Origin of the sequence: Streptomyces ardesiacus (assembly GCF_003112575.1) — a bacterium.
In the GTDB taxonomy this organism is placed as follows: Bacteria; Actinomycetota; Actinomycetes; order Streptomycetales; family Streptomycetaceae; genus Streptomyces; species Streptomyces ardesiacus.
The window spans coordinates 454211-568410 of sequence record NZ_BEWC01000007.1; the positions used below are offsets into that span (position 1 = coordinate 454211).

A 114200-nucleotide genomic window follows, 5' to 3' on the forward strand; every position below is an offset into this window, starting at 1 on the left:
TGACCGCGCTGGCCGCCGCGCCGGCGCCGTCGGCCGAGACGCGGCTGCGGGAGATCCGGGCCCGGCTGGAGAGCGGTGACGCGTCCGGCGCGCTGGAGGTCCTGGGCGCCCTGGAGGGCGAGCGCCCCGACGACTGGCGGGTGGTCTGGTACCGCGGTCTGGCCTCGCTGGTGACGGGTGCCCACGAGGACGCCGCGCTGGCCTTCGACGCGGTCTACGACGCCTTCCCGGGCGAGATCGCGCCCAAGCTGGCGCTGGGCCTGTGCGCGGAGGTGCTGGGGCAGCTCGACAACGCCGCCGAGTACTACCGGCTGGTGTGGTCCTCCGACCCCAGCCATGTCAGCGCGGCCTTCGGTCTGGCCCGGGTCCAGTTGGCCGGGGGCGACCGGACGGGTGCCGTACGGACGTTGGAGTCGGTGCCGGAGTCGTCCATCCACTACACCGGGGCGCGCGTGGCGGCCGTGCGGGCGCGGCTGCGGCAGCGCACCGCCGCCGCGGGCGACCTGGGGTTCCTGGACGATCTGGTCGCCGCCGCGCGGCAGGTGGAGGCGCTGGACGTGTACGGTCTGGACCCGGCGCGGCGCGAGCAGCTGTCGGCCGAGGTCCTCGGTTGCGCGCTGGACTGGGTACTCTCCGGAGGTCGGGGTTCCGTCCCTCCCCCGCTCTCGGCTCCGCCCGAGCGGGGAGACCCCCGTGCCGCCGGGGGACGGACGCTGCTCGGCAGTGCCCTCGACGAACGCGGCCTGCGCTTCGGCCTGGAGCGTTCGTACCGCACGCTGGCCCGGCTGGCGCGAGGCGGCGAGGAGAGGATCGACCTGGTGGAACGTGCCAATCGTTACCGCCCCCGGACGTGGGTGTAGTTGATGTCGCAGATGCCCCAGCAGGCCGCCGTGCCGAAGTGCCCGAGCTGCGAGGAGCCCCTCGAGTCGGGTGACCGTTTCTGTGGTGCGTGCGGATACGACCTGTCCGTCGTGCCCGCACGGCCCGAGGACAGCCCGACGCTCGCCGTCAACGGCGCGGTGCCCGCGCCGGACGGCGTGGACTGGCCGGTGGCCCGGGACTCGGACGGCCACGGCCACCCCGCCCCGGCGCACGCGGCGGCCGAAGTCCCCGGCACCGACTCGGGCGGCTCCCCGCTGCCGCCGCCCCCGCCCGCCCCGCCGGCGGCTCCGGCGGCCGGCACGGAGTCCCCCGCGCCCGGCGTGCGCCTCGACCGGCCGGACGAGCCCGACGAGTACCCCTTGCAGGCGCCCGACCCGCGGCTGACGGCGGAAGGGGCCCCGGCACCCGTTCCCGCGCAGCCCCGGCCCGCCGGGCCCGCCCCTGCCGAGAAGGTGTGCGTGGCCTGCCGCGCGGGCCGGGTCGACGACGACGGCTACTGCGAGAACTGCGGGCACGCCCAGCCCCGCGAACGCGACCACATGGAGCAGGAGTCGGGGCCCGTCGCCGCCGTCAGCGACCGCGGCCTGCGCCACCACCGCAACGAGGACGCCTTCTCGGTGGGCTGCACCGTGCTGCCCGACGGCGCCCCGGCCTCCGTGGCGATCGTCTGCGACGGCGTCTCCTCGGCGACCCGCCCCGACGACGCCTCCCTCGCCGCGTCCCGGGCGGCCGGCGAGTCGCTGCTCGGCGCCCTGCCGCGCGGCACGCACCCGCAGCAGGCCATGCACGACGCCATCCTCGCCGCCGCGCAGGCCGTCAACGCGCTGGCCGACGAGCCCGCCACCGCCCGCGAGCAGGCCCCGCACCAGAACGCGCCCGCCTGCACCCTGGTCGGCGCCGTGGTCACCGCCGGCCTCCTCGTCGTCGGCTGGGTCGGCGACAGCCGCGTCTACTGGGTGCCCGCCGACCGCTCCGCCCCGCCCGCCCGGCTCACCGAGGACGACTCGTGGGCCGCGCAGATGGTCGCGGCCGGCCTGATGAACGAGGCCGAGGCGTACGCCGACGAGCGCGCCCACGCGATCACCGGATGGCTGGGCGCCGACGCCTACGAACTGGAGCCGCACACCGCGTCGTTCAAGCCGGACCGCGCCGGTGTGGTCGTGGTCTGCACGGACGGCCTGTGGAACTACGCGGAGTCGGCGCAGGAGATGGCCGACGCCGTGCCCCTGGACGCCGCCGCACGCCCGCTGCACAGCGCCCGCGTTCTGGTCGGTCACGCCCTGGACGGCGGGGGCCACGACAACGTAACAGTGGCCCTCCTGCCGTTCCCGGCCCCGCCGCAGGGGGCAGGATCGGCCTGAGGCCCCGCACGGGCACGGGTCGGGGGGCCTCGCGGACCGCAGGGGGCGGTCCGCGCCGACGACAGCCAGGGCCCCCGTCGCCGGGGGACGTGGAGGGGGATGCGATCCGGCATGGCCAATTTCTCGAAGTCGAACGTGCCGCAGTTCGCGGTGGACGTCTACCAGAACGAGTACCTGCCCGAGGGCGGCCGCGAGGTCAACGCCATCGTCACGGTCACCGCCACCGGCGGCGGCACGATCGGGAGCGCGGTCGCCGCGCCGCACCTGTACTCGCCCGGCCAGGGCCCGTCCGCGGCCGTGGCGCTGATGGTCGACTGCTCGGGCTCGATGGACTACCCGCCGACCAAGATGCGCAACGCCCGCGACGCCACGTCCGCGGCGGTCGACACCCTGCGCGACGGTGTCCACTTCACGGTCGTGGCCGGCACCCACGTGGCCAAGGAGGTCTACCCCGGCGGCGGCCGGCTCGCGGTCGCCGACGCCACCACCCGGGCGCAGGCCAAGCGGGCGCTGCGCGGCCTCGGTGCGGGCGGCGGCACCGCCATCGGCACCTGGCTGCGGCTGGCCGACCGGCTGCTGTCCACCGCGGACGTCGCCATCCGGCACGGCATCCTGCTCACCGACGGCCGCAACGAGCACGAGTCGCCCGAGGACCTCAGGGCGGCCCTTGACGCCTGCGCCGGGCGTTTCACCTGCGACGCCCGTGGCGTGGGCACCGACTGGGAAGTGAAAGAAGTCACAGGGATCGCCTCCGCCCTGCTCGGTACCGCCGACATCGTGGCCGATCCGGCGGGCCTGGCCGCCGACTTCACGCGGATGATGGAGACGGCCATGGGCAAGGAGGTCGCGGACGTCGCGCTGCGCCTGTGGACCCCGGTCGGCACCACCGTGAGGTTCGTCAAGCAGGTCGCGCCGACGGTCGAGGAGCTGACCGGCCGCCGTACCGAGGCGGGCCCGCGGGCCGGTGACTACCCCACCGGCTCCTGGGGCGACGAGTCCCGCGACTACCACGTCTGCGTGGAGGTACCGCCCGCCGGCCTCGGCCAGGAGATGCTCGCCGCCCGCGTCTCCCTGGTCGTCCCCGAGCCCGGGGGCGCCTCCGGCCCGAGCGGAGCGGAGAGCGGGGGAGGCGGCGTGCGGAACCTGGGCGCGCAGGGACTCGTACGCGCCGTGTGGACGGACGACATGGCCGCCTCCACGTCCATCAACCCCCAAGTCGCCCACTACACCGGGCAGGCCGAACTGGCACAAGTCATCCAGCAGGGGCTGGATCTGCGCAAAGCGGGAGACATCGACGGCGCAACGGCCAAACTGGGCCGTGCGGTTCAGCTCGCGGGAGCCTCCGGAAACGCCGATACGGCGAAACTGCTTTCGAAGGTGGTGGACGTAGTGGACGCGGCGGCAGGTACTGTGCGACTGAAAGCGAAGGTCGAGGAGGCCGACGAGATGACTCTCGAGACCCGGTCGACAAAGACTGTTCGTGTAAAGAAGTGACGCACAACAACCGCGCGACACGCCCGCAAGAGAGGGAAGCTCCGACATGCCGACCTGCCCGAACGGACACCAGTCGGGTTCCGACGACTGGTGCGAGGTCTGCGGTCACCGCATGGCCGGTGCCGTGCCGCCCCCTCCGCCTCCCCCGCCGCCCGGCGGCGGCTACGGCTTCCCGCCGCCCGCCGGTCCGGGTGGGCCCGGGGGCCCCGGCGGCGGTCCGGGCGGCGGTCCCGGCGGTCCTGGCGGCGAGCCGCAGTTGTGTCCGCAGTGCCGCACGCCGCGTGAGGGCGGTGCGCCGTTCTGCGAGGAGTGCCGGTGGAACTTCCTGACCAACACCGCCACGTCGTACACCCCGGCGGCTCCGCGCCCGCCGGCGTCCGGCGGCCCGGCGCCGCGCTTCGGGCAGCCTCCGGCGGGCCCCTCCGGCGGCCCGTCCTTCGGCGGCGGTGACGGGTACGACTACCAGGGCTCCCGCCCGTCCCAGGTGAACCGCCCCGCCGAGCCGATCCCCCCGGGCCCGCCGCCCTTCGGCGGCGACCCGTCGGGCCGCGGTGGTCCCGGTGGCCCGAGCGGCCCGGGGAACGGGCCCGGCGGCCCCTTCGGGTCCGGTGGCCCCGGGGGTCCCGAGAGGCCCGGTGGCCCCGGTGGTCCGGGTGGTCCCGGAGCCTTCGGCGGCCCCGGTGGCCCTGACGGACCCGGCGGCCCCAACGGCCCCGGCGGTCCCGGCGGCTTCGGCAACTCCGACGGTCCCCACCGGCCCGGCGGCTTCGACGGCCCCGGCGCCCCGGGTGGACCCGGCGGCTCCGACCGGCCCGGTGGCCCCGGTGGTTTCGGCAACTCCGACGGTCCCGACCGGCCCGGCGGCTTCGGCGGTCCCGGCGCCCCGGGTGGACCCGGCGGCCCCAACGGTCCTGGCGGACCGGGTGGTTTCGGCAACTCCGGCGGCTCCGACCGGCCCGGCGGCTTCGGCAGGCCCGGGGGTCCCGGCGGCCCCAACGGTCCTGGCGGACCGGGTGGTTTCGACGGTCCGGGTGGTCCGGGTGGTCCGGGTGGCCCCAACGGACCCGGCGGCCCCAACGGACCCGGCGGTCCCGGTGGGCCCGGCGGTCCGAACGGCCCCTCCGGGCCCCCGTCCCCGCCCGGTTTCGGTGCCGACCCCTCGCGGCCGGTTCCGCCGCCGCCCGGCCCCGTGCCGCCCGCGCCGGGTGGTCCGGGTGGCGCGCCTCAGGGGTTCCAGGCCGGTCCCCCGGCCCCGCCCGCCTTCCCGCAGGAGACCAACCGCCCGCAGCAGGGCGGCCCGTCCTTCGGCGGCGGAGACGACGACTGGGTGCTCTCCCCGCCGACCTCCGGCGGCCCGGGTCCGGCCCAGGGCGGCGGCTACGGCTACCCGCAGCCCGGCGCCACCCAGGCGCCGCCCGGCCAGGGCTTCCCGCAGCGGCCCCAGCAGCCGACGACCTGGTCGGCGACGATCGGCCCGGACCGCGAGTACTTCATGGCGATGATGCAGCGCTCCGGCCCCGAGGCCGCGGGCCTGAACCTGCCCGCGTACTCGCCCGAGCAGCAGCGCACGCTCACCGGCAACCAGATCACCATCGGCCGCCGTCGGCACTCCACCGGCGACACCCCGGACATCGACCTGGCCGTGCCGCCGGAGGACCCGGGTGTCTCGCACCAGCACGCGGTGCTGGTGCAGCAGCCGGACGGCGGTTGGGCGGTCGTCGACCAGAACTCGACGAACGGCACGACGGTCAACGGCGGCGAGGAGCCGATCCAGCCCTTCGTGCCGGTGCCGCTCCAGGACGGCGACCGGGTGCACGTGGGCGCCTGGACGACGATCACCATCCGCCGGGGATAGAGGGGGACGGGCCCGGGGCCCTCCGTCAGGCGAACGGCCAGGCGTACGGCCCCTCGGGGTCGTCCAGCCACGCCCAGGCCCGTTCGCCGCTGACGGTGATGCCGTAGCGCTCGCGGCGCGGGGCGTCCTCGCGGTCCCACAGGGCGTACGCCTCCTGCGGGTCGAGGCTGCCCCGGCTCAGCGCCAGCAGGAAGCGGAACAGGTCGTTCTCCCGGGCCCGGCGCGGTACGCCGCCCAGGCCCGGCGTCTCCGGCTCGGTCCGGTCCCCGCCGCGCAGCGGCACGAAGTACGCGGGCGTGGGCAGGAAGCGCCCCTCGGCGTGCCGGGCGTCGCGGACGGTGAGGACGACCAGCCCGGTGGCGAGCGGGGTCAGGATCCGGCCGCCGGGGCGGCACTGGGCCGGCCAGGCGTGCGGCACCGAGGACAGCGCGCAGGTGGCGAGGATCCGGTCGTAGGGGGCGCGCTCGGGCACCCCGCGGGCTCCGTCGCCCGTGACCACGGCGGGGTGGTACCCGGCGGCGTCCAGGTGCCGGCGGGCCGACTCGGTGATCTCGGGGTCCAGGTCGACGGTGGTGACCAGGGCGTCGTCGCGGAGCCGGTGGGCGAGGAGGGCCGCGTTGTAACCGGTGCCGGCGCCGATCTCCAGGACCCGGTCGCCGTCCCTCACGTCCAGTTCGGCCAGCATCATGGCCATCAGCGAGGGCTGGCTGCTGGAGGAGAGCAGCTCGCCGTCGCGCAGCCGGGTCGCCAGCGGGGCGTCGGCGTAGGCGCCGCGCACCCAGCGTTCGCGGGCACCGGGGTCGGGGTCCTCTCCCCACCGGCGTTCGTAGCCGCCCCGGGCGCCGACGTAGTAGTACGGCACGAAGAGGTGACGCGGAACCGCCCAGAACGCCTCCCGCCACACCGGGTCGGCCGCCCAGGCGCCGCTCAGGTCGATCTCCCGCACCAGCTCCGCCCGCGCGGAGGCGGCGAGGCTGTCCAGGTCCTCGTAACCGCCCATGCCTCCACAGTACGGGCCGGACGGACGGGGTGGGCGGGTTCCGGGAGCGGGCCTAGGTCTTGAGTCCTATGCCCCCGTGTCTGAGACCATGGACGGCGTGAATGAGATTCGGCGCGGCACGCTTCAGGAGCAGACCTTCTACGAGCAGGTCGGCGGGGAGGAGACCTTCCGCCGGCTCGTCCACCGCTTCTACGAGGGGGTCGCCGAGGACCCGATCCTGCGGCCGATGTACCCCGAGGAGGACCTGGGTCCGGCCGAGGACCGTTTCGCGCTGTTCCTGATGCAGTACTGGGGCGGCCCGACGACGTACAGCGACAACCGGGGCCACCCGCGGCTGCGGATGCGGCACGCCCCCTTCGCCGTCGACCGGGCCGCGCACGACGCCTGGCTGAAGCACATGCGGGTCGCGCTCGACGAGCTGGGGCTGTCCGAGGAGCACGAGCAGACGCTGTGGAAGTACCTCACGTACGCGGCGGCCTCGATGATCAACACTCCGGACTGATCCCCCTTCCTGCGTGATCCGGCGCACTGACGGGCGCATTCCGGTCAGCCGACGCCGGATTCCGGTCACGATCCGGTCAAGCCCGGGGCCCGAGCGCTTACTTCCGACCCCCCTCCTCTGACAACATCCGGAACAGGTCTGGACAACAGCGGCAGGGGGCCGAGTGTCGGGGTTCGGGGGGCTCACGCAGTTCGTGCTGCTGCGGGCGCGGGCGCACCGCCTGCTGCTGGCCGCGGCCCTGCTCACCGTGCTGCTCACCACGACGGTGCTGGCCACCCTCACCGCCTACTCCGGCGCCGTCGGCGACGCGGCCCTGCGGCACAGCCTGGCCGACGCGCGCACGGGGGCCGACGCCGCGCTGGTCGTGAAGGCGGACGTACCGGCCGCACAGCGGAAGGCCGCCGACGCCACCGTGCGCGAGGGCGCGGCGAAGACCTTCGACGGGCTGCCGCTCACCGTACGGACCCTGGTGCGCTCGGGCCCGTACGCCCTGCCCGCCTCCCTGCGGCCGCCGACCGAGCGTTCCGCCGACCCCGATCTGACGTTCTTCGCGGCACTCGACCCGACGCAGGTCCGCGTCGAGGAGGGTCGCATGCCCGGGGCCGGCACGGGGGCCGGGACCGGGGGCGCGGACGCCGACGGCACGGTCGAGGTGGCGGTGCCCGTGGCCGCCGCCGAGCGCGTGGGCGTCGGTCCCGGCGACCGGCTCACCCTCACCGACCGGCTCGACGGCCCGGCCGTGCGCGTCGTGGTCACCGGCCTGTACCGGCCGGTCGACGCCGGATCGCCCTACTGGCGCCTGGACGACCTGGAGGGGCGCGGGGTGAAGCAGGGCGGCTTCACGACGTACGGGCCGCTGCTCGCCCCGCCGGGCGCGCTGAACGGCGGCCGGGTCAGCGTGGGGACGTCCGGGTGGCTGGTGACGGCGGACTACTCGACGCTCACGGCCGGGCGGACCGAGGCCCTCGGGGAGGCGGCCCGCGGCGGTATGGCCTGGCTGCGCGAGCAGAAGGTGCTCAGCGGGGCCACGGCGGCGACGACGGACCTGCCCACGACTCTGGAGCGCCTCGACCGTTCGCTGGAGGTCTCCCGCTCCACCCTTCTCGTCATCGCGCTGCAACTCGTCCTGCTGGCGGGCGGCGCGCTGCTGCTGGTGGCCCGGCTGCTGAGCGTGGAGCGGGCCGGTGAGCTGCGGCTGCTGCGGGCCCGCGGCGCCTCCCGGGCCCGGCTGGCGGCCGGTTCGGCGCTGGAGGCACTGCTGCTGGCCGTGCCCGCGCTGGTCTGCGCGCCGCTGCTGGCGGGGCCGCTGGTCCGGCTGCTGGCCGGGCAGGGCGCACTGGCCCGGATCGGGCTCGGCTGGGAGCCGTCGGCCGGCGGCGGCGGCACGGTGTGGCTGGTGGCGGCGGTGGCGGCCCTCGGGTGCACCCTGGCCGTGACGCTGCCGGCGCTGACCCTCGCGCCGGAGGCCGGTAGCGGCCGGTCCCGGGCGCTGCCGGGCTGGTTGCGGGCCGGCGCGGACGTGGGCCTGCTGGTGCTCGCGGGCATCGCCTACTGGCAGCTCGACCAGCAGACCTCCGCCGGCGGCCCGGGCGACGGCGACGACGTGGGCACCCTCGGGGTCGATCCGCTGTTCGTGGCGACGCCGGCCCTGGCGCTGCTGGCCGGGACGGTGCTCGCGCTGCGGCTGCTGCCGCTGGTGGCGCGGCTCGCGGAGCGCCGGGCGGCGAGCGGGCGCGGGCTGGCGGCGGCGCTGGCGGGCTGGCAGCTCAGCCGCCGTCCGATGCGCGGGGCGGGTCCCGTGCTGCTGCTGGTGCTCGCGGTGGCGCTGGGCACGATGGCGATCGGGCAGGGCGCCTCCTGGTCCCGTTCGCAGGACGACCAGGCCGACTTCCGCACGGGGGCACCGATCCGGGTGCAGGCCGCGGGCACGCCGGGCCTGGGCCGCACCGACCGGATCGCGGGCGTGCCGGGGGTGGCGGAGGTCGCTCCCGCGGCCCGTTCCGAGATCTCCCTGTCCGGCGACCGGACGGCGACGGTGCTCGCGCTGGACACCGCGCACGCGGCGGACACGGTGCTGCTGCGGCCGGACCTCGCCGACGAGTCGCCTCGCGGGCTGCTGTCCGGGATGGCCCCGCAGGCTCGGCCGAAGGGCGCGGGGATACCGGCGGACACGGCCCGGCTCGCGCTGACGGCGGCCCTGAGCGTCCCGGACGCCGCCGCCCCCGGCTCGGGCTCCGGCCCCGCCGCCGGCTCCGACGCCCGCTCGGCGGACGTGACGGTCACCGTCGAGGACCGCTGGGGCACCCCGTACGGGCTCCAGGCCGGCTCCCTGCCCGCCGACGGCCGGGAGCACACCCTCGGCGTGGACGTCGACGCCGGGCCGCTCACCCTCACCGGCGTCGAGTTCACGGTGGTCCAGCCGAACGGCAGGAGCGAGGAACACCGCCTGACCGTCCGGCGGGTGACGGCCACGGCCGCCGACGGGACCGTACGGCCGGTGCCGCTGCAGCAGACCTGGACGGCCGCCTCCGCCCTGTCGCCCCCGGCGGCCACGCCGGGCGGGGAGGAGGGCGCCCCTTCCACCCCGCGTCTGCTGGAGTCCGAACCGCTCGCCGTCGCGTACTCCACGGGCTACTCGGACGCCCTGAGCTGGAAGACGACCGCGCTGACCGTACGGCTGCGGGTCGCCCAGCCGAAGCCGGCCGAGGTGACCGCCGTGGCCACCGACCGTTTCCTGGAATCCTCCGGCGCCCGTACCGGGCAGCGCGTCACGGTGCTGCTCGCCGGTGGCGACGTCCCGGTGCGGATCGTGCGCTCCGTGCGCGCGCTGCCGGGCACCGGGACGGAGACGCCCTCGGTGCGCTTCGGCGGCACGCTGCTGGTCGACCTGCCGGCGGTGAACCGGTACCTGCAGGCGCGGTACGGCGCCACCGTCGAGCCCACCGAGTGGTGGCTGCGGCCCGGGCCGGGGAAGACCGGCGAGGCGGCGGCCGGCCTGCGGGCGTTCCCGGACACGGCGCCGGCCGAGGTCCTGGTGCGCGACGAGGCCGCCGAGCAACTGCGGGACGACCCGTTCGGCGCCGGGCCGGGTGCGGCGTTCGCCGCGGCGACCCTGGTGGCGGCCGCACTGGCCGCGGTCGGTTTCGCGGTGAGCGCCGCGGGGTCGCTGCGCGAGCGGGGCAGGGAGTTCGCCGTCCTGCGCGCCCTGGGCGCCTCGCGCCGCGGGCTGGCCCGGACGGTCGCCGTCGAGCACGGCGTGCTGACCGGCCTGGCCCTGCTGACCGGCGCCGCCCTGGGCGCGGTCCTGACCCGGGCGGTGATCCCGCTGACCGTACTGACCCCCCAGGCCGCCCGCCCCGTGCCGGACGTGGACGTGATCCTTCCGGCCGGCCGGATCGCCCTCCTGCTGGCCGGCATGGCCGTCGTCCCGCTTCTGGTCACGGCCGCCCTGTCCCTGCGCCGCACGGACACGACGGTGACCCTGAAGGACGACGGAGGTACCGGCCGGTGAACCCCGTGACCGCCCCGCCACCGGCCGAGACGGCCACCCTCACACCGCCCCACACCGCCGTACGGACACCGCGCCGCACCCCCTCGGCGGCCGGCCCCGAACTCCAGGGAGGCCCCGCGCCGGCGGGCCCCGGGCCGGTGACTCCCGGGCCGGTCTCCGCCGTGACCGCCCCTCGGGCCCGCACCCGACCGCGGACGGCCGCCTTCCCGTCCGCCGCCCCGCTCCACGGCGACCCAGCCGCCCACGCCGACACCACGGCCCCCCTCGCAGAACCCGGAGGTACCGGCCGGTGACCCCCGTGACCGCTCCTTGGACGCGCACCCGGCTGCGGGCCGCCCCCGGTGCCGCCGTCGCGCTGGCGGTGCTGGTGGCGCTGACCGCGTGCCTGGCCGCCGCGTTCCCCCGGGCGCTGGACCGCTACACGGACGCCGGGCTGCGCCGGGCCGTCGACCGGGCCCCGGCCGATGTGACCGGCGTCCTGATCTCCGCCGCGCCCGACCCCGGGGTGGGCGAGGCAACCGTGGAGGACAGCCTCCGGCCCCGGCGCCTCGCCGACGCCTACCGCTCCGTCCTCGGCCTCGTCGAGCACCCGCTCGCCGTCGACGAGGAGCAGTCGTCCTACGGGGTCCGCACCACCGAGAGCCTGCCCTCGCCGGACACGTGGCTGCCCCGGCCCGACGGCCTGCCCGCGGAGATGGTCCTCGTCGCCCCGCAGGACCTCGACGGCCGCGCCCGGCTGCGCTCCGGCCGGCTGCCGAAGGTACCCGGCGGGCAGGCGGACGCCTCGACCACCGAGGTGGAGGCCGCGGTGACCGAGGAGACCGCCCGCACCCTGCACATGAAGGTGGGCTCGGTCGTCCACATTCCGGGGCATCGCGAACTCACCGTCCGCGTCACCGGCATCGTCACGCCCGAGCGCCCCGACGGCGCCTACTGGTCCGTCGACCCCGTGCTGCGCACCCCCTCCCTGCGGCGCGTGCCGGCACCGCCCGGCGCCCCCAGCCCCACCTACTGGGTCGGCGGTCTGCTGCTGGCCCCCGAGGCGGGCCCCGCGCTCCTGGGTTCGGCCCCCGTGGTCCGCTACTGGAACCTCGCGCCCGACCCGGACGCCCTGCACGCCCGCGACCTCGACGGGCTCGCCTCCGCCGTGGCGTCCCTGGAGTCCGGGCCCGCCCTCCAGCAGCTCCACTCGGCGGTCAGCCCCCTGACGGACGCCACGACCGGCCTCGACGACATCTTCACCACGTACGGGCAGCTCCGCGACGACATCGGCCCGCTCATCGCCGTCGCCGCGTCGGGCGCGGGCACGGTCGCCGCCGTCGTCCTGCTGATGACGGGCGGCCTGGCCGCCGGCCGGCGCCGTGCCGAACTGGCCCTGCTGCGGGCCCGCGGCGCCTCCGTACGGGGCCTGGCGGGACGGCTGCTCGCCGAGACGGCGGTCGTGGCGGTGCCCGCGGGCGCGCTCGGACTCGGCGCGGCCCTGCTGGCGCTGCCCGGCGCCCGGCTGCTCCCCGCGGTGGCGGCCGCCGTCGCGGTCACCGCCGTGGCCTGCCTGGCGCTGCCGCTGCGGGCCGTCGCCGCGCACCACGCCGTTCGGATCCACGAGGGCCGCCGGGACGCGACCACGCCTCGGGCGTCTCGGCGCCGTGTCGTGGCCGAGCTGACCGTCGTGGTCCTCGCCCTCGGCGCGGTCGAGATCCTGCGCCGACGCGGCGCGACGGACGGCGCCGGGGACCTGGTGGCGATGGCACCGGTGCTGGTCGGGGTGATCGCCGCGCTGGTCCTGGTACGCCTGTATCCGCTGCCGCTGCGCGGGCTGGCCCGCCCGGCCCGGCGGCTGCGGGGCGCGGTGGGGCCGCTCGCGCTGGCCCGGGCCGGCCGTACCTCCGCCTCCGCGGTGCTGCCCCTGCTCGCCCTGCTGACGGCGTTCACCGTGGCGGCGTTCGGCGGCTCGGTGCTCAGTGGTGTCGCCGACGCCCGCGACCGGGCCGCGGTGCTCGCCGTCGGCGCCGACGCCCGCGTGGAGGCGACGACCGAGACGCTGCCGTCCGGACTGTCCGACCGTGTCGGGCGGGTGCCCGGGGTCCGGGAGGTCACCGAGGCCGCCGTCGACTGGCTGGCCAGGACCCCGGACGGCCGCCAGTCGGTGCCGCTCGCGGCGGTGGACCCGTCCGACTACGCGGCACTGGCCGCCCGCACGGACCTCGGCGCCTTCCCCGGGGTCCGGCTCGCCCGGCCGGACGGCGCCGAGGGCGGATCCGAGGACGCCGTCCTGCCGGCGCTGGCCTCCCCCGCGGTCGCCGAACGGCTGGGCGACGGCGCCTTCCCCCTGCGCCTGGCCGACGGCACCTTCGCCACGCTGAAGATCGTGCTGGTGCGCGAGCGCACCCCGGCCGTGTACGGCGACGAGTTCCTCGTCGTGGACCGCGCCGGACTGCCCGCCCGGTCCGTGCGGCCGAGCGTGCTGCTGCTGACCGGCGACCACCTGGACGCGGGCGCGCTGCGCCGGGCGGCGGACGGAGCCGGCAGCGTCCGCCTGCGGTCCGAGGCGCGCGACAAGTACGTGGACTCGCCGTTGCAGTCGGGCGCGGAGCGCATCTACACGGCCGCGGTGGCCGCCGGCGCCGGCTACGCCGTCCTGGCCCTGCTGCTGTCCCTGGCGAGCGCCGCGCCCGAGCGCGCCGCGCTTCTCGCCCGGCTGCGCACCATGGGCCTCACCCGTGCCCAGGGGCGCCGCCTGCTCGTCCTGGAGTCCCTCCCCCAGGCCCTGCTCGCCGCGCTGGGAGGCATCCTGACCGGCTGGGCGGCGGTACGGCTCCTCTCCCCCGGCATCGACCTGACGACCGTCGCGATGGCGGCGACGACGTCTCCGGTGGGCCGCGCGGAACTGCGCGCCGACCCGTGGTCCCTGGCCGTCCCGGCGGCTGCGGTACTGGTGCTGGCGGTGGGCGTGGCGGCGCTCCAGGCGTGGTGGTCGGGCCGGCGCGGAGCGGTGGCGGAACTACGGGCGGGCGACGCGCGGTGACGGCGCGACCGAGGACCGCGACCGAAGACCGCGGCCGGACACCGCGACCGGAGACACGGAGGACCGCGGCCGCAGACACGGAGGAACCCCGATGACGACCGACCCCACCCTCGCCGAGCTGGCCGACCGCGCCGCCGCCTCCCGCGACCGGCCCGCCTACGGGCACGACGCGCTGATCACCTGCGACCGCCTGGTGCGGATCTTCAGCGCGGACGGGGTGGAGGTGCAGGCCCTGCAGGGCCTCGACCTCCTGGTCCGCGAGGGCGAGCTGATGGCGCTGGTCGGCGCCTCGGGCAGCGGCAAGTCCACACTGATGAACATCCTGGCCGGCCTGGACACGCCGACCGCCGGGGCGGCCCGGGTCGCGGGGCGGGATCTGCTGACGATGACGGCGAAGGACCGCCTGGCCTACCGCCGCTCGGTGGTCGGCTTCGTGTGGCAGCAGACGTCGCGGAACCTCATGCCGTACCTGACGGCCGCGCAGAACGTCGCCCTGCCCATGCAGTTGGCGGGCACCGGCGGGCGTCGGGCGGCGCGTGCCGAGCGGGCGCTGGAGCTGCTGGACCTGATGGGCGTCGCCGACTGCCGCGACCGCCGGCCGCAGCAGATGTCCGGCGGCCAGCAGCAGCGGGTCGCCATCGCGGTGGCCCTCGCGGGCGACCCGTCGGTGCTGCTCGCCGACGAGCCCACCGGCGAACTGGACTCCCACACCGCGGAACACATCTTCGCCGCCTTCCGCACGGCGAACGAGCACCTGGGCACCACGGTCGTCATCGTCACCCACGACCAGGCGGTGGCCGGCGAGGTCCGCCGCACGGTCGCCATCCGGGACGGCCGCACCTCCACGGAGGTGCTGCGCCGCAGCGAGGTGGACGCCGAGACCGGCCACGAGACGGTGGTGGCCCGCGAGTACGCCATGCTCGACCGCGCCGGCCGGCTCCAGCTCCCCGCCGACTACACCGCGGCCCTCGGCATGCGCGACCGCGTCGCCCTGGAACTGGAGAGCGACCACATCGCCGTACGCCCGGACGACAGCGAGACCCACGGCTGAACCCGGCGGGCCCCGGGCGGGCTCAGCGGACGCTGATGCCCAGGGCCCCGGTCCCCGCCCTGCGCAGGGCGACGGACCCGAAGGGCGTGCGCAGCCGCAGCCACGCGCCGGACGAGAACAGCCGGGGCGCGTCCTCGCCGGAGCCGGGGGCCGCGGGCCGCCGCAGGAACCCGAGCGACTGGGCCGCGTGCACGGCCCGCACCGGCAGCCCGGTGTCGCCGACGGTCCGGGACCAGATGTCCCGCCCGATGCGGTCGAGTTCGGTCCTCGTACGGTCCTGTGCCGCGAGTTCCTCGGTGCGCGCCCGGAACTCCCCCACCGCGGCGGCGACCAGTGCGCGCAGGGCGTCCGGGGCGGGCAGGCCCGGCTCGGCCCGCCAGCCCCCGCGCGGGGGCAGCACCCCGGCCCACGGCGGCCCGGTCACCGCACCGGGGACGCGGGCGGTGACCGCCCGCTCGTCGACACTCTCCAGCAGCTCGCCGGCGGATACGGTCACGTCCAGCGTGACGTCGAGCCCGTTCTCGTACGGCTTGGCGAGGCGTACCGCGCGCACGGCCAGCACCTCGAAGGAGGGCGGCCGGCCGAAGACGGCGAGGGCCGTGCCGGCCCCCTGGAGGCGCACCGCGGCCGAACGGTCGTAGTGGATCAGCCGGGAGAGGAAGGCCGCGAGATCCGCGGCCTCCCCCTCGTCGGCCAGGTGGAGCACCGTCATGCGGCGACGGCCTCCTCCTTGTCGTCCGTGTACTCCTGGAGGAACTCCCGCTCCTCCGCGGTGATCCGCCGGGGCCGCTGCGCCGCGAAGTCGAACGGCACGATCACCGTGGAGGCGCGGACGTAGACGACGTCCTCGTCCTTGACCTCGTAGGTGAGGGTGAAGGAGGCGGCCCGAATCTGCGTGACCCACAGCTCGATGTCGACCGGGCGGTGCCGGTGGACGAGCTGCCGCTTGTAGTCGATCTCATGGCGTGCCACCACCGACCCCTGCTGGAAGTCCTTGTCCGGGCGGAACAGGAAGTCGATACGGGCCTCCTCCAGGTAGCGGAGGAAGACCACGTTGTTGACGTGGCCGTACGCGTCCATGTCCGCCCAGCGCAGTGGGCAGCGGTAGATGTGCCGCAAGATCAGCCCCGGGTCAGCTTCTTGTAGGTGGCACGGTGCGGACGGGCGGCGTCCGCGCCCAGCCGCTCGACCTTGTTCTTCTCGTACGACTCGAAGTTGCCCTCGAACCAGAACCACTTGGACTCGCCCTCGTAGGCGAGGATGTGCGTGGCGACGCGGTCCAGGAACCACCGGTCGTGGGAGACGACCACGGCGCACCCGGGGAACTCGAGCAGCGCGTTCTCCAGGCTGGAGAGGGTCTCGACGTCGAGGTCGTTGGTCGGCTCGTCGAGGAGGAGCAGGTTGCCGCCCTGCTTGAGGGTGAGCGCGAGGTTCAGCCGGTTGCGCTCGCCTCCGGAGAGGACGCCGGCGGCCTTCTGCTGGTCCGGGCCCTTGAACCCGAAGGCGGAGACGTAGGCGCGGGAGGGCATCTCGACCTGCCCCACGTTGATGTAGTCGAGCTCGTCGCTCACCACGGCCCACAGCGACTTCTTCGGGTCGATGTTCTCGCGGCTCTGGTCGACGTAGGAGATCTTGACGGTGTCGCCGACCTTGATGGAGCCGGAGTCCGGCTCCTCGAGTCCCTGGATCATCTTGAACAGCGTGGTCTTGCCCGCGCCGTTGGGCCCGATGACGCCGACGATGCCGTTGCGCGGCAGCGTGAAGGAGAGGTCGTCGATGAGGACCTTGTCCCCGAACGCCTTGCTGAGGTTGTTGATCTCGACGACGACGTTGCCGAGCCGCGGGCCCGGCGGGATCTGGATCTCCTCGAAGTCCAGCTTCCGCATCTTGTCGGCCTCGGCGGCCATCTCCTCGTACCGCGCGAGGCGGGCCTTGGACTTGGCCTGGCGCCCCTTGGCGTTGGAGCGCACCCACTCCAGCTCGTCCTTGAGCCGCTTCTGCCGCTTGGCGTCCTTCTGGCCCTCGACCTTGAGGCGGGTGGCCTTGGTCTCCAGGTACTTGGAGTAGTTGCCCTCGTAGCCGTGCAGGCGGCCGCGGTCGACCTCGCAGATCCAGCCGGCGACGTTGTCCAGGAAGTACCGGTCGTGGGTGACGGCCACGACGGTGCCCTCGTACTTGGCGAGGTGCTGCTCCAGCCAGTTCACCGACTCGGCGTCGAGGTGGTTGGTGGGCTCGTCGAGGAGCAGCAGGTCGGGAGCCTCCAGCAGCAGCTTGCACAGCGCGACGCGGCGCTTCTCACCACCGGACAGGTTGACCACGGGCCAGTCGCCGGGCGGGCACCCCAGCGCGTCCATGGCCTGCTCGAGCTGTGCGTCGAGGTCCCAGGCGTTGGCGTGGTCCAGCTCCTCCTGGAGCTTGCCCATCTCCTCCAGCAGCGCGTCGGAGTAGTCGGTCGCCATCTGCTCGGCGATCTCGTTGAACCGGTCGAGCTTGCCCTTGACCTCGGCGACACCCTCCTGGACGTTCTCCAGGACGGTCTTCTCCTCGTTCAGCGGGGGCTCCTGCAGCAGGATGCCGACGGTGTAGCCGGGGGAGAGGAAGGCGTCGCCGTTCGACGGCTGCTCCAGTCCCGCCATGATCTTCAGAACGGTCGACTTACCGGCACCGTTCGGACCGACCACACCGATCTTCGCGCCCGGCAGGAAGCTCAGGGTGACGTCATCAAGGATCACCTTGTCGCCGTGCGCCTTGCGCGCCTTGCGCATGGTGTAAATGTACTCAGCCAAGAGAAACCGTCCGGCAGCTTGATCAGTCAGTGGGCAGATACACCCCATCTTGCCGCACCGCCACCCCTGGGCGGAAACCCATTGGGGGCGGCCCCTGTGACCTGCGGCTTCGCGGGATGCGCTAGCGGGTCCGCCGCTTGGGGCCGTGCGGTCCCGCAGGCCCCGGGCGGAGACGCGTCACTGCTCGTTCCTCCGGCGGACCAGCAGCAGGACCGCGCCGCCGATCACGACCAGGCCGATGGCCGCGCCGCCGATCAGGGGGGTGGCGTCGGAGCTGCCCGTTTCGGCGAGGTTGGGGTTCGGGGACGGGGTGACGACCGGGGCGGGGGCCGGTTCGCTGAGGGGGCGGGTGGTGTCGGCGAGGGCCGCGCTCCGGGTGCGGCAGTCGAGGACGCCGGTGAAGCGCTGCTCGAAGCCTGCGGGGCCCCGCACGGTGAAGTCGTAGGGGCGGTCCTCCGGCAACGGGACCGGCACCGTCCGGGTCTCGCCCGGCGCGATGGTGTACTCGGTGTCCAGGAGCTGGAAGGTGAACGGCTCGTCGCCCTTGTTGAGCGCGGTGACGTCCAGGGTGCCCTCGGCGCAGTTCTTCTCCGCGGACAGGGCGGGTATCGCGCCCGTGGCGGCCCAGGTGGCGGTGGTGGTCGCCGCGACCGTCGACTCGCTGGAGCCGGCCAGGATCTGGGTCTGGCTGCGGCTGTCGGAGGCGAAGGCCCGGCCGACCGGCACGGTCGTCGAGGCCTGGACGGTCAGCTCGGCGGTGCCGTCCTCCGCGTCCTCGGGCACGTCGAAGAAGAGCTGGGTGCCGTCGGTGACCTTGGTGACGGGTTCGCCCTTCTTGTCGACGATCCGGACCGCGTCCTTGGTCGCGGCACCCACCGGGGGCGTCACCATCGCGCCGCCGGCGTTGGTGTGGACCGTCACCGGGCCGAGCCGCTCACCGGGCCGGCCCGAGACGGCCGGCGGGTCGAGGGCGATGGACGCCGCGGGCTCGGCCAGGCCCCGGGCGTTCTTCTCCAGGTAGTCGGCGAGCCGCTCGGCCCGGGGGGCGACGGCCTCGACGTCCGTGTCGTCCGAGTAGCGCCAGATGGCGACCTGTGTTCCGGCCGCCGCCTCCTCCTCGGTGAGCCCGCGGACGCCCGCCTTCTTCGCGAGCGCGGCGAGGTCGTTGACCTGGGGGTAGCTGTTCTGCAGGATCCAACGGACGCGCCCGGCGTCCTTGTTGGTGCCCAGGGACGTGGCGCTCCAGGGCGTTTCCTGGTACCTGGCGTCCTTCTGCGTCGGGTTCTGGATGTCGACGCAGTAGGTCTGCAGTGTGCCGCCGCCCTCGACGGACATCTCGAACAGGCCGGCCGGCACCTGCTGGTCGCCGTCCTCCCCGTGGACGACCGCGGTGCCGTGTGTCTTCAGGCCGCCTATCGTGGCGGTCGCCCCGCCCTGGCCCCGCGCTCCCTGGTCCTGGGCGGCGGCAGCCGGAGCCGCCCCGGTCACCACACCGGCGACGGCGAGCGCCGACGCCAGCGCACCGGCGGCGAGACGTACCGCCCCTCGACCGGACAGAGACGGCGCAGCGAGCGAAGAAAACACACATTCCCCTTCCAGCGGGACCCGTTGACGTGGGGGGAACGGTCCCACCAGCAGAATCAGCAGCCGCACAAGGCTCGTTCGGCATCCTAAGGACGTGACGGACCGGGGCCGCCGGTGATCGTCGTCCTCCCGGTGATCCGAATCGGAATCGTTATCGCCGAGAGCCCCTGTGAGCAGGGCTTATCGACAAATCCACCCGTGTTCGTCCCGGGCGCATGGGTCGATAAGCCGTGCTTCGGACGGTTCCGGCAGGGCCTCGGTCTCAGGCCACCGCGACGGGCTCCTGCCGCTGTCCGGGGGTCGTGGCGGCCGGGTCCCCGGCGGGTTCGCCGGGCGGCTGCGCCGCCGGGGTCTCCCAGTGGGGTTCCGGTTGGGGTGGCGAGGCCGGTGCCTCGCTCTTCCCGGTGCGCAGGAACGCCGCGGTGCCGCGGGCGAGGTCGTGGCCGATCGCCACCGCGTCGATGTCGGCCGAGGTCCGGCTCTGCCCCTCGCGCACATCGGTGCGCACCTTCAGCCTGCCCTGCACGACGACGGGGTCGCCCACCGCCAGCGACGCCGAGGCGTTGGCGGCGAGCTGGCGGTTGGCCCACACCGTGAAGAAGTTGGTGTGACCGTCCGTCCAGGCGCTCTTCTCCCGGTCCCAGTACCGCGCGGTGACCGCGAGCCGGAAGCGCGCCGACGGTCCGTTCGCCAGGTGGCGGAAGACCGGCTGGGTGGCCACATTGCCCACGGCGCAGATCATCGTCTCGTTCATCGCGAGTCCTCCCTCCCGTACGGGCACCTCCCGTACGGCGGCCGGGGCGACCGCGTCCCTCGCGATCGCCGTACCGGCCACACTGCCCGGGTCCGCGCCGGCCCGCCGCGGGGTGTGGAGGAGCCCGGGACCTGTGGAGAACCCCGCCACCCGCAGGGGTGACGACCGCGGTCGGCCGCCGCTACCCCGCCACCCCCACCCCCGTGACCCGGGCGTACTGCTCCCGCACCTCGCGGTAGCGCAGCAGCTCCGCCGCCAGCGGATCCAGCACCCTGGCCCGGCCGCACCCCGCGGCCGCCTCGCGCAACAGGCGTTCCGCCTCGTGGCCGTAGCGTCTGGCGGGTCCGCGGGCCGCCAGGCGGCAGCTCCACTCGATGAGGGGGCCGCCGACGATGCCGGACAGCATGAGCAGCACCGGCACGCCCAGGTTCGGCGGCAGGACGCCGACGATCTGGCCGAGCAGCCACAGGCCGCCCACCACCTGGAGCAGGGTCATGGTCGCCTGCGCGAGGACGGCCACCGGCCACCAGCCGGGGCGCGGCGGACGCCCCGGCGGCAGCCCCGTGCGCACCGCCAGCTCGTCGAGGGCCTCGGGCAGCCCGTGGGCGCCGCGGAGGGCCGCCTCCCGCATCGCCTGCGCCCACGGCGCGGGGAGCCCGGCCGACGCCCGCTCCGAGACCGTGCGCACCGCGTGCTCGACGCGTTGACGGGCCGTGGCCTCCTCGTCCGCCTGTGTTCGCGACGGCAGCCGTCCCGTGACGGGATCGCGCCGGTTTTGGTACCAGCGCCACAGCCGCAGCCAGGGCGTTCCGCACGCGCGGTTGGCGTTGCGCAGCCAGGCGCGTTCGGCCGCCTCGCCGGCCGCGGTGGCGCCGACCGCGTCGGCCAGGCGGTCCGCGAACTCCTCCCGCGCCTCCTCGCTGAGCCCGGTGCGCTGCCCGGTGACGTACACGGGGCGCAGGTGCTGTGCGGCGGCGTCCACGTCGGCCGCGATCCGGCGGGCCGGGGCCTGCCGTTCGGCGACGAACTGGCCGAGGCTCTCGCGCAGTTCACCGACGCCCTCGCCGGTGAGCGCGGACAGGGCGAGCACGGTCGCGCCGGGTTCGCCGTGCTCGCCCAGCGCGATGCCGTCCTCGTCGAGCAGGCGCCGCAGGTCGTCGAGGACCTGCTCGGCGGCCTCGCCGGGCAGCCGGTCGACCTGGTTGAGGACGACGAAGGTGACCTCGGCGTGGCCCGCCATCGGCCGCAGGTAGCGCTCGTGGATGAGGGCGTCGGCGTACTTCTCCGGGTCGACGACCCAGATGACGGCGTCGACCAGGGCCAGGATGCGGTCCACCTGCTCGCGGTGCTGGACGGCCGCCGAGTCGTGGTCGGGCAGGTCGATCAGGACCAGACCGCGCAGCGGCGACTCGGAGTCCGGGTGCTGGAGCGGCCGGCGGCGCAGCCGGCCGGGGATGCCGAGCCGGTCGAGGAGGCTGGCCGCGCCGTCGCTCCAACTGCACGCGATGGGTGCGGCGGTGGTCGGCCGGCGGACGCCGGTCTCGGAGATGGTCACCCCGGCGAGGGTGTTGAACAGCTGCGACTTGCCGCTGCCGGTGGCGCCCGCGACGGCGACCACGGTGTGCTGCCCGGAGAGCCTGCGCCGCGCGGCGGCCTCGTCCAGGACCCGGCCGGCCTCGGCCAGGGTGCCGCTGTCGAGCCGGGCCCGGGAGAGTCCGACCAGTTCACGCAGGGCGTCGAGGCGGGACCTGAGGTTCCCGTCGTAGGCGAGCGGCATCAGGGCGGCCGAGGAGGCGGCGGGCCTGCTCGGCAGTACGGCGAACTGCTCGGCCCCGCCGGTCTCGTCCACCCGCCGCGCGATCAGCCCGTCGCCCCAGGCGCCGCCCTCCCCGTCCCCACCCGCACCGGCCGCACCGTCGGTCTCGGCCCCGGCAGGGTCCGCGCGGCGGTGCGTCCCGGCGCCGTCGTCCTGCACGCGCGCGTGAGGGTCGCCGGAGCGGTCGCTCCCCCGGTCGCCTCCCCGGTCGCGCGCCCGCGTCCCGCGCGCGTCACCACCGCCCTCCCGGACGTCCCCGGCGACGTCCTCACGGTCACCGCGCTCACGCCCGGCACGCTCGCGGCGGGCCGCCCTGCCGACGGGGGCCTGCCGCCCCCGGGCGTCCTCCTGGCGTTCCCGGGCACCCTGGCGGTCCCGGCGGTCGTGCCGGTCCTGGCCGTCCCAGCCGTCCTGACCGTCCCGGTTGTCCCGGCCGTCCCGGTTGTCCCCGTGGTCCCCCTCGTCCCGCTCGGCAGGAGTGTCCCGCGGGCCCCGTGCTTCCTCCGCGCCCCGCGCACCCCGTGGGCCTCGTGCTTCCCGGCGGCCCCGGCGATCCCTGCGATCCCGCTCATCCCGATCGCCACGACGCCCCCCACCGTCCCGGTCACCGCGGTCACCGCGGTCACCGCGGTCGCCCCGGTCACCGCGGTCGCCCCGGTCACCGCGGTCGCCCCGTTCACCCCCGTCGTCCCGGGAGTCCGATCCGCCGGTACGGTCCGTCCGTGCCGCCTCCTTCGTCGTGTGCTCGGTGGGGTCCTGGTCAGTGACGGCGGTCACCGGTCACCTCTCCTTCTGCAGTACGGACAGCGCGGCGATGAGCTCTGCCTGCGGCTCGGGGTGCACCTCCAGGCCGTCGAGCGGAGCCAGCCGGCGCTCGCGTTCGGCGTGGATGACGCGGTCGACGTGTTCGTCGAGCAGCCGCCCGCCCCGGTCGCGCAGCCGCAGCGCGCCGTGCGCGCCGAGCCGCTCGGCGAGCCGCTCCCCGGCGACACGCGCGCGGCGGCCGCCCAGCAGCACGGTGGCGACCAGGCCGGCCACCACTCCGGGGTCGGGGGCGAGGTTCCGGTCCAGCTCGCGGACCTCTTCCTCGGCGTACTCCTCCAACTCGCGCCGCCACCGCCGTACGGCCAACCCGATGCGGTGCTCGGCGCTCTCCGGGGCCGGGGCACCGTCCGCGAGTTCGGGGGCGGCCGCCGCCGGCTCGCCGCGCCAGGCCGCGTCGACGCGTTCGTCGGCGGCCGTGACGGCGCACAGCAGCAGGGCGCTCAGGCTCTCCACCAGCGAGTCGAGAAGCTCTTCCGGGGAGCAGTCGAGGGGGAAGGCCCGCCAGCGCTTCAGCGCGTCCCCGGCGAGGACGGCGCCCGCCTTCAAGCGGCCCCGCACGCGCGCGTGCTCGTCGTCGTAGGCGCTGTCGACGGCGGCGGTGAGCCGCAGCGCGGCGGCGTACTGGGCGGCGGCGGCCCCGGCCAGCTCGGGCATCCGGGACTTGAGCGAGTCCAGGATGCCGTGTGCCGTACGGGCCATGGCGTGGTGCCGGGCGTCGAGTTCCTGGGCCCGGTGGACGAGCCAGGAGCGCAGCGGCGCCACGGCACTGGCCGGCAGCAGCCCGCCGCCCCAGGCCGACTCGGGCAGTTCGGGAACGGTGAAGCGGGGGACGTCGCCGAGCCCGGCCTTGGTGAGCAGCGCCCCGTACTGCCGCGACACCTCGGCCACCACCTGGTGGGGCACCCGGTCGAGCACGGTGACCAGGGTGGCGTCGTACTCCTTGGCGGTGCGCAGCAGGTGCCAGGGCACCGCGTCGGCGTACCGGGCGGCCGTGGTGACCATCACCCAGATGTCGGCGGCGCAGATCAGTTCGGCCGCCAGGACGCGGTTGTCGGCGAGGAGGGAGTCGACGTCGGGCGCGTCGAGGAGGGCGATGCCGGGCGGCAGGCTGTCGGCGGTCTCGACCCGCAGGACGCGCGCGGGGTTCTCGCCGGGCAGCAGCAGGTCGTCGTCCGGGTCCCGGTGGGGCACCCACACGCGCGTGAGGTCGGGCAGCACCCGCATGCCGCTGAACCAGTGGTGGTCCTCCGGGTGGCACACCAGGACCGGTGTGCGGGTCGTGGGCCGCAGTACGCCCGCCTCGCTGACCCGGCGCCCCACGAGGGAGTTCACCAGGGTGGACTTGCCGGCGCCGGTGGACCCGCCCACCACGGCCAGCAGCGGCGCTTCGGGTTCCTTCAGCCGCGGCATGAGGTAGTCGTCGAGCTGGGCGAGCAGTTCGTCGCGGTTGGCACGCGCGCGTGGCGCTCCGGCCAGCGGCAGCGGGAAGCGTGCGGCCGCGACACGGTCGCGCAGGGCGGAAAGTGCGTCGAGAAGCTGAGGCCGTACGTCCAAGGTCACCACATGCGAAGAATGCCCAATTTTGAGGGAATTCTGAAGCATATGAGCATGATGAGCATGTCTGCGCGCCGACCGGACACTCCGGACCGAAGGGACTACCGGGACACGAGGACAGTCCAGGCATAACGAGTGGACAACACCCGATGCGCGAGGCGCCAAAAGCGATGCACGATTCGTAACTGCCTGCGATTATCAGGACCGCTTCACCGAACCTCCACATAGAGCCACGGAGGGGAAGCATCAGGGACATGGAGCCGGGAGCCCTATCCTTGTCCCCGGCGACGTCACGGACCGGACAGTTCCGGGCACCACGACCGAGGCCACCCATCAGGCCCCCGTAGCTCAGTGGATAGAGCAGGCGCCTTCTAAGCGCTTGGCCGCAGGTTCGAGTCCTGCCGGGGGCGCCACAGTGCTGCCGGTGTCACGCTGCCGGAGCCGGCGCGGGGCCGCAAGAAGATCATCCTCCACGCCGGTCCCGGCACCGAACCCTGCCACCGGAGGCGTCGCCGGACTCGGCGGCCGCCACTGCCCCTTCGGCGAGAGGGACCGCCGCCGTGCGACTGCGCTGTGCCGTACTGGACGACTACCAGCGGGTGGCGACCGAGGTCGCCGACTGGTCGCCGGTGGCCGACGCCGTGGACGTCGTCGTGCACGACACCCACTACCCGGACGAGGACACCCTCGCCGCGGCGCTCGCCGACGTCGACATCGTGGTCACGCTGCGCGAACGCGTGCCGTTCCCGGGCTCGTTGATCGCCCGGCTGCCCCGGCTGCGACTGATCGTCGCCTCCGGCATGCGCAACAGCGTGATCGACTACGCGGCGGCCGAGGCCCACGGCGTCACCGTCTGCGGTACGGCCTCCTCCTCGACCCCGCCCGTGGAGCTGACCTGGGCCCTGCTGCTGGGCCTCGCCCGCGGCATCGTCCCGGAGGCCGACGGACTGCGCGCGGGCGGCCCCTGGCAGCAGACGGTCGGCGCGGACCTGCACGGCCGGCGGCTCGGGCTGCTGGGCCTCGGCAGGATCGGCGGCCGGGTCGCCCAGGTCGGCCTGGCCTTCGGCATGCGGGTGAGCGCCTGGAGCCAGAACCTCACCCGGGAGCGCACCGACGAGGTGGGCGTCGAGCTGGCCCCCTCGAAGGAGGAGCTCCTGCGGACCGCCGACTTCGTCTCCGTCCACCTGGCGCTGGGCGAGCGCACCCGCGGCCTGCTCGGCCCCGCCGAACTGGCCCTGCTCAAGCCGACCGCCTACCTGGTCAACACCTCGCGGGCGGCGATCGTCGACCAGGAGGCACTGCTCACCACGCTGCACGAGGGCCGCATCGCCGGGGCGGGCGTGGACGTCTTCGACACCGAGCCGCTGCCCGCGGACCACCCGATGCGCACCGCGCCGCGCCTGCTCGCGACGCCGCACCTGGGCTACGTGTCACGCGCCAACTACGCCACCTACTACGGCCAGGCCGTCGAGGCGATCCGGGCCCACCTCGCGGGCGCCCCCGTACGGCGCCTGCCCGTGCCCGCCGCCCCGGGCCCGGCTTCCGCCCCCGCGTAGGGACGACGCTCAGGCGGTGCCCGCCCGGGCGGAGTCCGCGGGGCGGACGTAGACGCCCTCGCTCCGGCGCAGGTGTCCGAGGTCCACCAGATGGCGCCGGAGCGTCACATGGTCGACCTCCCCGTCCTCGCACCAGGCGCGCAGCCTCTCGTCGACGGTGCGCTCGGGGTACTCCACGCCGGGTGCGAAGGTCTGCTCGGCGATGTACCGCAGCACCACCTTCTTGCGCGTCCAGCGTGCCGGGAGCCGGACCAGCCGGCCGTCCCTGACGAAGGTCCGCACGACGATGCCGGCCGGGCCGTCGTCCCCCTCGGCGGCGAGGTCCCGGGCCGCCGCCGGCGCCGGACGGCCCGCGCGGGCCAGCTCGCGGAAACGCTCGTGGGCGACGACGAGCCGGCCGTCGGCGCCGGACGCCACCACGCCCTGGTCCCGCAGTCGGCGCAGCGCACCGGCCGTCTCCTTCGCGGAGAGGCCGGCCACCCGGGCCACGCGTGCGGCATCGCCCGCGCCCAGGGCCACGGCGGCGAAGGCCCGCACCCGGCTCTCCTCGGCGAAGAGGGCGGGCAGCGCGGCCAGTGCGGGCGACGGGGACGGTTCGGACGGCTCGGAAGCCCTGGCGGACGAGTCGGATCGGTCGTTCGACATGCCGGGAGGCTAGTGGACGCACCGGCGCGAGCGGGAACGGTTTTCCGGCCGCCGCCGTCACCCCCGGCACCGCGCGCTCAAAAAGGGTGATCCGCGCATTCCCCCCGTGACCGGCCGCGGCCGGGGGCGTTGAACCGGCAGTGCGGCGGCGCGTCCTGCCGCCGCGCTCCCCGAGTCAGAAGGAGAACGTGATGTCTCGCATCGCGAAGGCCGCCGGAGTCGCCCTCGGTGCCGGTGCCGTGGCGCTCAGCGGTGCCGGCCTGGCCATGGCGGACGCGGGCGCGCAGGGCGCGGCCGTCGGCTCGCCCGGTGTAGCTTCCGGCAACGTCGTCCAGGTCCCGGTGAACGTGCCGGTCAACGTCTGCGGCAACACCATCGACGTGATCGGGCTGCTGAACCCGGCCTTCGGCAACGCCTGCGTGAACGACGGCGGCCACGAGGGCCACGGCGGCGGCTACGGCGGCTGAGAGCCCCCAGGCACCCCAGGAGCCCCGGCCTTCCCGGCCGGGGCTCCTGCCTTGTCCGGAGACGGGCCGGGACGCAGGCCCGGCGCAAGCCCGGACGCAGGCCCGGGACGGACCGGGACGGCCCCGGAGACGGCCCCGGACCCGCCCCGCTCAGGCGTACCGGTAGATCCGGCCCACGTCCTCCAGCTCGTCCGGCGTCACGTCCCACGGCGGCAGCTTCTCGTGCCGTGCGACGATCCGCCCGCGCTGCGCGCTGCCCCGGCCGGGCGGCTCGGCGGGCAGGTAGCGGGCGCCGCGGTGACGGGCCTGCCAGCGCGACCACTGGAGGTCGACGAAGGCGTGGTGCAGCCAGAACACCGGGTCGTTGACGGAGGCGCCGCCGACCATGGCCCCGCCGACCCAGCGGTGCACCCGGTTGTGGTTGTGCCAGGAGGCGCTGCCGCGGCCGGCCCCCCAGCCCTCCAGCTTGTTGCGGAAGCCCTTGCGGACCGTGGAGTCGTAGGGCGAGGTGTCGTACTTCGGGTCGTCCAGCGCCCACTCCAGGTCGCTCTTGGAGGGCAGGTCGAGGGGATTGCCGGCGCGTCCCAGGTCCCGCGTGAGGTACTTGGTGTCGGTGACGTTCACCTTGATGGTCCAGTTGCCCTCGGCGTGGGCGAAGGGACCGGTGGTGACCCGGTGGTCGGACCGCCGCCCGGTGCCGCCCAGCAGATCGGCGGTCCAGGGCGTCGACTTGGCGCTGCGGTCCTTCGTCCAGTCCCAGTACGGCACGGTGACCGACGAGTCGACCCGGCGCAGCGCCTCCTCCAGGTCCAGCAGGAACCGCCGGTGCCACGGCAGGAAGGACGGCGCCATGTGGGCCGTACGCAGTCCGTTGTCGCCGTCGGAGACGTAGTACTCGATGTGGGTGCGCACGAACTCGTCGTACTCGCCGCGTCGTTTGATCTCCAGCAGCGCGTTGACGAACCGCCGCTTCTCGCTGCGGGTCAGCGTGCTGACGTCCTTACGCGTGTACGCCATGCCGCCCCCCGGAGTGCTCGTCGTGGCCGGCGGACGAGGTGGCGCGCAGGTGCTCGCCGGGGCCGAGTTCGTCGACGGCGCCGCGGGCCGCGGCGAGCGGGGTGGGGTAGGACCGGTAGTGGTCGACCATGCTCAGCCAACTGCCGTCGGCGCGGCGCATCAGGTGCAGCGGGCGGCCGTCCACGGTGACGTGCCAGGTGCCGGCGCCCACGGCCCGGCCCCCGGCGGAGCGGATGCCCTGGATGCGCCGCCCGCGGTAGGTCTCGTCGAAGGCGGCGCCGTCGACGGGCTCGGCGGCCCGAGGTTCGGGGTGCGCGGGTCCCGCCGCGCCGTCGGCGGCCTCCGTGGCCCGGGGAGGCCGGGAGGCGGCGATCAGGGGCGCCAGCCCGACGGCGAGGGCCGGAGCGAGCAGCCCCCGCATGAGCTGCCGCCGGGTGCCGGACACCGGCCGGCCCGCAGCCGGGCCCGCCCCCTCCGCTCCGTGCTCCCGCGCCCGTTCCGCGCCGCCCGTTGCCGCGTCGTGCGCTCTCGTGCCCGTGGTGACGACCATGGTCCGCTCCTCGTCCGGTTGCGTGGGTTCGCCCCGCTAACCGCACGGCGGGCCCCGTGGTCACCGCACACGGGGCCACTCGGAGCACGGCCGCTGGGCCGGGCGGGGGTCGCCGGGTCCGCGCGCCTACAGGCCCGGGCCCACTCCCAGGTCGGCCACCGGAGCCGTGCGCAGCGCCGGGACGAGCACGCCGGCCTCCGGGAGCTTGGGCGACGGCAGGCCCAGGGCCCCGGGGTCCGGCGCGGTGAGCGGGGCGTCCAGGGACAGCCCCGGCGTCAGGGTCCGCAGGCCGGAAGCGGGCGCGTCGAGGCCGGCGTGGTCGAAGTCCTCGCCGAGGACGTGCGGCACGGGCTGGCGCAGGTCCACGCCGGGCAGCCCGCCGTGCACCGGCACCTGGGGCAGCGTCCGCTCGGGCAGCAGCCGGCCCTCGACGTACCGCGGGCCCTCGGGGGCGCCCGCCGTCGGCACGGGCAGTTCACCCGCCACCTCCGGCAGTTCCATGCCGAGAGCCGTCTCCGCACCGCCCAGCGGCACCGGTACGGGGATCGCGCCGGCCGCGGCGGCGGGGGTCACCGCCGCACCCACGGCGGCGGCCGCACCGGTGACGACGGCGGCCAGGGTTCGTCGGGTGGTCGGCTTCATGACAGGCACGGTCCCTTTCGAGAAGGCGGGGGTACGGCTTCGGGAAGGCGGGGGCGGGAGGGCGGCACGCATGGGGCGCGGCGGGGAGCCGGGGGTGGCTCAGCCGCCCAGCGGGAGGCCGCCCAGCAGGCCGTTCGCGGAGTTCAGCTTGCCGGTCGCGCCCTTCACGGTGTGCAGCACGGAGTCCTTGTTCTCGGTGTCCAGGACGTTGCTCCGCGCGTCCGACTGGTGCTTGACCGGCATGATGTCGATGGGCTCCGCGGTCAGCGCGTTCACGGCGCCGTTGAGGCTGGTGGGCGTGAGGGCGGCGGTGTCGGCGGCGTCGTAGGCGAACGCGGGCACGGCGGAGCCTGCGGCGACCAGGGAACCGGCGACGACGGCGGCGGCCTTGAGGGACTTCATCGTGTTCCTTTCCTCGGCGACCCGGGTCACCGGTGGACTGCTGACGCCCTCTCCAACGACCTGCTCCGGAACCGGAAACTCCGCCGTCCGGAAGACATATGAGATCTCCGGACGGAAGGCCCCGGACGGCCGTACCCCGGAAAGCCGAAAGGGCCGCCGCCGCTCCGGTGAACGGGAGCCGCGACGGCCCGGGACGCCCCGGGAGGGTGACTGGGCGTCAGGAGGGGTCCGCCGGCGCGGCCGCCTCAGGAGTGGTGGCGTCGGGGGCCGTGGCCTGCGGCGCGGTCGGTACGCCGGGCAGGCCGGCCAGGTCCGCGGCGGGCAGCCCGTTGCCGACCAGCGTGGCGGCGACCACGTTGACGACACTGGTCACGACGTCCTTGACGGCCGGGCTCACCTGGTCGGCGGAGCCGGAGGTGGTGGCCTTGACCAGGGCGTCGACCTGCTTCTGCAGTGCGGCCTGCGCGGACGCGGACAGGTCGGAAGCCGCCGCGGTGCCGTCGTCGCCGGGCGCCGTGACGGGCGCCGGCAGCGTGACCGGGGTGTCGGTCCCGCTCTCCGGCGCGGTCACGGCCGGCGGCTGGGCGGGGGTGGTGGTGTCGGGGGTGCTGGTGCCGGGGGCGGTGGTGCCGGGGGTGGCCGCCGTGTCGCCGGCGTCCGTGTCCGCGGCGTCCGCCTTGGCGAGGGCGTCCTTGACGGCGGCGGAGAGCTTGTCCGCGTCCGCGGCGGAGAGCTGGCCGTTGTCCGCCTTGAGGACGGCGTCGAGCAGGTCGGTGACCGGCGTGAGCACTCCGCCCAGCCCGGCCAGGCCGGCGACCTGGCTCTGCAGTTCCTCCGCGTCGGGGAGGGGCGCGCGGGACGCCGTGTGGGTGCGTTCCCGGGCCGGGGCGCCGTCGGCCGCCATCACCGCCGGGCCGGAGAGGCCGATCAGCAGGCCGGCGCAGAGGACGGAGGTGGCGATTCGCCGTGCGGGCAGACGCATGGGGGTTCCTTTCGGTGGTGCGTCGGATCTTGTGCCCACCGTGGAAGCGCCCCCGGCGCCGTGCAACCGAACGTTGCCCCGGCCGGCCCGCCCGCTCGTCCCGCGCTCTTCCGCCGCCTCGCATCCTGCCTGCTGAGACGCCCTGTCAAGGTGCGTGTGCCGTGTCGCCGCACGGTCCCCCCATTCGGGGCAGCACAGCGCCGTGTGCGCGGCAACGCGAACCGGCCGCCCGCTCGCGGAGCAACCGCGGTGTGGACGGCCGGTACGCGGTGGTGCCGGTCGACGTCAGTCGTTCTCGCACTCGTTGCCGAACGCCGGGTTCAGCAGACCGATGATGTCGATGGTGTTACCGCAGACGTTGACCGGGATGTGGACCGGGACCTGCACCACGTTGCCGGACAGAACGCCCGGGGAGTGGGCGGCGGCGGCCTGCGCGCCGCTGTCGGCGGCGGCGACACCGGCGGTGCCCGCCACCGCGGCGGCGGCGACGGAGGTCAGGGCCAGGCCCTTCGCGATACGCGACATGGAGAAGTGCTCCTTGGGGTTGTCACACACATCCGGGCGGCTGCCCGGCGCAGTGTCAACGCGTGGCGCGGGCCCCGAGTTGTGCCGCCAAAGGGGTGATCCCGTACAAACGCGGGCTTCACAAATCCAACACAGTTACCCGGTTTCACCGTATTAGTACGGATAGCAGCTAGAGTCCCACCATTCGACGCACCCGTATGCCGCGTCGCGGCCGGCGCCCCGCGGCCGGGCGCGTTCCCGCCCGTCCCGAGCCATCTCCGTGAGCGAGGAAACGCGCATGCACCTGCCACCGACCGGTTCCCGGCCACGGGTTCTGCACCTCACCCAACCGGTGGACGGCGGGGTCGCCCGGGTGGTGACGGACCTGACGCGCGCTCAGCTCGCCGCCGGTTTCCGCGTCGCCGTCGCCTGTCCCGGCGGGGGTCTCGCCGACCGGCTGCGGGCGCTGGGGGCCGACGTGCGCGACTGGCCCGCGACGCGCTCGCCTGGTCCGTCGGTGGTGGCGGAGGTGCGGCGCCTCGTCCGCGTCGTCGAGGAGGTACGGCCCGACCTGGTGCACGCGCACAGCGCGAAGGCCGGTCTCGCGGGACGGCTCGCCGTACGGGGCCGGATCCCGACCGTGTTCCAGCCGCACGCCTGGTCGTTCGAGGCGGTCGGCGCCGCCCCGGGGCTCCTCGCGCTCGGCTGGGAGCGGTGGGCGGCGCGGTGGACGGCGCGAACGGTGTGCGTGAGCGAGGCGGAACGGATGCGGGGTGTGCGGGCCGGTCTGCGCGGCCCCTGGGCGGTGGTCCCGAACGGCATCGACCCCGCCCGCTTCGACGCCGCCCCGCCCGCGGACGCCCCCGCGGACGGTCCCGAGGACCCGGACGGGGTGCGGCGGCGGCACGGCGTCGCCGCACGCGCCCCGCTGGTGGTCTGCGTGGGGCGGCTGTGCCGGCAGAAGGGACAGGACGTCCTGCTGGACGCGTGGGAGTCCGTCCTGGCCCGGGTGCCCGGCGCCCGGCTGGTCCTCGTCGGCGACGGCCCGGACCGCGCCCGGCTGGCCGCGCGGTCCCCGGCGTCCGTGCTGCTCGCGGGACCCGCCCCCGACGCCGCCGTCTGGTACCGGGCCGCCGACCTGGTCGTCCTGCCCTCGCGCTGGGAGGGCATGGCACTGGCCCCGCTGGAGGCGATGGCCTGCGGCCGGGCCGTGGTGGTGAGCGACGTCGACGGTGCCCGCGAGGGCCTGCCGCCCGCGCTCGTGCCGCACTGCCTGGTGCCGCCCGGGGACCCGGCGGCGCTCGCCGGCGCCGTCGCCGCGCTGCTGCTCGACGCGCCGCTGCGCGCCTCGCTCGGCCGCCGGGGGCGTGCGCACGTCCGGTCCGCACACGACGTACGGCACACGGCCGCGGCGGTCGAGGCCCTGTACGAGGCCCTCCTCGACGGCGTACGGCCCACGGCCGGCGCGGGGCCGGGGGCCGCGGCGCGCCCCGGTCCGTCCGCCGTACCGCATCCCCTCCCCGGCGACGGGCCCGCAGCCGCGGGCCGGTCGGCCGTCGTGCCCATCGAGTGCAGGGAGTCCACCCACCAGTGACCGCGGAAAGCACCGTCCCCTCCCCCGCCGGCGAGTCGCACGGCCTCGGCTCCTCCCCCGTGGCGGTCCTGCCGCCGCGCGACGGCGCCGGAGGTCCCCGCCTGCCCTCCGGGCGTCCCGCGCCGAGGCCGGGCTCCCCGCTGCCGCTGCTCGTCGCGGACGCCGCGGCGGCCCTGCCGGGCTCCGTGGTCCTCACCGGTGCCCCGCACCAAGGTGTGCTCACGGCCCTGCTGGTGGCCGCCTCGCTGCTGCTGCGCCCCCGGCCGCGCCCGGACCGGCGGCCGTCCGGCGCACTCGACGAACTGCCCGCCCTGTGCGGCCGGATCGCGGTGGTGTGGCTGGTGCTGGCGGCGCTCGTCGCGGCGTACGTCCCGTCGTACGCGCTGTCCGCGCGTGCCCTGGTGGCGGGCTTCCTGCTGCACGTGGTGACGGGCTGCGCCGGCCGGGCCGTCGTGCACCGCAGACACCGGGCGGCGCTGCTGAACCGTCCCCGCGCCGCCCTCGTGGTCGGCCCCGCCGCCACCGCGCAACGGGTGGCCTCGGCGCTGCTGCGCCACCCGCGCTGCGGGGTGCGGCCCGTCGGGATCGTCGCCGACGACCCGGGCGGCACCACGGGCCTGCCGGTGCTGTCCACGGGCGAGGAGGTGCGGCGGGCGGTCGTGCAGAACGGCGTCCGGGACGTCCTGGCCGTGGACCCCTCCGTACGGCCCCGGCAGGCGGCGCTGCTGCGGTCGCTGGCGGAGTCGGGCTGCGCGGTGTGGGAGCTGGACGCCGAAACGCCCGCGCACGCCCCCGCGTACCCGGCCGGGGACCGGATCGCCGCCTTCCCGTGCCGGCGTCTGGAACCGGCGCCCCGGCCGCCGGGCGGCGCGGGCAAGCGGGCGCTGGACGTGGCCGTGTCGGGGGTGCTGTTGCTGCTGCTGAGCCCCCTGCTGCCGGCCTGCGCGGCGGTGCTGCGGGTGGTGGGCGGCCCCGGTGTGCTGTTCCGGCAGGAGCGCGTCGGGGAGGGCGGCCGGCCCTTCACCCTGCTGAAGTTCCGCACCCACCGGCCGGCCGACGAGCACGAGTCGGCGACCCGGTGGAGCGTGGCGGACGAGCGCCGGATGCCGTGGTTCTGCCGCTTCCTGCGGCGCACCTCGCTGGACGAGCTGCCGCAGTTGTGGAACGTCTTCCGGGGCGACATGAGCCTGGTCGGCCCGCGTCCCGAACGCCCGTACTTCGTGGCCCGGTTCAGCCAGACCTACCCCGGTTACGCCGCCCGCCACCGGATGCCGGCCGGGCTCACGGGCCTGGCCCAGATCAACGGGCTGCGCGGGGACACCTCCATCGAGGACCGGGCCCGCTTCGACAACGCGTACATCGACGACTGGTCGCTGTGGCGGGACGTGTGCATCCTGCTGCGCACGGCCGCCGCGCTCGTGCGTCCCACGGGGAGCTGACCCCAGGTGGCCCACGCCCTGCCCCTCCGGCCGGCGGCGCGCGCACGGCGGCTGCCGCCGGTGCTGGCCCTGGTCGCCGTCGTCGCGCTGCTCGCGCTGCCCTTCGCCCCGGACGACGGGGGCGGCGCGCACCCGGCCGACGCGGTCTCCGCGCTGGCGGTGCTGTACTGCGCGCTGCGGCTGGTGCGGGCGCGGCGGCGCCCGCTGTCCCGTACGGCGGCCGTGGTCCTCGGCCTGCCCGTGCTCGGGCTGGCCGTCGCGGCGGTGGGCGCGGTGACGCCCGGATCGGGACTGGCCGGACTCGGCCGCTACCTCCAGGTCTTCGTGCTGGTCCCCGCCGCCGTCCTGCTGCTCGTCCGCGACCGGGCCGACGTACGGCTGCTCGCCTGGTCGATGGTGGGGCTGGCGGTGTGGCAGGGGGCGGTCGGCGTCCACCAGTACGTCACCGGGACCGGCGCCTCCTACCAGGGGGAGACGGTCCGGGCCGTGGGCACCTTCGGGCCGCAGGACGTGATGGGGATGGCGACCGTGGTCTCCCTGGGGCTGGTCTGCGCGGCCGGGCTGGCGCTGGGGAGGACGCCGTCGCGGCACCGTCTGCTCGCCGCCGGGTGCGCGCTCGTCCTGCTGCTGCCGCTGGCCGTGTCGTTCAGCCGCGGGGCGTGGATCGCCACGGCGGTGACGTGCGCGGCGCAGTTGGTGCTCGCCGGGGTGCGCAGGGCGCTGGCGGTGGGGGCGGCCCTGGTCGCGGCGGCGCTGGTGCTGGTGGGCGGGTTCGGCGTCGGCACGGCGATGCTGCAGGAGCGGGTCGGCAGCATCACGGAGGTCGCCGACGCGCCCGACCAGTCGGTGACCGACCGCTACACGATGTGGGCGGCGGCGGCCGGCATGTGGCGCGAGCACCCGCTGACCGGCGTGGGTCTGAAGGGCTTTCCCGAACACCGGGACGCGCACGCCTCGTTGGCGCTGTCCTCGGGCAGCGAGACGGACGGCGCGGGGGCCGCCTACCGCAGGCAGCCGCTGCTGTCCCCGCACAACATGTACCTGCTGGTGCTGGCCGAGCAGGGGCTGCTCGGGCTCCTCGCGCTCGCCGGGAGCTGGCTGGCGCTGCTCGTGCTGGGACTGCGCCGGCTGCACGCCGTGCGGCGCGCGCGGGGGGCGGTGCCGGACTGCGCGTTCGTCGCCTGCGGCCTGCTGGTGTGGCAGCTGACCGACTTCGCGTACGCCGACATCGGCGGTCCGTCGACCGTCCTGACGGCGGTGTGCTTCGGGCTGGCGTCCTGGTGGGCGCTGAGCCCCGCCGCGCGGGAGGTGTCCCGGCGGTGACGACGACCCCACCGCGCACGGGCGACGGACCGGGCACGCCTCCCGGAAGCGGCACCCTCGACGGACGGGACGCACCCCCCGCAAGCGGCACCCTCGACAGACCGGGCACACCCCTCGCAAGCGGCACCCTCGACGGACCGGGCACACCCCCCGCAAGCGGCACCCTCGACGGACCGGGCACACCCCCCGCAAGCGGCACCCTCGACGGACCGGGCACACCCCCCGCAAGCGGCACCCTCGACGGACCGGGAGGCAGCAACCCGCCGCCGCGGTCCTCCGCCACCGCGGCCACCACGCCGCACGCCACAACCACGGCCTGCACGCGCTGCGCGGGCCGTCCGGTCGCGGCTCGACGCCCGGCACACGGAACGGGCACGGCTCCCGGCCCGGGTCCGGCCGGCACCCGCGCCCCGGCCGGAACCGCCGCACCGCCGGCCCGGCTCCCCGCCGCCCCGGCCACCCCGGCCACCCCGCGCCCGGAATCCGCGCCCTCCGCCGAGGGCCGGTCCTCGGGGCGTTTCCTGGCGCGGGCCGCGCTGGTCACCGCCGTGCTGTCGGTCGCCGGGTCGGTGCTCGGGCTGGTGCGGGACCAGGCGCTGGCGCGGCTGTTCGGGGCCGGGGGCGGGACGGACGCGTTCCTGGTGGCGTGGACGGTCCCGGAGTTCGCGGCGACGCTGCTCATCGAGGACGGGCTGGCCTTCGCACTGGTCCCGATGTTCAGCCTGGCCCTGGCCCGACGCGCCCGGGGCGTGAGCGGGGACCCGGTGCGCGCGCTGGTCGCCTCGACGCTGCCCCGGCTGGCGGCGGCCTTCGCCGCGGCCGGTGCCCTGGTCGCGGTGGCCGCGCCGGTGCTGGTGCGGGCCCTGGCGCCGGGGCTGCCCGACCAGGACCTCGCCGTGGACTGCACCCGGCTCACCGCCACCTGCGTCGTCAGTTTCGGGCTCGCCGGGTACTGCAGCGCGGCGCTGCGGGCGCACCGGCGGTTCTCGGCACCGGCGGCGATCTACGTCGCCTACAACACCGGCATCGTCGCGGTGATGTACGTGCTCGGCGGGCGCTGGGGCGTGCGCTCGGCGGCGGCCGGGGTCGCGGTGGGCGGGTTCCTGATGGTGGCGGCCCAACTGCCGTCCCTGCTGCGCCGGCTGCGGCGCCGGGAGGGCGGCCGGGCCGCGACGGTGCCCGACGACGGGCCCGCCCGGCCGGTCGCCCTCGCCCTGTTCGCCACCGTCCTGCTGTTCGCGCTGTGCCGTCAGTCCCAGGTCCTCATCGAACGCTTCCTGGCCTCCGGCCTCCCCTCCGGGGCCATCTCGCACCTGAACTACGCGCAGAAGGTCGCCCAGATCCCGATGACGCTCTCGCTGATGCTGTGCACGGTCACCTTCCCGGTGGTGGCCCGCGCGCTGGCCGACGGCGACACGGAGCGGGCCCGCGACCGGGTCGAGCGGGACGTGGCGCTGGCGGCCTGCCTGGTGCTGCTCGGCGCGGCCACCGTCGTCGCCTGCGCGCCGCAGATCGTCCACCTGCTCTTCCAGCGCGGCGCGTTCACGGCGGACGACACGGTGGCGACCGCCGGTGTCATGCGCGTGTACGCGCTCGGACTGCTCGGGCAGACCGTGGTGGGCGCGCTGTCCCGCTCCTACTTCTCGGCGGGCCGCGCCTCCTGGTACCCGTTCGCCGCGATGGCCGCCGGTGTCGTCGTCACCGCCGTCGCCGGCGCCTCGGCGGTGGGCCCGTGGGGCGTGAGCGGCATCGCCGCCGCCAACGCCGCCGGCATCACCGTCACCGCCGCCCTGCTGCTCGCCGGAATGGGCCCGCGCAGCGTGCCGGTGCGTGTCCGGCGGGTCCTGGCCGACCTGGGCCGGCCGGTGCTGGCGGCGGCCGTGGCGACATGCGCGGGCTCCCTGGCCGCCGGCCCGGTCACCGGCGCCGGGACCCCGTCGGCCGCCCTGTCGCTGGCCGTCGGCGCCGCCACCGTCGGCGGTGTCTTCGTCGTCCTCTGCCTGGCCCTGGGCGTCCGGGGCCCCGCCCGGGACCCGAGGGCGGCCCGCCCCGTCCGCTCCGTCCGCTCCGTCCTCCACCCCGTCACGCAAAGGCACCCGCATGGCCGTTCACGCTTCCGGTTTCCCTTCCGCAACGACCGCTGACGTCCGCCCCGCCACCGTCCCCTGGATCGCGATGTACCACTCGGTCGGCGACTGCTCGGACGACCCGTACCGCATCACCGTCACGCCCGGCAGGCTGGACGCGCAGCTCGGCTGGCTGCGGCGGCGCGGGCTGCGCGGGGTGCCGGTCGCCGAGCTGCTGGCCGCCCGTGCCCGGGGCGCCGGCCGGGACCTGGTGGGGCTGACCTTCGACGACGGGTACGCCGACTTCGTCGAGCACGCGCTGCCGTGCCTGCGCCGCTGGGGCTGCGGGGCGACCCTCTTCGTGCTGCCGGGGCGGCTCGGCGGCGACAACGCGTGGGACCCGCTGGGCCCGCGCAAGCCGCTGCTGAGCGCCGACGGCATCCGCCGCGCCGCCGCCGAGGGGATCGAGATCGGCTCGCACGGTCTCACCCACACCGACCTCACCACGGCGGACGCCGCCACGCTGGCCGCCGAGACCGCCGGGAGCAGGGCGCGGCTCGCGGAGCTGACCGGCGCCCCGGTCACCGGCTTCTGCTACCCGTACGGCACGGTCGACGCCCGCGCCGCCGACGCCGTGCGCGCCGCCGGGTACGGCTACGCCTGCGCCATCGACCCCGGCCCGCTGACCGGCCCGTACGCGCTGCCCCGCGTGCACGTGGGCCAGCGGGACACCCCCGTACGGCTGCTGTTGAAGACGCGGCTGCACCGCCTGCGCCGCCGGGCCGCGGCCGGGGTGTGAGGTGGCGGACGTGAAGGCCCTGCACATCATCACCGGTCTCGGGGTCGGCGGCGCCGAGCAGCAACTGCGGCTGCTGCTGCGGCACCTGCCCGTCGACTGCGACGTCGTGACCCTCACCAACCCCGGCCCGGTCGCCGAGGGCCTGCTGGCCGACGGCGTGCACGTCGTCCACCTCGGCATGACCGGCAACCGCGACCTGGCCGCGCTGCCCCGCCTGGCCCGCCTCATCCGCACCGGCGGCTACGACCTCGTGCACACCCACCTCTACCGCGCCTGCCTCTACGGCCGCGTCGCGGCCCGCCTGGCCGGGGTGCGCGCGGTCGTCGCCACCGAACACTCCCTCGGCGACTCCCAGATGGAGGGCCGCCCCCTCACCCCGGCCGTGCGGGCCCTGTACCTGGCCGGGGAACGCCTCGGCAGCGCGACGGTCGCCGTCTCCCCCACCGTCGCCGACCGGCTGCGGCGCTGGGGGGTGCCCGCGCCCCGCATCGAGGTCGTCCCCAACGGCATCGACCTGGACCGCTTCCGTTTCGACCCGGTCCGGCGGCTGCGCACCCGGCGCCGCCTCGGCCTGCCCGAGGGCGCGTACGTCGTCGGGGGCATCGGCCGGCTGGCGGCGGCCAAGCGCTTCGACGTACTGGTCCGCGCCCTGGCCCTGCTGCCGCCGGACTGCTGGCTGCTGCTGGTCGGCGGCGGGCCCGAGGAGCACCTGCTGCGCCGCACCGCCCGCGAGGCCGGGGTCGCCGACCGCGTGCTGCTCACCGGCGAGCGCCCCTACCTGCCCGACGGCTCCCCCGGCCCCGACCTGCCCGCGCTCACCGCCGCGATGGACGTCCTCGCCTCGCCGTCGCCGGAGGAGGCCTTCGGCCTGGCCGCCGTGGAGGGGCTCGCGTCCGGGCTGCCGGTGCTGTACGCCTCCTGCCCGGCGATCGAGGACCTGCCGCCCGGGTCCGCGCCCGGGGCACGGCGGATCGGCGGCGGCGCCGGGGAGTTCGCGCGCGCCCTCGCCGAGACCCGTGCCTCCGGCGGCCCGGTCCCCGGCACGCGCACCGCGCCCGAGGCGGCCCGGCACTACTGCGTCACCCGCAGCGCCGCCCGGCTGATGGACGTGTACGCGACCACGCTCACGCATCCCCTGCCCCCGTCCCCGGCATCCCAGGGAGTCAGTTCCGCATGACCGAGCCCCTCACCCAGTCCCCGGCCGGACCCGCGACGGCCCCCGAGCCCGCCCCGCCCGCACCCCGGGACCGCGCCCGGACCGCCCTGCGCGGCGCCGGGCGCCGCTTTCTGCGCCGCCTGCGCTCCCTGCCCGCCTGGTCCCCGCTCGCGGCCGGTGTCCTCGCGGGCGGGCTGCTCGGCACCGGGTACGGCCTGCTCGCCACCCCGCAGTACACGGCGACCAGTTACGTCGTCGCCGTCCCCGCCGAGGGGTCCGACCCCGCCTCCGCGCTGGGCTTCGCACAGGCCTACGGCCGGGTCGCCACCCAGCTCGCGGTGCTCGCGGACGCGCAGATGTGGGCCCACGTGCCGGTGGCGACGCTGGAGCGCGGGGTGCGCACCGCGACCTCGCCGGACGCACCGATGGTCTCGGTGACGGCAACCTCCGCCGACCCGGAACAGGCCGCCGACATGGCCAACGCCGTGGCCCGCGCCCTGACCCGGCACGCGGCGGACTCCGCCGACGACACCCGCGTGGAGCTGCGCCAGTTCGCCCGGGCCACCGAGCCCGCCGAGTCGTCCTCGCCGTCCCCCGCCCTGACCGGCCTGGTGGGCGCGAGCGCGGGGGGTCTGCTGGGCGGCCTCGCCCTGCTGGTCCGGCCGCGCCGCACCGACCGGGAGCCCGGCCGTACGGCGGCGGCCGTGCCCGGACCGGCGTCGGCGGCCGACGGACGCGGGCCGCTGTGACGTACCCGGGGCAGCCTGGGCCGCGCGCGCTGCCGCCCGGACACACCGTCGAACTGGTCACCGACGAGGCCGTCTTCGCCGCGCTGGCCCCCGAGTGGGACCGGCTGTACGGCCGGTGCGCCGCCGCCACCCCGTTCCAGAGCCACGCCTGGCTGCACTCCTGGTGGCGTTCGTACGGCCCGCCCGGCCGGCTGCGGGTGGTGCTGGCCCGCGACGGGCGTGAACTGGTCGCCGCCGCCCCGCTGATGCTCGTACGGCGCCCGGTGCCGGCGCTGGTGCCGCTGGGCGGGGCGATCTCGGACTACGGGGACGTCCTGCTGGACGACGGGCGCGGCCCGGACGCCGCCACCGCGCTCACGGCGGGGCTCGCGGCGGCGGCCCGCACCGCGCTGGTCGACCTGCGCGAGGTACGGCCGGGCGCCGCCGCCGAACGGGTCTACGCGTGCTGGCGCGGGCCCCGGCGCCGGCTGGCCGACTCCCTCTGCCTGGAACTGCCCGCCCTGCCGCTGGACGAACTGGTCGCCCGGCTGCCCTCGGCCAAGGCCCGGCAGCGGGTCCGCGCCCAGCTGCGGCGGCTGGACGCGCTCGGCGTCAAGAGCCGGCCGGTCCTGCCCGACGAGGCGGACACGGCGGTACGGCGCCTCCTCGAACTGCACCGGCTGCAGTGGCGGGGACGGCAGGTGACCGGCGAGCACCTGCGCCCCCGCTTCCGCGAGCACCTGGTGCGGGCGGCGGGGCCGATGGTGCGGTCCGGGGACGCGGTGGTCACCGAGTTCCGGATGGACGACGAGGTGGTGGCCGTGGACATGACGCTGCTGTCCCGCGGACTGGCGGGCGGCTACCTGTACGGCGCCCATCCCCTGCTGCGGGAACGGAAGGCGGACGTCGCGGTGATGCTGCTGGACGCGTGCGCCGGGTACGCCCGCGCGCCGGGGCGCTCCACGCTGAGCCTGCTGCGGGGCGACGAGCCCTACAAGCACCGCTGGCGCCCCGACCCGGTGCCGAACCAGCGGCTGCTGCTGGCCCGCCGCCGCACGGCCCCGCTGCTCGCGGCGGCCCTGTGCGACGCGGCCGCGCGGCGGCGGGGCAAGGAGCTGCTGCGTCGGGCACGGCGGAGGGAGGACGACGGTGCCGGCACCACCTGACCGGCACCGTGACCACCTCCGCCGCGCACCGCTACTCGTTGCGCGCGTACCAGTCCAGGCGCAGGCACAGTTTCCCGCCGAGCCAGTGCTCCACCCAGTCGCCCAGCTCCAGCGGCGAGCAGTCGGCCGGGGGTTCGGGCGTGGTGGACGGCGCCGGGGGCACGGGCGGCGCGGTGGGGGTGGGGGTGGGGGTGCCCGGCTCCTCCGGTGTGTCGGTGCGGCCGTAGAGCACGGACCGGTAGACGGCGGTGGAGCGGGGATTGTCGTCGCACTGCCAGACGCCGTGCGGGCAGTAGTCGGTGACCGTGTTGTACACCGGCCGGTGCTCGTCCATCCAGGCGAGCATGCGCCGCATGTACGTGGCGTTGTCGCCGTTGCGGAACAGTCCCCACTCCGGGTACGAGACGGGCTTGCCGTGCGCCTTGGCGAAGTCGACGTGGGCCTGGAGGCCGTAGGGCTCCTTCACCTGCTCGTCGAAGGGCATGCCGCGCGGCTGGTCGTAGGAGTCCATGCCGATGATGTCGACGGTGGAGTCCCCCGGGTAGCACTGCGTCCACGGCACGGCGTCCCGGCCGCGGCTCGGCGCGAAGTCGAACCGGAACTTCTGGCCGGGCACCGCGCGCATGGTGGTGACGATCCGGTTCCAGTACGCCTTCCAGGCCTCGGGGTCCGGGCCGCAGCGGTGGGTGTAGGTGATGCCGTTCATCTCCCAGCCCAGTACCAGCACCGTGTCCGGCACCTTGAGGGCGACGAGCCGTTCGGCGAGGGCGCGGAAGTGGTGGTCGAAGCGCCCGGCGGCGCCCTGGCGCAGCAGTGCCCGCACCTCGCCGTCACCGACGTGCTCCTCGTTGCGCTCCATCATCGGCACGTTGAGGACGAGCATCCGGTCGGCCTTGCGGGTGCGCCAGTCGGCCCACACGTCGAGGAAGCCGGGGGCGCCCTCGATGTTGCTCCAGCGGTCGCCGGGCAGATAGGTGTGGCCGACGCGCAGTTCGGCGCCGCCCAGCCAGTGGCTCAGCTCCGCCATCCGGGCCACGCCGCGCGGGCCGTAGTCCAGGTAGGCGCCGAAGGCGGGGGCGGACTGGGCGCCCGGCCCGGGCTCGGGTGCGGCCGGTTCGCCGGCGGCGACACCGGGACCCGCGGCCAGGAGCGCCGCCGTCGCGATCGCCGCCGCCGCGACGTGCGCGGTCCTCCGCCCGGACCGGGCCCGTGACTGCCGTACGGCCATGCCGGCCTCCTTGGTTCTGTGGTCCGGTCTGGTCTCCATTACTGACACTCAGTCATATGAAGTGCCGTCACGCCACCGCCGTTACGGCTTTCGAGTGCGGCGATCGCCCGCTCCGGTGAATCGTCCCGGCCGTCGCTCGAACAAACCCGAATCGAAGGAAGTCTCCCGTGTCGCTGTTCGACACCCGGGTCCCCGCCGTCGTGCTGCGGACCGACCGGAACCCCTTTCACCACGGAACGCTGGGTGCCGTGCGTTCGCTCGGCCGCGCGGGGGTGGACGTGCACGTGGTCGCCGACTGCGCCGGCAGCCCGGTCGGCGCCTCCCGCTACCTGAGCGCGCTGCACACCCCGCCGCCGCCCGGCGCGTCCCCCGCCGAGATCGCGGTGGTGCTGCGCCGCGTCGCCGCGCGGATCGCCCGCCCCGCCGTACTGGTCCCGATGGACGACGCGTGCGCCGTGGCGGTGGGCCGGGCGCGGGCGGAACTGGCGCCCGCGTTCCTGCTGCCGGACCAGCCGGACGGGCTGGCGGAGCGCGTGGCCGACAAGGCCGAACTGGCCGGGGTGTGCGCGTCCCTGGGCCTGCCGCACCCCGAGACCGTCGTCCCGGACGGCGCGGCGCAGGCGGCGCGTGCCGCGTGGCGGCTGGGCCTGCCGGTGGTGGCGAAGTGGAGCCGGCCCTGGCTGGTGCCGCCGGGCGGCGGGCTGCGCAGCACGGTGCTGGTGCGCTCGGCGCGGGAGGCCGGGGAACTGTACGAGCGGGCCGCGGAGGCCGGCAGCCGGCTGCTGCTGCAGGCGTTCCTGCCGCCGGGGCCGGACCGGGACTGGTTCTTCCACGGGTACGCCGACCGCTCGGGCACGGTCCGGGCGGGCGGGCCCGGCCGCAAGACGCGGGCCAGGCCGCGCGGGGCCGGGCTGACGGCGGTGGGCCGCTGGGCGCCGAACCCGGCGGTGCGGGCGCTCGCGGAGCGGGTCGTGGCCGAGCTGGGTTACCGGGGCGTCCTGGACCTCGACTTCCGCCGCTGCGGCACGACCGGCCGCTATCACCTGCTCGACTTCAACCCGCGCCCCGGCGCCCAGTTCCGCCTCTTCGCCGACACCGCGGGGCTGGACGTCGTACGGGCCCTGCACCTGGACCTGACGCACCGGCCGCTGCCGCAGGGGGCGCCGCGGCCGGGGCGGGCGTTCGTGGTGGAGAACTACGCGCCGCTGAGCGCGCTGCGCCCGGCCCGCGAGGGCCGCGGGGGCCGGGAGCTGGCCTGGCACGCGCGGGACGACCGGGCGCCGGGCCGGGCCCTGTGGGTCCTGTGGGGCGCGCACGTGGGTTCCCGGCTGCGCGATCGGGTGCACCGGGGCCGCGCCCGCCCGGACACCGGCGTCCCGCCCCGGGCCCGCGTCGTGCGCCAGGCCGCCGCACCGGCCGCGGACCGCACCGGCGTCTGCGACCGCCCGGACGAGGACCGGGCGGGCGCCCGCTGAGGCACCCGCGCGGCCGTTCGTCCGGCAGCGACGACGACGCCCCCGGTGACCCTGCGGGGCACCGGGGGCGTCGGAACGAGCGGACCGGGGGGATCAGCGGCCGGCGGCGGCCCGGCCCCGGCGGTACAGGATCGCTCCGCCCGCGATCAGCACGGCACCGGCGGCCGCGGCACCCAGCGTGCCGTCACTGCCGGTCTCGGCCAGCGCGGGGGGCCGCTCCGTCTGCGGAGCCGGCGGAGTGTGCTCCTCGTGGACGGGCGGCGGGGGCTTCTCCTCGCTCGGGGGCGGCGGCTCCTCGTGGGTGGGCGGCGGGGGCTCCTCCTCGCCGTACCCGGGGGGCGTGGTGGGGGGCGGCGGCTCCTCCTCGCCGTACCCGGGGGGCTCCTGCGCCTCGTTCTCGCACTTGTTGCCGAACACCGGGTTCAGCGCGGAGACCACGCCGATGCTGTTGCCGCAGAGGTTGACCGGCACGTCGACCGGGATCTGCGCGCTGTTGCCGGAACCGACGCCGGGCGAGCCCTCGGTCGTGCCGTCCGCGTGGGAGCCGGACGACGAGGACGAGCCGGAGGACGACGTGTCGTCGCCGTAGCCTCCGTCGTCGTTCCCGTAGCCGCCGTCGCTCCCGTGGCCGTCGGTCTGTTCGTCGGAGGCGTTCTCGCACGCGTTGCCGAAGGCGGGGTTCAGCGCGGCGATCACGTCGACGCTGTTGCCGCAGACGTTCACCGGCACGTCGACGGGGGCCTGGAGGGCGTTGCCGGACACGGCGCCCGGCGAGTTCTTGGCGGCTCCGTCCGCATGCGAGTCGGCAAGGGCGGGGCTGCCGCACAGGGAAAGGATGCCCGTCGCGGCTGCTGCCGCGACCATCCCCCTGCTCAGGGTCTGTCGCACTCTGGTTGTCTTCCTGCTTGGAGAGATGAGAGATGAGAGATCGCCGGAGAAGGGTCCGGCGCGATCCGAGGACGGGCTGCAGAAAGGGAAAAAGACCGGCCCCGAACCAAACGAGTTGGCCAGGGCCGGCCGTGACGCAGCCGGTCGGTGCGGAACTGCGTCAGCGGTTCACGCACGCATTGCCGAACGCGGGGTTCAGCAGACCAACGACGTTGATGGAGTTGCCGCACACGTTGGCGCCGACGTTCACCGGCACCTGGACGACGTTGCCGGACAGGACGCCCGGGGAGCCTACGGCGGCACCCTCGGCACCGGCGTCGGCGAAGGCCGGGGCGGCCATGCCGAGGGCCATGATCGCGCCCGCGACGACAGCAGCGCTCTTCTTCATGAACTTTCCCTTCTCTGCGGTCATGCCTGAATGACGGCCGAAACCGCGCGAGCACAGCATTGACGGCTCGCACCATGACCTGCAGCCTGCAAACGAGGAATTGACTGCCGGGGAAACCGATGAACGTGGGACACCCCGGAATTCACCCGGATGCCTCGTCCGACGGCCCGGCCATTCCCCCAGGAGAGCGACGCGTCGATCCGCTCCCCGGCGAAATCCCGTCCCGTTCACGGCCGGGCGGCCCGCGCGGAAGTCAGCGGGCCGCCCGTACCGGGCAGAGCCAGGGCTCAGCGGCCCTCGGTGTTCGCCGACAGCACCGACAGGTCCTCGAGGACGTGCGACAGGGCGCCGTCCCGCTTGGCCTGCGTGGAGTTGTCCGAGCACTGCTGGTTCAGGTCGTCCGACAGGACGTTGACGTCCTGGATCGGGACGAGGTTGATGACGGCGGCGTTGACTTCCTCGACGCCGAGGCACGGCTTGTTCAGCGAGCCCTCGACCAGCGAAAGCTGCGGGCTCATGTCGCCCTTGGTCGCCGAGTTGCCGAACGCCGACTCGGCGCCGTTGCCGTTGAGCACGGCCGGCCCGTTGTCGTCCCCGATGGCCAGGGCCTGGGGGGCGGCGGCAGCCGACATACCGATCACAGAAGCGGCAGCCGCCGCGGCGACCATTGCCTTCTTGAGCACTTCGCGTTCCTTTCGTCGTAGCGACGCACTGTCCTACGGCCTCATCAACCCGGTGCGCCATGATTGGTTGCGGGCGTTCACCCGGTTGGCCCTCACCGGATCTCAAAATCGGCCCAAAAATCGCCGGAATCTCCGGGGAGGCCGCGAACCCGTACACACTTCCCGCTGTCCGCCGTCGGAGTGAACGGGAGAAACCCGGACGGACTCACGGAGTTGACCAGGGCGCTCCGGTGGACGGGGTTTCCTCAGAAAGGACTGGCCAGTGATCAAGAAGGTAGCCGCATACGCGGCGATCGCCGCCTCCGTCATGGGCGTCTCCGCTGCCGCGGCCCCGCAGGCGATGGCGATCGGCGACGACAGCGGGCCCGTCTCCGCCAACGGCAACGGCGCCTCGCAGTACTTCGGCAACTCGATGACCACGGGCAACATGAGCCCGCAGATGGCTCTCATCCAGGGCTCGTTCAACAAGCCCTGCATCGCGGTCAGCGACATCCCGGTCAGCGTCATCGGCCTGGTGCCGGTCCAGGACATCCCGATCCTGTCGGACGACCTGAACCAGCAGTGCACCGAGAACTCCACGCAGGCCAAGCGCGACGGTGCGCTGGCCCACCTGCTGGAGGACGTCTCGATCCTCTCCTCCAACGGCGAGGCCGGCGGGCGCTGACAGCGACCCCGAGGGGCGGGCCGCCGGGTACGCCGGCGGCCCGCCCCTTTCGCATGTCCCGCGCGGGCGGGGGATCAGCGTTTCGGCGTCGCGTACAGCGCCTCGATCTCGTCCGCGTACGCCGCGACCGCCGCGTGCCGTTTGACCTTCAGGGACGGGGTCAGCAGCCCGTTCTCCTCGGTGAACTCGCCCTCGACGATCCGGAAGGCGCGGATCGACTCGGCCCGGGAGACGGCGGCGTTGGCGTGGTCGACGGCCTTCTGGACGTCGGCGCGCATCCGCTCGTCGTGCGCCAGCTCGGACAGCGGGGTGCCGGCGGGGAGCCCGCGCACCGCCAGCCAGTGGGCGACGGCGTCGGGGTCGAGGGTGACCAGCGCGGCGACGAAGGGGCGGTTGTCACCGACGACCAGGCACTGGGCCACGGGCGGCCGGCTGCGCAGGCGGTCCTCCAGGACGGCCGGGGAGACGTTCTTGCCGCCCGAGGTGACCAGGAGGTCCTTCTTGCGGCCGGTGATGGTGAGGTAGCCGTCGGCGTCCAGGGACCCGAGGTCGCCGGTGGCGAACCAGCCGTCGGTGAGGGCCGCCTCGGTGGCCTGCGGGTTGCCCCGGTAGGCGCCGAAGACGATGCCGCCCTTGACGAGCACCTCGCCGTCGTCCGCGATGCGCACGGCGGTGCCGGGGACCGGCGGGCCGACGGTGCCGGGGCGGGGGCCGAGCGGCGGGACGAGGGTGGCGGCGGCGGTGGTCTCGGTCAGGCCGTAGCCCTCGTAGACCATGATTCCGGCGGCGTAGAAGAAGAGGTTGAGGTCGCGCTCCAGCGGGGAGCCGCCGCTGATGGCGTAGCGCATCCGGCCGCCGAGTTCCTTGCGCACCCGGCGGTAGACCAGCAGGTCGTACAGGGCCCAGCCGGCCCACAGGCCGGGGGTGGGGCCCTTGCCGCGGCCCAGGAAGCGGTCCATGTGGGCGCCGCCGAAGCGGACGGCGAGGCGGTGGGCCCGTGCGAAGGAGGCGCCGCGGCCGATCTTCTCGGCGGTCGCCCGGCCGGTGTCGTGGATCTTCTCGAACAGGTACGGGACGCCGACCAGGAAGGTCGGACGGAACGACTTGAGCGCGGGGCGCAGTTCGTCGGGCCTGATGCTCGGGAAGTGGCCGATCTCGATGCGGGCCAGCAGACAGGCGATCTGGATGGTGCGGCCCAGGATGTGGGCGAGGGGCAGGAAGAGCAGGGTCGAGGCGGTCTGGCCGGTGACCTCCTTGAAGATCGGGTGCAGCAGCTCGACCGTGTTGGCGGCCTCGGCGTGCAGGTTGGCGTGGGTGAGGACACAGCCCTTGGGGCGGCCGGTGGTGCCGGAGGTGTAGCAGACGGTGGCGACCGAGTCCGGGGTGAGGGCGGTACGGCGCTTGGTGACCTCCTCGTCGCTCACGCCCCGGCCGAGGGCCGTCAGGTCGGCGAGCGCGCCGGCGTCGAGTTCCCAGACGCGCGGCTGTCCGGGGTGGCCGGCGGTGCCGGACGTGACGGTGGCGGTGTGGGCGGCGGTCTCGGTGACGACGTGCCGGGCGCCGGAGTCGCGGACGATCCACTCGACCTGGTCGGCGGAGGAGGTGGCGTACACGGGGACGCTCTGGCCGCCGGCCGTCCAGATCGCGAAGTCCAGGACCGTCCACTCGTAACGGGTGCGGGACATGACGGCGACCCGGCCGCCGGGTTCCAGTCCGGCGGCGATCAGGCCCTTGGCCACGGCGGTGACCTCGCGGGCGAACTCCGCGGCGGTGACGGGCCGCCAGGCTCCCTCCGCCCGGCGGCGCAGGACCACCGCGCCGGGGGCCTCGGCGGCGTTGGTGAACGGGATGTCGGCGGTGCTGCCCTCGGTGGGGCGGGGCACGAGGGCGGCGGTGCGGGCCTCGCGGACGGTGCCTCGGGCGTCCGTGACGGTCTCGGTCCTCGCGCGGGACACCGGGCCGCCGCGGTCTCTCGCCCGTTTCAGGTCCCTGCGTACGCCCATGACGGCTCCCGGTCGCGGTCGGACTGCTGCGCTGTCGCGTGAACTCCTACCGAACTTACTTCGGAGTAAACTTACTCACGCGTAAGGAAACGTCAATGGGCGGTCGCACCCGCGGGGCGGGCGGCGGTGGACCGGCGGGGACCTCCGGCGGTCTAGGAAACGACGTCCTTGCGGGCGAAACCCCGGAAGGCCAGGGCGAACAGGACCAGGGCGTAGGTGACCGAGACCGCCGTGCCCTGGAGCATGCCCGACCACTCCATGGTCGGCTGGACCGCGTCGGCCCAGGCGAACTGCCAGTGCGCGGGCAGGAAGTCCCGCCAGTGGCCCAGCGCCGTCACGGCGTCCAGGACGTTGCCGACGATGGTGAGGCCGACGGCGCCGCCGACCGCGCCGAGCGGGGCGTCGGTCCGGGTGGACAGCCAGAACGCGAGGCCCGCGGTGACCAGTTGGGACACGAAGATGTACGCCACGACCACCACCAGGCGCTGCGCGGCCGTGCCCGGCGCGAGCGAACCGCCGGTGGGGACGGCCAGCGGCCCCCAGCCGTAGGCGACGGTGCCCACGGCCAGCGCGACCAGGGGCAGCAGCACCATCGCGGCCAGGCTCAGCCCGAGCCCGACCGCCAGCTTGGAGGCGAGCAGCCGGGCGCGCGGCACCGGCGCGGCGAGCAGGTAGCGCAGGGAGGACCAGTTGGCCTCGGAGGCGACGGTGTCCCCGCAGAACAGGGCGACCGGGACGACCAGCAGGAAGCCCGCCGAGACGAAGAGGTTGACGGCCGCGAAGTTGGCGCCGGAGGAGGTGGCGGTGTCCATCAGGGTGATGCGGTCGCTCCGGCCGTCCGGCTCGCCGCCGATCGCCAGGGCGACGACGAGGACGAACGGCAGGGCGGCGAGGATCGCGCCCATGACCAGGGTCCGGCGCCGCTTGAGCTGGCGCACCAGTTCCACCCGCAGGGGCAGGGTGCGGCCCGCCCGGTAGCCGTACGCGGAATCGGTCGCCGGCACGGAGGCCGCTTCGGGCGTGGGCCCGGTGGTGGCCGGCTGGGTGGGCGTGCTCATGCGGAGCCTCCGATCAGGGTGAGGAAGGCGTCCTCCAGGCGGCGGTGCGGGCCGACCGACGCCACGGGGATCTCCAGGCGGACCAGTTCGGCGACCAGGCCGGGCGCGGTGCCGCCGGGGTCGAGGCGGACCAGGAGCCCGTCGTCGGTGTGCACGGCCGAGGCGACGCCGGGCAGGGCGGCGACCTTGTCCACGAGCGGCCCGTCCACGGGCAGGGCGGTGCCGACCAGGAGGGTGTCTCCGGAGCCGACGATCTCGGCGACCGGGCCCGCCTGGACCAGCCGGCCCCGGTCCATGACCACGAGGTGGGTGCAGGACTGCTCGACCTCGGCCAGCAGGTGACTGGAGACGATCACGGTGCGTCCGGCCGCCGCGTAGCGGATCATCACCTCGCGCATCTCGCGGATCTGGGGCGGGTCGAGGCCGTTGGTCGGCTCGTCCAGGATGAGGAGGTCGGGCAGGCCGAGCATGGCCTGGGCGAGGGCGAGGCGCTGGCGCATGCCCTGGGAGTAGGTGCGCACCGCGCGGGCGAGCGCGTCGCCGAGACCGGCGATCTCCAGGGCCTCGTCGAGGTGGGCGTCCTCGGGCGGGCGGCCGGTCGCCCGCCAGTACAGCTCCAGGTTCTCCCGGCCGGACAGGTGGGGCAGGAAGCCCGCGCCCTCGACGAAGGCGCCGACCCGGGACAGCACCGGGGCGCCGGGACGGATGGCGTGGCCGAAGACCCTGATCTCGCCGTCGTCCGGCTTGATGAGCCCCATCAGCATCCGCAGGGTGGTCGTCTTCCCGGCGCCGTTGGGCCCGAGCAGGCCGAGCACCTGTCCCTTCTCCACGCGGAAGGACAGCTCCCGCACCGCGTACCGCTCGGTGGACCCGGCGTAGCGCTTGCTCAGGCCGGTGATCTGGAGGGGTACGTCGGCGAGCGCGGGGTCGGGCGCGGGGGCGGCGGTGCGGCGGCGGCCGGTCCACAGCAGGACGAGGGCGACGGCGGCACCGGCCAGGGGCAGCCACCACACCCAGGCGGGCAGCGGGGCGGCGGCGGTCCTCACGCCGGGGGCGGTGGGCACCTTCAGGTCGCCCTTGAGGGAGACGGTGTACGTCGCCGGGGCGGCCGGGGAGGCGTAGCCGAGGTCGGTGGAGGCGAGGACCAGGCGCAGGCGGTGGCCCTTCTCCACCTCGTGGTCGATCGCCGGGAGGGTGACCGTGACGTCCTTGCCCGCCTTGGCGCCCTCGACGCGCAGGGGGGTGACCAACTGGGCGGGCAGCACGGGCGAGGTGCCGCCGGGGCCGACGTCGTACACCTTGGCGAACAGGACGGCGTCCTCGGCGGTGGAGCGGACGTGGACGGTGGCCGTCGGCGAGCCGGTGATGCGCAGGCCCTCGGTCACGGGGGCGGACTCGAACGCGGCGTACTGGCCGGGGAAGTCCAGGGAGATCCCGACGCCGAGGGAGGAGAGTTGGGAGAGTCCTCCGGCCCCGCCGAGGCCGGGCAGGGCGGAGACGGCGGGCGGGTTGGCACCCGCGGGGTTGTCGACGCTCTGCTCGCGGCCGCGCAGGGGCACGGACCGCTCCGCGTCGGCCAGGCCCGGGTAGCGGTCGGCGCTCGCGCCGCGCAACTGGGCCCGGCCGTCGGTGGAGTCGACGCCGCCGGTGCGGGTGACGCGGAAGGCCGGGCCGGTGCCGGCGCCCGCGTCGTCCTTGAGGTACCGGTCGAACCAGGCGCCGACGCGTGCCTGGACGCGGTCGGTCTCCAGGTCGCCGCCGTCGTGGCCGCCCGCGATCCAGTCGACGTCCACGGGGGCGCCGTTGGCCCGGATCGCCTTCGCCGCGGCGTCGGCCTGGCCGAGCGGGAACAGGGAGTCGGTCTGGCCCTGCACGAGCAGGGTGGGCACCTTGATGCGGTCGCCCACGGCCTGCGGGCTGCGCGCCCGAAGGAGCTTCGCGGCCTCGGCGTCGGGCGTGCCGGACGCGGCGACCCGCTGGTACATGCGGCACAGGTCGGGCTCGAACCGGGCGCAGCCGCCGCCGGAGTTGACGAAGATTCCGGCCCACAGCTTCTTGAAGACGCCGTTCGGGAACAGCGCGTCGGCGAGGTTCCAGTACGTGACCGCCGGGGCGATGGCGTCCACCCGGGCGTCGTGCCCGGCGGCGAGCAGCGCGATCGCGCCGCCGTAGGAGCCGCCCGCGACGCCCACGCGGGGGTCGCCGTCCCGGTCGAGCCGGACGTCGGGCTGCCGGGCGAGCCAGTCGATCAGGCGGGAGACGTCGGCGACCTCGCCGTCCGGTGCGTTCAGCCCGATCCTCCCCGTGGACCCGCCGAAGCCGCGCGCCGACCAGGTCAGGACCGCGTACCCGTCCCTGGCCAGGTCCTCGGCCTGCTCCCGGACGTCCTCCTTGCTGCCGCCGAAGCCGTGCGCGAGCAGGACGGCCGGGCGGCGGCCGCCGGAGCCCGCCGTGAAGTACGAGGTGTCCAGGCGGACGCCGTCGCCCACCGCCAGGGCCCGGTCGGCGCGCCGCACCGGGGCCGGGTCGGCGCCGGCGACGGCCGTCCACGTCCCGGCGCCGGCGAGCACGACGACGGCGGCCGCGGCGGCGAGCACCCGCCGCGGCCCCCGCAGCAGCCCGCGCACACGGGGCAGTCGAAGATCCATGCGTCAACGGTACGGGCCGCGGCCGGCGGCGGGGGCCCTCCCGGGGGTGAACCGGCGGCCCTCCCACGGACGTACACGGCCGGCCTCGCCTACCACGGGCGCGGTAGGCCGGCCGGGGCGCAGGGCGGCCGGCGTCCGGTATCCGGACGCTGTCGGTGGGGGCCGGTAGAGTCCTTCGCACAGACGCATCACAGGAACACGCGATGGGGTGGGGGACGCATGAAGGTGAAGTACGGCGCGGCCTGGGTGGGGCTCACGGCGGCGGCGATGGCCGCGGCGACCGCGTGCGGCTCGGACGGCGCGAAGACGGCCGCCGAGACGGCCGGCAGGGCCGTGGACAAGGCGGACACGGTCATGGCGGCCCTCACCCGGGCCACCGACCGCACCCAGGAGCTGGGTTCCGCCGAGGTCAGGACGACGACCGACCTGGGCAGCGGCGAGCCGGTCGCCATGGACGGCACGTACTCCTGGGGCGACGGCTACGCGCTCGACGTCGAGATGGACGCCGAGGCCGTGCAGATGCAGGAGCTGACGGACTCGCCGACGGTGCGCACCCTGTTCGTGGACGGCGCCTACTACTACGACATCGACCCGCAGCCCGCCGGCCCGCTCGAGGGCAAGGAGTGGATGAAGATCGACGGGTCCGCCGTGTTCGGCGAGTCGGGTGCCGCCGCGATGGCCGGTGGCGCCGGCGAGGGCAGCCCGGCGGACTCCATGAAGGGCCTGAAGTACGCCAGCGACGTCGACGACCTCGGCAAGGAGACCGTCAACGGCAAGCCGACGACCCACTACCGCGCGGTGCTCGACGAGAAGGACATGGGCAAGTTCAAGGACGCCTTCAAGGGCGCCGACAGCATGCTCAACTCCGGCGGCGCCTCGATCACCATGGAGGTCTGGGTCGGCGCCGACGACCTGCCGGTGCGCCTGAAGCAGGACTTCGGCGCCATGACGGTCACCATGGACTTCGACAAGTGGGGCGCCACGAAGGACATCGTCGCCCCGCCCGCCGACCAGGTCGGCGACCTCACGCAGGAAGTGAAGGACGCCGGGCTGCAGCAGGGCTAGCACGCCGGAGGGTGTCTTCGTCCCGGCCGGGACGAAGACACCCTCGGTCGCCGCCTCAGTGGTTGCGCGGGAAGCCCAGGTCCACGCCCGCGGGCGCGTCGGCCGGGTCCGGCCAGCGGGTGGTGACGACCTTGCCGCGGGTGTAGAAGTGCGTGCCGTCGTTGCCGTAGATGTGGTGGTCGCCGAAGAGCGAGTCCTTCCAGCCGCCGAAGGAGTGGTAGCCGACGGGGACGGGGATCGGGACGTTCACGCCGACCATGCCGGCCTCGATCTCCAGCTGGAAGCGGCGGGCCGCGCCGCCGTCCCGGGTGAAGATCGCGGTGCCGTTGCCGAACGGCGAGGCGTTGATGAGCGCCACGCCCTCCTCGTACGTCTCGGCGCGCAGCACGCACAGCACCGGGCCGAAGATCTCGTCCCGGTAGGCCTTGGCGCCGGTCGGCACCCGGTCCAGCAGGGAGAGGCCGATCCAGTGGCCGTTCTCGTGTCCCTCGACGGTGTAGCCGGTGCCGTCCAGGACGACCTCGCACCCCTCGGCCGCGGCACCCTCGACGTAGGAGGCGACCTTGTCGCGGTGCGCCTTGGTGATGAGCGGGCCCATCTCGGAGGACGGGTCGGTGCCGGGGCCGATCTTGATCTTCTCGGCACGTTCGCGGATCTTCTCGACCAGCGTGTCGCCGACGGCACCGACCGCGACGACCGCGGAGATCGCCATGCAGCGCTCGCCGGCCGAGCCGTAGGCCGCGCTCACCGCCGCGTCCGCCGCCGCGTCGAGGTCGGCGTCGGGCAGCACCAGCATGTGGTTCTTGGCGCCGCCGAGGGCCTGCACGCGCTTGCCGTGCGCGGAGGCGGTGGTGTGGATGTAGCGGGCGATGGGGGTCGAGCCGACGAAGGAGACGGCCTGCACGTCCGGGTGCTCCAGGAGGCGGTCCACGGCCACCTTGTCGCCGTGCACGACGTTGAAGACGCCGTCCGGCAGACCGGCCTCGGAGAGGAGTTCGGCGAGCTTCACGGCGGCCGACGGGTCCTTCTCGCTCGGCTTGAGCACGAAGGTGTTGCCGCAGGCGATGGCGAGGGGGAACATCCACAGCGGCACCATCGCCGGGAAGTTGAACGGCGTGATGCCCGCGACGACACCGAGCGGCTGCCGGATCGAGGCCACGTCGACGCGGGTGGCGACCTGCGTGGACAGCTCGCCCTTGAGCTGCACGCTGATGCCGCAGGCCAGGTCGACGATCTCCAGGCCGCGCGCGACCTCTCCGAGCGCGTCGGAGTGCACCTTGCCGTGCTCGGCGGTGATCAGTTCGGCGATCTCGTCGCGGTGCGCGTCCAGCAGCGCGCGGAACGTGAAGAGGATCGAGGTCCGCTGGGCCAGGGAGGACTGACCCCAGGTCAGGTACGCCTCCTTGGCGGCGGCGACGGCGGCGTCCACCTCGTCGACGGAGGCGAAGGCCACCTTGGTGGTGACCTCGCCGGTCGCCGGGTTCGTCACCGGCCCGTACGTGCCCGAGGCGCCTTCGGCGGTCTTGCCGCCGATCCAGTGGTTGACGATGTTCGTCATGACCGAGAACTCCTTCGCAGATGGCGGCGACGGGTCGAGACGTGCCGTTGGTGCAGCTCGCGCTGCTCGTGCTGCTGCTCACGGGCCGGGGCCGGCGACGGGCGCGTCGCGGTCACGGCGCCGACTCCATCCCAGCAGCCGGGCGCCCCGGGCGCGCCCGACACTGTGTCTGCGGTTTGGGCGTCCGCGTAGACACGTGGGGCAGTGTGGGCGCCCCGGGGGCGCCTGCCACCGCGCGACGCGGGTACCTCCGGCGCGGAGCCGGTGCGAGCGGGGAGTTGGCGCTCGTGCCTCGCTCCTGCCAGGGCGAGGCCGCCTTCCCGCGCCGGAGGCGTTCGGTGGGGGAACCGGCGCCCCGGCCGTGTGCCGTCGGGTCGTGCGCCATCGCGTTCCCTCCTTGCCCGCGCCCTTGCGTCACCCCGGTTTCTAGCCCTGTGCGTGCGGCCTGTCAATGTTTTGTCCGGACATTCGGACGACTTGGTCCGGGTGGCGGCGGCCCGGGGCGTACCGCGGAACGGCGCGGGCCACCGCAGTCAACGCGCCGCGCCTGAACGGCCGCGTACGGCTGTGTGGCACTCCTGTCACAAAAGTGCCCTCCGGGTCACATGTGTCACACGCACGCGGGCCTTCCGTCACGCCCCGGAACGGCCCCTGACCGCCCCTCACCCCGCGTCGTTCACCCGGAACAGGCTTGGTGATCGCCGGCGCAGCGCCCGGCTCCCCCCGGCGGCCGTCCCCGGTCGCCGCCGCGGCGCGCGCAGGGAGGTGCAGCGAGTGACCGACCGAAGGCTCTGGTCCTACCAGGACATCGCGGCCCACATCCACGTCCGGCCGGACACCGTGCGGTCGTACCGCAAGCACGGGCTGCTGCCCCCGCCCGACCACGTGGAGGGAGGAAAGCCGTACTGGTACGCGGACACGGTCCGGGCCTGGGTGGCGTCCCGGCCGCGCAACAGGAACAAGTAGCCGCCGCCGGAAAACCGTTCGGCGCCCCGCCGCCGCGTGGGGCACCGTTCGGCCCATGGACTTCTCCGTCAAACCCGTGCTCACCGGCGACAGGACCGTGCTGCGGCCGTTCACCGAGGCGGACGCCGACCCGATGTGGGAGATCGTCAACGATCCCGAGGTCCGGCGCTTCACCGGCTCCCCGCCACGCGAACTCACCCCCGAGGTGCTGCGCGACTGGTACGGCTCGCGCGGCGCGCAGCCCGACCGGCTCGACCTGGCCGTCACCGATCCCGCCGACGGCGCGGTCCTCGGCGAGGTCGTGCTGCACGACTGGGAGCCCGTGAACCGTTCCTGCACCTTCCGCACCCTGATCGGGGCACGGGGGCGCGGCCGGGGCATCGGCACCGAGGCGACCCGGCTGATCGTCGGCCACGGCTTCACGGAACTCGGCCTGCACCGCATCCAGTTGGACGCCTACGCCGACAACCACCGGGCCCTGCGGGTCTACGAGAAGGCCGGGTTCGTGCGCGAGGGCGTGCGGCGCGAGGTGGAGCGGCGCGACGGGGTGTGGGCGGACGAGGTGCTGATGGCCGTCCTCGCCCACGAGTGGGCCGTCCACCACGGACACCCCGGGGCGGTCGTCACGGCTCGATGACCGTCACCCCGGCGCCGGGCGCGGGTCGTCGTCACGGCTCGATGACCGTCACCCCGGCGCCGGGCGCGGCCCCCATCGCCGCGAGGGCCGCCGGGGCCGCGTCCAGCCCGATGGTGGACGTCACCAGCAGGTCGGGCCTGAGGATCCCGGCGCGGACCAGCTCTAGCATCGGCGGGTAGGTGTGCGCGGCCATCCCGTGACTGCCCAGCAGTTCCAGCTCCAGGGCGACCGCGCGGGCCATCGGCACCGGTGTGGTGCCGTCCGCCGAGGGCAGCAGCCCGACCTGGACGTGCCGGCCGCGACGGCGCAGGCCGGCCACGGACGCGGCGCAGGTGGCGGGCGATCCGAGGGCGTCCAGCGAGAGGTGGGCGCCGCCCCCGGTGAGGTCGCGGACGGCCGCCGCCGTGTCCGGCGTCCGGGAGGCGTCCACGCACGCCGCCGCGCCGAAGGTGCGCGCCAGTTCCAGCGCGCGGGCCGACACGTCCACGGCGACCACGCGCGCGCCCGACGCCGCGGCGATCATCACCGCGGACAGGCCGACGCCCCCGCAGCCGTGCACCGCGACCCACTCCCCCGCCGCGAGGCGCCCCTGCTGCACCACGGCCCGGAAGGCGGTGGCGAACCGGCAGCCGAGCGAGGCGGCCGTGGCGTACGACATGCCGTCGGGCACGGCGACGAGGTTGACGTCGGCGTGGTCGAGCGCGACGTACTCGGCGAACGAACCCCAGTGGGTGAAGCCCGGCTGGGTCTGGCGCTCGCACACCTGCTGGTCCCCCGCCGCGCACGCCGCGCAGCTCCCGCAGGCGCAGACGAAGGGCACCGTCACCCGGTCGCCGGGCCGCCACCCGGCCACCCGGTCGCCGACCGCCTCGACGACGCCGGCGAGTTCGTGACCGGGCACGTGGGGCAGTGCGACGTCGGGGTCGTGGCCCTGCCACCCGTGCCAGTCGCTGCGGCACAGCCCGGTGGCCCCGACGCGGACCACGACGCCGTGCGGCGCGGGCTCCGGGTCGGCGACCTCCCGCACCTCGGCCGGCTCCCCGTAGCGCTCGAAGACGACCGCGCGCATCCGTTCACCCTCGCTTCCGTACTGTCGTGACTGCCGGGGCGGGGTTTCCGCCTCCCGTCCCCCATCTCACGGCAGGCTCACCCGAAGCCATACCCCCTAGGGGTACAGTGGAGGGTGAGTGGTCCAGCGCGGACCCGCGGGTACCCGCCCGTGCACATCCCCCGACGAGGAGTAACGACATGACCGCCCAGACCGACACCACCCAGGGCTCCGTCACCACCGTCTACAAGGTGAGCGGGATGAGCTGCGGCCACTGCGAGGGCGCCGTCTCCGGCGAGATCTCCGAGATCCCGGGCGTCGCCTCCGTGCAGGCCGTCGCCGCCACCGGCGAGGTCACCGTCGTCTCGGGGGCCGCCCTCGACGACGCGGCCGTGCGCGCCGCCGTGGACGAGGCGGGCTTCGAGCTCGTCGGCCGGGTCTGAGCCCGGCACCCCCCACCCCGTCCTGGAGTCCGGACATGACCAGCACCACCGCGGACACCCGCACCGCCTCGACGACGACCGACCCCGGCGGCGACACCGGCACCGCTCTCGCCGAGGTCGAGCTGCTGATCGGCGGGATGACCTGCGCCTCCTGCGCGGCCCGCGTCGAGAAGAAGCTCAACCGCATGGACGGCGTCACCGCCACGGTGAACTACGCGACGGAGAAGGCCCGGATCAGCCACCCGGCGACCACCGAGGTCGCCGACCTGATCGCCACCGTCGTGAAGACCGGGTACACGGCCGAGGAACCGGCGCCGCCGCCCGAGCCCGCCGACGGGCCCGCCACCGCTCGGGGCCACGACGGCAACGGCGGTGACGACGACCCGGAGCTGTCCGCGCTGCGCCGGCGCCTGACCGTCTCGGTGCTGCTGGCCGCCCCCGTGGTCCTGCTGGCGATGGTTCCGGCACTCCAGTTCGACAACTGGCAGTGGCTCTCGCTCACCCTGGCCGCGCCCGTGGTGGTCTGGGGCGGCCTGCCCTTCCACCGCGCCGCCTGGACGGGCGTCCGGCACGGCGCGGCCACCATGGACACGCTGGTCTCGCTCGGCACCCTGGCCGCGTTCGGCTGGTCGCTGTGGGCGCTGTTCTTCGGGGACGCGGGCATGCCGGGCATGCGGCACGGCTTCGACCTCACCGTCTCCCGCGCCGACGGCGCCTCCGCGATCTACCTGGAGGCAGCCGCCGGGGTCACCGCCTTCCTGCTCCTCGGCCGCTGGCTGGAGGCCCGCGCCAAGCGCCGTGCCGGGGCCACGCTGCGCGCGCTGATGGAGCTGGGCGCCAAGGACGTCGCCGTCCTGCGCGACGGAGGCGAGGTGCGGATACCGGTGGCCCGGCTCGCGGTGGGCGACCGGTTCGTCGTCCGCCCCGGCGAGAAGATCGCCACCGACGGCACGGTGACCGAGGGCGCCTCGGCCGTGGACACCTCCCTGCTGACGGGCGAGTCGGTGCCGGTGGACGTGGCCGTGGGCGACGCCGTCACGGGTGCCACGGTGAACGCCGGGGGACGGCTGGTCGTGGAGGCCACCCGGGTGGGCGCGGACACCCGGCTGGCCCGGATGGCGAAGCTGGTGGAGGACGCGCAGAGCGGCAAGGCCCGGGTGCAGCGCCTCGCCGACCGGATCTCGGGGGTCTTCGTCCCCGTCGTCCTGCTGATCGCGGTCGCCACCTTCGGCGGCTGGCTGGGCGCCACGGGCGACACGGTCGCCGCGTTCACCGCGGCCGTCGCCGTCCTGATCATCGCCTGCCCGTGCGCGCTGGGGCTCGCCACGCCGACCGCGCTGCTGGTGGGCACCGGCCGGGGCGCCCAGCTCGGCATCCTCATCAAGGGCCCGGAAGTACTGGAGTCCACCCGTCGCGTCGACACGGTGGTCCTCGACAAGACCGGCACCGTCACCACCGGCCGCATGACCCTGCACGAGGTGTACGCCGCCGAGGGCACCGACGAGGAGGAGCTGCTACGGCTCGCCGGCGCCGTGGAGCACGCCTCCGAGCACCCCGTGGCCCGCGCGGTCGCGGCCGGCGCCGAGGAGCGGCTGGGCGCGCTGCCCGGCGTGGAGGACTTCGAGAACGTCCCCGGGCGGGGCGTACGGGCCCGCGTGGCGGGCCGCGAGGTGGCCGTGGGGCGCCTGTACGACGGCCTGCCGCCCGACGTCGCAGCCGCCCGCGACGAGGCCGAGCGGCGGGGCCGTACGGCCGTCGTCGTCGGCTGGGACGGCGAGGCGCGCGGCGTCGTCGCCGTGGCCGACGCGGTGAAGGAGACCAGCGCCGAGGCGGTGACCCGGCTGCGCCAGCTGGGCCTGACCCCCGTCCTGCTGACGGGCGACAACCGCCGGGTGGCCGAGTCGGTCGCGGCGGCCGTCGGCATCGACGAGGTGATCGCCGAGGTGCTGCCCGAGGAGAAGGCCGCGGTGGTGGAGCGGCTGCGGGCCGAGGGCCGTACGGTCGCCATGGTCGGCGACGGCGTCAACGACGCGGCGGCGCTCGCCACCGCCGACCTGGGGCTCGCGTTGGGCACGGGGACGGACGCGGCGATCGAGGCGGGCGACCTGACGCTGGTGCGCGGGGACCTCAGGGTGGCGGCGGACGCGATCCGGCTGTCCCGGCGCACCCTGTCCACCATCAAGGGCAACCTCGTGTGGGCCTTCGGCTACAACGTGGCCGCGCTGCCGCTGGCCGCCGCCGGGCTGCTGAACCCGATGATCGCGGGGGCGGCGATGGCCTTCTCGTCGGTCTTCGTGGTGACCAACAGCCTCCGCCTGCGCGCCTTTCACTGACCGCGTGGTGGTCCGCAAGTCACGCAGGTCGTGGGGCTGAGCCTCTGGAGTCCGGCACCCGCCTCACATAAGCTCTTCACAAGGCTCGCGCAACTTCCTTACGCTGGAGGCCCGTGCGACGTACGGGTCTCTTGCGCACGTAAGGGACATGTGCAAGAGACGCAGATCACAGTGATGCGAACGTAACCATCTAAGGGGTTCGAAGGTCTAAGTTGGCGATGTCAGGCAGCGTCTTGGGGGGCGCGACCTGGCATCTGGGGACGTCTTGGGGGACTTTCCCAGAGCTGCGTTGCCGGGACACGTACACCGGGAAGCTTTGAGCGGCCCTCCCGGGCGTGCGCTGTCCCGGCAGACCGCACGGCGAGCACGACGAGCACGACGAGCACGACAACAGCGAGTACGACAACAGCGATTCAGGCGCTGTCCTCACAGACGCCCGGCCGGATCCCGTGGGGGGAATCCGCACCGGGACATGGGAAGGCGCCCTGGTTCGTCGGCCCGTGGGGGGACCGGCGCCAGGGCGCCTTCTGCTGTCCCCACACCGTTCGGGGGCCCGGGCACGGAAAAGTCCCGTACCACGCGGGGCGGTACGGGACTCACCAGGTGCGCTGCGGGGGTGCCGTGTGGCTCAGCGCTCCTCGACGGGCACGAAGTCGCGCTCGACGACGCCCGTGTAGATCTGGCGCGGGCGGCCGATGCGGGAACCCGGCTCCTTGATCATCTCGTGCCACTGGGCGATCCAGCCCGGCAGACGGCCGAGGGCGAACAGGACCGTGAACATCTCGGTCGGGAAGCCCATGGCCCGGTAGATCAGGCCGGTGTAGAAGTCGACGTTCGGGTAGAGGCTGCGCGAGACGAAGTAGTCGTCGGAGAGCGCGTGCTCCTCCAGCTTCAGGGCGATGTCCAGCAGCTCGTCGGACTTGCCGAGGGCGGAGAGGACGTCGTGCGCGGCAGCCTTGATGATCTTGGCGCGCGGGTCGAAGTTCTTGTACACCCGGTGGCCGAAGCCCATCAGGCGGACGCCGTCCTCCTTGTTCTTCACCTTGCGGATGAAGGAGTCGACGTCGCCGCCCGCGTCGCGGATGCCTTCCAGCATCTCCAGCACCGACTGGTTGGCGCCGCCGTGCAGCGGGCCCCACAGGGCGTTGATGCCGGCGGAGATCGAGGCGAACATGTTCGCCTGCGAGGAGCCGACCAGGCGGACGGTGGAGGTCGAGCAGTTCTGCTCGTGGTCCGCGTGCAGGATCAGCAGCTTGTCGAGGGCCGCGACGACCGTCGGGTCCAGCTCGTACTCCTGCGCCGGGACCGAGAAGGTCATGCGCAGGAAGTTCTCGACGTAGCCGAGGTCGTTGCGCGGGTAGACGAACGGGTGGCCGATCGACTTCTTGTACGCGTAGGCCGCGATCGTCGGGAGCTTGGCGAGCAGCCGGATCGTGGAGAGGTTGCGCTGACGCTCGTCGAACGGGTTGTGGCTGTCCTGGTAGAACGTCGACAGCGCGGAGACGACCGACGACAGCATGGCCATCGGGTGGGCGTCGCGCGGGAAGCCCTTGTAGAAGTTCTTGACGTCCTCGTGCAGCAGGGTGTGCTGGGTGATCTCGCCCTTGAACGCGGACAGCTCGTCGACGGTCGGCAGCTCACCGTTGATCAGCAGGTAGGCGACCTCGACGAAGGAGGAGCGCTCGGCCAGCTGCTCGATCGGGTAGCCGCGGTACCGCAGGATGCCGGCTTCGCCGTCCAGATAGGTAATGGCGGATTTGTAGGCGGCGGTGTTGCCGTATCCGCTGTCCAGCGTCACCAGACCGGTCTGGGCGCGGAGCTTCCCGATGTCGAAGCCCTTGTCGCCGACGGTGCTGTCGATCACCGGGTAGGTGTACTCGCCATCGCCGTACCGCAGTACTACCGAGTTGTTGGTGTGCTCGCTCACGTCTTCCCTCACCGACGTAGTGCCTCATCTTCGAGGTGCCCTGACTGTCTCTACCATCCCCCACTTGGCTCAGGAGAGTGCACTCGGGGTCGACCATCGGGCCTATTGGCGGCACTCAGTGCCGCCAACTTGCTCATCCTGCCCGCTGCGGAGCCCATCCGGAAGTGCTCTGTGACCTTTCCGACTCGTTTGATCGATCATTTTTTTCACACGGTCCGAGAGGTTTACGGGAAGGATTCACGTCCGGGCGCCCGCCAGCCGGAAGTCGAGCGCCGTGCAGCGCCGTCCGGCCGACACCGTCCGCACCGCCTGCCCGATCGCCCTGCGCGATCCGACGAGCACGACCAGCTTCTTCGCCCGGGTGACCGCCGTGTACAGCAGGTTCCGCTGGAGCATCATCCAGGCGCCGGTCGTCACGGGGATCACCACCGCCGGGTACTCGCTGCCCTGGGAGCGGTGGATGGTGACCGCGTACGCGTGGGCCAGTTCGTCCAGTTCGTCGAAGTCGTACGGCACCTCCTCGTCCTCGTCCGTCAGCACGGTGAGGCGCTGGTCCACGGGATCCAGCGAGGTGACGACGCCGACGGTGCCGTTGAAGACGCCGTTCTCGCCCTTCTCGTAATTGTTGCGGATCTGGGTGACCTTGTCGCCGACGCGGAAGACCCGGCCGCCGAACCGCTTCTCCGGCACGTCCGGGCGGCCCGGGGTGACGGCCTGCTGGAGCAGCCCGTTCAGCGTCCCGGCGCCGGCGGGTCCCCGGTGCATGGGAGCCAGCACCTGCACGTCCCGGCGCGGGTCGAGGCCGAACTTCGCGGGGATGCGGCGCGCGGCGACGTCCACCGTGAGCCGCCCCGCCTCCTCGGTGTCGTCCTCGACGAAGAGGAAGAAGTCCTTCATCCCGTCGGTGACGGGGTGCTGTCCCGCGTTGATCCGGTGGGCGTTGGTGACGACGCCGGACTGCTGGGCCTGGCGGAAGACGCGGGTGAGCCGGACGGCGGGCACGGGGCTGCCGGGCGCCAGCAGGTCCCGCAGCACCTCGCCGGCCCCGACGCTGGGCAACTGGTCGACGTCCCCGACGAGCAGCAGATGGGCCCCGGGCGGGACGGCCTTGGCGAGCTTGTTGGCGAGCAGCAGGTCCAGCATCGACGCCTCGTCCACCACGACGAGGTCGGCGTCGAGGGGTCGCTCCCGGTCGTAGGCCGCGTCGCCGCCGGGCTTCAGCTCCAGCAGCCGGTGCACGGTGGACGCCTCGGCGCCGGTCAGCTCGGCGAGCCGCTTGGCGGCCCGGCCGGTGGGGGCGGCGAGCACGACCTTCGCCTTCTTGGCCCGCGCCAGCTCCACGATCGACCGCACGGTGAAGGACTTGCCGCAGCCGGGCCCGCCGGTGAGGACGGCGACCTTCTCGCTCAGCGCGAGCCTGACGGCCTCCTCCTGCTCGGGCGCGAGATCGGCACCCGTGCGCCGCCTGAGCCAGGCGAGCGCCTTGTCCCAGGCCACGTCCCGGAAGGCGGGCATCCGGTCCTCGTCCGTGTGGAGCAGGCGCCGGAGCTGACCGGCCAGGGCCTGCTCGGCCCGGTGGAAGGGGACGAGGTAGACGGCGGTGACGGGCTCGCCGCCGTCGGGGCCGGGCACCTTCTCCCGTACGACACCGGGGTCGCCGTCCGGGTCCTCGGGCTCGGCGGCCAGCTCGCCGAGGCACTCGATGACGAGCCCGGTGTCCACCTGGAGCAGCTTCACCGCGTCGGCGATCAGCCTCTCCTCGGGGAGGTAGCAGTGCCCCTGGTCGGTGGCCTGCGACAGCGCGTACTGGAGACCGGCCTTCACCCGCTCCGGGCTGTCGTGGGGGATGCCGACGGACTGGGCGATCTTGTCGGCCGTGAGGAAGCCGATGCCCCAGACGTCGGCGGCGAGCCGGTAGGGCTGGTTCTTCACGACGGAGATCGAGGCGTCGCCGTACTTCTTGTAGATGCGGACGGCGATGGAGGTGGACACCTCGACGGTCTGGAGGAAGAGCATGACCTCCTTGATCGCCTTCTGCTCCTCCCAGGCGTCGGCGATCTTCTTCGTCCGCTTGGGTCCGAGGCCGGGGACCTCGATGAGCCGCTTGGGCTCCTCCTCGATGATCGTGAGGGTGTCCAGCCCGAAGTGCTGCGTGATGCGGTCGGCGAAGACCGGCCCGATCCCCTTGACCAGCCCGGAGCCGAGATAGCGCCGGATGCCCTGGACGGTGGCGGGCAGGAGGGTCGTGTAGTTCTCCACGTGGAACTGCTTGCCGTACTGCGGGTGCGACCCCCAGCGCCCCTCCATCCGCAGCGACTCCCCCACCTGCGCGCCCAGCAGCGCGCCGACGACGGTCAGCAGGTCGCCGGCGCCTCTGCCGGTGTCGACGCGGGCGACCGTGTAGCCGTTCTCCTCGTTGGCGTACGTGATCCGCTCCAGGACGCCTTCGAGCGTGGCGAGCCGCCGCTCGCCCGGGGCCGCGGGGGGCTGGTTGGGCATGGGTCGACGGTACCGGTGGGGTGTGACAGCGGTGCGGGGTCCGGCATGATCACGCGCACACGCGGTGCGACCCGGTCTGCGGAGGGGAAATCATGGGGCTGAGCTACGGCTACGACATCTTCCTGCGCCCTCGCCGCGTCGCGGGGGCGCTGACCGCCGTGGCCGGGCTGGCGCCCCCGAACCGGGACGTGCCCCCGCTCGACGTCACGCTGCCCGGGGGCGAGCGGGTCGTCCTGCCGTTCACGTCCGGCTTCGGCAGCGAGCCGGTCGACTGCTCCGGGCGCGACACGCTGGAGCTGGACACGTCCCTCATGTTCCCGGTCGACGACGCGGTGCGTGCGTACGCGGAGTCGTACGGTCTGCCGCCCGAGCGGAACGGGCGGGTACGGATCGGGTACGTCTACCTGACGGTCCGGTTCGCGTCCTTCCTGGACCCCGGGTACACCGCCCTGGAGTTCTGGGCGCCGACGTCGGGCATCAGCCGCCTGTTCGAGCGGTCGGCGAGCATCAGGGAGACGTTCACCGGCCTCGCCGCCGCCGTCGGTGCCGAGTGCTGCCAGTTCGACGTGGGCGACGGCAGCCCCGGGGAGGTGTGCTGGGTCAGCGGGGAGGCGGGGTTCCCTCCGTCTCCTTCACCGTCGTGAGGAAGCGGGTGAAGGCGGCGCGGGGGAAGGTGAGGGTGGCTCGGGCGGGGGTCTTGCTGTCACGAACGGCGACGTGAGTGGCCGACGTGGCTATCTCCACGCAGTTGTTGCCGTCGCCCTCGCCCGAGTACGACGACCTACGCCAGTTGCCCATGGGTGCTCACAGCTCCTTCGTCAGCCGGTGGATGAAGTCACGCGATCGATCCGGGTTGAGCGAGACCTCCTCCACCTTACGGAAGCGCGTTCGATAGGCGCCGAGTTGGGCCTCGGAGTCGATGAGGAACGCGCCATGGGGAGCGTCGCGCGCCACCGTGTCCAGCTTGCGTACAACCCCGCCGACGTACGTCATCGTGCTTGAGGCCCTGGCGAACCCGTCCAGATCGAACGGGATGACCCGCAAGGTGACACGGTCGGACTCGGAAGCCTCCAGGAGGTGTACGAGCTGAGACCGCGTGGCGGCACGATCGCCCACCCTGATACGGAGTGCCGACTCGTGGATCACGATGTCGTGAGGAAACGCGGCCTTCCTCTGCCGCGTCAGACGGTGACGCACACGCAGTTCCAACTCCTCACTGGTCAGTTCGGGAATCCTCGACGAGAAGACGGCCCGGGCGTAGTCCTCCGTCTGCAACAAGCCGGGCACATAGAGGACGGCGACGTCCTGCTGGAAGGCCGCGTAGTGATCCAGCTCCGCCAGATCCAGAAACGGCGTGGGCAGCAGTCCTCGGTACTCCTCCCACCAACCCTTCGTGCGGTCAGTGGCCATTTCCGCCAAGGCATCGACGAGGGCCTCGTCCGTGCAGGCGTAGTGAGATGCCAGGCGCCGGAGCCGCTGCTCACTGACCCCCGACAGCCCTGACTCGATCTGGCTGATCTGAACGTTGCTTACGCCAAGCATGCTCGCCGCCTGCCGAGCGGTGAGGCCGGCCGCCTCGCGCATCCTGCGCAGTTCCACCGCCAGGCGCAGTTGCCGCGCCGTCGGTTCACGCCTCGTCGGCAATCGCCGCTCCTCACCTCAACGCGTCTGCTGACACGACTCGTTCGGGGTGAAGATTACGCGACCGGCTTGCTCCGCCGAAACTTTAAGGTCTACCGTCGGTGACGCGACGCACACCGTGCGACACCGGCCACCGGAAGCGCACCGCCCCGTCCTGCCACGACGGCTGCGGCAATGACACCGGGCCCGCTCTCACCCCACCGCCCTCCACGAGGAGTCCCGCATGCCCGAAAACGAACCCTGGGAGTACTCCCTCTACATCCCCAACGACCTGCGTGCCGTCACCATCAGCCGCCGCACCCTCCGCCTGGTCCTCACCATGCACGGCCTGATCCGCCTCGTGGACGTGGCCGAACTGCTCGCCACCGAGCTGGTCTCCAACGCCGTACGGCACACCAAGGGCCCCGCCGCCCTCCGCATCCGCTGGTCGCCGCCGGGCACGCTGCGGATCGGGGCGTGGGACGCGGACCCCGAACCGCCGGAGCCGCCCACGCGGTTCGAGAGGGTGACGGAGCTGGAGGAGGGGCGGGGGCTGGCGCTCGTGCGGGCCTGCGCGGACGTGTGGGGATGGCATCCGCTGGCCAGACACGGCAACCGAGGGAAGTACGTGTGGTGCGAGCTGTCGGCGGCGTGACGGCGGCCGTCACAGCGCCGCGAACAACCCCGCCAGTGGAGCCGGCGTCCGGGACGGCTCCAGGGACTCCACCAGGACGCGGCCGTAGTGGATCTTGCGGCCCGCCTTGGTGCCGAGGAAGCGGCGGAGCTGCTGCTGGGCGGCACGGCCCTGCTGGGCGGGCTGCCGGAGGAAGGTCTGGAGGCGGCGTGACTCGCCCTCCGCCTCGACGAGTCGAGTCACGGTGCCCACGCCCAGCGCGCGGATCAGCTCGTCCTCCAGGTCGGCCGCGCACACGAACAGGCCCTGCGGTGACGCCTCGGCGCGTTCGAGGGCCCGGACGTAGAAGTCCTGCTCCCGTTCGTCGCACAGGCCCACGAGGCGGAGGTCCAGGCCCGAGGGCCCGAGGAGGCCGGCGAAGCGGCCGACGTTCATCGCGCCGCCCATCGGGAGGACGCAGACGCCCTCCGCCGCGAGGTCCCGGCCGTGCCGGGCGGCCATCGCGTCGACGGCCGCCACGTCGCTCGGTCCTTCGAGGAGGACGGCGGTGTGGACGAGCAGCCGGTCGGCCAGGTCCTGCGCAGGAGCGCCGGGGCCACCGGCCGCCCACGCGGTGATCGCCTTCCGAAGCTCCCCCATGTCCGCCATGAGGCAAGTCTCCCGCTCCCGGCCCGCATCGCGGTAGCGGGTTTTGACATGCAGCCGAATGGCTGCCTATCGTGAAAGGCAGCCAATAGGCTGCATGTCAGAGGGGCGGAGATGGACGAGGTCTTCAAGGCGCTGGCCGACGGCAGCAGGCGACGGCTGCTGGACAGCCTGAACGCGCGCAACGGGCAGAGTCTGCGCGAGCTGTGCGCCGGGCTGGACATGGCCCGGCAGTCGGTCAGCAAGCATCTGGCGGTGCTGGAGGCGGCCGGCCTGGTCACCACCGTGCGGCGGGGCCGGGAGAAGCTGCACTACCTCGACGCCGGACCGATCAACGCCATCGCCGAACGCTGGATCAGCCGCTACGACCGGGAGCGGGTGCGCGCACTCGCCGACCTCAAGCACGCGCTGGAGGACACCGCCATGGACAGCAACGCGTTCGTCTACACGACCTACATCAGGGCCACCCCGGAGCAGGTGTGGCAGGGGCTCACCGACCCGGCCTTCACGCGCCGCTACTGGGGGCTGGAGTTCGGCACCGACTGGGCGGCCGGGTCGCCCGTGGTGTGGCGGGAGCGGGGGGCCGAGACCGCCCACCCCGAGCAGGTCGTGCTGGAGTCCGACCCGCCCCGGCGGCTGTCGTACACCTGGCACACCTTCACGCCGGAGTGGGCGGCGGCCAACGGCGTCGACGACGAGACCCTCGCCGGGCTCTCCGCCGAGCGGCGCTCGAAGGTCGCCTTCGACATCGAGGACCTCGGCGGCGGCTCGGTGAAACTGACCGTCGTCCACGACGGGTTCGAGCCCGGCAGCACCGTCCGCGAGATGATCCAGCACGGCTGGCCGGCCCTGATGGCCGGCCTCAAGACGCTGCTGGAGACGGGAGAGGCGCTCCCGGAGCCCCGGTGACCCGGGCGCTCACCGGCTCAGGGTGGTCGCCTCCTCACGCATGTACGCCAGCTTCTCCGGGTTGCGCACCGCGTAGAGCCCGGTGATGCGGCCTTCGTCGAAGCGCACCGCCACCACGGTGTCGAGCTCGCCGTCGAGCCGGACGACCAGGGCGGGGTGTCCGTTGACCTGGGCCGGTTCCATCCTCACCTCCATGTCCAGCTTGCCCAGGCCGCCCAGCATGAGGCGGGCCACCTTGTCGGCACCGACGACGGGCCGCGGGACGGCCTGCTTGATGCCGCCGCCGTCGCCGAGCAGGACGACGTCCGGGGAGAGGATGTCGAGCAGGCCCTGGAGGTCGCCCGTCTCCACCGCCCGCCGGAACGCCGCGAGCGCCCGGCGGGACTCGGCCGTCGTGACCTCCCCGCGCGGGCGGCGGGCCGCCACGTGCGCGCGGGCCCGGTGCGCGATCTGCCGGACGGCGGCGGGGCTCTTCTCCACCGCCTCGGCGATCTCGTCGTAGCCGAGGTCGAACACCTCGCGCAGGACGAACACCGCCCGCTCCACCGGCGCCAGGGTCTCCAGGACCAGCATCATCGCCATCGACACGCTGTCCGCCAACTCGACGTCCTCGGCCACGTCGGGCGTGGTGAGCAGCGGCTCGGGCAGCCAGGAGCCGACGTAGGACTCCTTGCGGCGGCCGAGCGTGCGCAGTCGGTTCAGGGCCTGGCGGGTGGTGATGCGGACCAGGTACGCGCGGCGGTCGCGCACCGTGCCGAGGTCGACTCCCGCCCACCGCAGCCAGGTCTCCTGGAGGACGTCCTCGGCGTCCGCGGCCGAGCCGAGCATCTCGTAGGCGACCGTGAAGAGCAGGTTGCGGTGCGCGACGAAATCCTCGGTGGCCGCGTCCGCGGCCGCGCCCCCGCCGGTCGTCTCGTCCTGTTCGCGGCTGCTGTTGTCGCTGGTCACCAGCTTCTCCCGTTCGTTCCGTTCCGGCGGTGTCCCGTGCACGGGACACCGGCCGCCGGGGTTCTGTGACACCCGTCGGCGGTGTCCTGGGTCACGTCCGCGTCCTGTCACAGGGTGCGGGTCGGCGGGGTCTTGTGTGCGTCACCGAGGCACCGAGGCATCGAGAGCGAGGACGAGATCATGGACACCCGATTCAATCTGTTCGAGAACGAGTTCGCCGGTCGGTTCACGAAGCGGTTCGCCGGCATGGGCATGCTGATGCACGAGTCGCCGCTGCCGAAGGCCACGCAGGAACTGGTCTCGCTGCGGGCCAGTCAGATCAACGGCTGCGGCCACTGCATCGACATGCACGTCAAGGAGGCCGCGGCCGCCGGGGAGAGCGCGGTCCGGCTGCACCTGGTCGCCGCCTGGCGCGAGTCCACGGTGTTCACCGAGGCCGAGCAGGCGGCGCTGGCCCTCGCCGAGGAGGGCACCCGGCTCGCCGACGCGCACGAGGGCGTGTCCGACGAGACGTGGGCGCTGGTGCGCAAGCACTACGACGACGACCAGGTCGCCGCGCTGATCTGCCTGGTCGCCATGATCAACGCGGCCAACCGGCTCGCCGTGATCACGCACCAGAAGGGCGGCTCGTACGAGGTGGGGATGTTCGCGGCGGCGGTGGGCTGACTGCCGCAAGCGGTCGGGGCGGCACCCGGGGCGACATCGCCCCGGGTGCCGCCCCTTTCTCCGGTCACGATTCCGTCTCGGCCCCGGCCGACCCCTTGAATCCGTCCGTGTAATCGTTTCCAATCCTCCGTGTAATCGATTCCACGAGGAGGTGGAACGACGATGGCGAGCATCAAGGACGTCGCCGCCGAGGCAGGCGTGTCCGTCGCCACGGTCTCCCGGGCGCTCAACGGCCACCCGTCCGTCAGCCCCGCCGCCCGCGCCCGCGTGCTGGCCGCCGTCGAGACGCTGGGCTACCGCCCCAACGCCGTCGCCCGGTCGCTGCGCACCGACCAGACCCGCACCCTCGGCCTGGTCATCAGCGACGTCATGAACCCGTACTTCACCGAGCTGGCCCGTTCCGTCGAGGAGGAGGCCCGCGCCCTCGGCTACAGCGTCATCATCGGCAACGCCGACGAGCGGCCCGATCTCCAGGACCACCACGTCACGACGCTGCTCGACCGGCGGATCGACGGGCTCCTCGTCTCCCCCACCGACGGCGGCTCCCCCCGCATGCTGGAGGCGGCGCGGGCCGGGACGCCGATGGTCTTCGTCGACCGGTGGATCCCCGGCGTGGACGTGCCGGTCGTCCGCTCGGACGGGCGGGCTGCCGTACGGGATCTCGTCGCGCACCTGCACGGGCTCGGGCACCGGCGGCTCGCGATCATCGCCGGCCCCGCCGCCACCACGACCGGACGCGAGCGCGTCGACGCCTTCCGCGAGGCGCTGGCCGCGTACGGGCTTCCCCTCCCCGACGCCTACATCGGCCAGGGCGACTTCCAGGCCGGCAGCGGGCGCCGGGTCACCGAGGGCTTCCTCGACCTGCCCGAGCCGCCCGAGGTCGTCTTCGCCGCCGACAACCTGATGGCGCTCGGCGCGCTGGACGCCGTACGCGCGCGCGGGCTGCGGGTCCCCGAGGACATCGGGCTCGCCGCGTTCGACGACATCCCCTGGTTCCTGCACACCGGTCCGCCGGTCACCGCGATCGCCCAGCCCACCCGGGACCTCGGACGGGCCGCCGTACGCGCGCTGGTCGAGCGGATCGCCGGGCGGGCCGGTGCGTCCGTCACCCTTCCGGCCCGGCTCGTCGTGCGCCGCTCGTGCGGCGAGCCGGACGGCACCACCCCCCACCAGTCACCCTCCCCCGTACGAAGGAGTACGCCGTGAGCAGCCGCAGTCCGGACGAGTTGCTGCGCATCGAGGGCATCCGCAAGACCTTCCCCGGTGTGGTCGCGCTCGACAGCGTCGACTTCGACCTGCGCCGGGGCGAGGTGCACGTGCTCCTCGGTGAGAACGGCGCGGGCAAGAGCACACTCATCAAGATGCTCTCCGGCGCCTACACGCCCGATGCCGGGCGGATCCTGGCCGGCGGCGAGGAGGTGCGCATCCACGGTGCGCAGGACTCCGAGCGCCTCGGGATCGCCACCATCTACCAGGAGTTCAACCTCGTCCCCGATCTCACGGTCGCCGAGAACATCTTCCTGGGCCGCCAGCCGCGCCGGTTCGGCATGATCGACCGGAAGCGGATGGAGGCCGACGCGGAGGTGCTGCTGGAACGGGTGGGCGTCAACGTCTCCCCCCGTGCGCGGGTGCGCGAACTCGGCATCGCCCGGCTCCAGATGGTCGAGATCGCCAAGGCGCTCAGCCTGGACGCGCGCGTGCTCATCATGGACGAGCCGACCGCCGTCCTGACCTCCGAGGAGGTCGAGAAGCTGTTCACCATCGTGCGGCGGCTGCGCGAGGACGGCGTAGGGATCGTCTTCATCACCCACCACCTGGAGGAGATCGCCGCGCTCGGCGACCGGGTCACCGTGATCCGGGACGGCAGGAGCGTCGGACAGGTGCCCGCCTCCACCCCGGAGGACGAACTGGTCCGGCTCATGGTCGGGCGGTCGATCGAGCAGCAGTACCCGCGCGAGCGCACCGACGCCGGTGAGCCCCTGCTCAAGGTGGAGGGGCTCACCCGCGACGGCGTCTTCCACGACGTGGGCTTCGAGGTGCGGGCCGGTGAGGTCGTCGGCATCGCGGGTCTGGTCGGGGCCGGGCGGACGGAGGTGGTGCGGGCGGTGTTCGGCGCCGATCCGTACGACGCCGGGACCGTGCACGTCGCGGGCGCACCACTGCGCCGGCACGACGTGAACGCCGCCATGGCCGCCGGGATCGGGCTCGTGCCGGAGGACCGCAAGGGGCAGGGGCTCGTCCTGGACGCCTCCGTGGCGGAGAACCTCGGGCTGGTCACCCTGCGGTCGAGCGCCCGCGCGGGACTCGTCGACCTCAAGGGGCAGCACGCGGCGGCCGAGCGCATCGCCGGGCAGCTCGGCGTGCGGATGGCCGGGCTCGGACAGCACGTGCGCACCCTGTCCGGCGGCAACCAGCAGAAGGTCGTCATCGGCAAGTGGCTGCTGGCGAACACCAAGGTGCTGATCCTCGACGAGCCGACGCGCGGCATCGACGTCGGCGCGAAGGTCGAGATCTACCAGCTCATCAACGAACTGACGGCCGCCGGTGCCGCCGTACTGATGATCTCCAGCGACCTGCCGGAGGTGCTCGGCATGAGCGACCGCGTGGTCGTCATGGCGCAGGGCCGCGTCGCGGGCGAACTCCCCGCCGAACGGGCCACCCAGGACGCCGTGATGGCACTCGCCGTCAGCACGCACACCAGCGACTCCCCCCACACCGACGGAACGGACGGAACGGAGGCCTCCCGTGGCCACTGACACGCTCAAGAGCAAGCCGGGCGCGCAGGGCGCCACGGGCGGGCTGCGCCGCCTGCTGCTCGACAACGGCGCACTGACCGCGCTGATCGTCCTGGTCATCGCCATGTCGGCGCTGTCCGGGGACTTCCTGACCGCCGACAACCTCCTCAACGTCGGCGTCCAGGCCGCCGTCACCGCGATCCTCGCCTTCGGCGTCACCTTCGTCATCGTCTCGGCGGGCATCGACCTGTCGGTCGGTTCGGTCGCCGCGCTGTCGGCCACCGTGCTGGCCTGGAGCGCCACCGAGGCCGGGATGCCGGTCGTGCTGGCGGTGCTGCTGTCCGTGCTGACCGGCATCGCGTGCGGTCTGGTGAACGGTTTCCTCATCTCGTACGGGAAGCTGCCGCCGTTCATCGCGACGCTCGCCATGCTCTCGGTGGGCCGCGGTCTGTCGCTGGTCATCTCGCAGGGCTCGCCGATCGCCTTCCCCGACTCGGTCTCGCACCTGGGCGACACGCTCGGCGGGTGGCTGCCGGTGCCGGTGCTCGTGATGATCGTGATGGGGCTGATCACCGCCTTCGTACTCGGCCGGACCTACATCGGCCGGTCCATGTACGCCATCGGCGGCAACGAGGAGGCCGCGCGGCTGTCCGGGCTGCGGGTGAAGCGGCAGAAGCTCGCCATCTACGCCTTCTCCGGCCTGTTCGCCGCCGCCGCGGGCATCGTCCTCGCCTCCCGGCTCTCCTCCGCGCAGCCGCAGGCCGCGCAGGGCTACGAGCTGGACGCCATCGCCGCCGTCGTCATCGGCGGCGCCTCGCTGGCGGGCGGCACCGGCAAGGCGTCGGGCACGCTGATCGGCGCGCTGATCCTCGCGGTGCTGCGCAACGGCCTCAACCTGCTGTCGGTGTCCGCGTTCTGGCAGCAGGTCGTCATCGGCGTCGTCATCGCGCTGGCGGTGCTCTTCGACACGCTGCGCCGCAAGGCCGGGGCGACGCCCGTGGCCGCCGGGGCCTCCGGGGGCGGCAACCGGGGCAGGCAGGCGCTCACTTACGTGATCGCGGCGGTCGTCGCGGTGGCCGTCGTCGGCGCGACCTCGCTGCTGCACAACGGTTCCTCCGGCGGCAAGGACCAGAAGATAGGGCTGTCGCTGTCCACGCTCAACAACCCGTTCTTCGTGCAGATCAGGAACGGCGCCGAGGAGGAGGCGAAGAAGCTGGGCGTGGACCTGACGGTCACGGACGCCCAGAACGACGCCTCCCAGCAGGCCAACCAGCTGCAGAACTTCGTCAGCGGCGGCCTGTCCGCGGTCGTCGTCAACCCGGTGGACTCCGACGCGGCCGGCCCCTCGGTGCGCGCGGCGAACAAGGACGGCATCCCCGTCATCGCCGTGGACCGCGGCGTCAACAAGGCGCAGACGTCCGCGCTGGTCGCCTCCGACAACGTCGAGGGCGGGCAGTTGGGCGCCAAGGCGCTCGCCGAGAAGCTCGGCGGCAAGGGCACCATCGTGATCCTCCAGGGCCAGGCCGGCACCTCCGCCAGCCGGGAGCGCGGGGCGGGCTTCGCGGCCGGGCTGAAGGCGTACCCGGGCATCAAGGTGGTCGCCAAGCAGCCCGCGGACTTCGACCGCACCAAGGGCCTGGACGTGATGACCAACCTGCTCCAGGCGCACCCCGCCGTGGACGGCGTCTTCGCGGAGAACGACGAGATGGCGCTGGGCGCGATCAAGGCGCTGGGCGCCAAGGCCGGGAAGTCCGTGCAGGTCGTCGGGTTCGACGGCACGCCGGACGGGCTGAAGGCGGTCGAGGCGGGGACGCTGTACGCGTCCGTCGCGCAGCAGCCGAGGGAACTGGGCAGGATCGCCGTACAGAACGCGCTGCGGGCGGCCGAGGACAAGAAGGTGGAGCAGACGGTGAAGGTGCCCGTGAAGGTCGTCACCAAGGAGAACGTGGCCGGCTTCGAGGGCTGAGACCGGCCGTCGGAGCCTCGCGGAATCCAGCGGGAACCACTCGAATCGGAGAACGATTGATGTACGACTACGACCTGCTGGTCGTCGGGTCGGCCAACGCCGACCTGGTGATCGGTGTCGAGCGGCGGCCGGGGGCCGGCGAGACGGTGCTCGGCTCCGACCTGGCCGTCCACCCGGGCGGCAAGGGCGGCAACCAGGCCGTCGCCGCCGCCCGGCTCGGTGCCCGTACGGCCCTGCTGGCCCGGGTCGGCGACGACGACTACGGGCGGCTGCTGCTGGACTCGCAGCGGGCGGCCGGCGTCGACACGGTCGGCGTCCTGGTGGGCGGCGCGCCGACCGGCGTCGCGCTGATCACCGTCGACCCGTCCGGGGACAACAGCATCGTGGTCTCGCCCGGCGCCAACGGCCGGCTCGCGCCGGGGGACGTGCGGGCGGCGGCCAGCCTCTTCCACGCCTCCCGGGTGGTCTCCACGCAGTTGGAGATCCCGCTGGAGACGGTGGCGGAGGTGGTCCGCTCGCTCGCACCGGGCAGCCGGTTCGTGCTGAACCCGTCTCCGCCGCAGCCGCTTCCGCAGGAGGTGCTGGCGGCGTGCGACCCGCTGATCGTCAACGAGCACGAGGCGAAGGTGATCCTCGGCGACGCCCTCGTCGGCGAGCGGCCCGAGGACTGGGCCCGCATCCTGCTGGCCAAGGGGCCGCGCTCGGTGGTCGTGACCCTGGGGGCCGAGGGCGCGCTGGTCGCGTCGGCGGCCGGGGGTGTGACCCGGGTGCCGTCCGTGAAGGTGGACGCCGTGGACACCACCGGCGCCGGTGACGCGTTCACCGCGGCGCTGGCCTGGCGGCTGGGCACCGGCGAGTCGCTCGCCGACGCGGCGGCCTACGCGGCCCGGGTGGGCGCGGCGGCGGTCACGAAGGCGGGGGCGCAGGAGTCGTACCCGACGGCCGCGGAGGCCGAGGCGCTGTGAAGAAGGCGGGCATACTCAACCGGCATCTCGCGGGCGCCCTCGCCGAACTCGGCCACGGGGACGGGGTCCTGGTGTGCGACGCGGGCATGCCCGTCCCGGACGGTCCGCGCGTCGTCGACCTGGCCTTCCGGGCCGGGGTGCCGTCCTTCGCCGAGGTGCTGGACGGCCTGCTGGCGGAGCTGGTGATCGAGGGCGCGACCGCGGCGGCGGAGGTCCGGGGGGCCAACGCGGAGGCCGCCGCGCTGCTCGACGGGCACTTCCCCACGCTGGCACTCGTCCCGCACGAGCGGCTGAAGGAGCTGTCGGCGGGCGCACGTCTGATCGTCCGCACGGGCGAGGCCCGTCCCTACGCGAACGTGCTGCTGCGGTGCGGGGTCTTCTTCTGAGCACGCGGAGAACGTCGGAGGGGCCCGGTCGACGACCGGGCCCCTTCGGTTTCCCCTCCCCTTCGGAACTCCGGGATTCCCCCCCGGGTACCCCCACGGAAGTTCCGATGCCAGGTACGACCCGCCGGACCGTGCGAGGGTTGCACGGCCGCCGGGACTATTTTCCGGAGCCGGAGCCGGAGCCGGAGCCGGCCCCCGCCCCGTCTCCCGCGTGCGCGGCGAACCGTGCCGCCGTCTCCGCCAGCACCTCCCGCCCGTCCCGGGCCCACAGGGCGTCGTTGAAGAGTTCGACCTCGATCGGGCCGGTGTACCCGGCCGCCTCGACGTACCCCTTCCACTCCCGCATGTCGATCGCGCCGTCGCCGATCTGGCCGCGGCCGTTGAGGACGCCCTCGGGCAGCGGCGTCGTCCAGTCCGCGAGCTGGAAGGTGTGGATGCGGCCGCCCGCGCCGGCCCGGGCGATCTGCTCGGGCGCCCGGTCGTCCCACCAGATGTGGTACGTGTCGACGGTGACGCCGACCTGCTGGGCCGGGAAGCGTTCGGCGAGGTCCAGGGCCTGGGCGAGGGTGGAGACCACGCAGCGGTCCGAGGCGAACATGGGGTGCAGCGGCTCGATGGCCAGGCGTACGCCGTGCTGTTCGGCGTACGGGCCCAGCTCCGCCAGCGCGTCCGCGATGCGCTCGCGGGCCGCGCGGAGGTCCTTGTCGCCGGCGGGGAGGCCGCCCGAGACCAGGACCAGGGTGTCGGTGCCGAGGGCGGCGGCCTCGTCGACGGCGCGGCGGTTGTCGGCCAGGGCCTCGGCGCGCTCGCCGGGGTCGGTCGCGGTGAGGAACCCGCCGCGGCACAGGGTGGTGACCCGCAGGCCCGCGTCGCGGACCAGCTTGGCGGCCGCCTCGACGCCGTAGGCCTGGACGGGCTCGCGCCACAGGCCGACGTTGCCGATGCCCAGTTCGCGGCAGGCGGTGGTCAGTTCGGGCAGCGAGAGCTGCTTGACCGTCATCTGGTTGATGCTGAAGCGGGTCAGGCCGGGATCGCTCACTGGTTCACTCCGTACAGGCTCAGCAGGGTCCGCATGCGCTCCTGGGCGAGCTTCGGGTCCGGGAACAGGCCCAGGCCGTCGGCGAGTTCGTAGGCGCGGGCGAAGTGCGGCAGGGAGCGGGCCGACTGGAGGCCGCCGACCATGGTGAAGTGGCTCTGGTGGCCGGACAGCCAGGCCAGGAAGACCACGCCCGTCTTGTAGTAGCGGGTGGGGGCCTGGAAGAGGTGGCGGGAGAGTTCGACCGTGGGGTCGAGCAGGGCGCGGAAGCCCTCCGTGTCCCCGGTGTCGAGGACGCGGACCGCCTGTGCCGCCAGCGGGCCCAGCGGGTCGAAGATGCCGAGCAGGGCGTGGCTGAAGCCCTGGTCGTCGCCCGCGATCAGCTCGGGGTAGTGGAAGTCGTCGCCGGTGTAGCAGCGCACGCCCCGCGGCAGGCGGCGGCGCAGGTCGATCTCGCGCTGGGCGTCCAGGAGGGAGACCTTGATGCCGTCGACCTTGTCGGGGTGGGCGGCGATGACCTCCAGGAAGGTGTCGGTGGCCGCGTCCAGGTCGGACGAGCCCCAGTAGCCCTCCAGGGCCGGGTCGAACATCGGGCCCAGCCAGTGCAGGATCACCGGCTCGGCGGACTGGCGCAGCAGGTGGCCGTAGACCTCCAGGTAGTCCTCGGGGCCCTTCGCGGTCGCGGCGAGGGCGCGGGAGGCCATCAGGATGGCCTGGGCGCCCGACTCCTCGACGACGGCGAGCTGTTCCTCGTAGGCCGACCGGACGTCCGCGAGTGTGGTGGTGGCCGTCGCGGTGAGCTGGTCGGTGCCCACTCCGCAGGCGATGCGGCCGCCGGCCGATTTCGCCTCGGCGGCGGAGCGGCGGATCAGTTCGGCCGCCGTGGCCCAGTCCAGGCCCATGCCGCGCTGGGCGGTGTCCATCGCCTCGGCGACGCCGAGCCCGTGGGACCACAGGTGGCGGCGGAAGGCGAGGGTGGCGTCCCAGTCGACGGCGGCGGGCCCGTCGGGGGTGGTGTCGGCGTACGGGTCGGCGACGACGTGCGCGGCGGAGAAGACCGTACGGGAGGTGAAAGCGCTTCCTCCGCCCGCCCCGGGAACGGCCGGGGGCTCGGCGCGGGGGGTGTAGGCGCGCGTGGTGCCGTCGGGGTTCGGCAGGTGGAGGGTCACAGGCCGATCTCCGGTACGTCGAGGCGGCGGCCCTCCGCGGAGGACCTCAGGCCCAGTTCGGCGAGCTGGACGCCGCGGGCGCCGGCCAGCAGGTCCCAGTGGTAGGGGGCGTCGGCGTAGACGTGCTTGAGGAACAGCTCCCACTGGGCCTTGAAGCCGTTGTCGAACTCGCCGTTGTCGGGGACCTCCTGCCACTGGTCGCGGAAGACCTCGGTGGCGGGGATGTCCGGGTTCCAGACCGGCTTGGGGGTGGCCGAGCGGTGCTGGACGCGGCAGTTGCGCAGGCCCGCGACGGCCGAGCCCTCGGTGCCGTCGACCTGGAACTCGACCAGTTCGTCGCGGTTGACGCGGACCGCCCAGGAGGAGTTGATCTGGGCGATCGTGCCGCCGTCGAGCTCGAAGACGCCGTAGGCGGCGTCGTCGGCGGTGGCGTCGTACGGCTTGCCCTTCTCGTCCCAGCGCTCGGGGATGTGGGTGGCGGTCAGGGCCTGGACGGACTTCACGCGGCCGAACAGCTCGTGCAGCACGTACTCCCAGTGCGGGAACATGTCGACGACGATGCCGCCGCCGTCCTCGGCGCGGTAGTTCCACGACGGGCGCTGGGCCTCCTGCCAGTCGCCCTCGAAGACCCAGTAGCCGAACTCGCCGCGCACGGACAGGATCCGGCCGAAGAAGCCGCCGTCGATCAGGCGCTTGAGCTTGAGCAGGCCGGGGAGGAAGAGCTTGTCCTGGACGACGCCGTGCTTGATGCCGGCCGCGTTGGCCAGACGGGCGAGTTCCAGGGCGCCGTCGAGGCCGGTGGCCGTCGGCTTCTCGGTGTAGATGTGCTTGCCCGCGGCGATCGCCTTCTTGAGCGCCTCCTCGCGGGCCGAGGTCACCTGGGCGTCGAAGTAGACGTCGATGCTGTCGTCGGCGAGGACCGCGTCCAGGTCCGTGGAGACGTGGTCGAGTCCGTGCCGCTCGGCCAGCGCCCGCAGCGCGTGTTCCCGGCGGCCGACCAGGACCGGCTCCGGCCACAGCACGGTGCCGTCGCCGAGGTCGAGGCCGCCCTGTTCGCGCAGCGCCAGGATGGAGCGGACCAGGTGCTGGCGGTAGCCCATGCGCCCGGTCACACCGTTCATGGCGATACGCACCGTCTTGCGTGTCACGTCATTCCCTTCGTACGAGCCGTGCCGCGAGCCCCGGATCGAGTTCGAGCCGTACAGCAAGCGCTTTCTATGTAGAACGAAGCTAGCCTGTGAACGGTGGTCTGGACAAGACCGCGGTTCGGGTGAGTTGTTCGAGGGGGCGAACGACGGCGGGCGGTGGCCGTAAGGTCACCCCGGACGGTGTTCGGCTCACACGCGCGATGCGGAGGACGAGAACATGACGGTGACACTGGCGGACGTGGCGGCCCGCGCCCAGGTCTCCCCCGCGACCGTGTCGCGCGTACTGAACGGCAACTACCCCGTGGCCGCCTCGACCCGGGACCGGGTGCTCAAGGCCGTCGACGAGCTGGACTACGTGCTCAACGGCCCCGCGAGCGCGCTGGCGGCGGCCACCTCCGACCTGGTGGGCATCCTCGTCAACGACATCGCCGACCCGTTCTTCGGCATCATGGCCGGCGCCGTCCAGTCCGAGATCGGCGGTCCCGGCGGCAGGGCCGGCGGCGAGAGACTCGCCGTGGTCTGCAACACCGGGGGCACCCCGGAGCGGGAGCTGACCTACCTCACGCTGCTGCAGCGGCAGCGGGCGGCGGCGGTGGTGCTGACCGGCGGTGCGATGGAGGACGGTGCGCACCAGGCGGCGGTGGCGGCGAAGCTGCGCAGGCTCACGGAGGCGGGGACGCGGGTGGTGCTGTGCGGGCGGCCGCCCGCACCGGACACCGGGGCGATCGCGCTCACCTTCGACAACCGCGGCGGCGGACGGGAACTGACCGAGCACCTGATCGGACTCGGGCACCGCCGGCTCGGCTACATCGCGGGGCCCCAGGAGCGGACCACGACCCGGCACCGGCTGGAGGGCCACCGCGCGGCGCTCGCCGCGCACGGCATCGAGGAGGACCCCCGCTGGACGGTCCACGGCCGCTACGACCGGCAGGCGGGGTACGAGGCCACGCTGGAACTGCTGCGCCGGGACCCGACGCTGACCGCCGTCGTCGCCGCGAACGACACCGTCGCGCTGGGCGCGTGCGCGGCGCTGCGCGACTCGGGGCTGCGGATCCCGGACGACGTGTCCGTGGCGGGCTTCGACGACCTGCCGTTCAGCATCGACGCGGTGCCCGCGCTCACGACGGTGCGGCTGCCGCTGGCGGAGGCGGGGGCGCGGGCGGGCCGGGTCGCGATGGGGCGGGAGGACGCGCCGGTGGGGGGAATCGCCACGGTGCGGGGGGAGTTGATGGTGCGGGGGTCCTCCGGACGGCCGCGGGGGTGAAACGGACCGTTGGTGACGCGGTGGGCCCGCGTCGGTGTGGGCCGCCCTGGGGGCTGCGCCCCCAGACCCCCCTTTCGGCCTGAACGGCCTCGTCCTCAAACGCCGGACGGGCTGATGGTGCCGGCCTGCGCGACAGTCGGTGCGGCCGGCCCGTGTCCACCGGCGACCGGGGTGGATTCGTGGCCCGCGTCGACAGGTGAAGTCGGTCATCGCGGGTACGCTCCGTGGGCATGAAGCTGGCGTTCTCCACTCTCGGTGTCCCCGGAATGCCCCTGACCGACGTGCTCGGGCTCGCGACCGCGCACGGCTACCACGGGGTCGAACTGCGCGCCCATCCCGAGGAACCGGTCCACCCGGGCCTGGGCCCCGACGAACGGGCCGCCGTGGCCTCCCAGTTCAAGGCGGCCGGGATCGAACCCCTGGGGCTCGCGGGGTACGCGCGGGTCGCCTCGCCCGGGGACGACGACGCCGTGCTCGCCGAGATCCGCGGTCTGCTCGACCTCGCCCGCGACCTGGGCGCCCCGTACATCCGCGTCTTCCCCGGCGGCGGCACCGAGCAGAGTGCCGAGGAGGCCGACGCGACGGCCGCGCGGCGGCTGGGCACGGCCGCCGAGTACGCCGCCGAAGCCGGCGTGCGCATCCTGCTGGAGACCCACGACTCGCACCGCACGGGCGCCGACGCGATGCGCGTCCTCGGGCTGGTCGGACACCGGCAGGCGGGCGCCCTGTGGGACGTGATGCACACCTGGCTGGGCGGGGAGCAGCCCTTCGAGTCGTACGCGGCGCTCGCCCCGCACCTGGGCTACGTCCAGGTCAAGGACATCGCCTCCGCCGAGGACACCACGCCGCTGGCGCTGGGCGCCGGGGTGCTGCCGCTGACCGAGGTGGTCGACGTGCTGTCCCGGCACGGGTGGGACGGCTGGCTGTGCTGGGAGTACGAGAAGCGGTGGTACGAGTCGGCCGCCCCGCTGCCCGGGCTGCTCACCGAGGGCCGCGAGCACCTCGCCCGGCTGCTCACGGACGCGGCGTGAGCGGACCTTCCAGACCCGGCCTGCCCGGCGGCGCGGACGTCACCCGACGGATTCTTCGGCCGGGGCGGGGGGCCGTCCAGCTTCGGGCTGCGGGCGGGCCCCGGTGATCACCTTCCGGGTCCCGTGGGGGGAGCGGGCCGCGAGCCGGTCCGGCGTGCGCCCGCGACCGGCGCGGGTGAGGGTCGTCAGCGCCACCCCGCCCACCAGCAGCGCCGCCGCGCACCAGCGCAGGGGCGTCACCGGCTCGCCGAGGAAGAGGGCCGCCGAGGACATGCCGAAGACCGGGACCAGGAGCGAGAACGGCGCGACCGTCGAGGCGGGGTGACGGCGCAGCAGCAGACCCCAGGCGCCGAAGCCGAAGACGGTCGAGACCCAGGCGACGAAGAGGATCGTGCCCGCGCCCTGCCAGTCGAGGGAGCGCAGGGCGGCGAGGTCCGCGGCGGGACCCTCGGTGAGCAGGGAGAGGGCCAGCAGGGGCAGCACGGGGACGGTGGAGACCCACACCATGAAGTTGAGCGCGTCGGGCGGGGACGCCTTGCGGGTCAGGACGTTGGACACGCCCCAGGCCGCCGCGGCGCCGACCACCATCAGGAACGCTCCCAGGGGTCCCGAGGTGCCCTCGTCGACCGCCGCCACGCCGATACCGGCCACCGCGACCAGCATGCCCAGGGCCTGGACGCGGGAGGGGCGTTCCCGCAGGACCGCGGCGGCGATCACCGCGGTGAACACCGCCTGGATCTGCAGCACCAGGGAGGACAGCCCGGCCGGCATGCCGGCGTCCATGCCCACGAAGACCAGGCCGAACTTGGCCACGCCGAGGACCAGTCCCACCGCCACGGTCCATTTCCAGGCCACCTTGGGAGGGCCCACCAGGAAGACGGCGGGCAGCGCGGCGGCCAGGAAGCGCAGGGCGGAGAAGAGGAGCGGCGGGAAGTGGTCGAGGCCGATCTCGACGACCGTGAAGTTGACGCCCCAGACGGCGGCGACGAGCACGGCGAGGAGGAGGTGGGAAGGTCGCATGCGTCGAGGATCGGCCCGAGGGACCGTGTAGCACCAGCGATGATTGCTGCATGGTTGGATGAAGTACCGCTAATGCTTCCCGCCCTCGTCTCGCCCCCGGGAGCCCCTCGTGCTCGACCTCCAGCGACTGCGCGCCCTGCACGCCGTGTCCGTGCACGGGACCGTCGGGGCGGCAGCCGCCGCGCTCGGTTTCACCCCGTCCGCCGTGTCCCAGCAGATCGCCAAGCTGGAGCGGGAGACCAGGACGGTACTCCTGGAGCGGGAGGGGCGCGGGGTGCGGCTCACCGACGACGCCTGGCACCTGGTCGACACGGCGGGTGAGCTGCTGGCCCTCGTGGAGCGGGCGGAGACCCGGCTGGAGGAGCGGCGCGGGGTGCCCTCGGGGCGGCTGACGATCGCCGCGTTCGCGTCGGCGGCGCGCGGACTGCTGCCGTCCGTCCTGGCCGACCTGGCGGCACGCCACCCCGCGCTCGACGCACGGCTCAACGAGGTCGACCCGCACCTGTCCGTGGACCTGGTGGCCAAGGGAGCGGTCGACCTGGTGGTGGCGCACGACTGGGACATCGCGCCGCTGCCGGCACCGGCCGGGGTGGAGCAGGCGCCGATCGGGGAGGACCTGTGCGACCTGCTGGTGCCCGAGGGACACCGCCTCGCGGGGCGGAGGGCGGTCCGGCGGTCGGAGCTGGGCGGGGAGCGGTGGATCTGCCAGCCGCCCGGGCGCGTGTGCCACGACTGGCTGATGCGGACGCTGCGGGGCGCCGGGCACGAGCCGGACATCGTCCACCAGGCGGACGAGAACCCCACGCTCGTCGCACTGGTCGCCGCCGGTCTCGGCGTCGCGCTCATCCCCCGGCTGGGGCGCGGCCCGCTGCCCGCGGGGGTGGTGGAGGTGCCGCTCGACCCGATGCCGGTACGGCGGCTGTACGCCCTGTGGCGCACGGGCGCGGCACGCCGCCCGGCGATCGCGGAAACGGTCCGCGCCCTGCGGGCCCACTGGCCGGACGCCTCGGCCCACACCGCTCCGACGACACCGGCCGGCTCCGCTTGACCCGTGCAGCTTGGAGCAAGCGCCTTCTAAGCGCTTGGCCTCTGTGCGGTCCCTTGACTGGCAGAAACTTCCCGGATATTGGTGACTCCTTGGCAGTTTCCTTCACCAGCCCTCCGGAAGGAGCGCACGTGCACCACAGCAGCACGGCCGGCACGGGAAGCACCGCACAGCCCTCCAGACGCACCGTCCTCACCGCCACCGCGGTCGTCACCGCGGCCCTCGCGGCCGGGGGCGGCACGGCGTACGCCGACGCCCGCAGGCCCGACGACGACAAGCTCCGCGCCCTCATCTCCCGCATGACGCTGGAGGAGAAGGTCGGCCAGCTCTTCGTCATGCGGGTCTACGGCCACTCCGCCACCGACCCGGACCAGGCGGACATCGACGCCAACCTGAAGGAGATCGGCGTCCGCACCGCGGCCGAGCTGATCGCCAAGTACCGGGTCGGCGGCATCATCTACTTCGCCTGGGCGCACAACACCCGCGACCCGCACCAGATCGCCGACCTGTCCAACGGCATCCAGAAGGCGTCCCTGGAGCAGCCGCGCGGTCTGCCGGTGCTGATCTCCACCGACCAGGAGCACGGCATAGTGGCCCGCGTGGGCGCGCCCGCCACCCTCTTCCCGGGCGCGATGGCCGTCGGGGCGGGCGGGTCGCACTCCGACGCCCGTGCCCTCGGCAGGATCGCGGGCGCCGAGCTGCAGGCCCTGGGCATTCGTCAGGACTACTCCCCCGTGGCCGACGTGAACGTCAACCCGGCCAACCCCGTCATCGGCGTGCGGTCCTTCGGCGCCGACCCGGACGCGGTGGCGGGGCTGGTGGCCGCCGAGGTGACGGGGTACCAGGGCTCCGGCGTCGCCGCGTGCGCCAAGCACTTCCCCGGGCACGGCGATACCGCCACCGACAGCCACACCGGTTTCCCGGTCATCACGCACAGCCGTGAGCAGTGGGAGAAGCTGGACGCCCCGCCCTTCCGCGCGGCGATCGAGGCCGGCATCGACGCGATCATGACCGCCCACCTGATGGTCCCCGCGCTCGATGACTCCGGCGATCCGGCCACCCTCTCCCGCCCCATCCTCACCGGCATCCTGCGCGAGGAGCTGGGCTACGACGGGGTCGTGGTGACCGACTCGCTCGGCATGGAGGGCGTGCGCACGAAGTACGGCGACGCGCGGGTGCCGGTGCTGGCACTGCGGGCGGGCGTCGACCAGTTGCTCAACCCGCCGGACCTGCCGCTCGCCTGGAACGCCGTGCTGACGGCCGTGAAGGACGGCGAACTCACCGAGGCGCGGCTCGACGAATCGATCCTGCGCGTGCTGCGGCTGAAGGCCAAGCTGGGGCTGTTCCGGGACGCGTACACCAGCCGCCGGGACGTCGGCCGGACCGTCGGCACCCGGGGGCACCTGGCCGCGGCCGACCGGATCGCCGAGCGGACCACCACCCTGCTGGTCAACGAGGGGCGGCTGCTGCCGCTGTCCCGCCGGACCCACCGCAAGCTGCTGGTGGTGGGCGCCGATCCGGCCTCGCCGTCCGGCACGACCGGGCCGCCCACCCAGGTCCTCGCGGACGCGCTCACGGAGCTGGGCTTCACCGCCACCGCCCTGTCCACCGGCACCGCCCCCTCCGCCGCCGTGACCGACCGCGCCGTCGCCGCGGCCCGGGACGCCGACGCGGTGGTCGTCGCCACGTACAACGTCACCGCGGGCAGCAGCCAGCGCACGCTGGTCACGCGGCTGCTGGAGACGGGGAGGCCGGTCGTCGCGGTCGCCGTGCGCAACCCGTACGACGTCGCGCACCTCCCCGGCGTCCCCGCCGTGCTGGCCGCCTACTCCTGGACCGACGTGGAGGTGCGGGCGGCGGCCCGCGTGATCGCCGGGCGGGTGCGGCCGCGCGGGAAGCTGCCGGTGCCGGTGGTGCGCGCGGACGACCCGGACACGGTGCTCCTCCCGCTCGGGCACGGGCTCACCTACCGGTCGTAGCGCGGCCCGCGGCACGCGCACGGGGGCGCTCCCGTCCCCCGTGCGCGGCGCCTCCCGCGCGTCTGGCGTGCGCCCGCCCCGGCGGGCCACGCTGGGCCGGGGAGCGCAGGGTCGCCGCCCGCGCGGACTGCCCGGCCTCGGCCGTGCTGTACGTCCGGCTCGGCGGGAACCGCCCGGTGGGCTGTGCCCGGCCCCGGTGAGCGGCCGGGGCACAGCCCGTCGTGCTACGGGCGCAGCGCCGGCTCGCGCTCGACGTCCCGCTTGTCCAGCCTGGCGTCGAACGCCGCCAGCGGCACGGCCGCCGACGGGTTCTCCTGGACCTTGGCGGAGGCGACGCCCGCCCAGTCCAGGATGCGGGCGGTGGCGAACGCCTTCTGGTCGGGCACCAGGCCGGCCACGTTCGCCCCGTGGTTCATGCCGGGCGCGGTCATGACGTAGGAGTCGCGCGCGCCGTGGCCGAGACGGAAGGGCTCGGCGCCCCACGGGTCGTTCTCGCCGTACACGAACAGCATCTGGCGGGCGTTGTGCCGCACCCACGTGTCGACGTCCCGCATCGCCGACGGCTCGAACTTCATCGGGATCGAACGGGGCACGAAGTTGCGCGGCGGCTGGTAGCCGTAGCGGACGTACTTCTTCTCGATGTGCGGGAAGTGGATGGTGGGCGCGCCCAGCTGGGTGCCCGCCTGGTAGTAGTACGGCGTGTACGTCTCCAGGCCCTGGTCGGTGTAGGCGGAGAAGCCGGAGATGGTGTCGACGGAGTCCCAGATCGCCTCGTCGGTGGCGTTCTCGGCGTCGGCCGGGATGCCGTCGCAGTCGGCGAGGGTGCTGTACTGCCAGAAGCCCCACACGTAGTCGAGGACGACGGCCTCGTAGGCGCGGTCGAGGCTGCCGATGGTGGAGAAGGTGTAGCCGTTCTCGGCCGCGTACGCCGCGTACTTCTTCTCCAGCGGCGCCCGGCGCACCAGTGCCTCGCGCTGCACGCCGTTCAGCTTGTCGCGGCACTCCTTGGTGCCGACGCGGGCGAAGAAGCGGTCGTAGGCCGAGTCCTCCTTGTTCACCACGTCGTTGGGGGCGACGTAGGCGACGACGCCGTCCATGTCGCGCGGGTAGAAGCGCTCGTAGTAGGTGGCGGTCATGCCGCCCTTGGAGCCGCCGGTGGAGATCCAGTTCTTCGTGTAGACGGGCTTGAGGGCCTCGAAGATGCGGTGCTGGTCGCTGGCGGCCTGCCAGATGTCCAGCTTGGACCAGTCGGCCGGGGCGGGCCGGGACGGTGTGAAGTAGCGGTACTCCATGGAGACCTGGTTGCCGTCCACGATCTGGGTCGGCTCGCGCCGGCTGGGATTCGTGGAGACGTTGTAGCCGCCGGTGTAGAAGACCGTCGGACGGTTCACGTCCTTGTGCAGCACGGTGATCCGCTGCTGGAACGTGCCCTTGGACGGGTGCCGGTGGTCCACCGGCTGGGTGTAGTTGAGGACGAAGAAGCGGTAACCGGTGTACGGCTTCTCCTCGATCAGGCTCATGCCCGGTATGGACAGCAGCCGGTCCTTGATGTCGACGGCCTTCGGCTCGGCGGCGGTGGCCGCGCCCGCCGTGCTGACGGTGCCGATGAGCACCACGAGCGCCAGCAGCCATCTGAGCGCCTTGCGCATGCACCCTCCCTGTGAAACGGATGTTCGCCGGAAGCTATCGGAGCAACTCCCGCGAACACCAGGGTCAGCAGAGGATCCACCCGGAACTGACGGAGCTCTTGGCCACCTTGCCGGTCACCCACACGCAGCGGTTCCCGGCGTGGACGGTCACCGGACCGGCGCGCCGGGCGAACCGGCCCGCGTCCACGACCGCCCGGCCGCCCCGGGCCCGTACGCCGACGGACATCTCCCGCTTGGTGCCGGGCTTCTCGGGGACGGTGAGGGCACACACGTAGCCGCCGCGCTTGTGGACGAGGACGGACCCGGTGGCGAAGTGCAGCGTGCGCACCTTCCGGCCGCCGCACCCCGTGGCGGCGGCCCCGGCCTCCTGCGGCAGCGCGACGGCGAGCAGCGCGGCCGCGCTCAGCACGGCCGTGCCGAGCGTCAGCCGACGGCGGGTTGCGGCACCGGCCCGGCCCACTGCGGTCCCCCTCCGTCGGGCGAACACTGACGACGTACGGATGCGTGTACGGACGCATGCACGCATGTACGGACGCAGGACACCTGTCGCACGGTTGCGCGAACGCGGCAGCGCCTCAGCGCGTCGCCCCGACCGGCTCCTCCGGCTCGGAAGCGCCGACGAAGGTCCGCCACAGCCGCGCGTACCGCCCGTCCAGGGCCAGCAGTTCGTCGTGGGTGCCGTCCTCGGCGACCCGCCCGCCGTCCATGACGACGACCCGGTCCGCGCGGGCGGCCGTGGTGAGCCGGTGGGCGACGACGAGCGTGGTGCGGCGGCCCGCGATGCGGTCGGTGGCCTGGTTGACCTGCGCCTCGGTGGCCAGGTCCAGGGCCGCGGTGGCCTCGTCGAGGAGCAGCACGTCGGGGTCGACCAGTTCGGCGCGGGCCAGCGCGATCAACTGCCGCTGCCCGGCGGAGAGGTTGCGGCCCCGTTCGGCGACCTCGTGGAGGTAGCCGCCCTGGAGCGTGGCGATCATCTCGTGCGCCCCGACCGCCCGTGCCGCCGCCTCCACCTGGGCGTCGGTGGCGTCGGGGCGGCCGTAGGCGATGGCGTCCCGGACGGTGCCCGGGAAGAGGTACGCCTCCTGCGGGACGACGCCCAGCCGGTGCCGGTAGGAGGTGAGGTCGAGGGTGCGCAGGTCCCGCCCGTCGACGGTGACCCGGCCGCCGGTCGGGTCGTAGAACCGGGCCACCAGCTTCACCAGCGTCGACTTGCCGGCGCCGGTCTCGCCGACGAACGCGACGGTCTGCCCGGCCGGGATGCTGAGGTCGATGCCGGTGAGGGCCGCCTCCGCCTCGTCGGCACCCCCGTACGTGAAGTGCACGTCCTCGAAGGCGATCTCGCCGCGCAGCGAGGCGACCTCGGAGGGCTGCTCGGCGGCGCGGGTGGAGGTCGGCTCGCGCAGCAGTTCCTGGATGCGGCCCAGCGAGACGGACGCCTGCTGGTAGCCGTCGAAGACCTGGGAGAGCTGCTGGACGGGCGCGAAGAACAGGTCGATGTAGAGCAGGTACGCCACCAGCGCGCCGGTCGTCAGCGTCGCGTCGTCGATCCGCGCGCCGCCCACGACCAGCACCGCCGCCGCGGCCACCGACGACAGCAGTTGCACGAAGGGGAAGTAGACCGAGATCAGCCACTGTCCGCGGATGCGGGCCTGCCGGTAGCTGTCGCTGCGCTCGGCGAAGCGCCGCCCGCCGTCCCGTTCGCGCCGGAAGGCCTGCACGATCCTGAGGCCCGCCACCGACTCCTGGAGGTCGGCGTTGACCGTGGACACCCGCTCGCGGGCCAGTTCGTACGCCTTCACGCTGGCCCTGCGGAAGTAGTAGGTGGCGACGATCAGCGGCGGCAGCGTCACGAAGACGATCAGTGCGAGCTGCACGTCGATGACCAGCAGCGCGACCATGATGCCGAAGAAGGTGACGACCGAGACGAAGGCGGTGACGAGTCCGGTCTGCAGGAACGTCGACAGCGCGTCCACGTCCGTCGTCATCCGGGTCATGATCCGCCCGGTCAGCTCGCGCTCGTAGTAGTCGAGGCCGAGCCGCTGGAGCTGGGCGAAGATCTTCAGGCGGAGCGCGTACAGGATCCGCTCGCCGGTCCGGCCGGTCATGCGGATCTCGCCGGTCTGCGCCGCCCACTGGGCGAGTACGGCGAGCAGCCCGAGCAGCGAGGACGCCCAGACCGCGCCGAGGGCGACCCGGGTGACGCCGTCGTCGATGCCGTGCCGGATCAGCACCGGCAGCAGCAGGCCCATGCCCGCGTCCACGGCCACGAGGGCGAGGCTGATCAGCAGCGGCGTGCGGAAGCCGCGCAGCAGGCGGCGCAGGCCGTACGACGACTCGGGCCGCACCGCCGCCGTTTCGTCGATGTCCGGGGTGCCGTTCGCCGGGGGCAGCGCGTCGACCTGGGCGAGCAGCTCGGGGGTGGCGGGGGTGCCGGCGAGCGCGGTGTCCTTGGGGGTACGGTCGCCGGTCCACAGCCGGGGAGTGACCCCGCGCTCGGCGTCGAACTCGGCGTCCAGCTCGTCCCGGACGGAGGTGTCCTCGGCCGGTGCCGCGGGGGGCGTGTGGCCGGGCGAGACGCCGCCCAGTTCGTCGGGGTCGGTGAGCAGGCGCCGGTAGAGGGCGGAGCGCTCCTGCAGTTCCTCGTGGGTGCCGAGGTCGGCGAGGCGGCCGCGGTCGAGGACGGCGATGCGGTCGGCGAGGCCCAGGGTGGAGCGGCGGTGCGCGATGAGGAGCGTGGTGCGGCCCCGCATGACCTGCTTCAGCGCCTCGTGGATCTCGTGCTCCACACGGGCGTCGACGGCGGACGTGGCGTCGTCCAGGACCAGCAGCCGAGGGTCGGTGAGGATCGCCCGGGCGAGCGCGACGCGCTGGCGCTGGCCGCCGGAGAGGGTCAGGCCGTGCTCGCCGACGGTCGTGTCGTAGCCCTCGGGCAGCTCGGTGATGAACCCGTGCGCCTGCGCGGCCCGTGCCGCGGCCTCGACCTCCTCGTCGGTGGCGTCCGGCCGGCCGTAGGCGATGTTGGCGCGGACGGTGTCGGAGAAGAGGAAGGAGTCCTCGGGCACCAGACCGACGGCGGCCCGCAGCGAGTCGAGGGTCAGCTCGCGCACGTCGTGCCCGCCGACGAGGACGGCGCCGCGCGTCACGTCGTAGAAGCGCGGCAGGAGCAGCGAGACGGTGGACTTGCCGGAGCCGGAGGAGCCGACGACGGCGAGGGTCTCGCCGGCGCGGATCTCGAAGGAGAGCCCGTCGAGCACGGGCCGCCCCTCGCCGTCGCCGGTGTCGTAGCCGAAGGCGACGTCGTCGAACTCGACGGTCGCGGGCGCGTCCGCGGGCAGGGTCTTGGTGCCGTCCTCGATGGCCGGTTCCGTGTCGATCAGTTCGAGGACGCGTTCGGTGCCGGCGCGGGCCTGCTGGCCGACGGTGAGCACCATGGCGAGCATGCGGACCGGGCCGACGAGCTGCGCGAGATAGGTGGAGAAGGCGACGAAGGTGCCGAGGGTGATGTGCCCGCGCACCGCCAGCCAGCCGCCGAGGGCGAGCATGGCGACCTGTCCGAGCGAGGGGACGGCCTGGAGCGCCGGGGTGTAGGTGGCGTTCAGCCTGATCGTGCGCAGCCGCCCGGCGAAGAGCCGGCGCCCGACCTCGCGGAGCTTGCCGGTCTCCTGCTCCTCCTGCCCGAAGCCCTTCACCACGCGTACGCCGCTGACCGAGCCGTCGACCACCCCGGCGACGGCGGCGGCCTGCGCCTGCGCGTACCAGGTGGCGGGGTGCAGCCGGGTGCGGCTGCGGCGGGCGATGAACCACAGGGCGGGGGCGACGGCCAGCGCGACCAGGGTGAGCGGCAGGGAGAGCCACGCCATGATCACGAGGGAGATCAGGAAGAGCAGGACGTTCCCGAGGGTCATCGGGAGCATGAAGAGCAGGCCCTGGATGAGCTGGAGGTCGCTGGTCGCCCGCCCGACCACCTGTCCCGTGGACAGCTCGTCCTGCCGTCGCCCGTCGAGCCGGGTGATCGTGCCGTACATGTCGGTGCGCAGGTCGTGCTGGACGTCGAGGGCGAGCCGGCCGCCGTAGTAGCGGCGGACGTACGTCAGGGCGTACACGGCGAGCGCGGCGCCGATCAGGAGGCCGGCCCAGACGGCCATGTCCCGGGTCTTGTCGCCGATCACGTCGTCGATGATCACCTTGGTGATCAACGGGACGAAGGCCATGACGGCCATGCCGCCCAGCGAGGCCCCGAGCGCCAGCACGACGTCCTTGGGATACCGCCAGGCGTACCCCGCCAGTCGTCGCACCCAGCCCCGTTGCGCGTCCACGCCGTGCCCTCCGGTCGGTCGTCCTGCTCACCTGATCTACCGGAAGGCACCAACACGGGCGAGCGGGGATTTCATCCCGCCGTAACAATCGGCCGGGTGATCAGGCGCGTACGCGGAGCCTGAGGAAGCGGGTGGTCTGGACGTCGTTCTGGTTGTCGTCGCTCACGACCAGGACCTCCAGAGGGCCTCCGGAGCGGCCGGTCACCGCCATCCCCTCGAAGTTGTCGAGGAGCGGGTTGGGCTGGGGCTGCTTGGCGGTGGCGCCGAGGGTGGGGCAGTCGGCGAGGTCGGCGAGGAGCCGCTTGTGGAGCACGGTGCCGTGGGCGGGCCGGTCGGCGAGGTGGAGGCGGACCGTGTTGCCGACGCCGGCGGTGAAGCCGCGCTCCAGGACGAGGAGGCGGCCGTCGGGCGTCGCGGTGACCTCGGAGACGCCGAGGCCGGGGTCGGTCCGGTAGGCGTAGCGGGCGCCGGTGCGGAAGTCGCCGTGCCCGGTCCGCTGCCACGTCTGGAAACGGACCAGGTCGGCCGGGTCGCCGTCGAGCGGGTACTCCATCGAGGCGAGCAGGGTCCGCCCGCCGGGCAGCAGCGTCAGCCCCTCGAAGCTGCCGTTGGCCCGCGCGCGCCCCTCGGGAGCGGTGCGCAGGTCGCCGGGCACGGGCAGGCGGCCGAGCAGCTCGCCGGTGCGGGAGTAGCGGCGCACGGACGGCTCGGTCTCGGAGGAGACGAGGTACGTGCCGTCCCAGTCGGCGACCAGGCCCTCGGAGTCGAGCGCGGCGCCCTTCTCGTCGGCGAGGGTGATCACGCCGCGCGGCTCCAGGGTGCGGGCGTCCAGCCGGAACAGTTCCGACCGGTCGGAGAGGGCGGCCGGGGAGCCGTCCCGGCCGGGGGCGAGGGCGGAGAGGTTGCCGACGTAGGTGCCGTCGTACGTCGTCTTGTCGAGGGCGTCGGTGAAGCCCGTGAGGGAGACGGAGGGCGAGCAGGCGTCGGCCGGGTGCCGCCCGCCCTGTGCGGCGGCCGGTCCGGCGGCGGTCAGGCAGCCGGCCGCCGCGAGGACCGCGGTGAGGGCGGCGAGGGCGGTACGAAGGGTTCCTGGGCGCATGCCGGTCACCCTAGGGCCCGGAAATGGACGGAAGTTGGCCGTTTTCCGAAAGCCGGGATGCGAAGGCCCCGGGAGGGCAAGTAATGCCCCGTGCCGGAACAGAGGGAAAGCGACGCGAGGCTGGCCGGGCGGCTCTACGCGACACTGCGGGTGCTCAAGTTCGTCGCGGACCCCCACAGTGGCCAGAGGCCGACGGCGGAGGACGAGTTCGGGGGCAAGGACAGTCCGCACGCACGGATCAGGGCCCTGAAGCTGGACCTCTTCGAGGATCTGGTGAGCGCCGTGCAGAGGGGGCGGAACGCGGAGGCGACGGCCGAGGTGCTCCGCGCGCTGCCCTCCGTGGTGCCGTCGCAGCGCGCCGCCCTCCACGCCAACCTGGGCGAGCGCCCCCTGGCCGAGTTCAACGCGGGGTACCGGGCCCAGCTCGCGAGCCTTCGGGAGGCCCTGCCGGAACTGCTCGGCTGAGCCGGTCCGCCCACCGTCACGGAATCGTCACCCTCCGTACACCCCACCTCCAACATGTCCATGTCACGCTCGTGGAACCACACAACTCCACACGCGTAGATCGGACACCCCACATGCTCGCGATACGCATCCGGCGCCCGAAGGCGGCGGCCCTCGCCGCGGTCGCCGTACTCGCCGGGCTCACCGCGCCCTCACTGACGGCGGGCCCGGCCACGGCGGCCACGACGGCGAACACGGACTACGACTCGACGTACTACAAGGACGCGCTCGGCAAGACGGGCACGAGCCTCAAGTCCTCGCTCCACACGATCATCAGCGACCAGACGAAGCTGTCGTACTCGGCGGTCTGGGACGCCCTGAAGGCCACGGACGAGGACCCGGACGACACCGGCAACGTGATCCTGCTCTACTCGGGCGTCTCCCGCAGCAAGTCGCTCAACGGCGGCGACACCGGCGACTGGAACCGCGAGCACGTGTGGGCCAAGTCGCACGGCGACTTCGGCACCGCCACCGGTCCCGGCACCGACCTGCACCACCTGCGCCCCTCGGACGTCCAGGTCAACAGCGCCCGGGGCAACAAGGACTTCGACAACGGCGGCAGCGCGGTCAGCGGGGGCGGCGGCAGCCTCACCGACTCCGACTCCTTCGAGCCCCGGGACGCGGTCAAGGGCGACGTGGCCCGCATGATCTTCTACATGGCGGTCCGCTACGAGGGCGGCGACGGCTTCGCCGACCTGGAGGTCAACGGCCAGGTCGGCAACGGCAGCAACCCGTACATCGGCAAGCTCTCCGTGCTGAAGGCGTGGAACGACGAGGACCCGCCGGACGCCTTCGAGGAGCACCGCAACCAGGTGATCTACGACGACTACCAGCACAACCGCAACCCGTTCGTCGACCACCCGGAGTGGGTGGAGGCGATCTGGTAGGCGGCGTCACCCCGGGCAGGGGGCGGCCGTGCGGGCCGCGCGGAGCGCCCCCGCCCACCACGACGGCTCCGGTCGTCGGCCGCGCGCGATCCCGTGGCGCGGCCGACCGCTCAGCCCCGGTGCGTCGGCGCGAACATCCGCAGCTCGGCGGGGAGGACGACCACCGAGGGCCCCGGCGTCGCCAGTGCCTTGGCGAGGTCCGTCTCCAGGGTCTCCGGCGACGTCCGGACGCCCGGCACCCCGAACGACTCGGCCAGGGCGGCGAAGTCGGGGCCGGGCAGGTCCGTCGCCGTGGGCTCGCCGAAGGCGTCGGTCATGTACGCGCGCAGGATGCCGTAACCGCCGTCGTCGACGATCAGCCAGGTGACGTTCAGGCCGTACTGGCGGGCGGTGGCCAGTTCGGCGACCGAGTACAGGGCGCCGCCGTCGCCCGAGACGGCCAGCACCGGGTGGGTGGGGTCGGCGACGGCGGCGCCGAGGGCCGCCGGGAAGGCGTAGCCGAGGCCGCCGGCACCCTGGGCGGAGTGCATGGTGCCCGGGGCCTGCGCGTCGAAGGCCGACCAGGCCCAGTAGGCGAGGACCGTCATGTCCCAGAAGGACGGGGCGTTCTTCGGCAGGGCGGCGCGCACCGCGGCCAGGACGTCCTGTTCCAGGGTGAGTTCCTGGGCGGCGATGCGTGCGCGGACCTTGTCCAGGACCCCGCGCACGCGTTCCGGTGCGGTCGGGTCGGTACGCGGCTCCTCCACCGTCTCCAGCAGCGCCTGGAGCGCGAGGCGGGCGTCGGCGTGGATGCCGAGGGCCGGGTGGTTGGACTCCAGTTTGCCGAGGTCGGCCTCGATCTGGATCACCCGGCCGCGCGGCGCGAACGTGTGGTAGTTGGAGGAGAGTTCGCCGAGTCCCGAGCCGACCACCAGCAGGACGTCCGCGTCCTCCAGGAAGTCGGTGGTGTGGCGGTCCTCCAGCCAGGACTGGAGGGAGAGGGGGTGGGTCCAGGGGAAGGCGCCCTTGCCGCCGAAGGTCGTGACCACGGGGGCCTGGAGGCGTTCGGCGAGCTGCCGGAGCTTCTTCGAGGCGTCGGCCCGCACCACACCGCCGCCCGCGATGACGGCGGGGCGCTCCGCGCGGGTCAGCAGGTCGGCGGCGACCGCCGTCAGCTCGGGGCGCGGGGGCAGTTCCTCGGGGAAGGTGTCGCCGCCGGTCACCACCGGGAGCGACGTCTCGGCCTCGAGGACGTCCTGCGGGATCTCCACCCACACCGGTCCGTGCGGGACGGTCAGCGCGGACGTCCACGCCTCGGCGATCGCGGACGGGATCTGGGACGGGGTGCGGGCGGTGTGGACCGACTTCACCACGCCCCGGAACGAGGCCGCCTGGTCCGGCAGTTCGTGCAGGTAGCCGTGGCGGCCGCCGCCCAGGCCCGCCGCGGGGACCTGGCTGCCGATCGCCAGGACGGGCGCCGAGGCCGCCCGCGCCTCCTGGAGGGCGGCCAGGGCGGTGAGCGCGCCCGGGCCGGTCGACAGCAGCAGCGGGGCCGCCTCGCCGGTGACCCGGCCGTAGGCGTCGGCGGCGAAACCGGCGTTGTTCTCCACCCGCAGGCCGACGTGGCGCAGGCCGGAGCGGCGCAGTGCGTCGAACGCGGCCAGGGCGTGCTGGCCGGGCAGGCCGAAGACGGTGGTCGCGCCGAGCGCGGCCAGGGACTCCACGACCAGGTCTCCGCCGGTGCGGCCGGCGGGAGGATGGAGCGCGGCCTCCGTCTGGGCGGCGGTCGGACGGAGGACCAGGTCGTGGTCGTGGGTCACTGGGAACGGTCCTCGGCGATCCGGCGGGACATGAGGGTGGTCAGTTCGTAGGCGGTGTGGGACGCGGCCACCGACGTGATCTCCGCGTGGTCGTAGGCGGGGGCGACCTCGACGACGTCGGCCGAGACCAGGTTGCAGGAGGCGAGGCCCCGCAGGATCTCCAGCAGCTCGCGGGAGGTCATGCCGCCGGCCTCGGGCGTGCCGGTGCCGGGGGCGTGGGCGGGGTCGAGGCAGTCGATGTCGATGGAGACGTACAGCGGGCGGTCCCCGATGCGCTGGCGGAGCTGGTCGGCGACCTCGTCGGCGCCGCGCCGGTAGACGTCGGCGGAGGTGACGATGCCGAAGCCCATCTTCTCGTCGTCGGTGAGGTCCTTCTTGCCGTACAGGGGACCGCGGGTGCCGACGTGGGAGAGGGCGGAGGTGTCGAGGACGCCTTCCTCGACGGCGCGGCGGAAGGGGGTGCCGTGGGTGTACTCGGCGCCGAAGTAGGTGTCCCAGGTGTCCAGGTGGGCGTCGAAGTGGAGCAGGGCGACCGGGCCGTGCTTCTTGGCGACCGAGCGCAGCAGCGGGAGGGCGATGGTGTGGTCGCCGCCCAGGGTCATCAGGCGGGCGCCGGTGTCCAGGAGGTCGTCGGCGGCGGCCTCGATCGTCTCGACGGCCTCGTGGATGTTGAAGGGGTTCACGGCGATGTCGCCGCCGTCCGCGACCTGGGCGAGGGCGAAGGGGGAGGCGTCCTGGGCCGGGTTGTAGGGGCGCAGCAGGCGGGAGGCCTCGCGGATGGCGTTGCCGCCGAAGCGGGCGCCGGGGCGGTAGGAGACGCCCGAGTCGAACGGCACGCCCACGACGGCGACGTCGGCGGTTGCGACCTCGTCCAGGCGCGGGAGCCGGGCGAAGGTCGCGGGTCCGGCGTACCGCGGGACCCGGGAGGAGTCGACGGGACCGCGGGGCGTCTCGTTGCTGCTCATGCACTGCCTTCCTTCGTACGCTTCGTGCGCTTCGTCGCGTATGTGCTGCTGCCGTCCGACTGTACTGGCGAGCCGGCCGGCCGGTCGTCGCAGACTAGAGGGACGAAATCCCGCCGCGACATGTACATTCCGTCCATACGCGCCCCCGGGACTGGTGGAATCGGCTACCCGTCGGCCGTCCCGCCGGGACCGGCTGCTGTCCGCGGCCCGGCTGCTACACAATGGAGCCATGCCGATACCCGGGACACCCAGCCGCGCCGAACTCGCCGAGCACCTCGTCAGGACGCGCATCGCGGGCGATGTCGCCACTCCCCGCGAGAACAATCTTTCCCACTACCGGAAGCTGGCGAACGGCGACCGGCACTTCTGGCTCGGTCTGGAGCTGGGCGAGCGCTGGAGCGACGAGCAGGACGTGCTCGCGGTGATGGCGGAGCGGGTCGGGGTCAACGACGACCCGGAGTACCGGTACGGCCAGGACACGATCGACCCGGAGCTGACCGTCTCCGCGCTGGAGCGGATGGCGGGGCGGCTGCGCAAGGCGGCCGACGGCGGGCAGCGGGTGCTGTTCGCGACCGGCCACCCCGGCGGGCTGCTCGACGTGCACCGCGCGACGGCCGCCGCGCTGCGGGCCGCGGGCTGCGAGATCGTGGTAATCCCGGAGGGGCTGACGACCGAGGAGGGGTACGTCCAGCAGTTCGCGGACGTCTCGGTGCTCGAACACGGGGCCTCGCTGTGGCACACCCACTCGGGCGAGCCGATGAAGGCCATCCTGACCGGCCTGGAGCGCGAGGGCCGCCCCCTGCCGGACCTGGTGGTCGCCGACCACGGCTGGGCCGGGTACGCCGCCCAGCACGGGGTCGACTCCGTCGGCTACGCGGACTGCAACGACCCGGCCCTCTTCCTCGCCGAGTCCGAGGGCACCCTCCAGGTGGCGGTGCCGCTGGACGACCACGTGGTCAGCCCGCGCCACTACGACCCGATGACGGCGTACCTGCTGACGGAGGCGGGGCTGCGGTAGGCACCGTCACCGGGGGACGCGGACCACGCCCTCCTGGACGACCGAGACGGCGAGCCGGCCGTCCTGGGTGTGGATGCGCGCCTGGCCCAGGCCCCGGCCGCCGGACGCGGACGGCGACTGCTGGTCGTACAGCAGCCATTCGTCGGCGCGGAAGGGCCGGTGGAACCACATGGCGTGGTCCAGGGAGGCCCCGACGACGTCGCCGACCGCCCAGCCGCCGCGGCCGTGCGCGAGCAGGACCGAGTCGAGCAGGGTCATGTCGGAGACGTAGGTGGCGAGGACGACGTGCAGCAGGGGGTCGTCCCCGAGCTTGCCGTTGGTGCGGAACCACACCTGGGAGTGCGGTTCGCGCGGGGTGCCGAAGGCGCCGAAGGGCGGGTCGTCGACGTGGCGCAGGTCCACGGCGGCCCGGGTCTCCAGGAGGCGTTCGACGGTGTCGGCGGGCAGGTGCGGGTAGCTCCGCAGCCGCTCCTCGCCGGTGGGGAGGGTCGCCGGGTCCGGCGCGGGCGGCATGGGCGCCTGGTGGTCGAGGCCCTCCTCGTACGTCTGGAAGGACGCCGACAGGGTGAAGACCGGCTTGCCGTGCTGGACGGCGACGACACGGCGGGTGGTGAAGGAGCGGCCGTCGCGCAGCCGGTCGACGTTGTAGACGATGGGGGCGCCGGGGTCGCCGGGGCGCAGGAAGTACGCGTGCAGGGAGTGCGCGTGCCGGTCGCCGGGGACCGTGCGGCCCGCGGCGACCATGGCCTGCGCCGCCACCTGTCCGCCGAAGACCCGGGGGACGACGGCGGACCGGGAGCGGCCGCGGTAGATGTCCTCCTCGATCCGCTCGAGGTCGAGCAGGTCGAGGAGGGACTGGAGTGCTTCGCTCATGGCCGGTGGCTTCGCGGTCCGGGGACCGGTCTACAGGCCCATGTTCTTCGCGATGATCATCTTCATGACCTCGCTGGTGCCGCCGTAGATGCGGTTGACGCGGTTGTCCGCGTACAGGCGGGCGATCGGGTACTCGTTCATGTAGCCGTAGCCGCCGTGGAGCTGGAGGCAGCGGTCGATGACGCGGTGGGCGACCTCGGTGCAGAACAGCTTGGCGCTGGCGGCCTCGGCGGGGGTCAGTTCCCCGGCGTCCAGGGCCTCGGTGGCGCGGTCGGCGACGGCCTCGGCGGCGTCCACCTCGGCCTGGCAGGCGGCCAGCTCGAACTTGGTGTTCTGGAAGTGGGCGACCGGCTTGCCGAAGACGGTGCGCTCCTGCACGTACCGCTTGGCGAACTCGACGGCGGCCTTGGCCTGGGCGTAGGCGCCGAAGGCGATGCCCCAGCGCTCGGAGGCGAGGTTGTGGCCGAGGTAGGAGAAGCCCTTGTTCTCCTCGCCGAGCAGGTCCTCGACGGGCACCTTGACGTCGACGAAGGCCAGCTCGGCGGTGTCGGAGGTGCGCAGGCCCAGCTTGTCCAGCTTGCGGCCGACCGAGTAGCCCTCGGACTTGGTGTCCACGGCGAACAGGGAGATGCCGTGGCGGCGGTCCTCGGCGGTGGGCGCGGCGGTGCGGGCGCAGACGATGACGCGGTCGGCGTGCACGCCGCCGGTGATGAAGGTCTTGGCGCCGTTGAGGACGTAGTGGGTGCCGTCCTCGGAGAGCCTGGCGGTGGACTTCATGCCGGCGAGGTCGGAGCCGGTGCCGGGCTCCGTCATCGCGATGGCCCACATCTCCTCGCCGGTGACGAACTTCGGCAGGTAGCGCTTCTTCTGCTCGTCGGTGGCCAGCATGTTGATGTAGGGCAGGGCGAGCAGCACGTGGACGCCGGAGCCGCCGAACTGCACGCCGGCGCGGGCGGTCTCCTCGTAGAGGACGGCCTCGAACTTGTGGCTGTCCATGCCGGCGCCGCCGTACTCCTCGGGCACGTTGATGCCGAAGATGCCCAGCTCGCCGAGCTTGTAGTAGAAGTCGCGCGGCGCCTGGCCCGCGGCGAACCACTCGTCGTAGACGGGGACGACCTCGGCCTCGATGAAGGCGCGCAGGGTCTCCCGGAACGCCTCGTGGTCCTCGTTGAACACCGTACGGCGCACCGCGCCACCTCCAGGATACGAATGTCTAAGCGCTTGCTCAGAGTCAACGGTACCGGCGGGTAGCCAGAGGCGTCCAGACCGGGACGCGGGTAACCCTCGTCACTCCCACCTCCGGGAGGAAGCGCCCCCTACGCCTCCCCCACCGCCGCGAACGCCCCCCGCGCCATCCGGTGCAGCAGGGACGCCGTCACCGCGCGTCCGGGGCGGCCCAGGTGGGGGGTGGAGTTGAGGAGGCCGAAGACCGAGTGGACGGCGGAGCGGGCGGCGGGCTCGGCGACCGCCGGGTAGACCTCCCGGAGCACCCCGACCCACAGCTCGACGTACTGCCGCTGCAACTGCCGCACCATCTTGCGGTCGGCGTCCCGCAGGCGGTCCAGCTCGCGGTCGTGCAGGGTGATGAGCGGGCGGTCGTCGAGCGCGAAGTCGATGTGCCCCTCGATGAGCGAGTCGAGGACCGCCTCGGCACCGGCCGCCCCGTCCTCGGCCAGCCGCCGCTTCGCCCCGGTCAGCAGCGAGTCGCTGATCCCGACGAGCAGCTCGGCGAGCATCGCGTCCTTGCCGGGGAAGTGCCGGTAGAGACCGGGGCCGCTGATGCCGACCGCGGCGCCTATCTCGTCGACGCCGACCCCGTGGAAGCCGCGCTCGGCGAAGAGCCGGGCGGCCTCCTTGAGGATCTGCTCGCGGCGGGTGGGGGCATCGGTTCTGGTGGCCATGAAGACGATTCTAGACAGGGAGGTTAGCGGTCGTTAACCTTAGGGAAATGCGTTAACGCTCATTAACTGGTCGATCACTGGGTGAGGGGACCGCAGGATGCACGAGGCACCGGAGCTGACGACGGCGGCGGATCCCGCCTCCGAGGCCTTTCGGGCCAACGAGGAGGCGCACGCCGCCCTCGTTCGGGAACTGCGCGCCAAGCTCGCCGCCGCCCGGCTCGGCGGCGGCGAGCGGGCGCGGGCCCGGCACACGGCGCGCGGCAAGCTGCTGCCGCGCGACCGCGTCGACACGCTGCTCGATCCGGGCTCGCCGTTCCTGGAGCTGGCGCCGCTCGCGGCCGACGGGCTCTACGACGGAGCGGCCCCGGCGGCCGGGGTCGTCGCCGGGATCGGGCGGGTCAGCGGCCGGGAGTGCGTGATCGTGGCGAACGACGCCACCGTCAAGGGCGGCACGTACTACCCGATGACCGTGAAGAAGCACCTGCGGGCGCAGGAGGTGGCGCTGGAGAACCGGCTGCCGTGCCTGTACCTGGTGGACTCGGGGGGCGCCTTCCTGCCGATGCAGGACGAGGTCTTCCCCGACCGCGAGCACTTCGGGCGGATCTTCTACAACCAGGCCCGCATGTCCGGCGCCGGCATCCCGCAGATCGCCGCCGTCCTCGGTTCCTGCACGGCGGGCGGGGCGTACGTCCCGGCGATGAGCGACGAGGCGGTGATCGTCCGGGGCCAGGGCACGATCTTCCTGGGCGGCCCCCCGCTGGTGAAGGCGGCCACCGGTGAGGTGGTCACGGCGGAGGAACTGGGCGGCGGCGAGGTCCACTCGCGGGTGTCCGGCGTGACCGACCACCTCGCCGAGGACGACGGGCACGCCCTGCGCATCGTGCGGCAGATCGTCTCCACCCTGCCCGAGCGCGGCCCGCTCCCCTGGGGCGTTCAGGCGTCCGTCGAGCCCAAGGTGGACCCCGGGAGCCTGTACGGCGCGGTGCCGGTCGACTCCCGCACCCCCTACGACGTCCGCGAGGTCATCGCCCGCGTGGTGGACGGCTCCCGCTTCGCCGAGTTCAAGTCCGAGTACGGGCAGACCCTGGTCACCGGCTTCGCCCGGATCCACGGGCACCCGGTCGGCATCGTCGCCAACAACGGCATCCTGTTCTCCGAGTCGGCCCAGAAGGGCGCCCACTTCGTCGAGCTGTGCGACCAGCGCGGCATCCCGCTGGTCTTCCTGCAGAACATCTCCGGGTTCATGGTGGGCCGCAACTACGAGGCCGGCGGCATCGCCAAGCACGGAGCCAAGATGGTCACGGCGGTGGCGTGCACGCGCGTGCCGAAGCTGACGGTGGTGGTCGGCGGGTCGTACGGCGCGGGGAACTACTCGATGTGCGGGCGGGCCTATTCGCCGCGCTTCCTGTGGATGTGGCCCAACGCCAAGATCTCCGTGATGGGCGGCGAGCAGGCCGCGTCCGTGCTGGCCACGGTCAAGCGGGACCAGTTGGAGGCCCGCGGGGAGGACTGGCCGGCCGAGGAGGAGGAGTCCTTCAAGGCTCCGATCCGCGCCCAGTACGAGCACCAGGGCAACGCCTACTACGCGACCGCCCGCCTGTGGGACGACGGCGTGATCGAGCCCGCCGACACCCGGCAGGTGCTGGGCCTGGCCCTGACCGCGTGTGCCAACGCGCCGCTGGGCGAGCCCCAGTTCGGCATCTTCCGGATGTGAGGAGGGGACCCGTGCAGAACACGAACGAGACGCCGGACACCAAGACGCCGCGCATGTTCGACACCGTGCTCGTCGCCAACCGGGGCGAGATCGCCGTCCGCGTCGTCCGGACCCTGCGCGCCATGGGCGTGCGCTCGGTGGCGGTCTTCTCCGACGCCGACGCGGACGCGCGGCACGTGCGGGAGGCCGACGAGGCGGTACGGATCGGCCCGGCACCGGCGGCGGAGAGCTACCTGTCCGTCGAGCGTCTGCTGGCGGCGGCGGCCCGGACGGGCGCGCAGGCGGTCCACCCCGGGTACGGCTTCCTCGCCGAGAACGCCGCCTTCGCACGGGCCTGCGAGGAGGCGGGGCTGGTCTTCATCGGGCCGCCCGCCGACGCGATCGCGCTGATGGGCGACAAGATCCGCGCCAAGGAGACGGTGAAGGCGGCAGGCGTGCCGGTCGTGCCCGGCTCCAGCGGCAGCGGGCTCACGGACGCGCAGCTCGCCGACGCGGCGCGCGAGATCGGCACCCCGGTGCTGCTCAAGCCCTCGGCGGGCGGCGGCGGCAAGGGCATGCGGCTGGTGCGCGACGCGTCCCTGCTGGCCGACGAGATCGCCGCCGCGCGCCGCGAGGCCCGCGCCTCCTTCGGCGACGACACGCTCCTGGTGGAACGGTGGATCGACCGTCCCCGGCACATCGAGATCCAGGTCCTGGCCGACGGCCACGGCAACGTCGTGCACCTGGGCGAGCGCGAGTGCTCGCTCCAGCGCAGGCACCAGAAGGTGATCGAGGAGGCGCCGAGCGTCCTGCTGGACGAGGCGACGCGGGCCGCGATGGGCGAGGCGGCCGTGCAGGCGGCCCGCTCCTGCGGCTACCGGGGCGCGGGCACGGTGGAGTTCATCGTGCCGGGCGGCGACCCCTCGCAGTACTACTTCATGGAGATGAACACCCGCCTCCAGGTCGAGCACCCGGTGACCGAGCTGGTGACCGGCCTGGACCTGGTGGAGTGGCAGCTCAGGGTGGCGGCGGGTGAGCGGCTGGGATTCGCGCAGGAGGACGTCCGGCTGACCGGCCACGCGATCGAGGCCCGCCTGTGCGCAGAGGACCCCGCGCGGGGCTTCCTCCCCTCCGGCGGCACGGTGCTGCGGCTGCGCGAGCCCGAGGGCGACGGCGTGCGCACCGACTCGGGGCTCAGCGAGGGCACCGAGGTGGGCAGCCTGTACGACCCGATGCTGTCCAAGGTGATCGCCCACGGCCCCGACCGGGAGACCGCGCTGCGCAGGCTCCGGGCGGCGCTGGCCGGGACGGTCACCCTGGGCGTGCCGACCAACGCCGGGTTCCTGCGGCGGCTGCTCGCGCACCCGGCGGTGGTGGCGGGCCAGCTGGACACGGGGCTGGTGGAGCGCGAGGTCGACTCCCTGGTCGCCACCGGCGTACCGGAGGCGGTGTACGAGGCGGCGGCGGCCGTACGGCTGGAGGCGCTGCGCCCGCGCGGGGACGGCTGGACGGACCCGTTCTCGGTGCCGAGCGGCTGGCGGATGGGCGGCGAGCCGAAGCCGGCGGCCTTCCCGCTGCGGGTGCCGGGAGACGAACCCGTCACCCACACCCCCCGCGGCACCCACACCGTCACCGGGGACCGGGTGACGGTCACCCTGGACGGCGTGCGGCACACCTTCCACCGTGCCGCCGACTGGCTGGGCCGCGACGGCGACGCCTGGCACGTACGCGACCACGACCCGGTCGCCGCCTCCCTCGACCGGGCCGCCCACGCGGGCGCCGACTCGCTGACCGCGCCGATGCCGGGCACGGTGACGGTGGTGAAGGTCGCCGTCGGCGACGAGGTGAGCGCCGGGCAGAGCCTGCTGGTGGTGGAGGCGATGAAGATGGAGCACGTCGTCTCCGCCCCGCACGCCGGCACCGTCGCCGAGCTGGACGTGGCGCCGGGCACGACGGTCGCCATGGACCAGGTGCTCGCCGTCATCACCCCCGTCGAGGAGGAGGAGAGGGCATGAACACCCCGGAGCTTGGCCTCCCGATGCCCGTACCGGCGAACGGCCTGCCCGCCCGCGTCCGCATCCACGAGGTCGGCGCCCGCGACGGGCTGCAGAACGAGAAGGCGACCGTGCCGACGGCCGTGAAGGCGGAGTTCGTCCGCCGGCTGGCGGGCACGGGCCTGACCACGATCGAGGCGACGAGCTTCGTCCACCCCAAGTGGGTCCCCCAACTGGCGGACGCGGAGGAGCTGTACCCGGAGATCTCCGGCCTGCCGGTGTCGCTCCCGGTGCTGGTGCCGAACGAGAAGGGCCTGGACCGGGCCCTCGCGCTCGGCGCGCGCCGCGTCGCGGTGTTCGCCAGTGCCACGGAGTCCTTCGCCAGGGCGAACCTCAACCGCACGGTGGACGAGGCGCTGGCCATGTTCGAGCCGGTGGTGACCCGGGCGAAGGGGCAGGACGTCCACGTGCGCGGCTACCTCTCGATGTGCTTCGGCGACCCGTGGGAGGGCCCGGTCCAGGTCCCCCAGGTCGTGCGGGTCTGCCGGGCCCTGCTGGACATGGGCTGCGACGAGCTGAGCCTCGGCGACACCATCGGGGTGGCCACCCCCGGCCATGTGACGGCCCTGCTCGGCGCGCTGTCCGAGGCCGGTGTGCCCGTCTCGGCGCTGGGCGTCCACTTCCACGACACCTACGGCCAGGCCCTGGCCAACACCCTGGCCGCGCTCCAGCAGGGCGTCACCACGGTCGACGCCTCCGCCGGGGGCCTCGGCGGCTGCCCGTACGCGAAGTCCGCCACCGGCAACCTCGCCACCGAAGACCTCGTGTGGATGCTGCGCGGCCTCGGCATCGACACCGGGGTCGACCTCGGCCGTCTCGTCGCCACAAGCGTCTGGATGGCCGCCCACCTGGGCCGGCCCAGCCCGTCCCGCACCGTTCGAGCCCTCTCCCACCAGGAGTCGTGAACAGCATGGACCACAAGCTCTCCCCGGAACTGGAAGAACTGCGCCGCACGGTCGAGGCGTTCGCGCACGACGTGGTGGCGCCGAAGATCGGCGACTTCTACGAGCGGCACGAGTTCCCGTACGAGATCGTCCGCGAGATGGGCCGCATGGGCCTGTTCGGGCTGCCGTTCCCCGAGGAGTACGGCGGCATGGGCGGCGACTACTTCGCCCTCGGCATCGCCCTGGAGGAGCTGGCCCGGGTCGACTCGTCGGTGGCGATCACCCTGGAGGCGGGCGTCTCGCTGGGCGCGATGCCGGTCCACCTCTTCGGCACCGAGGAGCAGAAGCGGCAGTGGCTGCCCCGGCTCTGCTCGGGCGAGATCCTGGGCGCGTTCGGCCTCACCGAGCCCGACGGCGGCAGCGACGCGGGCGCGACCCGGACGACGGCCCGCCTGGACGAGGCGACGAACGAGTGGGTCGTCAACGGCACCAAGTGCTTCATCACCAACTCCGGCACGGACATCACGGGCCTGGTGACGGTCACGGCGGTCACCGGGCGCAAGCCCGACGGCCGGCCCCTGATCTCGTCGATCATCGTGCCATCGGGCACCCCGGGCTTCACGGTGGCCGCCCCGTACTCGAAGGTCGGCTGGAACGCGTCGGACACCCGTGAGCTGTCCTTCGCCGACGTCCGGGTCCCGGCCGCGAACCTGCTGGGCGAACAGGGGCGCGGCTACGCGCAGTTCCTGCGCATCCTGGACGAGGGCCGGGTGGCGATCGCCGCGCTGGGCACGGGGCTCGCGCAGGGCTGCGTGGACGAGTCGGTCGCCTACGCGAAGGAACGTCACGCCTTCGGCAAGCCCATCGGCGCCAACCAGGCCATCCAGTTCAAGATCGCCGACATGGAGATGAAGGCCCACACGTCCCGCCTCGCCTGGCGGGACGCGGCCTCGCGGCTGGTGGCGGGCGAGCCGTTCAAGAAGGAGGCGGCTCTGGCGAAGCTGTACTCGTCGACGGTCGCGGTGGACAACGCCCGGGAGGCCACCCAGATCCACGGCGGCTACGGCTTCATGAACGAGTACCCGGTGGCCCGCATGTGGCGGGACGCGAAGATCCTGGAGATCGGCGAGGGCACCAGCGAGGTCCAGCGGATGCTGATCGCGCGGGAGCTGGGTCTGGTGAGCTGACCCGGAGGGCCGGGGGCGGGGCCGCAGGGCCCCACCCCTGGACAAGATCTGAGGTTAGGCTAACCTACCTTCGAATTGTCCCGCAGAGCGCGACGCTCCGCACCGTTCGAAGGCAGTCACCACCATGTCCAACGCCAGAGCCCTTCACCCCACCCGCCGCGGAATCCTCGCCGCCGGTGGCGCCCTCGGCCTCGGTGCCGTGCTCGCGGCCTGCGGGGACGACGACGGCAGGAGCGGCGGCTCGGGCGACGGGTCGAACAGCAACGCCACGTCGGGCCCCTGGTCCTTCAAGGACGACCGCGGCACGACCGTGAAGCTGGACAAGGTGCCGGCGAACATCGTCGCGTTCACCGGCGTCGCCGCCGCCCTCCACGACTACGGCGTCCAGGTCAAGGGCGTCTTCGGCCCGACCACGACCAAGGACGGCAAGCCCGACGTGCAGGCCGGCGACCTCGACGTGGACAAGGTCACCGTCCTCGGCAACGAGTGGGGCAAGCTCAACGTCGAGAAGTACGCCTCCCTCGCCCCCGAGGTGCTCATCACCACGACGTTCGACACCGCGGGCACCCTGTGGTCCGTCCCGGAGGAGTCGAAGGACAAGATCGCCAAGCTCGCCCCGAGCGTGGCGATCTCCGTCTTCGACCGGCAGCTCACCCAGCCGCTCCAGCGCATGTGGGAGCTGGCCGAGTCGCTCGGCGGAGACATGAAGGCCAAGAAGGTCACCGACGCCAAGGCCGCCTTCGACAAGGCCGCCGCCCGGCTGCGCGCCGCCGCCAAGGCCCGGCCCGAGATCCGGGTGCTGGCCGGCTCCGCGAGCCCCGACCTGTTCTACGTCTCCGGCACCAACCTCTCGGTGGACCTGGAGTACTTCAAGGCCCTCGGCGTGAACTTCGTGGAGCCCTCCGAGGCGGCCAAGAAGGCCACCGGCGGCTGGTTCGAGTCCCTGAGCTGGGAGAACGTCGACAAGTACCCGGCCGACGTCATCATCATGGACGACCGCGCCTCCACCATCCAGCCCGCCGACATCACCGAGGGCACCTGGAAGAAGCTCCCCGCGGTCAAGGCCGGCCAGGTCATCGCCCGCTCCCCCGAGCCGATCCTGTCCTACGACAAGTGCACGCCCCTGCTGGACAACCTGGCCGAGGCGATCGAGAACGCCAAGAAGGTCGGCTGACCCACCCCCCCTTCCCCGGAGCCCCTCATGACGACGGCCGTGGCCGCCCCGTTCCGCTTCTTCTCGCTCCAGGTCGTACGGACGAGGCGGCTCGGCCCGTCCCTGGCCCGGGTCACCCTCGCGGGGCCCGACCTGAGCGCCTTCCGCTCCGACGGCCTCGACCAGTCGCTGTCGCTGTTCCTGCCGCACCCGGGGCAGGCGGAGCCCGCGGTCCCCGTGGAGCTGGGCGACGGCTGGTGGCAGGGCTGGCGCGAACTCCCGGAGGACGTACGGGCCGTGATGCGCTCGTACACGCTGCGTGCGCTGCGCCGGGACGACGAGGGGCACACCGCCGAGATCGACGTCGACTTCGTCCTGCACGGCGTGGAACCGGGGTCGGGCATCCAGCCGGGCCCCGCCGCCCGCTGGGCCGCCGACGCCGCCCCCGGCGACCGCGTGCTGGTGCTGGGCCCCGCCGTCGCCGACAACCGGGCGATCCGCTTCCGGCCGCCCGGGGACACCGACCTCGTGGTGATCTGGGGCGACGAGACCGCCGTACCGGCCGCCTGCGCGGTGGTGGAGTCGCTGCCCGCCGGCACCCGCGCCCGGGTCTGGCTGGAGGTGCCGCACGCCGAGGACGTGCAGCACCTCGACACGGCCGCCGACGCCGAGGTCACCTGGCTGGTCCGGGACGCCGACGGCGGCGGACCCGGGGCATCCCTCGCCGCCCTCCGCGCCGCACAGCTCTCGCCCGCCGAGCACCCCTACGTCTGGCTCGCGGGCGAGTCCGGGTGCGTCAAGCAGCTCCGCCGGCATTTCGTGGGCGAGCGGGGCGTCGACCGCCGGCGCGTCACCTTCGTCGGCTACTGGCGCCGGGGCCTGACGGAGGAACAACTCCGCGAGCAGGCCTGACCCCCGGCGCGGAGTCACCGTGACCGTGATCACCCACCGGCACACGCGTGATCCATTTGAGTTAGGTTAGGCTAACCTAAGTTGAAGCGGGGGAGGGTTCAGCCCTCTCCCGCCCTCTCGGACCGTCCCCACCGGAGGACCCCCACATGCGCTCGCACCTGCTCAACGACACCACCGCGGAGCAGTACCGCCGCTCCGTGACCGAAGGAGTCGAGCGGGTGGCCGCCAGAATCGCCACCACCGACCGCCCGTTCACCGGTGTCGCGGTCGACGCCCTCTCCCGGCGCATCGACGGGATCGACCTCGACCGGCCCCTGCGCGACACGGCCGCGGTCCTCGACGAGCTGGAGGACGTCTACCTCCGCGACGCCGTCTACTTCCACCACCCCCGCTACCTCGCCCACCTCAACTGCCCGGTCGTGATACCGGCGTTGCTCGGCGAGGCGGTCCTGTCCGCCGTCAACTCCTCCCTGGACACCTGGGACCAGTCGGCCGGCGGCACGCTCATCGAGCGGAAACTGATCGACTGGACCACCGCGCGGATCGGCCTCGGCCCGGCCGCCGACGGCGTGTTCACCTCCGGCGGCACCCAGTCCAACCTCCAGGCGCTGCTGCTCGCCCGCGAGGAGGCGAAGGCCGAGTCACTGGCCGACCTGCGGATCTTCGCCTCCGAGGTGAGCCACTTCAGCGTGAAGAAGTCGGCGAAACTGCTCGGTCTGGGCCCCGACGCCGTCGTATCGGTCCCCGTCGACCACGACAAGCGTCTGCAGGCCGTCGCCCTCGCCCGGGAGCTGGAGCGCTGCGTGCGGGACGGCCTCGTCCCGATGGCCGTCGTCGCCACCGCCGGCACCACCGACTTCGGCTCCATCGACCCGCTGCCCGAGATCGCCGGGCTGTGCGAGCAGTACGGCGTGTGGATGCACGTGGACGCGGCCTACGGCTGCGGGCTGCTCGCCTCCCTCAAGTACCGGGACCGCATCGCCGGCATCGAGCGGGCCGACTCGGTCACCGTGGACTACCACAAGTCGTTCTTCCAGCCGGTGAGTTCGTCGGCCGTGCTGGTCCGGGACGCGGCCACCCTGCGCCACGCCACCTACCACGCGGAGTACCTCAACCCGCGCCGCATGGTGCAGGAGCGCATCCCCAACCAGGTGGACAAGTCCCTCCAGACCACCCGCCGCTTCGACGCGCTCAAGCTGTGGACGACCCTGCGCGTCATGGGCGCCGACGGCATCGGCGAACTCTTCGACGAGGTCTGCGACCTGGCCGCCGAGGGCTGGAAGCTGCTCGCCGCCGACCCGCGCTTCGACGTGGTCGTCGAGCCGTCGCTCTCCACCCTGGTCTTCCGCCACGTCCCGGCGGCCGTCACCGACCCCGCCGAGATCGACCGCGCCAACCTCTACGCCCGCAAGGCCCTGTTCGCCTCCGGCGACGCCGTGGTCGCGGGCACCAAGGTGGCCGGACGCCACTACCTGAAGTTCACCCTGCTCAACCCCGAGACGACCCCGGCCGACATCGCCGCCGTCCTCGACCTGATCGCCGGCCACGCCGAGCAGTACCTGGGAGACTCCCTTGACCGCGCTTCCTGAAGCCAGTGCCGCCTACGACTTCGTCGGGATCGGCCTCGGTCCCTTCAACCTCGGCCTGGCCTGCCTCACCGAGCCCATCGCCGAGCTGAACGGCGTCTTCCTGGAGTCCAAGCCCGACTTCGAGTGGCACGCCGGCATGTTCCTGGACGGCGCCCACCTCCAGACCCCCTTCATGTCGGACCTGGTCACGCTGGCCGACCCGACCTCGCCGTACTCCTTCCTCAACTACCTGAAGGAGAAGGGCCGTCTCTACTCGTTCTACATCCGCGAGAACTTCTACCCGCTGCGCGTCGAGTACGACGACTACTGCCGCTGGGCCGCGCACCGGTTGAGCAGCATCCGCTTCTCCACCACGGTCACCGAGGTCACCTACGACGAGCGCGAGGAGCTGTACGCCGTCGCCACCACCTCCGGCGACACCTACCGCGCCCGCCGCCTGGTCCTGGGCACCGGCACCCCGCCGTACGTCCCGGACGCCTGCCGGGGACTGGCGGGCGACTTCCTCCACAACTCCCGCTACCTCCAGCACCGGTCGGAGCTGGTGAAGAAGAAGTCGATCACGCTGGTCGGCAGCGGGCAGTCCGCCGCCGAGATCTACCGGGACCTGCTGGGCGAGATCGACGTCCACGGCTACCGGCTCAACTGGGTCACCCGCTCCCCGCGCTTCTTCCCCCTCGAATACACCAAGCTCACGCTGGAGATGACCTCGCCGGAGTACGTGGACTACTACCACGCGCTGCCCGAGGACACCCGCTACCGCCTCGCCGGCGAGCAGAAGGGCCTGTTCAAGGGGATCGACGGCGACCTGATCAACGAGATCTTCGACCTGCTCTACCAGAAGCGGCTCGGCGGTCCCGTCCCCACCCGGCTGCTCACCAACTCCGCGCTCACCAGCGCCCGCTACGCGGACGGCACCTACACGCTCGGCTTCCGCCAGGAGGAGCAGGGCGAGGACTTCGAGATCGAGACCGAGGGCCTGGTGCTGGCCACCGGCTACCGCTACACCGAGCCGGAGTTCCTCAAGCCCGTCCGCGACCGGCTGCGCTACGACTCCCGGGGCAACTTCAACATCGCCCGCAACTACGCCGTGGACGTCACGGGAAGCGGCGTCTTCCTGCAGAACGCCGGCGTCCACGCGCACAGCGTCACCAGCCCCGACCTGGGCATGGGCGCCTACCGCAACAGCTGCATCGTCCGGGAGCTGCTGGGCACCGAGTACTACCCGGTCGAGAAGACGATCGCGTTCCAGGAGTTCGCCGTATGAGCACCACCGCCACCGCCGTCGGGGCGCTGACGCTGCGCCCCGTCGACCCGCTGAACGACGCCGTGCTGCTGCACGGCTGGCTCACCCACCCCAAGTCCGCGTTCTGGATGATGCAGGACGCGAAACTGGTGGACGTCGAGCGGGCGTACATGGAGCTGGCCGCCGACGAGCACCAGCAGGCCCACCTCGGCCTGCACGACGGCGTCCCGGCCTTCCTGATGGAGCGCTACGACCCCGCCCACCGCGAGCTGGTCGGGCTGTACGAGCCCGAGCCGGGCGACGTCGGCATGCACTTCCTCGTCGCGCCGACCGACCGGCCCGTGCACGGCTTCACCCGCGCCGTGATCACCGCCGTGATGACCGAGCTGTTCGCCGACCCGGCCACCCGGCGGGTCGTCGTCGAGCCGGACGTCACCAACACCGCCGTCCACGCCCTGAACGCAGCCGTCGGATTCGTGCCCGCGCGCGAGATCCAGAAGCCGGAGAAGAAGGCGTTGCTGAGCTTCTGCACCCGCGAGCAGTTCGAGAGGGCGGTGTCCGCATGAGCCTCGCCGACGCCGTCGCCCACCTGAGCCCCGAGCGCTGGGAGCGGGCCAACCGCCTCCTGGTCCGCAAGGCGCTGGCCGAGTTCGCCCACGAGCGGCTGCTGGCCCCCGAGCCGGACGGGGCGGCATACGTCGTGCGCAGCGACGACGGCCAGACCGCCTACCGCTTCACGGCGACCCTGCGCCGGCTGGACCACTGGCAGGTGGCCGCCGACTCGATCACCCGTCACCGCGACGGCGTCGAAATCCCGCTCGCCGCCCTGGACTTCTTCATCGAGCTGAAGCAGACCCTGGGCCTGAGCGACGAGATCCTGCCGGTCTACCTGGAGGAGATCTCCTCCACCCTCTCCGGCACCTGCTACAAGCTGACCAAGCCGCAGGTCACCTCCGCCGAGCTGGCCCGCGGCGGCTTCCAGGCCGTCGAGACCGGCATGACCGAGGGCCACCCCTGCTTCGTCGCCAACAACGGACGGCTCGGCTTCGGCATCCACGAGTACCTGTCGTACGCGCCGGAGACCGCGAGCCCGGTCCGGCTGGTGTGGCTGGCCGCGCACCGCTCGCGGGCCGCGTTCACGGCGGGCGTGGGCATCGAGTACGAGTCCTTCGTCCGGGACGAGCTGGGCGACGCCACGGTCGACCGGTTTTACGGGGTGCTGCGCGGGCGCGGCCTGGACCCGGCCGACTACCTGCTCATCCCGGTCCACCCCTGGCAGTGGTGGAACAAGCTCACCGTCACCTTCGCCGCCGAGGTCGCCCGCGGGCACCTGGTCTGCCTGGGCGAGGGCGACGACGAGTACCTGGCCCAGCAGTCCATCCGCACCTTCTTCAACGCCTCGCATCCCGGGAAGCACTACGTGAAGACGGCCCTGTCCGTCCTCAACATGGGCTTCATGCGCGGACTGTCGGCGGCGTACATGGAGGCCACCCCGGCCATCAACGACTGGCTGGCCCGGCTGATCGAGGGCGACCCGGTGCTCAGGGCGACGGGGGTGAGCATCATCCGGGAGCGGGCGGCCGTCGGCTACCGGCACCTGGAGTACGAGCGGGCCACCGACCGCTACTCGCCGTACCGCAAGATGCTGGCGGCGCTGTGGCGGGAGAGCCCGGTGCCCTCGCTGCGGGAGGGCGAGACGCTCGCCACCATGGCCTCCCTGGTCCACGTCGACCACGAGGGCGCCTCCTTCGCGGGCGCGCTGATCGAGCGGTCGGGGCTCGCGCCCGCCGAGTGGCTGCGGCACTACCTGCGGGCCTACTACGTCCCGCTGCTGCACAGCTTCTACGCCTACGACCTGGTGTACATGCCGCACGGCGAGAACGTGATCCTCGTGCTGGAGGACGGGGTGGTGCGGCGGGCGGTCTACAAGGACATCGCCGAGGAGATCGCGGTGATGGACCCGGACGCGGTGCTGCCGCCGGAGGTCTCCCGCATCGCGGTGGACGTGCCGGACGACAAGAAGCTCCTGTCGATCTTCACGGACGTCTTCGACTGCTTCTTCCGCTTCCTCGCCGCGAACCTCGCGGAGGAGGGGATCGTGGAGGAGGACGTCTTCTGGCGGACGGTCGCGGAGGTCACCCGGGAGTACCAGGAGTCGGTGCCGGAGCTGGCGGACAAGTTCGCGCGGTACGACATGTTCGCGCCCGAGTTCGCGCTGTCCTGCCTCAACCGGCTCCAGCTTCGCGACAACCGGCAGATGGTGGACCTCGCCGACCCCTCCGGCGCGCTCCAGCTCGTCGGCCACCTGAAGAACCCCCTGGCGGGCCGGTAGCCGCCCGGCCCCCGCGGACGGGCGGGCACCCCGGAGACGGTCCTCCGGGGTGCCCGTCGGGCGTTCACCCCGCGGCGGGCCAGGGCACCTGCGGGGAGCGGTAGTAGTCGATCCCCGCCGCCTCCCAGTACGGCGCCTGCGCGGCGAGCCGCACCTTGTAGGTGTCCCAGTCGTGCGTCGAGGCGGGCGACCAGCCCAGCTCGGCGACGCCCGGCAGCCTCGGGAAGGCCATGAAGTCGAGCTGGTCGGGGTCGGAGAGGGTCTCCGTCCACAGCGGGGCCTCGACCCCGCGGACCGCTTCGGCCGGGGCGCCCGGCAGATAGGCGGCCGGGTCCCAGTCGTAGGACCGCTGCACCTCGACGTAGCCGGCCCAGGACAGGCCGAGCGGGGTGTCCTTGGTGTACTTCATGTCCAGGTAGGTCCGGTCGG

95 protein-coding genes and 1 tRNA gene (2 of these 96 running past the window's edge) are annotated in these 114200 nt (G+C 73.8%); 52 read left to right on the forward strand and 44 right to left on the reverse strand.

All coding sequences use genetic code 11. The features are described from left to right. The 4 genes from Sdi02f_RS24075 to Sdi02f_RS24090 form a co-directional block, all read left to right on the forward strand. Positions 1–860, forward strand: partial view of a serine/threonine-protein kinase gene (locus tag Sdi02f_RS24075; RefSeq protein WP_030399983.1) — the end only. Its footprint begins 1858 nt before the window's first position; the window shows 860 of its 2718 coding nt (coding positions 1859–2718); the start codon falls outside the window, past its left edge; it ends in the stop codon at positions 858–860. A gap of 3 nt (positions 861–863) precedes the next feature. Beyond that, on the forward strand, positions 864–2243 hold the full coding sequence (locus Sdi02f_RS24080; protein WP_108934055.1) for a PP2C family protein-serine/threonine phosphatase: 1380 nt from the start codon (positions 864–866) through the stop codon (positions 2241–2243). A gap of 111 nt (positions 2244–2354) precedes the next feature. After that, positions 2355–3737 (forward strand): vWA domain-containing protein, encoded by a 1383-nt coding sequence (locus Sdi02f_RS24085; protein ID WP_031084059.1) that lies wholly within the window; start codon positions 2355–2357, stop codon positions 3735–3737. A 46-nt stretch (positions 3738–3783) separates the two neighbouring features. Next, positions 3784–5592 carry an FHA domain-containing protein gene (locus tag Sdi02f_RS24090; protein WP_108933999.1) on the forward strand — a complete coding sequence of 603 codons (1809 nt, stop codon included), beginning with the start codon at positions 3784–3786 and terminating at the stop codon, positions 5590–5592. Between the two features lie 25 nt (positions 5593–5617). On the opposite strand, the gene Sdi02f_RS24095 is transcribed toward Sdi02f_RS24090, so the two are convergent. After that, positions 5618–6592, reverse strand: coding sequence for a methyltransferase domain-containing protein (locus tag Sdi02f_RS24095; protein WP_108934000.1), 975 nt, complete (start codon positions 6590–6592; stop codon positions 5618–5620). Between the two features lie 88 nt (positions 6593–6680). Between Sdi02f_RS24095 and Sdi02f_RS24100 the strand changes: the two genes are divergently transcribed. The 4 genes from Sdi02f_RS24100 to Sdi02f_RS24120 all read left to right on the forward strand — a co-directional run bounded on the left by Sdi02f_RS24100 (position 6681) and on the right by Sdi02f_RS24120 (position 14681). Next, positions 6681–7094 (forward strand): globin, encoded by a 414-nt coding sequence (locus tag Sdi02f_RS24100; RefSeq protein WP_030399988.1) that lies wholly within the window; start codon positions 6681–6683, stop codon positions 7092–7094. A gap of 163 nt (positions 7095–7257) precedes the next feature. Next, entirely contained in the window at positions 7258–10605 is a 3348-nt protein-coding gene (locus Sdi02f_RS24105) for an FtsX-like permease family protein (RefSeq protein ID WP_031184550.1), read from the forward strand. A gap of 289 nt (positions 10606–10894) precedes the next feature. Further along, positions 10895–13630 carry an FtsX-like permease family protein gene (locus tag Sdi02f_RS24115; RefSeq protein ID WP_167458248.1) on the forward strand — a complete coding sequence of 912 codons (2736 nt, stop codon included), beginning with the start codon at positions 10895–10897 and terminating at the stop codon, positions 13628–13630. Positions 13631–13721: 91 nt separating this feature from the next. After that, entirely contained in the window at positions 13722–14681 is a 960-nt protein-coding gene (locus Sdi02f_RS24120; protein WP_031184548.1) for an ABC transporter ATP-binding protein, read from the forward strand. Between the two features lie 22 nt (positions 14682–14703). Here the strand turns inward: Sdi02f_RS24120 and Sdi02f_RS24125 are convergent, their stop codons facing one another. From Sdi02f_RS24125 to Sdi02f_RS24155, 7 genes are all read right to left on the reverse strand, one after another. Beyond that, positions 14704–15393 carry a DUF8185 domain-containing protein gene (locus Sdi02f_RS24125; protein ID WP_030399993.1) on the reverse strand — a complete coding sequence of 230 codons (690 nt, stop codon included), beginning with the start codon at positions 15391–15393 and terminating at the stop codon, positions 14704–14706. Next, on the reverse strand, positions 15390–15800 hold the full coding sequence (locus Sdi02f_RS24130; RefSeq protein WP_030399994.1) for an acyl-CoA thioesterase: 411 nt from the start codon (positions 15798–15800) through the stop codon (positions 15390–15392). Before Sdi02f_RS24130 ends, Sdi02f_RS24125 begins: the two co-directional genes overlap by 4 nt. A 2-nt stretch (positions 15801–15802) precedes the next feature. Continuing rightward, a complete protein-coding gene (ettA, locus tag Sdi02f_RS24135; protein WP_030399995.1) occupies positions 15803–17467 on the reverse strand; it encodes an energy-dependent translational throttle protein EttA in 1665 nt (554 codons plus the stop codon). Positions 17468–17644: 177 nt separating this feature from the next. Further along, entirely contained in the window at positions 17645–19051 is a 1407-nt protein-coding gene (locus Sdi02f_RS24140; RefSeq protein WP_108934002.1) for a Cys-Gln thioester bond-forming surface protein, read from the reverse strand. Between the two features lie 262 nt (positions 19052–19313). Further along, complete coding sequence (locus tag Sdi02f_RS24145) at positions 19314–19805, reverse strand: single-stranded DNA-binding protein (protein WP_031184546.1); 492 nt, start codon at positions 19803–19805, stop codon at positions 19314–19316. A 181-nt stretch (positions 19806–19986) separates the two neighbouring features. Beyond that, a complete protein-coding gene (locus Sdi02f_RS24150; RefSeq protein ID WP_438363746.1) occupies positions 19987–21780 on the reverse strand; it encodes a YfjP family GTPase in 1794 nt (597 codons plus the stop codon). Positions 21781–22401: 621 nt separating this feature from the next. Next, a complete protein-coding gene (locus Sdi02f_RS24155) occupies positions 22402–24009 on the reverse strand; it encodes a dynamin family protein (protein WP_108934004.1) in 1608 nt (535 codons plus the stop codon). Positions 24010–24337: 328 nt separating this feature from the next. Here Sdi02f_RS24155 and Sdi02f_RS24160 point away from each other — a divergent pair. Both Sdi02f_RS24160 and Sdi02f_RS24165 read left to right on the forward strand, forming a co-directional pair. After that, positions 24338–24413: transfer RNA gene (locus Sdi02f_RS24160), tRNA-Arg, on the forward strand. Positions 24414–24560: 147 nt separating this feature from the next. Continuing rightward, the gene (locus Sdi02f_RS24165) at positions 24561–25556 is read left to right on the forward strand and encodes a D-2-hydroxyacid dehydrogenase family protein (RefSeq protein ID WP_108934005.1); all 996 of its coding nucleotides are present in this window, start codon (positions 24561–24563) and stop codon (positions 25554–25556) included. 9 nt (positions 25557–25565) lie between these two features. Here Sdi02f_RS24165 and Sdi02f_RS24170 read toward each other — a convergent pair whose 3' ends face one another. Continuing rightward, on the reverse strand, positions 25566–26201 hold the full coding sequence (locus Sdi02f_RS24170; RefSeq protein ID WP_053639065.1) for a DUF2087 domain-containing protein: 636 nt from the start codon (positions 26199–26201) through the stop codon (positions 25566–25568). Positions 26202–26392: 191 nt separating this feature from the next. Here Sdi02f_RS24170 and Sdi02f_RS24175 point away from each other — a divergent pair, with 191 nt between their 5' ends. Next, positions 26393–26668 carry a chaplin gene (locus Sdi02f_RS24175; protein ID WP_030400001.1) on the forward strand — a complete coding sequence of 92 codons (276 nt, stop codon included), beginning with the start codon at positions 26393–26395 and terminating at the stop codon, positions 26666–26668. A 150-nt stretch (positions 26669–26818) separates the two neighbouring features. On the opposite strand, the gene Sdi02f_RS24180 is transcribed toward Sdi02f_RS24175, so the two are convergent. The 6 genes from Sdi02f_RS24180 to chpG form a co-directional block, all read right to left on the reverse strand. Beyond that, the gene (locus Sdi02f_RS24180; protein WP_031184542.1) at positions 26819–27685 is read right to left on the reverse strand and encodes a tyrosinase family protein; all 867 of its coding nucleotides are present in this window, start codon (positions 27683–27685) and stop codon (positions 26819–26821) included. Next, entirely contained in the window at positions 27669–28235 is a 567-nt protein-coding gene (locus Sdi02f_RS24185) for a tyrosinase cofactor (protein WP_051849630.1), read from the reverse strand. The genes Sdi02f_RS24180 and Sdi02f_RS24185 overlap by 17 nt, the downstream gene beginning before the upstream one ends. A gap of 126 nt (positions 28236–28361) precedes the next feature. Beyond that, positions 28362–28877 (reverse strand): hypothetical protein, encoded by a 516-nt coding sequence (locus tag Sdi02f_RS24190; protein WP_108934006.1) that lies wholly within the window; start codon positions 28875–28877, stop codon positions 28362–28364. A 99-nt stretch (positions 28878–28976) separates the two neighbouring features. Continuing rightward, positions 28977–29279, reverse strand: coding sequence for a hypothetical protein (locus Sdi02f_RS24195; RefSeq protein WP_030400005.1), 303 nt, complete (start codon positions 29277–29279; stop codon positions 28977–28979). A gap of 217 nt (positions 29280–29496) precedes the next feature. Beyond that, positions 29497–30261 carry a hypothetical protein gene (locus tag Sdi02f_RS24200; RefSeq protein ID WP_030400006.1) on the reverse strand — a complete coding sequence of 255 codons (765 nt, stop codon included), beginning with the start codon at positions 30259–30261 and terminating at the stop codon, positions 29497–29499. A 285-nt stretch (positions 30262–30546) separates the two neighbouring features. Continuing rightward, the gene (chpG, locus tag Sdi02f_RS24205; protein WP_030179666.1) at positions 30547–30786 is read right to left on the reverse strand and encodes a chaplin ChpG; all 240 of its coding nucleotides are present in this window, start codon (positions 30784–30786) and stop codon (positions 30547–30549) included. 277 nt (positions 30787–31063) lie between these two features. On the opposite strand from chpG, the gene Sdi02f_RS24210 reads away from it, so the two are divergent. Genes Sdi02f_RS24210 through Sdi02f_RS24245 form a run of 8 tightly spaced genes read left to right on the forward strand, consistent with a single transcriptional unit; the run spans position 31064 to position 41036 of the window. Beyond that, on the forward strand, positions 31064–32359 hold the full coding sequence (locus Sdi02f_RS24210; RefSeq protein WP_108934007.1) for a glycosyltransferase: 1296 nt from the start codon (positions 31064–31066) through the stop codon (positions 32357–32359). Then, positions 32356–33798, forward strand: a complete 1443-nt coding sequence (locus tag Sdi02f_RS24215; protein ID WP_031084097.1) for a sugar transferase — start codon at positions 32356–32358, stop codon at positions 33796–33798. The genes Sdi02f_RS24210 and Sdi02f_RS24215 overlap by 4 nt, the downstream gene beginning before the upstream one ends. 6 nt (positions 33799–33804) lie before the next feature. Next, complete coding sequence (locus Sdi02f_RS24220; protein ID WP_031184540.1) at positions 33805–35121, forward strand: O-antigen ligase family protein; 1317 nt, start codon at positions 33805–33807, stop codon at positions 35119–35121. Next, complete coding sequence (gene murJ, locus Sdi02f_RS24225) at positions 35118–37265, forward strand: murein biosynthesis integral membrane protein MurJ (protein WP_438363747.1); 2148 nt, start codon at positions 35118–35120, stop codon at positions 37263–37265. Before Sdi02f_RS24220 ends, murJ begins: the two co-directional genes overlap by 4 nt. A gap of 31 nt (positions 37266–37296) precedes the next feature. Then, entirely contained in the window at positions 37297–37986 is a 690-nt protein-coding gene (locus tag Sdi02f_RS24230) for a polysaccharide deacetylase family protein (protein ID WP_055467666.1), read from the forward strand. Between the two features lie 10 nt (positions 37987–37996). Then, on the forward strand, positions 37997–39163 hold the full coding sequence (locus Sdi02f_RS24235) for a glycosyltransferase (RefSeq protein WP_031084103.1): 1167 nt from the start codon (positions 37997–37999) through the stop codon (positions 39161–39163). Next, complete coding sequence (locus Sdi02f_RS24240) at positions 39160–39891, forward strand: YveK family protein (RefSeq protein WP_107064049.1); 732 nt, start codon at positions 39160–39162, stop codon at positions 39889–39891. Before Sdi02f_RS24235 ends, Sdi02f_RS24240 begins: the two co-directional genes overlap by 4 nt. Continuing rightward, positions 39888–41036, forward strand: a complete 1149-nt coding sequence (locus Sdi02f_RS24245) for a GNAT family N-acetyltransferase (RefSeq protein WP_108934008.1) — start codon at positions 39888–39890, stop codon at positions 41034–41036. The genes Sdi02f_RS24240 and Sdi02f_RS24245 overlap by 4 nt, the downstream gene beginning before the upstream one ends. Before the next feature lie 31 nt (positions 41037–41067). On the opposite strand, the gene Sdi02f_RS24250 is transcribed toward Sdi02f_RS24245, so the two are convergent. Continuing rightward, on the reverse strand, positions 41068–42264 hold the full coding sequence (locus tag Sdi02f_RS24250; protein WP_031084106.1) for a glycoside hydrolase family 26 protein: 1197 nt from the start codon (positions 42262–42264) through the stop codon (positions 41068–41070). 167 nt (positions 42265–42431) lie between these two features. On the opposite strand from Sdi02f_RS24250, the gene Sdi02f_RS24255 reads away from it, so the two are divergent. Next, positions 42432–43739: a carboxylate--amine ligase gene (locus tag Sdi02f_RS24255; RefSeq protein ID WP_108934009.1), complete on the forward strand. Its 1308-nt coding sequence runs from the start codon at positions 42432–42434 to the stop codon at positions 43737–43739. A 93-nt stretch (positions 43740–43832) separates the two neighbouring features. Here the strand turns inward: Sdi02f_RS24255 and chpA are convergent, their stop codons facing one another. The 3 genes from chpA to rdlA all read right to left on the reverse strand — a co-directional run bounded on the left by chpA (position 43833) and on the right by rdlA (position 45698). Further along, positions 43833–44627 carry an LAXTG-anchored chaplin ChpA gene (gene chpA / locus Sdi02f_RS24260; protein WP_267891016.1) on the reverse strand — a complete coding sequence of 265 codons (795 nt, stop codon included), beginning with the start codon at positions 44625–44627 and terminating at the stop codon, positions 43833–43835. Between the two features lie 160 nt (positions 44628–44787). After that, positions 44788–45015, reverse strand: coding sequence for a chaplin ChpD (chpD, locus tag Sdi02f_RS24265; RefSeq protein WP_030400018.1), 228 nt, complete (start codon positions 45013–45015; stop codon positions 44788–44790). Between the two features lie 287 nt (positions 45016–45302). After that, positions 45303–45698, reverse strand: a complete 396-nt coding sequence (rdlA, locus tag Sdi02f_RS24270) for a rodlin RdlA (protein ID WP_030400019.1) — start codon at positions 45696–45698, stop codon at positions 45303–45305. 262 nt (positions 45699–45960) lie between these two features. Between rdlA and rdlB the strand changes: the two genes are divergently transcribed. Continuing rightward, a complete protein-coding gene (gene rdlB / locus Sdi02f_RS24275; protein ID WP_030400020.1) occupies positions 45961–46362 on the forward strand; it encodes a rodlin RdlB in 402 nt (133 codons plus the stop codon). Between the two features lie 74 nt (positions 46363–46436). Here rdlB and Sdi02f_RS24280 read toward each other — a convergent pair whose 3' ends face one another. The 3 genes from Sdi02f_RS24280 to Sdi02f_RS24290 form a co-directional block, all read right to left on the reverse strand. After that, the gene (locus tag Sdi02f_RS24280) at positions 46437–48365 is read right to left on the reverse strand and encodes an AMP-dependent synthetase/ligase (RefSeq protein ID WP_055467661.1); all 1929 of its coding nucleotides are present in this window, start codon (positions 48363–48365) and stop codon (positions 46437–46439) included. A gap of 152 nt (positions 48366–48517) precedes the next feature. Next, entirely contained in the window at positions 48518–49423 is a 906-nt protein-coding gene (locus Sdi02f_RS24285; protein WP_108934010.1) for an ABC transporter permease, read from the reverse strand. Beyond that, the gene (locus Sdi02f_RS24290; protein WP_167458240.1) at positions 49420–52071 is read right to left on the reverse strand and encodes an alpha/beta fold hydrolase; all 2652 of its coding nucleotides are present in this window, start codon (positions 52069–52071) and stop codon (positions 49420–49422) included. Before Sdi02f_RS24290 ends, Sdi02f_RS24285 begins: the two co-directional genes overlap by 4 nt. Positions 52072–52290: 219 nt before the next feature. Between Sdi02f_RS24290 and Sdi02f_RS24295 the strand changes: the two genes are divergently transcribed. After that, the gene (locus Sdi02f_RS24295; RefSeq protein WP_030400024.1) at positions 52291–53136 is read left to right on the forward strand and encodes an SCO4651 family lipoprotein; all 846 of its coding nucleotides are present in this window, start codon (positions 52291–52293) and stop codon (positions 53134–53136) included. Positions 53137–53191: 55 nt separating this feature from the next. Here Sdi02f_RS24295 and mmsA read toward each other — a convergent pair whose 3' ends face one another. Then, positions 53192–54694, reverse strand: coding sequence for a CoA-acylating methylmalonate-semialdehyde dehydrogenase (gene mmsA / locus Sdi02f_RS24300; protein WP_030400025.1), 1503 nt, complete (start codon positions 54692–54694; stop codon positions 53192–53194). 774 nt (positions 54695–55468) lie between these two features. On the opposite strand from mmsA, the gene Sdi02f_RS35955 reads away from it, so the two are divergent. After that, complete coding sequence (locus Sdi02f_RS35955; protein WP_030400026.1) at positions 55469–55660, forward strand: helix-turn-helix transcriptional regulator; 192 nt, start codon at positions 55469–55471, stop codon at positions 55658–55660. Positions 55661–55715: 55 nt separating this feature from the next. Beyond that, positions 55716–56297: a GNAT family N-acetyltransferase gene (locus Sdi02f_RS24315; protein WP_108934011.1), complete on the forward strand. Its 582-nt coding sequence runs from the start codon at positions 55716–55718 to the stop codon at positions 56295–56297. A gap of 31 nt (positions 56298–56328) precedes the next feature. On the opposite strand, the gene Sdi02f_RS24320 is transcribed toward Sdi02f_RS24315, so the two are convergent. Further along, a complete protein-coding gene (locus Sdi02f_RS24320; protein WP_030400028.1) occupies positions 56329–57366 on the reverse strand; it encodes a zinc-dependent alcohol dehydrogenase family protein in 1038 nt (345 codons plus the stop codon). A 179-nt stretch (positions 57367–57545) separates the two neighbouring features. On the opposite strand from Sdi02f_RS24320, the gene Sdi02f_RS24325 reads away from it, so the two are divergent. Continuing rightward, on the forward strand, positions 57546–57788 hold the full coding sequence (locus Sdi02f_RS24325) for a heavy-metal-associated domain-containing protein (RefSeq protein ID WP_030400029.1): 243 nt from the start codon (positions 57546–57548) through the stop codon (positions 57786–57788). Between the two features lie 35 nt (positions 57789–57823). Next, on the forward strand, positions 57824–60121 hold the full coding sequence (locus Sdi02f_RS24330) for a heavy metal translocating P-type ATPase (protein WP_108934012.1): 2298 nt from the start codon (positions 57824–57826) through the stop codon (positions 60119–60121). A 628-nt stretch (positions 60122–60749) separates the two neighbouring features. Here Sdi02f_RS24330 and Sdi02f_RS24335 read toward each other — a convergent pair. Both Sdi02f_RS24335 and recD2 read right to left on the reverse strand, forming a co-directional pair. Further along, the gene (locus Sdi02f_RS24335) at positions 60750–62048 is read right to left on the reverse strand and encodes a citrate synthase (protein ID WP_030400031.1); all 1299 of its coding nucleotides are present in this window, start codon (positions 62046–62048) and stop codon (positions 60750–60752) included. Positions 62049–62285: 237 nt separating this feature from the next. After that, a complete protein-coding gene (gene recD2 / locus Sdi02f_RS24340) occupies positions 62286–64547 on the reverse strand; it encodes an SF1B family DNA helicase RecD2 (RefSeq protein WP_030400032.1) in 2262 nt (753 codons plus the stop codon). A 92-nt stretch (positions 64548–64639) separates the two neighbouring features. Here recD2 and Sdi02f_RS24345 point away from each other — a divergent pair, with 92 nt between their 5' ends. After that, the gene (locus Sdi02f_RS24345; protein ID WP_053639071.1) at positions 64640–65191 is read left to right on the forward strand and encodes a hypothetical protein; all 552 of its coding nucleotides are present in this window, start codon (positions 64640–64642) and stop codon (positions 65189–65191) included. Here Sdi02f_RS24345 and Sdi02f_RS24350 read toward each other — a convergent pair. Together Sdi02f_RS24350 and Sdi02f_RS24355 are read right to left on the reverse strand one after the other, a co-directional pair. Continuing rightward, on the reverse strand, positions 65148–65345 hold the full coding sequence (locus Sdi02f_RS24350) for a DUF397 domain-containing protein (protein WP_108934013.1): 198 nt from the start codon (positions 65343–65345) through the stop codon (positions 65148–65150). The genes Sdi02f_RS24345 and Sdi02f_RS24350 overlap by 44 nt on opposite strands. A gap of 6 nt (positions 65346–65351) precedes the next feature. Continuing rightward, positions 65352–66191 (reverse strand): helix-turn-helix domain-containing protein, encoded by an 840-nt coding sequence (locus Sdi02f_RS24355; protein ID WP_031084123.1) that lies wholly within the window; start codon positions 66189–66191, stop codon positions 65352–65354. 220 nt (positions 66192–66411) lie between these two features. On the opposite strand from Sdi02f_RS24355, the gene Sdi02f_RS24360 reads away from it, so the two are divergent. After that, positions 66412–66822 (forward strand): ATP-binding protein, encoded by a 411-nt coding sequence (locus Sdi02f_RS24360; RefSeq protein WP_031184531.1) that lies wholly within the window; start codon positions 66412–66414, stop codon positions 66820–66822. 9 nt (positions 66823–66831) lie between these two features. On the opposite strand, the gene Sdi02f_RS24365 is transcribed toward Sdi02f_RS24360, so the two are convergent. Then, positions 66832–67449: a TOPRIM nucleotidyl transferase/hydrolase domain-containing protein gene (locus Sdi02f_RS24365; protein WP_053639072.1), complete on the reverse strand. Its 618-nt coding sequence runs from the start codon at positions 67447–67449 to the stop codon at positions 66832–66834. A 111-nt stretch (positions 67450–67560) separates the two neighbouring features. Here Sdi02f_RS24365 and Sdi02f_RS24370 point away from each other — a divergent pair, with 111 nt between their 5' ends. Continuing rightward, on the forward strand, positions 67561–68355 hold the full coding sequence (locus Sdi02f_RS24370) for an ArsR/SmtB family transcription factor (RefSeq protein WP_031084129.1): 795 nt from the start codon (positions 67561–67563) through the stop codon (positions 68353–68355). 9 nt (positions 68356–68364) lie between these two features. On the opposite strand, the gene Sdi02f_RS24375 is transcribed toward Sdi02f_RS24370, so the two are convergent. Beyond that, positions 68365–69303: an RNA polymerase sigma-70 factor gene (locus Sdi02f_RS24375; RefSeq protein ID WP_372503494.1), complete on the reverse strand. Its 939-nt coding sequence runs from the start codon at positions 69301–69303 to the stop codon at positions 68365–68367. Between the two features lie 180 nt (positions 69304–69483). Between Sdi02f_RS24375 and Sdi02f_RS24380 the strand changes: the two genes are divergently transcribed. The 6 genes from Sdi02f_RS24380 to rbsD all read left to right on the forward strand — a co-directional run bounded on the left by Sdi02f_RS24380 (position 69484) and on the right by rbsD (position 76021). Next, positions 69484–69969 (forward strand): carboxymuconolactone decarboxylase family protein, encoded by a 486-nt coding sequence (locus tag Sdi02f_RS24380; RefSeq protein WP_030400038.1) that lies wholly within the window; start codon positions 69484–69486, stop codon positions 69967–69969. A gap of 162 nt (positions 69970–70131) precedes the next feature. Next, complete coding sequence (locus Sdi02f_RS24385; RefSeq protein ID WP_030400039.1) at positions 70132–71175, forward strand: LacI family DNA-binding transcriptional regulator; 1044 nt, start codon at positions 70132–70134, stop codon at positions 71173–71175. Next, positions 71172–72725 (forward strand): sugar ABC transporter ATP-binding protein, encoded by a 1554-nt coding sequence (locus tag Sdi02f_RS24390; protein ID WP_031184529.1) that lies wholly within the window; start codon positions 71172–71174, stop codon positions 72723–72725. Before Sdi02f_RS24385 ends, Sdi02f_RS24390 begins: the two co-directional genes overlap by 4 nt. Next, positions 72715–74670, forward strand: coding sequence for an ABC transporter permease/substrate-binding protein (locus Sdi02f_RS24395; protein WP_108934014.1), 1956 nt, complete (start codon positions 72715–72717; stop codon positions 74668–74670). Before Sdi02f_RS24390 ends, Sdi02f_RS24395 begins: the two co-directional genes overlap by 11 nt. A 59-nt stretch (positions 74671–74729) precedes the next feature. Further along, positions 74730–75635 (forward strand): ribokinase, encoded by a 906-nt coding sequence (locus Sdi02f_RS24400; RefSeq protein WP_030400042.1) that lies wholly within the window; start codon positions 74730–74732, stop codon positions 75633–75635. Beyond that, positions 75632–76021: a D-ribose pyranase gene (gene rbsD / locus Sdi02f_RS24405; protein WP_030400043.1), complete on the forward strand. Its 390-nt coding sequence runs from the start codon at positions 75632–75634 to the stop codon at positions 76019–76021. The genes Sdi02f_RS24400 and rbsD overlap by 4 nt, the downstream gene beginning before the upstream one ends. A 157-nt stretch (positions 76022–76178) precedes the next feature. Here rbsD and Sdi02f_RS24410 read toward each other — a convergent pair whose 3' ends face one another. Genes Sdi02f_RS24410 through Sdi02f_RS24420 form a run of 3 tightly spaced genes read right to left on the reverse strand, consistent with a single transcriptional unit; the run spans position 76179 to position 79374 of the window. Next, complete coding sequence (locus Sdi02f_RS24410) at positions 76179–77060, reverse strand: sugar phosphate isomerase/epimerase family protein (RefSeq protein WP_031084143.1); 882 nt, start codon at positions 77058–77060, stop codon at positions 76179–76181. Then, the gene (locus Sdi02f_RS24415) at positions 77057–78226 is read right to left on the reverse strand and encodes a dihydrodipicolinate synthase family protein (RefSeq protein WP_053639077.1); all 1170 of its coding nucleotides are present in this window, start codon (positions 78224–78226) and stop codon (positions 77057–77059) included. Before Sdi02f_RS24415 ends, Sdi02f_RS24410 begins: the two co-directional genes overlap by 4 nt. After that, positions 78223–79374: a Gfo/Idh/MocA family protein gene (locus Sdi02f_RS24420; protein ID WP_030400046.1), complete on the reverse strand. Its 1152-nt coding sequence runs from the start codon at positions 79372–79374 to the stop codon at positions 78223–78225. Before Sdi02f_RS24420 ends, Sdi02f_RS24415 begins: the two co-directional genes overlap by 4 nt. 217 nt (positions 79375–79591) lie before the next feature. Here Sdi02f_RS24420 and Sdi02f_RS24425 point away from each other — a divergent pair, with 217 nt between their 5' ends. Next, the gene (locus tag Sdi02f_RS24425) at positions 79592–80638 is read left to right on the forward strand and encodes a LacI family DNA-binding transcriptional regulator (protein WP_030400047.1); all 1047 of its coding nucleotides are present in this window, start codon (positions 79592–79594) and stop codon (positions 80636–80638) included. 230 nt (positions 80639–80868) lie between these two features. Further along, positions 80869–81669 carry a sugar phosphate isomerase/epimerase family protein gene (locus Sdi02f_RS24435; protein WP_030400048.1) on the forward strand — a complete coding sequence of 267 codons (801 nt, stop codon included), beginning with the start codon at positions 80869–80871 and terminating at the stop codon, positions 81667–81669. A gap of 39 nt (positions 81670–81708) precedes the next feature. Here Sdi02f_RS24435 and Sdi02f_RS24440 read toward each other — a convergent pair whose 3' ends face one another. After that, positions 81709–82689, reverse strand: a complete 981-nt coding sequence (locus tag Sdi02f_RS24440) for an EamA family transporter (RefSeq protein ID WP_108934016.1) — start codon at positions 82687–82689, stop codon at positions 81709–81711. Positions 82690–82798: 109 nt separating this feature from the next. Here Sdi02f_RS24440 and Sdi02f_RS24445 point away from each other — a divergent pair, with 109 nt between their 5' ends. Next, the gene (locus Sdi02f_RS24445) at positions 82799–83737 is read left to right on the forward strand and encodes a LysR family transcriptional regulator (RefSeq protein ID WP_030400050.1); all 939 of its coding nucleotides are present in this window, start codon (positions 82799–82801) and stop codon (positions 83735–83737) included. Between the two features lie 128 nt (positions 83738–83865). Further along, on the forward strand, positions 83866–85713 hold the full coding sequence (locus Sdi02f_RS24450) for a glycoside hydrolase family 3 protein (protein WP_108934017.1): 1848 nt from the start codon (positions 83866–83868) through the stop codon (positions 85711–85713). A gap of 224 nt (positions 85714–85937) precedes the next feature. Here Sdi02f_RS24450 and Sdi02f_RS24455 read toward each other — a convergent pair whose 3' ends face one another. The 4 genes from Sdi02f_RS24455 to Sdi02f_RS24470 all read right to left on the reverse strand — a co-directional run bounded on the left by Sdi02f_RS24455 (position 85938) and on the right by Sdi02f_RS24470 (position 92777). Continuing rightward, positions 85938–87362 carry a S28 family serine protease gene (locus Sdi02f_RS24455; RefSeq protein ID WP_030400052.1) on the reverse strand — a complete coding sequence of 475 codons (1425 nt, stop codon included), beginning with the start codon at positions 87360–87362 and terminating at the stop codon, positions 85938–85940. A 64-nt stretch (positions 87363–87426) separates the two neighbouring features. Next, on the reverse strand, positions 87427–87822 hold the full coding sequence (locus Sdi02f_RS24460; protein ID WP_030400053.1) for a hypothetical protein: 396 nt from the start codon (positions 87820–87822) through the stop codon (positions 87427–87429). Positions 87823–87937: 115 nt separating this feature from the next. Then, a complete protein-coding gene (locus tag Sdi02f_RS24465; RefSeq protein ID WP_030400054.1) occupies positions 87938–91678 on the reverse strand; it encodes an ABC transporter ATP-binding protein in 3741 nt (1246 codons plus the stop codon). A gap of 100 nt (positions 91679–91778) precedes the next feature. Then, complete coding sequence (locus Sdi02f_RS24470; protein WP_030400055.1) at positions 91779–92777, reverse strand: esterase-like activity of phytase family protein; 999 nt, start codon at positions 92775–92777, stop codon at positions 91779–91781. A gap of 90 nt (positions 92778–92867) precedes the next feature. Here Sdi02f_RS24470 and Sdi02f_RS24475 point away from each other — a divergent pair, with 90 nt between their 5' ends. Next, on the forward strand, positions 92868–93242 hold the full coding sequence (locus Sdi02f_RS24475) for a hypothetical protein (protein ID WP_108934018.1): 375 nt from the start codon (positions 92868–92870) through the stop codon (positions 93240–93242). Between the two features lie 113 nt (positions 93243–93355). Then, positions 93356–94168, forward strand: coding sequence for an endonuclease I family protein (locus Sdi02f_RS24480; RefSeq protein ID WP_053638436.1), 813 nt, complete (start codon positions 93356–93358; stop codon positions 94166–94168). A 110-nt stretch (positions 94169–94278) separates the two neighbouring features. Here Sdi02f_RS24480 and Sdi02f_RS24485 read toward each other — a convergent pair whose 3' ends face one another. Both Sdi02f_RS24485 and speB read right to left on the reverse strand, forming a co-directional pair. After that, positions 94279–95967: a thiamine pyrophosphate-binding protein gene (locus tag Sdi02f_RS24485; protein ID WP_108934019.1), complete on the reverse strand. Its 1689-nt coding sequence runs from the start codon at positions 95965–95967 to the stop codon at positions 94279–94281. Continuing rightward, positions 95964–96932 (reverse strand): agmatinase, encoded by a 969-nt coding sequence (gene speB / locus Sdi02f_RS24490; RefSeq protein ID WP_030400059.1) that lies wholly within the window; start codon positions 96930–96932, stop codon positions 95964–95966. The genes Sdi02f_RS24485 and speB overlap by 4 nt, the downstream gene beginning before the upstream one ends. 229 nt (positions 96933–97161) lie before the next feature. On the opposite strand from speB, the gene Sdi02f_RS24495 reads away from it, so the two are divergent. Further along, the gene (locus tag Sdi02f_RS24495) at positions 97162–97950 is read left to right on the forward strand and encodes a phosphatase (protein WP_053638437.1); all 789 of its coding nucleotides are present in this window, start codon (positions 97162–97164) and stop codon (positions 97948–97950) included. A 6-nt stretch (positions 97951–97956) separates the two neighbouring features. Here the strand turns inward: Sdi02f_RS24495 and Sdi02f_RS24500 are convergent, their stop codons facing one another. From Sdi02f_RS24500 to Sdi02f_RS24510, 3 genes are all read right to left on the reverse strand, one after another. Further along, positions 97957–98823: an acyl-CoA thioesterase gene (locus tag Sdi02f_RS24500; protein ID WP_030400061.1), complete on the reverse strand. Its 867-nt coding sequence runs from the start codon at positions 98821–98823 to the stop codon at positions 97957–97959. Between the two features lie 30 nt (positions 98824–98853). Then, positions 98854–100011, reverse strand: coding sequence for an acyl-CoA dehydrogenase family protein (locus Sdi02f_RS24505; RefSeq protein ID WP_030400062.1), 1158 nt, complete (start codon positions 100009–100011; stop codon positions 98854–98856). A 128-nt stretch (positions 100012–100139) separates the two neighbouring features. Beyond that, positions 100140–100724 carry an SACE_7040 family transcriptional regulator gene (locus Sdi02f_RS24510; RefSeq protein ID WP_030400063.1) on the reverse strand — a complete coding sequence of 195 codons (585 nt, stop codon included), beginning with the start codon at positions 100722–100724 and terminating at the stop codon, positions 100140–100142. 97 nt (positions 100725–100821) lie between these two features. On the opposite strand from Sdi02f_RS24510, the gene Sdi02f_RS24515 reads away from it, so the two are divergent. From Sdi02f_RS24515 to Sdi02f_RS24560, 10 genes are all read left to right on the forward strand, one after another. Continuing rightward, on the forward strand, positions 100822–102438 hold the full coding sequence (locus Sdi02f_RS24515) for a carboxyl transferase domain-containing protein (RefSeq protein ID WP_030400064.1): 1617 nt from the start codon (positions 100822–100824) through the stop codon (positions 102436–102438). Positions 102439–102491: 53 nt separating this feature from the next. Then, on the forward strand, positions 102492–104432 hold the full coding sequence (locus Sdi02f_RS24520; protein ID WP_030400065.1) for an acetyl-CoA carboxylase biotin carboxylase subunit: 1941 nt from the start codon (positions 102492–102494) through the stop codon (positions 104430–104432). Continuing rightward, positions 104429–105376, forward strand: coding sequence for a hydroxymethylglutaryl-CoA lyase (locus Sdi02f_RS24525; protein ID WP_030400066.1), 948 nt, complete (start codon positions 104429–104431; stop codon positions 105374–105376). Before Sdi02f_RS24520 ends, Sdi02f_RS24525 begins: the two co-directional genes overlap by 4 nt. Positions 105377–105381: 5 nt before the next feature. Next, complete coding sequence (locus tag Sdi02f_RS24530) at positions 105382–106542, forward strand: acyl-CoA dehydrogenase family protein (RefSeq protein ID WP_030400067.1); 1161 nt, start codon at positions 105382–105384, stop codon at positions 106540–106542. Positions 106543–106666: 124 nt separating this feature from the next. Continuing rightward, positions 106667–107716, forward strand: coding sequence for a siderophore-binding protein DesE (gene desE, locus Sdi02f_RS24535; protein WP_030400068.1), 1050 nt, complete (start codon positions 106667–106669; stop codon positions 107714–107716). A gap of 27 nt (positions 107717–107743) precedes the next feature. Continuing rightward, entirely contained in the window at positions 107744–108607 is an 864-nt protein-coding gene (locus tag Sdi02f_RS24540; RefSeq protein ID WP_174843387.1) for a siderophore-interacting protein, read from the forward strand. 146 nt (positions 108608–108753) lie between these two features. After that, a complete protein-coding gene (gene desA, locus Sdi02f_RS24545) occupies positions 108754–110196 on the forward strand; it encodes a lysine decarboxylase DesA (protein WP_108934020.1) in 1443 nt (480 codons plus the stop codon). After that, positions 110180–111460, forward strand: a complete 1281-nt coding sequence (locus tag Sdi02f_RS24550) for a lysine N(6)-hydroxylase/L-ornithine N(5)-oxygenase family protein (RefSeq protein WP_108934021.1) — start codon at positions 110180–110182, stop codon at positions 111458–111460. The genes desA and Sdi02f_RS24550 overlap by 17 nt, the downstream gene beginning before the upstream one ends. Next, positions 111457–112005: a GNAT family N-acetyltransferase gene (locus Sdi02f_RS24555; protein WP_030400072.1), complete on the forward strand. Its 549-nt coding sequence runs from the start codon at positions 111457–111459 to the stop codon at positions 112003–112005. Before Sdi02f_RS24550 ends, Sdi02f_RS24555 begins: the two co-directional genes overlap by 4 nt. After that, positions 112002–113771 (forward strand): IucA/IucC family protein, encoded by a 1770-nt coding sequence (locus tag Sdi02f_RS24560; RefSeq protein WP_108934022.1) that lies wholly within the window; start codon positions 112002–112004, stop codon positions 113769–113771. Before Sdi02f_RS24555 ends, Sdi02f_RS24560 begins: the two co-directional genes overlap by 4 nt. 64 nt (positions 113772–113835) lie before the next feature. Here the strand turns inward: Sdi02f_RS24560 and Sdi02f_RS24565 are convergent, their stop codons facing one another. Further along, positions 113836–114200: the end of a beta-N-acetylhexosaminidase gene (locus tag Sdi02f_RS24565; RefSeq protein WP_108934023.1), read on the reverse strand. 1252 nt of this gene lie beyond the right edge of the window; 365 of the gene's 1617 nt are visible here — the last part of the coding sequence; its start codon lies off the right edge, out of view — the gene reads right to left on this strand; its stop codon occupies positions 113836–113838.

What these genes read in the sequence shown, in the direction of transcription:
- Sdi02f_RS24080 (WP_108934055.1), top strand. Translation starts at nt 864, where the DNA reads ATGTCGCAGATGCCCCAGCAGGCCGCCGTGCCGAAGTGCCCGAGCTGC.
- Sdi02f_RS24085 (WP_031084059.1), top strand. Translation starts at nt 2,355, where the DNA reads ATGGCCAATTTCTCGAAGTCGAACGTGCCGCAGTTCGCGGTGGACGTC.
- Sdi02f_RS24090 (WP_108933999.1), top strand. Translation starts at nt 3,784, where the DNA reads ATGCCGACCTGCCCGAACGGACACCAGTCGGGTTCCGACGACTGGTGC.
- Sdi02f_RS24095 (WP_108934000.1), bottom strand. Translation starts at nt 6,592, where the DNA reads ATGGGCGGTTACGAGGACCTGGACAGCCTCGCCGCCTCCGCGCGGGCG.
- Sdi02f_RS24100 (WP_030399988.1), top strand. Translation starts at nt 6,681, where the DNA reads ATGGACGGCGTGAATGAGATTCGGCGCGGCACGCTTCAGGAGCAGACC.
- Sdi02f_RS24120 (WP_031184548.1), top strand. Translation starts at nt 13,722, where the DNA reads ATGACGACCGACCCCACCCTCGCCGAGCTGGCCGACCGCGCCGCCGCC.
- Sdi02f_RS24125 (WP_030399993.1), bottom strand. Translation starts at nt 15,393, where the DNA reads ATGACGGTGCTCCACCTGGCCGACGAGGGGGAGGCCGCGGATCTCGCG.
- Sdi02f_RS24145 (WP_031184546.1), bottom strand. Translation starts at nt 19,805, where the DNA reads ATGAACGAGACGATGATCTGCGCCGTGGGCAATGTGGCCACCCAGCCG.
- Sdi02f_RS24170 (WP_053639065.1), bottom strand. Translation starts at nt 26,201, where the DNA reads ATGTCGAACGACCGATCCGACTCGTCCGCCAGGGCTTCCGAGCCGTCC.
- Sdi02f_RS24175 (WP_030400001.1), top strand. Translation starts at nt 26,393, where the DNA reads ATGTCTCGCATCGCGAAGGCCGCCGGAGTCGCCCTCGGTGCCGGTGCC.
- Sdi02f_RS24180 (WP_031184542.1), bottom strand. Translation starts at nt 27,685, where the DNA reads ATGGCGTACACGCGTAAGGACGTCAGCACGCTGACCCGCAGCGAGAAG.
- Sdi02f_RS24185 (WP_051849630.1), bottom strand. Translation starts at nt 28,235, where the DNA reads ATGGTCGTCACCACGGGCACGAGAGCGCACGACGCGGCAACGGGCGGC.
- Sdi02f_RS24190 (WP_108934006.1), bottom strand. Translation starts at nt 28,877, where the DNA reads ATGAAGCCGACCACCCGACGAACCCTGGCCGCCGTCGTCACCGGTGCG.
- Sdi02f_RS24195 (WP_030400005.1), bottom strand. Translation starts at nt 29,279, where the DNA reads ATGAAGTCCCTCAAGGCCGCCGCCGTCGTCGCCGGTTCCCTGGTCGCC.
- Sdi02f_RS24200 (WP_030400006.1), bottom strand. Translation starts at nt 30,261, where the DNA reads ATGCGTCTGCCCGCACGGCGAATCGCCACCTCCGTCCTCTGCGCCGGC.
- chpG (WP_030179666.1), bottom strand. Translation starts at nt 30,786, where the DNA reads ATGTCGCGTATCGCGAAGGGCCTGGCCCTGACCTCCGTCGCCGCCGCC.
- Sdi02f_RS24210 (WP_108934007.1), top strand. Translation starts at nt 31,064, where the DNA reads ATGCACCTGCCACCGACCGGTTCCCGGCCACGGGTTCTGCACCTCACC.
- Sdi02f_RS24230 (WP_055467666.1), top strand. Translation starts at nt 37,297, where the DNA reads ATGTACCACTCGGTCGGCGACTGCTCGGACGACCCGTACCGCATCACC.
- Sdi02f_RS24240 (WP_107064049.1), top strand. Translation starts at nt 39,160, where the DNA reads ATGACCGAGCCCCTCACCCAGTCCCCGGCCGGACCCGCGACGGCCCCC.
- Sdi02f_RS24250 (WP_031084106.1), bottom strand. Translation starts at nt 42,264, where the DNA reads ATGGCCGTACGGCAGTCACGGGCCCGGTCCGGGCGGAGGACCGCGCAC.
- chpD (WP_030400018.1), bottom strand. Translation starts at nt 45,015, where the DNA reads ATGAAGAAGAGCGCTGCTGTCGTCGCGGGCGCGATCATGGCCCTCGGC.
- Sdi02f_RS24280 (WP_055467661.1), bottom strand. Translation starts at nt 48,365, where the DNA reads ATGGGCGTACGCAGGGACCTGAAACGGGCGAGAGACCGCGGCGGCCCG.
- Sdi02f_RS24285 (WP_108934010.1), bottom strand. Translation starts at nt 49,423, where the DNA reads ATGAGCACGCCCACCCAGCCGGCCACCACCGGGCCCACGCCCGAAGCG.
- Sdi02f_RS24290 (WP_167458240.1), bottom strand. Translation starts at nt 52,071, where the DNA reads ATGGATCTTCGACTGCCCCGTGTGCGCGGGCTGCTGCGGGGGCCGCGG.
- Sdi02f_RS24295 (WP_030400024.1), top strand. Translation starts at nt 52,291, where the DNA reads ATGAAGGTGAAGTACGGCGCGGCCTGGGTGGGGCTCACGGCGGCGGCG.
- mmsA (WP_030400025.1), bottom strand. Translation starts at nt 54,694, where the DNA reads ATGACGAACATCGTCAACCACTGGATCGGCGGCAAGACCGCCGAAGGC.
- Sdi02f_RS24315 (WP_108934011.1), top strand. Translation starts at nt 55,716, where the DNA reads ATGGACTTCTCCGTCAAACCCGTGCTCACCGGCGACAGGACCGTGCTG.
- Sdi02f_RS24320 (WP_030400028.1), bottom strand. Translation starts at nt 57,366, where the DNA reads ATGCGCGCGGTCGTCTTCGAGCGCTACGGGGAGCCGGCCGAGGTGCGG.
- Sdi02f_RS24325 (WP_030400029.1), top strand. Translation starts at nt 57,546, where the DNA reads ATGACCGCCCAGACCGACACCACCCAGGGCTCCGTCACCACCGTCTAC.
- Sdi02f_RS24330 (WP_108934012.1), top strand. Translation starts at nt 57,824, where the DNA reads ATGACCAGCACCACCGCGGACACCCGCACCGCCTCGACGACGACCGAC.
- recD2 (WP_030400032.1), bottom strand. Translation starts at nt 64,547, where the DNA reads ATGCCCAACCAGCCCCCCGCGGCCCCGGGCGAGCGGCGGCTCGCCACG.
- Sdi02f_RS24345 (WP_053639071.1), top strand. Translation starts at nt 64,640, where the DNA reads ATGGGGCTGAGCTACGGCTACGACATCTTCCTGCGCCCTCGCCGCGTC.
- Sdi02f_RS24350 (WP_108934013.1), bottom strand. Translation starts at nt 65,345, where the DNA reads ATGGGCAACTGGCGTAGGTCGTCGTACTCGGGCGAGGGCGACGGCAAC.
- Sdi02f_RS24360 (WP_031184531.1), top strand. Translation starts at nt 66,412, where the DNA reads ATGCCCGAAAACGAACCCTGGGAGTACTCCCTCTACATCCCCAACGAC.
- Sdi02f_RS24365 (WP_053639072.1), bottom strand. Translation starts at nt 67,449, where the DNA reads ATGGCGGACATGGGGGAGCTTCGGAAGGCGATCACCGCGTGGGCGGCC.
- Sdi02f_RS24370 (WP_031084129.1), top strand. Translation starts at nt 67,561, where the DNA reads ATGGACGAGGTCTTCAAGGCGCTGGCCGACGGCAGCAGGCGACGGCTG.
- Sdi02f_RS24380 (WP_030400038.1), top strand. Translation starts at nt 69,484, where the DNA reads ATGGACACCCGATTCAATCTGTTCGAGAACGAGTTCGCCGGTCGGTTC.
- Sdi02f_RS24385 (WP_030400039.1), top strand. Translation starts at nt 70,132, where the DNA reads ATGGCGAGCATCAAGGACGTCGCCGCCGAGGCAGGCGTGTCCGTCGCC.
- Sdi02f_RS24400 (WP_030400042.1), top strand. Translation starts at nt 74,730, where the DNA reads ATGTACGACTACGACCTGCTGGTCGTCGGGTCGGCCAACGCCGACCTG.
- Sdi02f_RS24425 (WP_030400047.1), top strand. Translation starts at nt 79,592, where the DNA reads ATGACGGTGACACTGGCGGACGTGGCGGCCCGCGCCCAGGTCTCCCCC.
- Sdi02f_RS24435 (WP_030400048.1), top strand. Translation starts at nt 80,869, where the DNA reads ATGAAGCTGGCGTTCTCCACTCTCGGTGTCCCCGGAATGCCCCTGACC.
- Sdi02f_RS24440 (WP_108934016.1), bottom strand. Translation starts at nt 82,689, where the DNA reads ATGCGACCTTCCCACCTCCTCCTCGCCGTGCTCGTCGCCGCCGTCTGG.
- Sdi02f_RS24455 (WP_030400052.1), bottom strand. Translation starts at nt 87,362, where the DNA reads ATGCGCAAGGCGCTCAGATGGCTGCTGGCGCTCGTGGTGCTCATCGGC.
- Sdi02f_RS24470 (WP_030400055.1), bottom strand. Translation starts at nt 92,777, where the DNA reads ATGCGCCCAGGAACCCTTCGTACCGCCCTCGCCGCCCTCACCGCGGTC.
- Sdi02f_RS24480 (WP_053638436.1), top strand. Translation starts at nt 93,356, where the DNA reads ATGCTCGCGATACGCATCCGGCGCCCGAAGGCGGCGGCCCTCGCCGCG.
- speB (WP_030400059.1), bottom strand. Translation starts at nt 96,932, where the DNA reads ATGAGCAGCAACGAGACGCCCCGCGGTCCCGTCGACTCCTCCCGGGTC.
- Sdi02f_RS24495 (WP_053638437.1), top strand. Translation starts at nt 97,162, where the DNA reads ATGCCGATACCCGGGACACCCAGCCGCGCCGAACTCGCCGAGCACCTC.
- Sdi02f_RS24500 (WP_030400061.1), bottom strand. Translation starts at nt 98,823, where the DNA reads ATGAGCGAAGCACTCCAGTCCCTCCTCGACCTGCTCGACCTCGAGCGG.
- Sdi02f_RS24510 (WP_030400063.1), bottom strand. Translation starts at nt 100,724, where the DNA reads ATGGCCACCAGAACCGATGCCCCCACCCGCCGCGAGCAGATCCTCAAG.
- Sdi02f_RS24515 (WP_030400064.1), top strand. Translation starts at nt 100,822, where the DNA reads ATGCACGAGGCACCGGAGCTGACGACGGCGGCGGATCCCGCCTCCGAG.
- Sdi02f_RS24520 (WP_030400065.1), top strand. Translation starts at nt 102,492, where the DNA reads ATGTTCGACACCGTGCTCGTCGCCAACCGGGGCGAGATCGCCGTCCGC.
- Sdi02f_RS24525 (WP_030400066.1), top strand. Translation starts at nt 104,429, where the DNA reads ATGAACACCCCGGAGCTTGGCCTCCCGATGCCCGTACCGGCGAACGGC.
- Sdi02f_RS24530 (WP_030400067.1), top strand. Translation starts at nt 105,382, where the DNA reads ATGGACCACAAGCTCTCCCCGGAACTGGAAGAACTGCGCCGCACGGTC.
- desE (WP_030400068.1), top strand. Translation starts at nt 106,667, where the DNA reads ATGTCCAACGCCAGAGCCCTTCACCCCACCCGCCGCGGAATCCTCGCC.
- Sdi02f_RS24540 (WP_174843387.1), top strand. Translation starts at nt 107,744, where the DNA reads ATGACGACGGCCGTGGCCGCCCCGTTCCGCTTCTTCTCGCTCCAGGTC.
- desA (WP_108934020.1), top strand. Translation starts at nt 108,754, where the DNA reads ATGCGCTCGCACCTGCTCAACGACACCACCGCGGAGCAGTACCGCCGC.
- Sdi02f_RS24555 (WP_030400072.1), top strand. Translation starts at nt 111,457, where the DNA reads ATGAGCACCACCGCCACCGCCGTCGGGGCGCTGACGCTGCGCCCCGTC.
- Sdi02f_RS24560 (WP_108934022.1), top strand. Translation starts at nt 112,002, where the DNA reads ATGAGCCTCGCCGACGCCGTCGCCCACCTGAGCCCCGAGCGCTGGGAG.